Origin of the sequence: Pseudomonas sp. NBRC 111138, assembly GCF_001320835.1 — a bacterium.
Taxonomy (GTDB): domain Bacteria; phylum Pseudomonadota; class Gammaproteobacteria; order Pseudomonadales; family Pseudomonadaceae; genus Aquipseudomonas; species Aquipseudomonas paracarnis.
In genome coordinates this window covers 1-86355 of record NZ_BCBO01000029.1, presented here as the reverse complement: position 1 = coordinate 86355, position 86355 = coordinate 1, and the positions used below count along the sequence as shown (strand labels likewise).

The window sequence follows — 86355 nt, the reverse complement described above, 5'->3', positions numbered from 1 at the left end:
GGCCTGGACAGCGCGCAAGGCCCAGCGGCCGGCAACTACATCGCCGACCACGTGAAGCCGAAAATCGTTGCCGTCCTGCACGACAAGCAGCAATACGGTGAAGGTATTGCCAGCGCCGTGAAGAAGACCCTTGAAGAAAAAGGCACCAAGGTTGCCGTCTTCGAAGGCCTGAACGCCGGTGACAAAGACTTCTCCTCGATCATCCAGAAACTCAAGCAAGCCAACGTCGACTTCGTCTACTACGGCGGTTACCACCCTGAGCTGGGCCTGATCCTGCGCCAAGCCAAGGAAAAAGGCCTGAACGCCAAATTCATGGGCCCAGAGGGCGTGGGTAACGACTCTATCTCGCAAATCGCCCAGGGCGCTTCCGAAGGCCTGCTGGTGACCCTGCCGAAATCCTTCGACACCGACCCTGCCAACAAAGCCATCGTTGAAGAGTTCGCCAAGAACAAACAGGACCCAACCGGTCCGTTCGTATTCCCGGCGTACTCGGCAGTTGAAGTCATCGCCGGCGGTATCGCTGCCGCGAAGAGCGAAGACACCGCCAAAGTGGCCGAGGCCATCCACGCGGGTACCTTCAAGACCCCTACCGGCGATCTGAGCTTCGACGCCAAGGGCGACCTGAAGGACTTCAAGTTCGTGGTCTACGAATGGCACTTCGGTAAACCAAAAACCGAAGTTTCCCCTCAGTAAGCCAGGCGTTACTGGTCAACAAGCCCACTGTGCAAGCAGTGGGCTTTGTTTTACGAGGTTTATGGGCCATGTCACCCGCGATCCGGGCGCTGGCTCACCTGAAAATCTTAAAACCGTCACCAGCGGTTCGCTGGCAAACGCTTTGTGCAACCTGGTCACAGAACAGGGCACCGAGCCGGAAATGACTCCACCAGTGAAATGCGTATCGGGTTTTTAGGAGCGCTGTAATGCCTGAGATCTATCATTTTTTCCAACAGCTGGTTAATGGCCTGACCATTGGCAGCACCTATGCCTTGATAGCCATTGGCTACACAATGGTTTACGGCATCATTGGAATGATCAACTTCGCCCATGGCGAGGTGTACATGATTGGTTCCTACGTGGCCTTCATTGCCCTTGCCGGGCTGGCCATGATGGGGATCCACTCCCTGCCGCTATTGATGACCGCTGCGTTCCTGGCGTCGATCATCGTAACCAGTGCCTATGGCTACAGCATCGAGCGGGTTGCCTACCGCCCCCTGCGGGGCAGCAACCGTTTGATCCCGCTGATTTCCGCGATCGGCATGTCGATTTTCCTGCAGAACACCGTATTGCTGTCCCAGGACTCCAAGGACAAGTCCATTCCCAACCTGATTCCGGGGAGCATCTCCTTCGGCCCGGGTGGCGCACAAGAAGTGCTGATTTCGTACATGCAGATTCTGGTTTTCGTGGTCACCCTGGTGGCCATGCTGGGCCTGACGCTGTTCATCTCCCGCTCCCGTCTGGGGCGCGCCTGCCGGGCCTGCGCCGAAGACATCAAGATGGCCAACCTGCTGGGCATCAACACCAACAACATCATCGCCCTGACCTTCGTCATTGGTGCTGCGCTGGCGGCCGTGGCGGCCGTGTTGCTGAGCATGCAATACGGCGTGATCAACCCCAACGCCGGTTTCCTGGTGGGCCTCAAGGCCTTTACCGCAGCGGTATTGGGCGGCATCGGCAGCATTCCGGGCGCCATGCTCGGCGGGCTGGTGCTGGGTGTGGCCGAAGCCTTTGGCGCCGATATCTTCGGTGACCAGTACAAGGACGTCGTCGCGTTCGGCCTGTTGGTTCTGGTGTTGTTGTTCCGTCCGACCGGCATCCTGGGCCGTCCGGAGGTTGAGAAAGTATGAGCAGATATCTTAAATCGGCGTTTTTCAGCGCCTTGCTGGTGTGGGCCGTGGCCTTCCCGGTACTCGGCCTCAAGCTGAGCATTGTGGGCATCAACCTGGAGGTGCACGGCACCGGGCCAGTGACCCTGACCGTCATCGCCCTGTGTTCGGTGCTGATGTTCCTGCGTGTACTGTTCACCCAGCAGGTCGGTGCCTTGTTCAAGGGCAACCGTGGCCCGTTGGTGTCGCCCAAGGTCAGCCAATTTCTGACGCTGCCGCGCACCCAGCGCTACATCATCATCGGGTTGATCATCGCGGCGCTGATCTGGCCGTTCTTCGGCTCGCGCGGCGCGGTCGACATTGCCACGCTGATCCTGATCTACGTGTTGCTGGGCCTGGGCCTGAACATCGTGGTGGGCCTGGCAGGCCTGCTCGACCTGGGTTATGTGGGCTTCTACGCCGTGGGTGCCTATACCTACGCGCTGCTCTCGCATTACCTGGGCTGGAGCTTCTGGATCTGCCTGCCATTGGCGGGTATGGCGGCGGCCACGTTCGGCTTCCTGCTGGGCTTCCCGGTGCTGCGCCTGCGCGGTGACTACCTGGCCATCGTGACCCTGGGCTTCGGCGAAATCATTCGCCTGTTCCTGCGTAACCTCACCGATATCACCGGTGGCCCCAACGGTATCAGCAGCATTCCCAAGCCGACGTTCTTCGGGCTGTCGTTCGACCGCACCGCCGCCGAAGGCATGCAGACCTTCCACGAGTACTTCGGGATTGCCTACAACCCGGTGAGCAAAGTGGTGTTCCTGTACCTGGTGGCGCTGCTTTTGGCGTTGGCGGCACTGTTCGTGATCAACCGCCTGCTGCGCATGCCCATCGGCCGTGCGTGGGAAGCGCTGCGCGAAGATGAAATCGCCTGCCGTGCCCTGGGCCTGAACCCGACCATCATCAAGCTTTCCGCATTCACCCTGGGCGCTGCATTCGCCGGTTTTGCCGGCAGCTTCTTCGCCGCTCGCCAAGGCCTGGTGACGCCGGAATCGTTCACCTTTATCGAGTCGGCGATCATTCTCGCCATCGTGGTACTGGGTGGCATGGGCTCGCAACTGGGCGTGATCCTGGCGGCCATCGTGATGATCCTGCTGCCGGAAATGATGCGTGAGTTCAGCGAATACCGCATGTTGATGTTCGGCGCCATGATGGTGCTGATGATGATCTGGCGCCCTCAAGGCCTGCTGCCCATGCAACGTCCACACATGGAGCTGCGCAAATGAGCCGCGAGATCCTGAAAGTCGAAAACCTGAGCATGCGCTTCGGCGGTTTGCTGGCGGTCAATGGCGTGGCCCTGACCGTCAAAGAGAAACAAGTGGTAGCGCTGATCGGCCCCAACGGCGCCGGCAAGACCACGGTGTTCAACTGCCTCACCGGTTTCTACAAGCCGAGCGGTGGCAGCATCCTGCTGGACGGCCAACCCATACAGGGCCTGGCCGGCCACGAAATCGCCCGCAAAGGCGTGGTGCGTACCTTCCAGAACGTGCGGTTGTTCAAGGACATGACGGCGGTCGAGAACCTGTTGATCGCCCAGCACCGTCACTTGAACACCAACTTCTTCGCTGGCCTGTTCAAGACCCCGGCGTTCCGCAAGAGCGAACGCGAGGCCATGGAATACGCGGCGTACTGGCTGGACAAGGTCAACCTGACCGAGTTCGCCAACCGCCCGGCAGGCACCCTCGCCTACGGCCAGCAACGTCGCCTGGAAATCGCCCGCTGCATGATGACCCGCCCGCGCATCCTGATGCTCGACGAACCTGCCGCGGGCCTGAACCCCAAGGAAACCGAAGACCTCAAGGCGCTGATCAGTGTGCTGCGTGAGGAAAACAACGCCACGGTGCTGTTGATCGAACACGACATGAAACTGGTCATGAGCATCTCCGACCATATCGTGGTGATCAACCAGGGCACGCCGCTGGCCAACGGGACGCCGGAGCAGATCCGCGACAATCCTGAAGTGATCAAAGCCTACTTGGGGGAAGCGTAAAATGCTGCAATTCGAAAACGTTTCCACTTTCTACGGCAAGATCCAGGCCCTGCACAGCGTCAATGTGGAAGTGCGCCAGGGTGAGATTGTCACCCTGATCGGCGCCAACGGTGCCGGCAAATCGACCTTGCTGATGACCTTGTGCGGTTCGCCGCAAGCCTACAGTGGCAGCATCCGCTACATGGGTGAAGAACTGGTGGGCAAGCACTCCGCCGAGATCATGCGCAAGAGCATTGCGGTGGTGCCCGAAGGCCGTCGGGTGTTCTCGCGCCTGACCGTGGAAGAGAACCTGGCCATGGGTGGATTCTTTACCGACAAGGGCGATTACCAGGAGCAGATGGACAAGGTGCTGCACCTGTTCCCCCGTCTCAAGGAACGCTTCAGCCAGCGCGGCGGCACCATGTCCGGCGGCGAGCAGCAAATGCTTGCCATCGGCCGGGCGCTGATGAGCAAGCCCAAGCTGTTGTTGCTGGACGAGCCTTCCCTGGGCCTGGCACCGATCATCATCCAGCAGATCTTCGACATCATTGAACAGCTGCGCAAGGACGGTGTGACGGTGTTTTTGGTGGAGCAGAACGCGAACCAGGCGCTGAAAATCGCTGACCGTGCCTATGTGCTGGAGAATGGCCGGGTGGTGATGCAAGGTACGGGTGAGCAATTGCTGACCGATCCGAAGGTGCGGGAGGCGTACCTCGGCGGCTAAGAAAGAGCAAGTTCTAAATGGGAGCTGGCTTGTGTGGGAGCTGGCTTGCCTGCGATAGCATCACCCCGGTGTATCTGAAGAACCGAGGCGTTTGCATCGCGGGCAAGCCCGACTCCCACATTTTCTTTGTATAAGCCATTAAATAGGTGTTGTTTTGCAGTTTTTTTCGATGGCTTTGTAACGAATTCCCTCCCCCTTTCTCTAGTGGTGCATGCAGGCAATCAAGCCTGCGCATTCAACCACTGCTGGAGACACACCATGACCACCAAACTGTCCGCCGCCACCCTCGTTCTGGCCCTTGGTTCTGCCCTGAGCCTGTCCGCCCTGACCACCACCGCCCACGCGGCCGACGACATGCAGAAATGCTTCGGCGTGGCTGAAGCCGGCAAGAATGACTGCGCCGCGGGCGCCGGTACGTCGTGCGCTGGCACCTCCAAAACCAAAGACCAGGCCAATGCCTGGAAGCTGGTACCCGCCGGCACTTGCACCAAGACCCCAAGCACCACCTCGCCGACCGGTTTTGGCCAGGAAGCGGCCTTCACCGCCAAATCCTGAACCCCGCGCAGCCTGAGTACTGATGATGACGCCTACAGCCCAACACGCGGTCTCACCGGCTCAGGTGCCCGGCCTCCCCTATCGGGCCGGGCTGGGGCTCAAGACCGAGCACTTCAGCGAGGTTCTCGAGACCCGCCCCGACATCGGTTTTTTCGAAGTACACGCCGAAAACTACATGGTGGCCGGCGGCCCGTTTCATCACTACCTGGGGTTGATTCGTGCGCAGTACCCCCTGTCACTGCACGGCGTCGGCCTGTCCATCGGCGGCGAAGCCCCCTTGGATCGCGAGCACCTGGCACGCCTGGCCACGCTGATCGAACGCTATCAACCCCAGTCTTTTTCCGAACACCTGGCCTGGTCCAGCCACGGCCCGGTGTTTCTCAACGACTTGCTGCCCCTGGCCTACGACGCCTGCACCCTGGAGCGGGTATGCGAACACGTGGATCAGGTACAGAGCACGCTCAAGCGGCCGATGCTGTTGGAAAACCCCTCCACTTACCTGCAGTTCCAGCGCTCTACCCTGGACGAAACCGACTTCATCAGCCAGATAGTCCGCCGTACCGGTTGCGGCCTGCTGCTCGACGTCAACAACGTCTACGTGTCCTGCATCAATCATCAGCGCGACCCGCTGACCTACATCGATGCCTTGCCATTGCACGCAGTGGGTGAGATTCATCTGGCCGGTTTTGCCGAAGACACCGACAGCCTGGGCGACCGCCTGCTGATTGATGACCACGGCGCGCCGATCGATAACGCCGTGTGGCAGCTTTACGCACAGGTACTGGCGCGGACCGGAGCGGTGGCGACGCTGATCGAGCGGGATAACCAGGTGCCCGCGTTCAGCGTGTTGCAAGCAGAGGCCCGGCAGGCCGAATGGTATTTGTCGCCGGTGGCCCGATGAGCATTCAGCAAACATTCGCAGAGGCTTTACTGGCCCCGCAAGTAACCTGCCCCGAGGGCGTGTTCAGCAGCAACGGTGCTGAACCGGCGAGCCGCTTTGCGGTGTATCGAAACAATGTCCATAGCGCTTTGATCAATGCTTTGGCAGCCGCCTACCCGGTGGCGCGGCAACTGGTCGGCGATGAGTTTTTCCGCGCCATGGCCGGTCTGTATGCCCAGGCCCACCCGCCCACCAGCCCCTTGATCAGTGAGTACGGCGGCACGTTCGCTGACTTTATCCAGGGTTTCGAACCAGCCTGGAGCGTGCCCTACCTGGCCGATGTCGCCCGGCTGGAGCGCTTGAGGGTCCGCGCTTATCACGCGGCGGATTGCCAGGTTCTGGATCAGCACAGCGTACTTCGGCAACTGCAAGGTTGCGCACAACTGGGGCAACTGCGTGTAGGACTGCATCCGTCACTTGCCACGCTGGAATCGTCCTACGCGGTGGTATCGGTTTGGGCGGCGCACCAGGCCGACGGGGCCATCGCCAGCTTGAACCCCTGGCATGCCCAAGGCGGGCTGGTCTTGCGCCAAGGGTTGGTGGTCAAGGTATTCGCCATCGACCGCGGGTCTGTGACCTTTATCAACCGACTCAACCAAGGCGCAGGGCTGGAAATGGCCATAGCTGATGCCCTGAAAGCCTCTGACGAATTCGACTTGCACCTATGTCTCACGCTGTTGATCAGCCACGACGCCATCACCCATTTGCATCTGCAACCAGAGGTATCGCCATGAACTTTCCCGCTCCCTGCCTGGTAAAACGAACCGTCGCACTGTTTGAAAAAATCCCCTACAGCCTGATCGCCTTTATCGCGCGCTTCTCCATTGCTGCGGTGTTCTGGAAGTCTGGCCAGACCAAGGTCGAAGGCTTTGCCATTGACCTGATCAGCGGCACCTTCCAATGGGGTGAGCCCAAACTCGCCGCCTCGACGCTCTTTTTGTTTCGCAGCGAATACCAATTGCCTCTGCTGTCGCCAGAGGTGGCCGCGCACCTGGCAACCTTTGCCGAGCACTTTTTTCCGGTATTGATTCTGCTGGGGTTCGCCACGCGCTTCTCGGCCCTGGCCTTGATAGGCATGACCTTGACCATCCAGCTGTTCGTCTACCCTGACGCCTACCCCACTCACGGCACCTGGCTTGCGCTGTTATTGTTGTTGCTTGCCAAAGGCCCCGGGTGCCTGTCCATCGACCACCTGATTGCCCGTCGTTATCGCTGAAGCCGATCCAGCGCTTCGCCGCTGCGCTTGAACCAGTCCACCAGGTAGTCGGCCAACACCTGGGTACGCCGAGGCAAACCGCCCTGGTAGGGATGCACCAAGTACATCGGCATGCTGCGTGTCTGATAATCGCGCAGCAGCCAGCGCAATCGGCCGTCAGCCAGCTCCGTGGGTAGAACGTAGGACGGCAGGCGGGCAATACCGGCGCCGACCAACGCCGCTTTTTTCAACAGGTTGTAGTGGTTGGAGGCGAAGGTGCCGCTCACCTTTACCCGCAGCAATTCGTGTTGCTGGTGGTACAACCACTCCTCGCGGCCACTGTAATGACTGTTGAGCAAACAGCTGTGCGCCGCCAGGTCCGCTGGGGTCTGCGGCTCGCCATGCTGTTCCAGATAAGCCGGGCTGGCGCAGGTCATCTCATGCCAGGCCAGCAAAGGTTTAGCCACCAAGCGTTCATGTTCGATGGCGCCCGACCGTACCCCCAAGTCAAAACCATCCCGTGCCAAGTCTCGGTAGTTGTTATTGAGCTCCAGCTCGATCTGCACCTGCGGGTATTGCTTGGAGAACTCCAGCAGCAAGCCATCGAAGAAGGTTTCACCCAACGACACTGGAACGGTCATACGCACAGGGCCAGCCAAATCATCTTTGAGCCGCGCCAATGCCTGGCGGGCGCGTTCCACCTGCACCACCAATGCTTGTGCCTGGGGCAGCAACGCCGCGCCGGCAGCAGTCAGGCTCAGCTTGCGCGTGGTGCGGTGCAGCAAAACCACGGCAAACTGCGCTTCCAACTGGCTGATGCGCTTGGACAACTGCCCTTTGCTGCAGCCCAATTGTGCGGCCGCCACGGTGAAACTGCCGGCTTCGATCAGCACGGCGAACGCCGCCAGGTCATCCATTTCGCTCATGGACTGTTTCCATTTGAAAACCAAAGGTTGCCTATTAGCACGTTTATCCAATTAAAAAGCCACACTAGACTGAACGCAAATCCCAACCCCTGTAGGAGCGAGCTTGCTCGCGAAGAACGTCAACGATCACGCGGTAAGCCTGACTACACGCCGGCGACCTTGAGTTTTTCGCGAGCACGCTTGCCCCTGCAGGAAATCAGCCCCAGAGGAACAGCACGATGAAAATCCTATTGATCGGTGCCAGCGGCACCATCGGTTCAGCGGTCAAGGCGGAACTGGCCCAGCGCCACGAAGTGATCAGCATCGGCCGCACCAGCGGTGACTTCCAGGTGGATATCAGCGATAGCGCCTCGATCCGTAAGCTGTTCGAGCAGACCGGTAAGTTCGACGCCCTGATCTGCGCGGCAGGCAGCGTCAACTTCGTGCCCCTGGCAGACATGAACGACAGCGATTTCGAACTGGGCCTGCGTGACAAGCTGATGGGCCAGGTCAACCTGCTGTTGATCGGCCGTGAGTACGCCAACGACGGTGCTTCGTTCACGTTCACCAGCGGCATCCTGAACCGTGATCCGATCCGTACCGGCGCTTCGGCGGCCTTGGTCAACGGTGCTCTGGACGCCTTCGTCAAAGCGGCGGCCATTGAATTGCCTCGCGGCCTGCGTATCAACTCGGTCAGCCCGACGGTACTACTGGAAGCCATGGGCAGCTATGCCCCTTATTTCCGTGGCTACAAACCTGCCCCCGCCGCCGATGTAGCGCTGGCTTACGCCAAAAGCGTCGAGGGCCTACAAACTGGTCAGACCTTTATCGTGGGGTGAGGGTGAGTGCTGTAAGAAACGCCTGAAGCTGGCAAGCGGGCTTGTGATGCACGGCCAGTCTGCGTAACGTGGCGGCACTTGCCTGGAGACCCGATAATGCGCGCCGCCCGTACCCTCGTCCTGTTTGCCTTGCTTCCTGTATTCGCCGCCTGCCAATTGTTCGAAAGCGAGCCGGCCAAGCCATCGACTGTCGGGCTGACCCGTATGCAGGGTGAGTTGACCGCGGTGGACGGCAAACTGCTGTTCCAGCCGTGCGGCGACCAGCGTAGCTACGTGGTCAACGACACCGGCGGCACCAGCGTCCTGCAGGAAGCCGCCTCGCTGGCCGGCCAGCAGGGCAAGCTGTTTGCCGACCTGCGCGGCAAGTTTTCCGGGGTCGCCAGCGGCACCCAGGGTTCAGTGGACCTGCAACAGCTGTATCGCGTCGAACGCTCGACTTCAGCGTGCTCCGACCCGGACTTCAAGCGCATGATACTGCGGGCCAACGGCCATAAACCCGCCTGGGCAATGAATGTCACGGCCAAGGGTATGGTGCTGGAACGCGAAGGCCATCCACCTTTGGCAGTACCCTACGTCGAGGAACAACTGGGCGACGGCCGCTTCAATCTGATGACTGAAGCCAACAACCAGCACATCGAACTGTGGGTGGCGCCCCAGCGCTGCGTCGACAGTGTGAGCGGCAGCCTGCAACACATGAGCGCCGAGTTGCGCGTGAACGGCCAGGTGCAGCGTGGTTGCGCAGCATTCGGCGGCTCGCGGGACGACTGATTAGGCCCTGTGCTGTTTTAACCTGACGGAAACTTGCCATTGGGGCTTATAATCGCCGGTTTGCAAAACAGCCGGCCTCCTTGCCCGCCGCCTACCGGATCCTGTCATGTTACGAATCACCGAACTCAAGCTGCCCATCGACCATCCCGAAGAAGACCTGCGCACTGCCATCGTGCAGCGCCTGGGCATCGCCAGTGATGACCTGCTCGATTTCACCCTGTTCAAGCGCAGCTACGATGCGCGTAAAAAGACCTCTGAGCTGTGCTTCATCTACACCGTCGACCTGAACGTGAAGGGTGAAGCCGCGCTGCTGCTCAAGTTTGCCGACGACCGCAACGTCAACCCGGCACCGGATGTCAGCTACAAGGTGGTGGGTCAGGCGCCGGAAGGCCTGGCTGAGCGGCCAATCGTGGTGGGCTTCGGTCCCTGCGGGATCTTCGCCGGGCTGCTGCTGGCACAGATGGGCTTCAAGCCGATCATCCTCGAGCGCGGCAAGGAAGTGCGCCAACGCACCAAGGACACCTGGGGCCTGTGGCGCAAAAGCGTGCTCAACCCCGAGTCCAACGTGCAATTCGGTGAAGGCGGCGCAGGCACCTTCTCCGACGGCAAGCTGTACAGCCAGATCAAGGACCCGAAATTCCACGGTCGCAAAGTGCTGCACGAGTTCGTCAAGGCCGGCGCGCCGGAAGAAATTCTCTACGTCAGCAAGCCCCACATCGGCACCTTCCGCCTGACCGGCGTGGTGGAAAACATGCGCGAGCAGATCATCGCCCTGGGCGGTGAAGTACGCTTCGAGCAGCGGGTCACCGACGTGTTGATCGAAGACGGCCAGTTGAACGGCGTGGTCATCGACGGCGGCGAGCAGATCCTCTCCAAGCACGTGATTCTTGCCCTGGGCCACAGCGCCCGTGACACCTTCCGCATGCTCCACGACCGTGGCGTGTACATGGAAGCCAAGCCGTTCTCGGTGGGTTTCCGTATCGAACACCCACAGTCGCTGATCGACGCCGCACGCCTGGGTAAATACGCCGGCCACCCGAAGCTGGGTGCTGCGGACTACAAGCTGGTGCACCACGCCAAGAACGGCCGTTCGGTCTACAGCTTCTGCATGTGCCCGGGCGGCACCGTCGTGGCTGCGACCTCGGAGCCCCATCGCGTCGTGACCAACGGCATGAGCCAATACTCACGTAACGAGCGCAATGCCAACTCTGGCATCGTGGTAGGGATTACCCCCGAGGTGGATTACCCGGGTGGCCCGCTGGCCGGTATCGAGTTGCAGGAGCGCCTGGAGTCCCACGCCTACATCCTCGGCGGCAGCAACTACGAGGCCCCGGCGCAACTGGTAGGTGACTTCATCGCCGGAAAACCCTCCACCGCGCTGGGCAGTGTGGAGCCGTCCTACAAACCCGGTGTTTCGCTGGGTGACCTGGCCCTGGCCCTGCCGGATTTCGCCATCGAAGCCATCCGCGAAGCCTTGCCGGCGTTCGAGAAACAGATCAAAGGTTACTCGCTGCACGATGCGGTGCTGACCGGCATCGAGACCCGCACCTCGTCACCACTGCGCATTACCCGCAACGAGTCGATGCAGAGCCTGAACGTCAAAGGCTTGTTCCCGGCCGGAGAAGGCGCGGGGTATGCCGGTGGGATTCTCTCGGCGGGTGTCGACGGGATTCGGATCGCCGAGGCGTTGGCGCGGGATATGCTCGGCATCCACGGTTGAAGCTTCGAGTTGTAAGCTTCAAGCCACAAGCTAAAAACAGGTATGCATCCTGCTTTTCTTGTAGCTTGGAGCTTACAACTTGGCGCTGCTTGTCAGATATTAGCGCGCAGGATGTTAGCGGGTAGCGCCTCACCGCGCTCGACACTCGCCGCAACCGCCGCGATCAACCCTTCCAGCTCATAGCCCTGCCCCGACAGCCACGCTTGATCGTAATAGGTCGTGGCATAGCGCTCACCACCATCGCACAAGATCGCAACGATCGACCCCGACTCCCCCGCCGCTTTCATCTGTTGCGCCGCCATCAGCGCACCGATCAGGTTGGTCCCGCTGGACCCGCCAACCCGTCGCCCCAAACGCTGCGCCAGGTAATGCATGGCCGCCAGGGACAATGCATCCGGCACCTTGACCATTGCGTCAATCACCGCCGGCAGAAACGATGCCTCCACCCGTGGGCGACCAATCCCTTCAATCCGTGAGCCACAGTCCAGGCGCAGGCTGGCGTCACCACTCTGGTAGAAGTCGAAGAACACCGAGCGTTCGGCATCGGCACACAACACCCGGGTGCAATGCTGGCGATAACGCACATAGCGGCCCAGGGTCGCGGTGGTGCCGCCGGTGCCAGGGCTGGAAATCAACCAACTCGGCTCCGGGTGCTGTTCAAAGCGCATCTGCTGGAAGATCGATTCGGCGATGTTGTTGTTCGCCCGCCAGTCGGTGGCACGTTCGGCGTAAGTGAACTGGTCCATGAAGTGACCACCGCTTTCCTGGGCCAGGCGTTCGGATTCGGCGTAGATCTGCGTCGGGTCCTGGACCAGATGGCTCTTGCCACCATAGAAGGCAATCTGGGCGATCTTCTCTTGGGACGTGGTAGCGGGCATGACGGCAATGAACGGCAAGCCGAGCAAGCGCGCGAAGTAGGCTTCCGAGATCGCGGTGGAGCCGCTGGACGCTTCAATAACGGGGGCGCCAGGCTTGAGCCAACCATTGCACAGCGCATACAGGAACAACGAGCGCGCCAGCCGGTGTTTCAGGCTGCCGGTGGGGTGGCTGGACTCATCCTTGAAGTACAACTCGATGCCTGGCAAACCCGGTAATGGCAGCGGGATCAGGTGGGTATCGGCGCTCCGCTGGAAGTCCGCTTCAATGATACGAATGGCTTCGCGGGCCCAGGTACGGTGGTCGCTCATGGTGGCTTCTCTAAAGGCTTTCAGCGGTGATCTTAGGATGTTTCCCACGCTTCACACAGATACAGTGACGACGCAATTGGACACACAATTGCTAGTCTTTAACCCACCGATGTTCCGGCCAACCACTTATAACAAATAAGAATATAACTTTTGTTTTAACAACTAACGGTACGGGTTAGGGTACCCACCTATTGAACCTGAATTGGAGAGCATCCCTTGCCTCTGCGTAGCACTTTCACCCGTTTCTTCCAGCTGGAAGCCGCCAGTGGTCTGTTGTTGATCGCCGCTGCCGCTTTGGCGCTGATTATCAACAACTCACCGTTGTCGCACCTGTACAACGCCTTTCTCGACACGCCGGTGGTGGCTCAGGTTGGCGCGTTGAAAATCGCCAAGCCGGCGCTGCTTTGGATCAACGATGGCCTGATGGCCCTGTTTTTCCTGCTGATCGGCCTGGAGGTCAAGCGTGAGCTTCTGGATGGCCACCTGTCCAAGCCTTCGCAAGTGGTGCTGCCTGGCGCAGCGGCCATCGGCGGCATGGTGGTGCCGGCGCTGATCTACTGGGCGCTTAACAAGGACAACCCGGCCGCCCTGGCCGGCTGGGCGATCCCCATGGCCACCGACATTGCCTTTGCGCTGGGCGTTCTGGCCCTGCTGGGCAAGCGCGTACCAGTGTCGCTGAAGCTGTTCCTGATGACCCTGGCGATCATTGATGACCTTGGCGCCATCATCGTCATTGCCTTGTTCTATTCCGCTGACTTGTCCACGGCTTCCCTGGCGGGCGCGGGGGCGTGCTTGATTGCGCTGATTGCGATGAACCGCCTGGGCGTGATCAAACTGGGGCCGTATATGATCATCGGCCTGATCCTGTGGGTGTGCGTGCTCAAGAGCGGTGTGCATGCGACCTTGGCGGGTGTAACCCTGGCGTTCTGCATTCCACTGCGCACCAAGAATGCCGAAACCTCACCGCTGCTGAGCCTGGAACACGCCCTGCACCCTTGGGTGGCCTACGCCATCCTGCCGCTGTTCGCGTTCGCCAATGCCGGTGTGTCACTCACCGGTGTCAGCCTGGAGAGCTTCACCCACTCCGTGCCCATGGGCATCGCCGCGGGCCTGTTGATCGGCAAGACAGTCGGTGTGTTCGGCCTCACCTGGCTGGCGATCAAGACCGGCATCGCCTCACTGCCCAGCGGCGCCAATTGGGGCCAGGTACTGGGCGTGGCGATCCTGTGCGGGATCGGCTTCACCATGAGCCTGTTTGTCGGCTCCCTGGCGTTTGTGCCGGGCGCCAGTGAGTTTGCCGGTGAAGATCGCATGGGGATTCTGACCGGGTCGATCCTGGCGGCCTTCATCGGGTATGCGGTGACGGCGATGGCAAGTCGCAAGAAAGCGGCCGTTGCATGATTGAAGTCAGTCAGTTGTAGGAGCGAGCTTGCTTGCGAAAAACTTAGAGGCGCCGCGTTCATTCATTGAGCACGCGTTATCGTTAACGTTTTTCGCGAGCAAGCTCGCTCCTACAAAAAAACCCCCAACCGGTCACCCGGTTGGGGGTTTTTCTTCGCCTGTAGCTCAAGGCTTAGCGAGTAACGCGGCTGGTACCGTCGACGGTCATGATGCGTACGCGGTCACCAATGCGGAAGATTTCATTTTCCTGCACGGCTTGTACGTAGGCACGCATGCTGCCGTCGTCTTCGCGCACGGTGATTTCCACACCTTGGGTACGGGTCAGGCCTTCTTCGGTGGCCGAGCCCAGCAGGCCGCCCGCAACTGCGCCGATCACAGCAGTCACGATGCTGCCACGGCCGCCACCGATGGCGCTGCCGCCAACGCCGCCGATGACTGCGCCCGCGGCGCCGCCGATTGGGGTCTTGGTCCCTTCGATTTTCACCGGACGCAGGGATTCGATGGTGCCCATGCGAACGGTCTGTACACGACGCGCCTCATCACGAGAGTACGAGTCGCCGGTCAGACTCGAGGCGCAGCCACCCAACAGCAACGACAGGGTGGTAAAGCAGGCAACTAGTAAAACGGACTTACGCATAGCATCAACTCCAAAGGACAGGTATTCATTAAACGCTGTGGCTTGGCGCGTGTCACGGCGCACCAGGCAGAAACTTGCTTTCATTCAGCCTGAGTACAGACTGCCAGCACCAGAGAACTCGACGAACGGTAACCAAGCCAGGGTACGGAACCATGCCATAACCGGCTCGATCAGTGTAGCCGCACAGCCGAAAGCGTCCGAAGTCTCTTGAACAGAGACTTCGACGCAACGGTGTTGATTCAGGTGGGATGACGAAAGGTGACGCTCAGGGCGCCAGGCGCTCGCGGCACCATTGGCCGTCTTGCAAGCGGTAGTTGAGGCGATCATGCAGGCGGCTGGCGCGGCCTTGCCAGAACTCGATGCGCTCAGGCAGTAAACGGTACCCTCCCCAATGCTCGGGGCAATCGGGCTGGGTATCGCTGAAACGCTCTTCAGTGGCCTTGAGCAGCGCCTGCAGCTCATCGCGATCACGAATGACTTTGCTCTGCGGAGAGGCCCAGGCACCCAGGCGGCTGCCCAACGGGCGCACCTGATAATAAGCATCCGACTCTTCAGGCGTGACCTTGGCCACGCGCCCTTCAATGCGTACCTGGCGCTCCAGGGTGGGCCAGAAGAAGGTCATGGCCGCAAACGGCCGCGCCGCGAGTTGTTCACCCTTGGCGCTCTGATAGTTGGTGAAGAAGGTAAAGCCCTGTGCATCCAGGCCCTTGAGCAGCAGGATGCGGCAGTGCGGGCGGCCGTCCTGATCCACTGTCGCCAGCGTCATGGCATTGGCCTCCACTGGCGGCTGTTCGGTTTTCACCGCATCAGCAAACCAATGGTGGAACAACGCAAACGGCTCGTCCGGGGCCTGGGCCTCGCTCAAACCGTCCCGTGTGTAGTCACGGCGCATATCGGCCAGTGCCTGGGTCATGCGGCTTTATCCTTGTGGTTCAACAGCTCAGTTCTTCGCCTGATCGTTCGAAGCGGGTGCCGCCTTGGCTTTTGCCGTGGCAGGTTTCTTCGCAGCCGGCTTGGCCGCAGCCTTTTTAGCCGCTGGCTTGGCCGCCGCTTTCTTGGCCGTGGCCTTTTTGGCAGGCGCTTTGGCCGCAGGTGCTGGCGCAGGCACATTCTGCACCGCGACCATTTCGGCTACGGGCGGGGTCTTGCCGGAGTTGTACTTGCTCAGCAGTGCCAACATCGTTGTACGCTGAGTGAACATGATTTCCATGCGACGGTTCAGCGCACGCCCCTGATTGCTGTCGTTGGCGGCACGCGGCATAAGGTCGCCCATGCCACGCAGCATCAAGCGATCCTGTTTCAGACCACTCAGGCTGAAAATCGAGGCAATGGACTGCGCACGCTCCTTGCTCAACGCCTGGCTGGCCGGGGCGCTGCCCGTGGCATCAACGTGGCCCAGCACCAGTACGGCGGTCTTCGGGTCAGCTTCGACGGCCTTGGCCACCCGCGTGAACGGGCCCAGGGTCACCGGCAGCAACATGGCCGGACGCTTCGGGTTGTAGGAGCCGTCTACCGGGGCAATCACCACCAGGGTGTTGTCACGGCGCTCCAGTTGCAGGTTGCTGTCCTTGATGGCGGCACGCAGGCGTGGTTCGTATTCGTCCAGCCAGGCTTGGGTGATCTTCGGGTCAGGCATTTGTACATTGGTCACATCGACCTTGGCCAATGGCTTTGGCTTGCTTTCGAACGGCCACCACCAGCGCGGCTCGCTGTCGGTCTTGGCGACGACAGGTGCGGCGTCCGAGGCCGGGGTTGCCGCCTTGAGGTCGGCTTTCAGGTCAGCCTTGGCGTCGGCGGCTTTGTCTTCGGCACTCTTGGTGGAAAACGGCCACCAGCTGTAACCGGTGTCGGCTTTGGCAGCCGGGGCAGCGGCAGCAGCGGTGACAGGCTCAACAGGCTTGGCACCGGCGGCCGGCTTGGCGTCGGGTTTGGCATCCGACTTGGCGTCGGTCTGGGCCACTGGATCCTTGGTCGCCGTTTTGTCAGATCCAAATGACCACCAATGCCCACCTTCGGCATCATTTTGTGGAGTTTGTGCACAACCCGTAATAGTGAGGCACAGCGCCAGTGCCAAAGACTTGTTCGATAACATGAGATATCCACAAAATGAGAAAAAAACCAGAGGGTCGCAGGACCCGTTAAACAGACGCTAAAAGAACATTCAAGTTACAACATGTCGTTCAGCATCTTTTTATACTTGCCTTTGTAACAAAAAATTGTGAAACAGCAAGGGGTTTATAGACAACCGGCCAATATTCCGACCAACTTCTGGGCCCGCGGGTCCATAAGTACGTAAGGACCCAGGGTATTAGTCACAAAACCGAAGGCTACATCATGTTCAGGGTCGGCAAACCCGACTGAGCCCCCTGCCCCGGGATGCCCGAATGCACGTGGTCCGAGGCCGAACGTGGCATTGGGCAACTGCGGTTGATCCAACATGCAGCCCAGGCCGAAGCGGGTTTGGGTCAATAAGGTTTTATCCAGCCCCATACTGTGCTCGCGGGTCAATTGTTCGAGCATGTCGCTTTCCAGCAAACTACCGTCCAACAAACCACTATAAAACCCGGCCAGGCTGCGCGCATTACCGTGGCCATTCGCCGCAGGCTGCTGCATGCGTCGCCATTCGGGCTTATTAGTGCTGGTCAGAATAGACGGTGGATTGGCAAATGCACGGGTAGTCATCGCCGCCGGCTCGCGCATCATTACTTGAAGTAACCGTTGCGCGGCTTCATCCCCCATAGTGCCTTTGCTGCGCGCTATATGAGCGACGCGATAAAACTCTTCATCCGCCAGGCCTACATGGAAGTCCAACCCCAATGGCCGTGCCACCCGCGCCACGATCGACTCCCCCGGCCCGCGCCCGTCGGCGCGACGCAACAGTTCGCCAACCAGCCAGCCGTAGGTGATCGCCTCATAGCCGTGGCCCTGGCCCGGTGTCCACCACGGGGCTTCTGCCGCCAGGGTATCGACCATCAATTGCCAGTCGTACAAGGCTTCGGTGGGCAGCATTTCGCGGATGGCCGGCAGCCCGGCCTGGTGGCAGAGCAACTGGCGCAGCGTGATCGCTTCCTTGCCAGCAGCGGCAAACTCCGGCCAGTACTCGGCTACCGGCGCATCGAGCTTGAGCTTGCCTTCGGCCACCAGTTGCAGGGCAGTCACTGCCGCGAAGGTCTTGGTGCAGGAGAACAGGTTGACGATGGTATCGCTGTGCCAGGCCTCGGCACCGTCCTTGTCGGCAGTCCCAGCCCACAGGTCGACGACGGTTTGCCCGCCGATCTGGATGCACAGCCCGGCACCACGCTCCTGAGGATCATCGAACAGGGCGGCGAAGGCTTCGCGCACCGCTTCGAACTGCAGCTCGTAATGACCCTGAATCTGCACCTAAGTCCCCTCGGAAAACACCATGAAAAGTGGTCGCCATTCTTTCAGCCATTGTAGGTTTTGTGAACCCGTCAACGATGAATCAATGACCGTTTCCAGCGTGTCCACCGGCATGCCCAGCGCCCTGCCCCGCGCCTTTGCCGTCGCGCCCCGGCTTGCCGGCGTCACTTTCACGCATCGCTTGGGTGGCCTTGGCTTTTTGCGCCTCACGGCCCAACTGGTCGAGCGCGGCCAGGTTGCTCTTGCGCACCGTCTCGACAAAGCCTTGGAAGGGTACATCGGTGATGCCGACCAGGCCGAAATGGCCGTTTTCACCATCCAGCAGACGCCCGGTTACCGGCTGGTCCAGGTATTGGAACCAATGCACCCCGACAATCGACGGCTCGGCCACTGCCTGCTTGAGGAAGGTGGAGTACGCCGCGCCGCGGTCCTCTTCGCGAGCCAGTTGCGTCACGCCGCCCCAGAACGGGCCGCGGTCGGCGGAGCCAAAGTTGAATTCGGTGATCAGTACCGGTTTGTCCAGCGCACGCAGGGCGGCGAAGTCGTAACCGTCCTGGGGTTTCAAGGTGTACATGTTGAAGCTCAGCACGTCGCAATACTGCGCGCACGAAGCGACGGCCTCGGGCGTGCTCACCGCAAAACGGCCGCCCAGCAACAGCTGGTTGGGCGCGTGCCACTTCAGCGAGTCGGAAATGGTCTTGAAGTAAGCATCGGCGAAGGTCTTCTGGAAATACTTGAAGTCGGCTTCGATTTCCGGGTGTTCAGAGCTGGGCATCGGCGGCTCGAAGCCTGGGTCTTCCATCAGTTCCCAACCAGCCAGTTGAATACCCCAGGCTTTGGAAAGGCCCTCTTCATTGCGGTATTTATCGCGCAGTTGCTTGAGGAAGGCGCGCTTGGCCGGCACGTCGGTGGTCATGCGCAGGGTGCCGTACGCCAGGGCGTAGCGGGATTTTGCATCCTCGCCAGGACCGGCCCAGGCCAGTTCGTTGTCGGCAAAGAAACCGATCAGCCAAGGATCGTCACGGTGATCGCGTGCGGCAATAGCCACTGCGCGCTCGGTGGCCATGGCAAAGCGCGGGTCGAACGGGTCGGGCATGCCGCCCCACCAGTCGGTGCCGGTGCTGATGCTGGCATAGTCACCGACAATCGACAGCGGCAAGGTGTACGGCACGCGGTCGGCAGTGGCCAGGTCCGGATCGCTCCAGTTGCCGACGGTGTTGAAGCCCCAGGCTTGCAGGCGATCGAGGGTATGGGTCACCCAGCGTGGCTGGTCCAACGCGTCCCCGCCGTAAGTGCGTTGCAGGTTGGCGCCATAGAAATCGTACCAACGCCCCGAGCCAAAACCGCGGCCTTCACCGGCGCCGTTGCCGGTGCGGCTGTCGTCGCTGCCGTAGTACTTGTCAAAGGGTTCGCCGGCCTTGGGCAGCGCCGCGAACATCCACTCGCGCCCCGCCACATAGGTCTGGCTGTTGTCCGGCGCCACGGTGTTCACCCCCAGCGAGTAGAACGGATGCCCCTGCGGCGTCACCAGGTACCAGCGGCCGTCGCGCTTCTGGGTGCGGAAAAAACCGCTGGCATCGAAGGCCGGGCCCTTCTTCCAGCCACCGTATTGATCCAGGGAGGACTTGTCCCGCTCGGCCAGCCAGGTCTTGAGCTGCTGTTGTTCCTTGGCGGCCGATGCCTTGAGTTGCTCGTCGCTGCTGACCTTCTCCGGCCAGCGTGCGCGGTTGGATTGGCCATAGGCATCCACCAGTTCAGTGTAGGCAGCCTTCAATACCGGCTCGCTGTCCTGCACGCCAAAGCGCTCCAGCAGGATACTTTGAGCGGCATTGGGCTTGAGCATCGACAGGGTCACCGAGACGACCTGGCTGCGGTCGATTACTCCGGCGCTGGCGGCCAGCAACACCCGCTGGCCATCCACGGTCATCGGCATCGGCGGGCCGGCCTTCATGCCCTGGCTCAGCGGTGAGTTGGCTTGCAGCGGGACAAGCAGCGTCTGGGCCGGGCCGGCAGGCAGGTCGATGCGGCTGACGAGCGTCTTGCCGTCGGCGCTCTGCACCTTGACGTAAAGGGTCAGTGCCCAGTTCATCGCGCTCTGGATACGCAGGCTCATGGCGCTCGATTGCGACCAGTCCCACGTCCCCGTCTGCGGGCTGAGCACCAGGCTCGGCTCGGCCGCTGGGTTGAAGGTGATGCGGCGCAGCACCTCGCCTTCGGGCGTTTGTTCGGCATTGTATTGCGGCAGGCTGGCGTCCTGGGTCGCCACCTTGACCACATCGGCCGGCCGGACGAAGTTGAACAGCGTTTGTTGCCCCTCGGGCGCCGCCATCAACGGCGCAGCGAACAGCAGGGCAAAAAGAGCGGGCAGCGTGCGAATCATACGAACAAGGTTCTCCCAAACGGCCGATGACTGGCCTGATGATAGTGATGAGATAGACCACAGAGTGGGCGAATCCGCCCACGGTGGCTTAAGAAATTTCGCGCCTGAACGGCGGCAATGCATTGAGGATCGCCTTGCCATAGCGCTGGGTAACCAGGCGACGGTCGAGCAAGGTGATGGTGCCGCGGTCTTCTTCGGTACGCAGCAGACGCCCGCAGGCCTGCACCAGCTTCAGTGAAGCATCCGGCACCGAGATTTCCATGAACGGGTTGCCGCCCCGGGCTTCGATCCATTCGGCCAGTGCGGCCTCGACCGGGTCATCCGGCACCGAGAACGGGATTTTGGCGATCACCACGTGTTCGCAGTAGGCACCGGGCAAGTCCACGCCTTCGGCAAAGCTGGCCAGACCGAACAACACACTGGAATCCCCACCGTCGACCCGCGCCTTGTGCTTATTCAGGGTTTCCTGCTTGGACAGGTTGCCCTGGATAAACACCTGCTTGCGCCAGTCGCGGTCGAGGCCGTCGAACACGTCCTGCATCTGTTTGCGCGACGAGAACAGCACCAGGGTGCCGCGGGAGCCTTCCACCAACGACGGCAGATCGCGAATGATCGCCGCCGTGTGCGCCGCAGCGTCCCGCGGGTCGGCCTTGAGGTCTGGCACCCGCAGCACGCCGGCGTCAGCGTGATGAAACGGGCTGGGCACCACGGCGGTGACGGCCTTTTTCGGCAGGCCGGCGCGCATGCGGAAGCGGTCAAAGGTGCCCAGGGCCGTCAGCGTGGCCGAGGTTACCAGGCAGCCGTAGGCGACGTTCCACAGGTTGCGGCGCAGCATTTCAGCGGCGAGGATCGGACTGGCGTTGACCTCGATATCGAACAGCGCACCGCTTTCCGACAACGTCAGCCAGCGGGCCATGGGCGGGTTGTCTTCCGGGTCTTCGACGGTAAAGGCGGTCCACAGCTCCCAATTGCCTTGGGAACGAGACAGCAAACTGCCGAACAAGGGATACCACTCTTCGGCCTGGTTGCTGGCGATGCCGATATTGACCTCGCCATCCATGCCTTCCTTGAGCAAGTCCGTCAGGCGGGTGAACAGGTCGGTCAGGCGTGAAAAGCCTTTCTTCAGCTCGATGCCCATTTCGCGCATGTGCTCGGGAATCATCCCGCCGACAAAACGGTGGCGCGGGCGCTCTCGGCCCTCGACGTCTTCACCGGGCTTGAAGTCCGCAACCTGTTCGCAGGCGCTGAACATGAACTGCTGCTGGGTCTTGATCTCGCGCGCCAGCTCCGGCACTTGCTCGATCAACTTGCCCAGGTCGCCGGGCAACGGGTGCTGGGCCAGTAACTTGGTGAGGTTCTTGGCAGTGGTTTCCAGCCAGTCGGCCGTGGAGCGCAAGCGGGTGTAATGGGCGAAATGGCCAATGGCCTTGTCTGGCAGGTGGTGGCCTTCGTCGAACACATAGAGGGTGTCGCGTGGGTCGGGCAGTACCGCACCGCCACCCAGGGCCAGGTCAGCCAATACCATGTCGTGGTTGGTGACGATGACATCTACCTTGCCCATGCCTTCGCGCGCCTTGTAGAAGGCGCACTGGCCGAAGTTGGGGCAATGGCGGTTGGTGCATTGGCTGTGGTCGGTGGTCAGGCGCGCCCAGTCTGAATCTTCCAGTGCTGTGGGCCAACTGTCGCGGTCGCCGTCCCATTTGTTGCCGGCCAGCTTCTCGATCATGCTGGTAAACAGCTTCTGGCTGGCCTCATCCACCTCGATCTTGAAACCTTCTTCTTCGAACAAGGAGGCGGTGGCGGTTTGGGCGTGGCCTTCCTGCAGCAATACGTCGAGCTTGGACAGGCACATATAGCGGCCACGGCCCTTGGCCAGGGCGAAGGTAAAGCTCAAGCCGCTGTTGCGCATCAGGTCGGGCAAGTCTTTGTAGACAATCTGCTCTTGCAGCGCGACGGTAGCGGTGGCAATCACCAATCGCTTGCCAGCAGCCTTGGCCGTAGGGATCGCGGCCAGGCTGTAGGCCACGGTCTTGCCGGTACCGGTACCGGCCTCGACGGCCACTACCGCAGGCTCACCCTCGCGGCGGCCTTCGTCGTCGGTGTCGATATCCCCGAGGACTTTTGCCACTTCGGCGATCATCAGGCGTTGGCCGTAGCGCGGTTTCAAGCTCTTGGCTTCGAGAAAACGCGAATAGGCGCCCTGGATCGTGGTTTTGAGTTCAGTGCTGATCATGGATAGTCGGGCGCAAAAAACGCTGGATAAATTTTCAGTGGTTCGGATCGGCCGCTATCATACCCCGCTAATTAATCCCGCGCAGAACGGAGTACCACAATGACCGCGTTTAGCCTCGCCTATACCCTGCATGTACTGGCCGCCTTGATCTGGGTCGGCGGCATGTTTTTCGCCTGGATGATCCTGCGCCCCGCCGCCATGGCGGCGCTTGACGGCCCTGCCCGGCTCAAGCTGTGGGCAAATGTGTTTCAACGTTTTTTTGTGTGGGTGTGGGTGGCGGTGGTGCTTTTACCGATCAGCGGCATTGGTTTGCTGCAACTGCGCTTCAGTGGTTTTGAGACCGCGCCGCGTTATGTGCAGGTGATGATGGGGTTGTATCTGGTGATGACGGCGTTGTTTATCCGCATCCAGGCCTTGAAGTTCCCGGAGCTGAAGGCAGCGGTGGCGGCTGAGGATTGGCCGGCGGGCGCGGCTGCGCTGGGGCAGATTCGCAGGTTGGTGGGGATTAACTTGATCGTGGGGTTGGTGGTGGTGGCGGTGGCTTCGGCTCGGCCGATGTTCTGAGCTGTTGGCTTGCCCTAACGCGTGTAGGAGCGAGCTTGCTCGCGAAAAACTCACAGACGCCGCGTTTATTCAGGAAGCACGCGTTATCGTTGACGTTTTTCGCGAGCAAGCTGGCTCCTACAGCCGCTGGATAGTCACAGACCCCGCAGGCCCAGCCGGCCCCGGTTGCCCCTCCAACCCTGGTCGGCCCTTTTCGCCGCCGTCCGCGCGGTACACCAGGCAGCCCTTGGACTGCCCGCCCTTGCCGGGTTTACCTGCAACACCCGCCAGGCCTCCAGCCCCGCCATCGACCCAGACCTTGATCTGTTCAGCCGGGAATTCCTGTGGCAACTCCAGGCGTACCTGGGCGCCCGCTGCCCCTGGCCGGCCATCGCCGCCGTTATCGCCATTAAAGCCGCGCCCGGCTGAACCCCAGGTGCAACCCGGGTCCACGCCGTTGGCACCGTCCAGGCCCGCATATCCTTGGGCTCCAGCGCCACCACGGGCATCCACCGACAGCGCTTCGGCAGTCAGCGAGTTAATGCGCAAGGTCAGATCACGCCCAGCCTTGGCGGGTTTTTCGTGGGTGCCGGGGGCGCCCCGTGAAGTGATCTGGCTACCGTGCTCCAGCTGCGCCTCGCGCACTTGCATTTGCAAGGCGGTATTGCCAGGCACAATGGTGATGCGTGCGTCGCGCCCCAAGTGCAGCTCATCCACCGTGACCTGGCTGATGGTGGCCGGAATCAGCAAGGTGCCGTAGTCCGCTACGTCCAGGCGTTCAAGCTGCAACACGCTGGTGCTGCTGGGCAGGCGCATCAACGAATTGGTTTCGACACTGACGCTCTGGGCCAGGGCAACGGGGCTGACCAACAGGGCCAGCAGAAAAACCTTACGCATCATGGGGCTCCTGAGTGTTTTCAAATTTTTCTTTGAGCGCACAGTAACGACTTCTACCGGCGATTTGCCAGTGAAGGATCAAAAAACTTCAATTCCACCTCGGTGGGTATCGACCGCCGCGCTCTAGGCCCACGCGCCCAGCCGCGCTAGTCTCTACGGTCTTGATGCGAGGATCTGCAATGACCGCTGGAATTTCTGCCCGTACGCCCCAACAAGCCTTGGCGGCCCTGCTGGACCTTCACAGGCCAAAACGCCTGTTGTTAGTGGGCGCCAGCCAATTTCCGGCGCTGGATGCCTTCCGGGCTGCGCACGCGGACACCGAGGTGTTCTATGCCGCGCCAGGGCCGTTGCCGGAAGACCTCGCCGTGCAGCGCTTTGACCTCGCGTTGGTGGTCGACTGCCTGGAGCACCTGTCCAAACCCCAAGGCCTGACCCTGCTCGGAGGCATCCGTAACCTCAACGCCAGCCGCATTGCCGTGCTGGTCGACCTGGGTGCCTGCGACTGGAAGGACACCGACTTTTTCTCCCTGGCCCTGCAAGCCGGCGAACGCTTCCAACGCGATGATCAGGTGCTGACGCTGTTTACCTATGATCTGCTTGACTATAAACAGGTGCCGGACTGGCTCAACGCCCGCTTCTGGGCCAACCCGGAAAACTTCGGAAAGTATTGGTGGTAACCCGATGAGTACATCCATTTGCCCGTGCGGCAGCGGCAATCTGCTGGATGCCTGCTGCGGCCATTATCACGCCGGTCACCCGGCCCCCTGCGCCAGCGCGTTGATGCGCTCGCGCTACAGCGCCTATGTGCTGGGCCTGGTCGATTACCTGGTCGCCACTACGCTGCCTGCGCAACAAGCCGGCCTGGACCGCGACGCCATTGCCGCCTGGAGTGCCCAGAGCACCTGGCTGGGCCTGGAGGTGGAAAGCTCCGAGGTATTCGGCGGCCAGCCTGAGCACGCCTTTGTCACCTTTACCGCACGCTGGCATGACGCTGCCGGTGAACATAGTCACCGCGAGCAGTCTTCTTTCGTACAGAATGAAGGGCACTGGTACTTCATCGACCCTACGGTAGAAGTGAAGGCCGGACGTAACGATGCCTGTTTGTGTGGCAGTGGGCAGAAATTCAAGAAGTGCTGTTCCAGCTACTTCTAATCACTCGACGGGGATAGCGCCATGCTTCGGATGTATAGCTTGATGCTGGCGTTGACCCTGGGCCTGACCGGCTGCGCGTCCTGGTTCGAAGACGACGCGCCGCCCCCCCACGTTTCCCTGGTCAAGGTCGAAGTGGTGCGGGCCAAGCTGCTGGAACAGAAATTCAAGCTGTACTTTCGCGTGGACAACCGCGACGACGCCGACCTGACCGTGCGCGGCCTGGTCTACAAGGTCAGCCTGGGCAATCTGGTGTTGACCGAAGGCGAGTCCAACGAGTGGCTGACCGTACCGCCACGCGGTCATAAATTCTTCAAGGTCTCGGTGCGCACCAACCTCTGGCCACAGGTGCGTGAGGTAGTGCAGATGCTGAAAAATCCCGAGCGGCCCGTGCCTTATCGTTTAGAGGGCGAACTGAAAACCGGATTATTCATCGGTAATGACGTGCAGGTGGCACACAATGGCGAGATAATCCCCGGCGATTTTATTCCGGAGCAACATCGATGACACAGCAACCCCATGTCCATGGTCCTGACTGCAACCACGATCATGATCATCATGATCACGACCACGGCCATGTCCACGGCCCGAACTGCGGCCACGCTCATCAAGAGCCGGTGCGCAATGCGTTGAAGGACGTAGGCCGCAACGATCCTTGCCCGTGCGGCAGCGAAAAGAAATTCAAGAAGTGCCACGGCGCTTAAACCGTACTGAAGATCAAAATGCCGGCGGGCCCCCGCCCCAGCCTTGATCCTAGGTTGCATGCGATCAAATGTGGGAGCGGGCTTGCTCGCGAATGCGTTCCGTCAGTTGATACAGACACTGACTGATACACTGCTTTCGCGAGCAAGCCCGCCCACACAGTTCTGCGCCTGACTCAAGTTCTAATGCTTAACCCAAAACTCCCGCTTGCGTCGTTTCGCCGCGCTCACTAACGTAGCGCCTTTACTGACGCTACCCCCCCGCAGGAGCTTTGCCATGGCCTCGCCAGCCCTCTTACATTTTCTTCCCCGGTTCGGCGTTGCCGCGGCAGTGGTCAGTGCCTTGGGCCTGGCCGGTTGCCAGCTCCAGAACACCCAGGACACCCTGCCGCCCGTTGCCGGCGTGCAGCCAATCAAGGGCCTGGCACAGAATGTGTCGGTGCGCCGCAATGCCCAAGGCATGCCGCTGATCGAAAGCAACACCTTCCACGACGCTCTGTTCAGCCTCGGTTACGTGCACGCCAGCGACCGCATCACCCAGATGGTCACCCTGCGCCTGCTGGCCCAGGGCCGTCTGGCGGAAATGTCGGGGCCGCAAGTGCTGAACGTCGACCGTTTTATGCGGGCGGTCAACCTCAAGAAAAGCGCTGGCGAGTTGTACAACGCTTCATCGCCGCGCCTCAAACGCTTCTTTGAAGTGTATGCCCGAGGCGTCAACGCCTACCTGTTCCGTTATCGCGACAAGTTGCCGACGGACCTGGCCCAGAGCGGCTACAAGCCCGAGTACTGGAAGCCGGAAGATTCGGCGCTGCTGTTCTGCCTGCTCAACTTCAGCCAGTCGAGCAATCTGCAGGAGGAGCTTTCGTCCCTGGTGCTGGCGCAGAAGGTCGGCGTCGATAAACTGGCCTGGCTCACCCCAAGCGCACCGGACGAACCCGTCCCGCTGGCCGAAGCCGACAAGCTCAAAGGCGTCAATCTGAACCAGATCACCGGCCTCGCCGGGCTGGAGACGGTGGGGCAGCAATTGCGCGGCCTCAATGCCCTGGGCGTCACCACCTCAAGCAACTGGGCCATTGGCCCACAACGCAGCCGCAGCGGCAAAAGCCTGTTGGCCAACGATATCGCCGCGCAGCCACAAGCACCGACGCCGTGGAACTACGTGCAGATTCGTGCGCCCAAATACCAGGCCGTCGGTGCTTCGATTGCCGGCCTGCCGACCCTGCTGGCGGGTTTCAACGGCAAAGTGGCGTGGAGCATGAGCGCGGTCAAGGGCGACACCCAGGACCTGTTCCTGGAGAAGGTCAAACGCCAGGGCAGTGCGCTGTACTACGAGAACAACGGCAAATGGCTGCCGGCCGGCGTGCGCAACGAAACCTTCTTCATCAAGGGCCAGCGCTCGATTCGCGAAGTGGTGTACGAAACCCGCCACGGCGCTCTGCTCAACAGCAGCCAGGCGCTCACCAGCGGTCTTGGCCTGGCCTTGCAAACCGCCGACTTCAAGGACGACAAGAGCCTGGATGCGTTCTTCGACCTGTCCCGCGCACAAAACGCCGGCAAGGCCTCGGATGCTACCCGCGAGATTCGCGCCATCGCCCTGAACATGATCTTCGCCGACGCCAGCAACATCGGCTGGCAGGTCACAGGCCGTTTCCCCAACCGCCGCGAAGGCGAAGGCCTGTTGCCATCGCCGGGCTGGGACACGCGCTTTGACTGGGACGGCTACGCCGACGCGATGCTGCACCCGTACGATCAGGACCCGGCCCAAGGCTGGATCGGCACCGCCAACCAGCGTACCGCGCCGCGTGGCTACGGCATGCAACTGTCCAACGCCTGGGATGCACCGGAGCGCAGCGAGCGCCTGGCGCAACTGGCCAACGCCGGCAAGCATGACAGCCGCAGCCTGATCGCCATGCAATACGACCAGACCACCCTCTTCGCCGCCAAGCTCAAGAACATGTTCCAGGCACCCGGCATGGCCCAGCCGCTCAAGCAGGCCATCGAGGCCCTGCCGACAGCGGAACGTGCCAAGGCCCGCGAAGCACTGGAGCGCCTGATGACCTTCGATGGTCGGCTGGCAACCACCTCGGCTGACGCGGCAATCTACGAACTGTTCCTGCAGGAAAGCGCCCGGCAGATCTTCCTCGACAAACTCGGCCCGGAAAACAGCGCCAGTTGGAAAGCCTTCGTCAGCAACGCCAGCCTGTCCTACTCGGCCATCGCCGACCACCTGCTGGGCCGTGAAGACAGCCCATTCTGGGATGACACGCGTACACCGCAAAAAGAAGACAAACCCGCGATCCTGGCTCGCACCCTGGCCGCCGCCATCACTACTGGCGACAGCCAACTGGGCGCCGACCACAAGGCCTGGCAGTGGGGCAAGCTGCACAGCACCACCTGGAAAAATACCAGCGGCCAGGTCATCCGCGGCCCCTTTGCCAGCGGTGGCGACCACAATACCTTGAACCCGGCGCCGTATAGCTGGGGCCAGGATTTCAACGCGACCCAGGTGTCGGCGCTGCGCATGATCATCGACTTCGGCCAGGCGGAACCGATGATGGGCCAGGGCGGCATCGGCCAATCCGGCAACCCGGCCAGCCCGAACTATGCCAATGGCATCGACCCGTCGCTGAAGGCGCAATACCTGAGCTTCCCGATGCAGCCGCAGAACTTTGAAAAGGTGTATGGCAAGACAAGGTTGACCCTGACGCCTGGTAAGTAACCGGGCTTCCTTGACGAAACCGGATAACGCTGTGGGAGCTGGCTTGCCTCAATGCCAGTCAGTTAAGGGCTTTTTGTAGGAGCGAGCTTGCTCGCGAAAAACTCACAGGCGCCGCTTTCATTCAGCAAGCACGCGTTATCGTTGACGATTTTCGCGAGCAAGCTCGCTCCTACAGTCGGCGATGACCGCTTGACTGACTGGCATTGTGGCTTGCCTGCGATAGCAGCCGACGGTAACCACGATGCGAAGCGAGCCGCTCTTGATCTTGCTCTTGATCTGCTTTTGATCTTGATCTTAGGCGCCCCGTTAAACCACGCTGGCCGGAATTCGACAGGGATTTGGGGGGTAAACCGGCAGGGATGCCGGTTTAGCCGCCCCGCGCCATGGATGGCGCGTGGCGGCGGCCCCCCAAATCACTGGCGGATTACGGGCACACCGAGCCTAAGCGAGGTGCCGAGTGGTGGGGCAAGAGCCTTTTTGGTTACTTTTGGGGCTCTTTTCCAAAAGTGACCCGCTGTAAAAGCGGAACCCTAAGTGGCCGTTACCGCAGAAATGGATATGTACACAGATAACAGCTTCGGCTGTCAGGCCGCCATCGCAGGCAAGCCAGCTCCCACAGTTGGATCGTCGGGTGTCAGGTAGATAGGTGTCGGCTTTCAGACCGTCATCGCAGGCAAGCCAACTCCCACCTTTGTACTACCTGCATTCAGATAGAACTTCTGCACCCAGCCCCGCCTCATAACTAACAAGCCCACCGCCCCGGCACCCCCATGGATCTTGTCATCGCCCGCCCCGAAGGCCTCTACTGCCCTGCCGGTGATTTTTATATCGACCCCTGGCGTCCAGTGGAACGTGCGGTCATCACCCACGCCCACGGCGACCACGCCCGCACCGGCAATCAACACTACCTGGCCGCCGCCCCCGGCGAAGGTATCCTGCGCTGGCGCCTGGGCCAGGACATTAACCTGCAAACCCTGGCCTACGGTGAACGGTTGGTGCATCACGGGGTGACCTTGAGTTTCCATCCCGCCGGGCATGTACTGGGCTCGGCCCAGGTACGCCTGGAATACCAGGGCGAGGTCTGGGTGGCGTCCGGCGACTACAAGGTCGAACCCGATGGTACCTGCGCGCCCTTCGAACCGGTGCGTTGCCACACCTTTATCACCGAATCCACCTTCGGCCTGCCGATTTACCGCTGGCAGCCCCAGGCGCAGATTTTTGCCGGGATCAATGACTGGTGGCAGGCCAATATCGCCAGCGGCAAAGCCAGCGTGTTGTTCTGCTACTCCTTCGGCAAGGCCCAACGCATCCTCCATGGGCTGGACGCCAGCATCGGCCCGATCCTCAGCCACGGCGCGGTCGAACCGTTGAACCGGGTGTATCGCGAAGCGGGCATCTACATCCCCGAGACGCTGTATGCCGGCGACTTCAAAAAGACCGACCCACTGCTGCGCCAAGCCCTGATCATCGCCCCGCCCTCCGCTGGAGGCAGTACCTGGATGCGTCGCTTTGGCGACTACAGCGACGCCTTCGCCAGCGGCTGGATGCGCCTGCGCGGTACCAGACGGCGGCGCGGCGTGGACCGTGGCTTCGTGCTCTCGGACCACGCTGACTGGCCGGGCCTGTTATGGGCCATCGTACAAACCGGGGCACAACGGGTGATGGTCACCCATGGTTCGGTCGGTGTGTTGGTACGCCACCTGCGGGAGAAGGGCTTGGATGCCCAAGGCTTCAGCACCGAATACGGCGATGACGAAGAAGAGGCCACGGCATGAAAGCCTTCGCTGAGCTGTACGCTAACCTCGACGCCACCACTTCCAGCAATGCCAAGCTCGCCGCCCTGCAGGCCTACTTTCTGCAGGCGCCGCCAGCAGATGCCGCTTGGGCCGTTTACTTTCTTAGCGGCGGGAGGCCACGACAGCTGGTGCCGACGCGCCTGCTACGGGACATGGCCACCGAAGCGGCCGGTATCGAACCCTGGCTGTTCGAAGAGAGCTACCAGTCCGTAGGTGACCTGGCCGAGACCATCTCACTGCTCCTGCCAGAATCCACCTACACATCCGAAGACGGCCTGGCCGTGTGGCTGGAAGAAAAACTGCTGCCCCTGCGCGGTCTGCCACCCTTGGACCTTGCAGACCGGCTGCCGGCGCTGTGGGCGCAACTGGACCAACCGAGCCTGATGGTGTGCATCAAATTGATCACCGGCAGCTTCCGGGTCGGGGTATCCAAACTGCTGGTGACCCGCGCCCTCGCCGCCATGGCCGATCTCGACAGCAAACGCGTGGCGCAGCGGCTAGTGGGCTACACCGATTTGTCGAACCGTCCCACAGCCGAGGGCTATCTCAAGCTGATCGCCGCCGAATCGTCTGACGAGCACGCACAACGTGGCGGGCAACCCTATCCGTTTTTTCTGGCTCACGGGCTGGCGCAACCGGTGGAGCAATTCGACACGCTGCTCGGTTCACCCGCCGATTGGCAGGTGGAATGGAAGTTTGATGGCATTCGCGCACAACTGGTCAAGCGCGAGGGACGCCTGTGGGTCTGGTCTCGCGGTGAAGAGTTGCTGACTGAACGCTTCCCTGAACTCCACAGCCTGGTCAGTGGCCTGCCCGACGGTACGGTGATCGATGGCGAAATCGTGGTGTGGAAAGACTCGGTGCAACCCTTCGCGCTGCTGCAACAGCGCATTGGCCGCAAGACCCTGAGTAAAAAAGTCCTTGAGGATGCGCCAGTGGCCGTGCTCGCCTACGACTTGCTGGAGTATCAGGGCGACGACTGGCGCAACCACATCCAGGCCGAACGTCGCACCCAATTGGAACAGGTGATCGCTACGTGCAACCAACCGGTCTTATTGCCTTCGCCGTTGCTGGAAGGCAAAACCTGGGCAGCCTTGGCCGAGCAGCGCGAAGCCTCTCGCAGCCTGGGCGTGGAAGGCATGATGCTCAAGGATCGCAACGGCCTCTACGGCGTGGGCCGCACCAAGGACATGGGCCTGTGGTGGAAATGGAAGGTCGACCCCTTCAGCGTCGACGCCGTGTTGATCTACGCCCAGCGCGGCCATGGCCGGCGCGCCAGCCTCTACAGCGACTACACCTTCGCGGTATGGGACGGCCCACCGGGAAGCGAGCGCACACTGGTGCCGTTCGCCAAGGCGTATTCCGGGCTGACCGACGAGGAAATGCGCAAGGTCGACGCCATTGTGCGCAAAACCACGGTGGAGAAGTTCGGCCCGGTCAGCAGCGTGACGCCCAGCATGGTGTTTGAGTTGGGTTTTGAAGGGATTGCCCTGTCCAAGCGGCACAAGAGCGGGATTGCGGTGCGGTTTCCGCGGATGCTGCGCTGGCGCCAGGACAAGGCGGTGGATGAAGCGGACAACCTGGCCACGCTACAAGACTTGCTGACTTGACATAGCCCGCTCCCACATGCCTGGTCTACCTTTGACCCGAAATAGTGCGCTCATTTGCTGACGCCCATTTTTGGGCGCCGCCTACACTTGGAACTGCCTTATCCCATCGTTTAAAAAGCCCATCCGGAACTATGGTGCAGAAATTGCTACTTGTGATGGGTCTGACACCGTTCAGTAACAGTCCTAATCGCGCCACAAGCGCTTATCTTGGTTTCCAGGGATTACATAATGAAAAAAGCATTGCTGACCCTTTCTGCACTGGCTCTGTGCATGGCTGCTGGTGTTGCTACAGCCAAGGAATACAAGGAACTGCGTTTTGGTGTCGACCCTTCCTACGCACCGTTCGAATCCAAGGCCGCCGACGGCAGCCTGGTGGGCTTCGATATCGACCTGGGCAATGCGATCTGCGCGGAGCTGAAGGTCAAGTGCAAGTGGGTCGAAAGTGACTTCGACGGCATGATCCCTGGCCTGAAAGCCAATAAATTCGATGGCGTGATCTCGTCGATGACCGTGACCCCAGTGCGCGAGAAGGCCATCGACTTCTCCTCTGAGCTGTTCTCCGGCCCGACTTCGCTGGTGTTCAAGAAAGGCGCTGGCTATTCGACGCCAGAATCTCTCAAGGGCAAATCCGTGGGTTACGAGCAAGGCACCATCCAGGAAGCCTACGCCAAGGCCGTACTGGATAAAGCCGGGGTGACCACCAAGGCTTACGCCAACCAGGACCAGGTGTACGCCGACCTGACCTCCGGGCGCCTTGACGCTTCCGTGCAGGACATGCTCCAAGCCGAACTGGGCTTTCTCAAGTCGCCAGCCGGTGCTGGCTATGAAGTGAGCGCAGCTATCGACGACCCACTGCTGCCGTCGAAAACCGCTATCGGTATCAAAAAAGGTAACACTGAACTCAAGGCGCTTTTGGATAAAGGTATCAAAGCGTTACACGATGATGGCACCTACGCCACTATCCAGAAGAAACACTTTGGCGATCTGAACCTGTACAGCGGCAAATAATGCCTGGGGCGCCCTGCTTCGGGTGGGGCGCTTTTTTATCGCCATAGGTCCTGATTTATGTTCGAAGATCTGTTGCAAACCCTCGGGCTGAGCGCATTCAGCTTGAAGGGTTTCGGCCCGCTGTTGCTGCAAGGCACCTGGATGACCATCAAGTTGTCGGTGCTGTCCCTGGCCGTCAGCGTATTGCTGGGCCTGCTCGGCGCCAGCGCCAAACTGTCCAGCCTGGCCATTGTGCGTATCCCCGCCCAGCTCTATACCACTCTGATTCGCGGTGTGCCGGACCTGGTGCTGATGCTGTTGATTTTCTACAGCCTGCAAACCTGGCTCAGTGGCTTTACCGACTTTATGGAATGGGAATACATCGAGATCGACCCGTTCAGCGCCGGGGTGATCACCCTGGGCTTTATCTACGGTGCGTATTTCACCGAAACCTTTCGCGGTGCGATCCTCGCCGTGCCCCGCGGCCAACTCGAAGCCGCCACCGCTTACGGGCTCAAGCGCGGGCAGCGGTTTCGCTACGTGACCTTCCCGCAGATGATGCGCTTTGCGCTGCCGGGCATCGGCAATAACTGGATGGTGATGCTCAAGGCCACCGCACTGGTGTCGATCATCGGCCTCGCAGACTTGGTAAAAGCCGCCCAGGACGCTGGCAAGAGCACCTATCAACTGTTTTATTTCCTGGTGCTGGCGGCGCTGATCTACCTGTTGATCACCAGCGCCTCCAACTTTGTCTTGCGCCGACTTGAACGTCGCTACTCCGCAGGCGCCCGGGAGGCAGTGCGATGATCGAGCTATTGCAGGAATACTGGCGCCCTTTTCTTTACAGCGACGGCCAGCACATCACCGGCCTGGCCATGACCTTGTGGCTGCTCAGCGCCTCATTGGTCATCGGTTTTCTGGTGTCGATTCCACTGTCCATCGCCCGCGTTTCGCGCAAGCGCATGGTGCGTTGGCCCGTGCAGTTCTACACCTACCTGTTTCGTGGCACTCCGCTCTATATCCAATTGCTGATCTGCTACACCGGCATCTACAGCCTTGCCGCCGTACGAGCACAACCGGTGCTGGATGCGTTCTTTCGCGACGCGATGAACTGCACCCTGCTCGCCTTCGCCCTCAACACTTGCGCCTACACCACGGAGATTTTCGCCGGGGCAATCCGCAGCATGGCCCACGGCGAAGTCGAGGCGGCCAAGGCTTACGGCCTCAGTGGCTGGAAGCTGTACGCCTACGTGATCATGCCTTCCGCGTTGCGACGCTCGTTGCCCTACTACAGCAACGAAGTGATCCTGATGCTGCATTCGACCACCGTGGCCTTTACCGCGACGATCCCGGACATCCTCAAAGTGGCGCGGGATGCCAACTCTGCCACCTTCATGACCTTCCAGTCATTTGGCATTGCCGCACTGATCTACCTGACGGTGACCTTTGCCCTGGTCGGCCTGTTTCGCCTGGCGGAACGTCGTTGGCTGGCCTTTCTCGGGCCTAGCCACTAAGGAGCTTGCATGCACCATCAGCTACATGACCTGATCGCACCGGTACCTGGCACGGCGCGGCAGATCCACAGTTTTCACTTCGGCCCGCAGCAGCCCGAAGGCAAGGTGTACATCCAGTCCTCCCTGCATGCCGATGAATTGCCAGGCATGCTGGTGGCCTGGCATTTAAAGGCGCGCCTGGCAGAACTTGAAGCGACCGGGCGCTTGCGCAGCGAAATCGTGCTGGTGCCCGTCGCCAACCCGGTGGGCCTGGAACAGGTATTGATGGATATCCCCTTGGGCCGCTACGAACTGGAAAGCGGGCAGAACTTCAATCGCCTGTTTGTCGACCTCAGCGAAGACGTCGGTAACCAGGTCGAAGACCTGCTGGGCGATGATCCCCAGCGCAATGCCCAATTGATCCGCAGCGCACTGTCCCGCGCCCTGGCCGCGCACACCGCCCAGACCCAGTTGCACTCCCAACGCCTGGTGCTGCAACGCCTGGCCTGTGATGCCGACGTGGTGCTGGACCTGCATTGCGACTTCGAAGCCGTGGCGCACCTGTACACCACGCCCGAAGCCTGGCCACAGGTAGAACCGTTGGCGCGCTACCTGGGCTCGGAGGCCAACCTGTTGGCCACCGATTCCGGTGGGCAGTCTTTTGACGAGTGTTTCACCCTGCTGTGGTGGCAGTTGCAGCAACGCTTCGGCGAACGCTACCCGATCCCCATGGGCAGCTTGTCGGTGACCGTCGAGCTGCGTGGCCAGGGCGATGTCAACCACGGCCTCGCCGCGCTGGACTGCCAGGCCATCATTGATTATTTGATCCACTTCGGCGCCATTCGCGGCGATGCAGCCCCCTTGCCTGCCCTGGCCTACCCGGCTACGCCGTTGGCGGCGGTGGAGCCAGTGACGACTACGGTGGGTGGCTTGCTCGTGTTCAGCGCCCTGCCGGGGGAATACCTGGAGGCGGGGCAATTGGTCGCTGAAATCATCGACCCCATTACCGACCGCGTGACGCCTGTGCACTGCCAGCACGCCGGGCTGCTTTACGCCCGTTCGCTACGCCGCATGGCCACGGCCGGCATGGTGATCTGCCATGTTGCCGGCACACAGGCCTACCGCAGCGGTTATCTACTTTCGCCTTGAGGATGCATGCCACATGTACAAACTGACCGTTGAAGGCCTGCACAAAAGCTATGGCGACAATCAAGTGCTCAAAGGTGTGTCGCTCAAGGCCAAGACCGGGGATGTGATCAGCCTGATCGGCGCCAGTGGCTCAGGCAAGAGTACCTTCCTGCGCTGTATCAACTTTTTGGAAACCCCCAACGATGGCGCCATGACCCTGGACGGCCAGGCGATTCGCATGGTCAGCGACCGCCATGGCATGCGCGTAGCCGACGACGCCGAGTTGCAACGCTTGCGCACGCGGCTGGCGATGGTGTTCCAGCACTTCAATTTGTGGAGCCACATGAGCGTGCTGGAAAACATCACCATGGCCCCGCGCCGCGTGCTGGGTTGCAGTAAAAAGGACGCCGAAGACCGTGCCCGCCGCTACCTGGACAAAGTCGGGCTGCCGGCGCGCGTGGCTGATCAATACCCGGCGTTCCTCTCCGGCGGCCAGCAGCAGCGTGTCGCCATCGCCCGCGCCCTGGCCATGGAGCCGGAGGTGATGCTGTTCGATGAACCCACGTCTGCGCTGGACCCGGAGTTGGTGGGCGAAGTTTTGAAGGTGATCCAGGGCCTGGCCGAGGAAGGCCGCACCATGATTATGGTGACCCACGAGATGAGCTTTGCGCGCAAGGTTTCAAGCCAGGTGCTGTTCCTGCATCAGGGTCTGGTGGAGGAGCAGGGCTTGCCGGAGGATGTGCTGGGCAATCCGAAAAGCGAACGCCTGCAACAGTTTCTGAGTGGCAATTTGAAGTAGGAGCGAGCTTGCTGTGGCGAGGGAGCTTGCTCCCGCTGGGGCGCGAAGCGGCCCCCGCTCTTTGCTCAAAAAGACTGGGACTGTTACGCAGTCCAGCGGGAGCATGCTCCCTCGCCACAGGGCAGCGCTTCTGCTTGACTGAATGGCATTAGGCAGTTGAACGTCGGCGCTGCCTCAGGGGTCTTTGAACTAACCCCTCCAGAGCGTCCGCTGCCGAATGGCAAAAACCCACGATTTCGCCAAGCAATGGTTTGCCACCCAAGGCTGGAAGCCATTCGCCTTTCAGAAAGAGGTATGGGCCGCGGTCAAGGCCGGCCAATCAGGGTTACTGCATGCCAGCACCGGGGCGGGTAAAACCTATGCCCTGTGGTTTGCCGCCCTCAATCGTTTCGCCATTACCCGCCCGCCCGTCACAGGCAAACGCAAACCGCCTGCCGAGCCGCTGACCGTCCTGTGGATCACGCCGATGCGCGCCCTGGCCGCCGACTCCGCACGTGCCCTGCAAGCCCCGCTGGAGGCCCTGCAGATTCCCTGGAGTGTAGGCCTGCGCACCGGTGACACCAGCAGCAGTGAACGCGCGCGCCAGACCCGTCGCCAACCCACCGCTCTGGTCACCACTCCGGAAAGCCTGACCCTGATGCTGGCCCGTGCCGACAGTGAAACCAGCCTGGCGCACCTGCGCATGGTCATCGTGGATGAATGGCACGAACTGATCGGCAATAAGCGCGGCGTGCAGTTGCAACTGGCACTGGCACGCTTGCGGCGCTGGCATCCTGAGTTGATGGTGTGGGGTATTTCCGCGACGCTGGGTAATCAGGCCCACGCTTTGGAGGTACTGGTCCCACAGGGCGGCGGCATCAATGTACAGGGGCAAACGGCCAAGGCACTGAAGGTCGACACCTTGCTGCCGCCCGTCACCGAGCGCTTTCCCTGGGCCGGGCATATCGGCTTGAAGATGTTGCCGCAAGTGGTCGCCGAGGTAGAGGCCAGCAGCAGTTGCCTGGTATTTACCAACACCCGCGCGCAATCCGAGATCTGGTACCAGGCGATTCTGGACGCCCGTCCGGACTGGGCCGGTTTGATTGCCCTGCACCATGGCTCGTTATCGCGCGAAACCCGCGACTGGGTGGAGCGCGCCCTGAAAGACGGACAGCTCAAGGCAGTGGTGTGCACCTCCAGCCTGGACCTGGGCGTGGACTTCCTGCCGGTGGAACGGGTGCTGCAAATCGGCTCCGCCAAGGGCATAGCGCGGTTGATGCAACGCGCCGGGCGTTCCGGCCACGCGCCAGGGCGGCCCTCACGGGTAACGCTGGTGCCAACCCACAGCCTGGAGCTGGTGGAAGCCGCAGCCGCCCAGGATGCGATCGCCCAACGGCGCATCGAAGCGCGGGAATCACCTTACAAGCCGCTGGATGTGCTGGTCCAACACTTGGTCAGCATGGCCTTGGGCGGCGGGTTTACTCCGGCGGCACTGTTGGACGAAGTGCGCGGCGCCTGGGCCTATCGCGACCTCACCGAAGCGGATTGGGCCTGGGCCCTGGGGTTTGTGCGCCATGGTGGCCTGTCACTCACCGCTTATCCGGATTACCGCCGGGTGGAGCCCGATGAGCACGGCATCTGGCGTGTTCCGGATGCCCGCCTGGCACGCCGCCACCGCATGAGCGTGGGCACCATCGTCAGTGATGCCAGTATCCAGCTCAAGTTCTGGAGCAAGGGCGGCGGCGGCAAGAACCTGGGCAGTGTCGAGGAAGGCTTTATTGCAAGGCTCAAGCCGGGGGATGGGTTTCTGTTCGCCGGGCGCTTGCTGGAACTGGTGCGTGTGGAAAACATGACCGCCTATGTGCGCCGCAGCAACGTGAAAAAAGCCGCCGTGCCACGCTGGAATGGCGGGCGCATGCCCCTTTCCAACGAACTGGCCCAGGCGGTGGTCGAGCGTTTTGATGCCGCCGCGCATGGGCACTTCGACGGCCCAGAGATGAAGGCGGTGCAACCGTTGCTGCACACCCAATTGCGCTGGTCCGGGCTGCCGACCCGCGAGCATTTGCTGGCTGAAACCCTGCGGTCGCGGGAGGGCTGGCACTTGTTTTTGTATCCGTTCGCTGGCCGCCAAGTACACCTGGGCTTGGCCAGTTTGCTGGCGTGGCGGGTCAGCCAGCAGCAGCCGCTGACCTTTTCGATTGCGGTGAATGATTATGGCCTGGAGCTGTTGAGCGCCACCGAGGTGCAGTGGCCCCAATTGTTGAATACTCGGTTGCTGAGCCCCCAAGGCCTGCTGGCTGACGTAATTGCCAGCCTCAATGCCGGTGAACTGGCCCTGCGCCGCTTTCGCGAGATTGCGCGAATCGCCGGGCTGGTATTTGCCGGGTATCCCGGCGCGCCAAAAAGCACGCGACAAGTGCAGGCTTCCAGTGGTTTGTTCTTTGAAGTGTTCAAGCAATATGACCCACAAAATCTGCTGCTGGCCCAGGCTGGGGAAGAAGTGCTGCAAGACGAGCTGGATATTCGCCGGCTGGAACAGACGCTGAATCATCTGTCGACATTGAAGCTGGACTTGCACAGGATCCAGCGGCCCACGCCCCTGGCCTTTCCGCTGCTGGTAGAACGGATGCGCGAAAGCATGAGCTCGGAAAAACTCTCGGAGCGCATCGCGCGGATGGTCAAGGACCTGGAAAAAGTCGCCGACAAAGGGCAAGGCTGATGCATTACCCACTGACGGTTGAAGGCGAAGAACTCTGGCTATTGCCGGACAAGGCCGTGTATTGGCCCGCACGCCGATGCCTGCTGATTGCCGATGCGCATTTTGGCAAGGCTTCGGCCTATCGCAGCCTGGGACAACCGGTGCCGCAGGGCACGACTACGGCCAACCTGGAACGCCTGGACAAGCTGTTATCGGCCCTGCCGTGCGCGCAGTTGATCTTTCTCGGTGATTTCCTCCACGGTCCCGGCTCTCATGCCAGCGGCACCCTGAACGCAATCAGGGCCTGGCGTGAGCGCAATCGGACATTGGCCTTGACCTTGATTCGCGGCAATCACGACAAAAGCGCCGGCGACCCACCGTTGGATCTGGGCATCGAGGTGATCCCCGAGCCCCTGCTGATGGGCCCTTTCGCCTTGCAACATGAGCCAGACGCCCACGCCAGCCATCATGTACTGGCGGGGCATGTGCATCCGGTGTACCACTTGCGCGGCAAAGGGCGCCAGCGGCTACGCCTGCCGTGCTTCCAGATCGGCACTCAGATTAGCCTGCTGCCAGCCTTCGGCGCGTTTACAGGGGGTTATGCCGTGGAGCAGGCCCAGGACCAGCGAATCTTTGTGATTGGCGATCATCAGGTCTGGCCGATTCAATGAATCGACACAGGCCTGCTCAGGTATCAGGCAACGGGTGCGGGTGGCGGCTCGTCCGGTAAGGTCGGCTCACCCGGCTCGGTAGGCTGCGGGTAATCAGGTTCGGGTTGACCTGGGATGCCCCCCGCGTGCGCGGGGTTGGCCATCAAGGACCAGGCCAGAACACCAATCTGGTTGGGTTCAAGCCGGGCGAGTTCTGCGCTGATTCGCGGGTCGATCTTCATAGGGTACTCCTCAAGTATGGCCCGGCGCGTTTCACACGCGCCGAAGCAGTACACCTAGATAGAGTCACTTTCTGCAGACAAATTCCCTTTACCCGTAGGCGCTTTCGATCAAGCGCGTGGGAGAGTGACGCCGCGTTGGCCCTGATACTTGCCCGCACGGTCTTTGTAGGACACTTCACAGGCCTCATCGGACTGCAGGAACAGCATCTGTGCCACGCCTTCGTTGGCGTAGATTTTCGCCGGCAAGGTGGTGGTGTTGGAGAATTCCAGGGTGACGTGGCCTTCCCACTCAGGCTCAAGCGGCGTGACATTGACGATAATGCCGCAGCGGGCATAGGTGCTTTTACCCAGGCAGATGGTCAGCACGTCGCGAGGAATACGGAAGAACTCCACGGTGCGCGCCAGGGCGAAGGAGTTGGGCGGGATGATGCACACGTCGCTCTTGACGTCGACGAAGCTCTTTTCGTCGAAGTTCTTAGGATCGACGATCGCCGAATTGATGTTGGTGAACACCTTGAATTCATCGGCGCAACGCACGTCGTAGCCATAGCTGGAAACGCCGTACGAAATCACGCGCTCGTCGCCTTCGCCACGAATCTGGCGTTCGACGAACGGCTCGATCATGCCGTGTTCCTGCGCCATGCGGCGAATCCACTTGTCCGATTTGATGCTCATGGCGGTGTCCTGAATAGCGAGGCGAAAAAAATCTGTGGGCCATCTTACCGGGGCCGGCGTTGGGGTTCAAAGGCCGCACCGGTTTTCTTGATCAATGCACTGCCAGCTATAAGCCGCAGCCAGCGTGGCCGGGGCCCGGGTGCCCGGCGCCAATGACTGTAAATACCACCGCCAGTCACGAAATTAGAGAAACCTTCGGAAATACCATTGGCACGTTCCTGAAAAAGGGTTAAGGTGGCGCCACTGTGCTGCTTGTGTCACTGAGAATCTCTACACGATATGTTGAATTTCGATCCAACCATCTCCAAGAATTTTTCCTGCTCTTTGCACTCAGTCTCGGCCAGGGCTTTTCCTGAGTCGCAGTTAACTTTGTCCAAGGAGATACACCATGTCTAATCGCCAAACTGGTACCGTTAAGTGGTTCAACGATGAAAAAGGCTTCGGCTTCATCACTCCACAATCCGGTGACGACCTGTTCGTTCACTTCAAAGCTATCCAATCCGACGGCTTCAAAAGCCTGAAAGAAGGCCAACAGGTTTCTTTCATCGCTACCCGCGGTCAGAAAGGCATGCAAGCTGAAGAAGTTCAAGTTATCTAACTTGTACTGACTTAGTCGAAAAAACCCCGCCCTTAAAAGCGGGGTTTTTTTATGCCTGATCGTTCCCGCGCTCTGCGTGGGAACGCCTCTTGTGACGCTCGGCGTCGCGCTTTGGGACGCCGAGCGTCCAGAGCTGCATTCCCACGCAGAGCATGGGAACGATCAGGGCACAGCAAAACGCCCGGTGCATTCACATGCATCGGGCGTTTTGTGATCGCTGCCCTACCAATCGTTATTGGAACAACGACTCACTCGACAAGCCATTCTTCTCCAGGATCTCGCGCAAGCGCTTGAGGCCCTCTACCTGGATCTGCCGCACCCGCTCACGGGTCAGGCCGATCTCCAGGCCTACATCCTCCAGGGTGCTGCTCTCATGGCCGCGCAGGCCGAAGCGGCGAATCACCACTTCACGCTGCTTGTCCGTGAGCTCTGAGAGCCACTGGTCAATACTTTGGGAAAGATCATCGTCTTGCAGCAGCTCGCAAGGGTCTGTCGGACGATCATCGGTCAGGGTGTCCAGCAGGGTCTTATCCGAATCCGGACCCAGCGAGACATCGACCGAAGAGACACGCTCGTTAAGGCCCAGCATGCGCTTGACCTCCCCTACCGGTTTTTCCAGGAGGTTGGCGATCTCTTCAGGCGAAGGTTCATGATCGAGTTTTTGCGTCAGCTCACGCGCCGCCCGCAGGTAGACGTTGAGCTCCTTGACCACATGGATCGGCAACCGGATCGTGCGGGTCTGATTCATGATCGCCCGTTCGATGGTCTGGCGAATCCACCAGGTGGCATAGGTGGAGAAACGGAAGCCCCGCTCAGGGTCGAACTTCTCCACAGCCCGGATCAAGCCCAGGTTACCCTCCTCGATCAGGTCCAACAGGGAAAGCCCACGATTGACGTAGCGTCGGGCGATCTTCACCACCAGGCGCAGGTTGCTTTCAATCATGCGCTTACGCCCAGCCGGATCGCCCTTCTGCGACAGACGCGCAAAATGGACTTCTTCTTCGGGGGTCAACAGAGGGGAAAAGCCGATTTCATTGAGGTACAGCTGGGTCGCATCGAGCGCCCGCGTGTAATCAACGTACTTGTGCTGCTTCAAAGCGGCAGCATTTTTGGATTTGGTGCGAACTGAAGGTGGTGATACCCCTTCATTATCTGACATCGTTTCCAAATCGATGCCGGTCTCCATAAGGAGAACCTCATCGTCGATGTCAAACTCCGGCACTTCTTTACTGAGAGCCATTGTTATAGTCCTTTGGTGAGTTCGACCTCAAGCTCAAGCGACGCCTCTATCCTTGGCAACGCTGGAGCCTGTTCCTTCTACGTGAGGGAACAGGCTGTGCAACACATCAACGACGGGGCAGGAATTGCAGCGGATCTACAGGCTTCCCTTGGCGGCGAATCTCAAAGTGCAGTTTCACCCGGTCTGTGCCCGTTGACCCCATTTCGGCAATCGTCTGTCCGACCTTGACCTGCTGCCCCTCCCGAACCAACAACCTGCGGTTATGACCGTAGGCACTGACGTAGGTATCGCTGTGTTTGATGATGACCAGCTCGCCGTAGCCCCGCAAACCACTCCCGGCGTACACCACTGTCCCATCAGACGCAGCTAAAACAGGCTGTCCCAAATCCCCGGCGATATCAATGCCTTTATTCAAACTACCGTTTGAAGAGAATTTTCCAATCAACACTCCGTTTGAGGGCCATCCCCAACCGGTCGGCGCAGGCCCGGCAGGTGGCAACGGCGCGGGTGCCGGCTTGCTCGCAACCGTAGGCGCGGCGCTGCCTGCAGGCCGGGTAATGATGGTGGTCTTGCTTGAGGACGATGGCGAAGATCCCGACTTTGTCACAACTGCCGTAGGTGCAGAACCTGAGCGACCATCGAAACGAATGGTCTGCCCCGGATGGATCGTATACGGCACAGGAATGTTGTTACGGGCGGCCAGCGCCTTGTAGTCCCAGCCATAACGAAAGGCAATCGAGAACAGGGTGTCGCCTTTGCGCACCACGTATTGGCCGGTGGTGACCGTAGGTCTCTGGGGGATTGCGTTGGTACGGTCAACGACCCGCGCACCGCCGGATGGCGTGCTCGAGCAGGCTGCCAATAAGGAACTCAAGACAAGGCCAAGCACCAGTCGCTGAAAGCTTGTTTTACTCATTCGCTGCGCAGGACCTGTGAGACTCACCCGCCGCTCCCTTTGTGGTGGCTGAACGTTAACGCCTGTATCAGGCTTGAAATATGACGCAAGTATAACTGGGCATTGGCTTTTTACTGGCACCTGACTGAAAGGAAAAATTCATCATGTTTAATCGTGGCTGCCAGGCATGGTGATTCAATGGACCCCGCCGTAAGACACATCCGCGCTTGCAGAATTCACTGCCTGCGAATAAATGATCAGGCCAGCGGGCCGTTGAGCAAGGGTACGAACCGCACGGCACCGAGTACATGCCGGGAAAAACCTTCGTCCTCACGGATAATAAGCATCAACTGTTGCACTTCGCCGGAGCCCACCGGGATGACCAGCCGCCCGCCAGGCGCCAATTGATCCAGCAAGGCTTGCGGCACATCGGTGGCCACGGCGGTGACGATGATACCGTTGTAGGGCGCCAGCGCCGGCCAGCCCTCCCAACCATCGCCCCAGCGGAATACCACGTTGCGCAGGTTCAGCTCCACCAGACGCTCTTTGGCCCGGTCCTGTAGCACCTTGATGCGCTCGACCGAAAACACCCGCTCTACCAATTGCGACAGCACGGCCGTCTGGTAGCCGGAGCCGGTACCAATCTCCAGCACCTTGTCCAACGGCCCCGCCGCCAGCAATAGCTCGCTCATACGCGCAACCATATAGGGCTGAGAAATGGTCTGGTTGTGGCCGATGGGCAACGCTGTGTCTTCATAGGCGCGATGCGCCAGCGCCTCATCGACAAACAGGTGCCGCGGCGTGCGCCGGATCACTTCCAGCACCTGCGCGTTGGACAAGCCTTCTTCATACAGACGCTGGATCAACCGCTCCCGGGTGCGCTGGGAGGTCATCCCGATGCCACGGCGCAACAGGTCGTCTTGTTCACGAGCCATCAACGCAGTCCCTCCAGCCAGCCATCAAGGCCACTGAAGGCATCACTGAAGGTGCGATCAAACAGCAGAGGGGTAACGGAGACATAGCCTTGCATCACCGCATGAAAGTCGGTGCCTTCGCCGCCATCTTCGGCGTCGCCGGCGGCGGCGATCCAATACCCTTCCTTGCCGCGAGGGTCGACCACCTTCAAGGGCGCCGCCGCACGGGCGCGATGACCCAGGCGCGTGAGTTGGATACCGCGAATATGGTCGAGGGGCAAGTTGGGGATATTGACGTTGAGCACCGTACGCGGCGGCAGGTCCAAGGAAGCATGGGCCTCCACCAACTTGCGCGCGTAGTAGGCCGCCGTCGCCAGGTTATCCAGTTGCCGCGAAGCAAAGGAAAAGGCAAAGCCGGTGCGGCCCAGGAAGCGCCCTTCAAGGGCGGCCGCCACGGTGCCGGAATACAGCACGTCATCACCCAGGTTGGCGCCCAGGTTGATCCCCGAGACCACCAGGTCTGGCTGGTGCTCCAGCAGACTGTTGATCGCCAGGTGCACGCAGTCGGTGGGGGTGCCGTTAACGCTGATAAAGCCATTGGCCAGGACCCGCGGATGCAGCGGACGGTCGAGCGTCAGCGAACTGCTGGCGCCGCTCTTGTCCTGGTCGGGGGCAACCACCACGCACTCGGCGTAATCCTGCAGCGCAGCATGGAGCGCGGCAAGACCGGGTGCGGTGGCACCGTCATCGTTTGATATCAGAATACGCATGGGCTGTCCGTCTGCCCCACCGGCACCAGATCAACAAGCTCGCGCACCAAGACAGTGGCGAAGCATCCGGCCGGCAGGACGAATTCCAATTGCAGAATGTCAGGCCCGGGATAATGCCACGTCAACCCGCCAATGGGCAGTCGCAGAATGCGACGTTCCTGGCTCATTCCCGCCTTCACCAGCCAATCACGTAGGTCTGCTTCGCCAGCGGCGACAGATTGTTCCAGCTCGTACGTAAGACCTTTCGCCGGCGAGTCGCCTTCGCCCCACTGCGGGCCGGTGGGATGCAGGTCCAGGATCGCCAGGCGCGGGTCACTGCATTCAGCTTCCCCGGCCGGAAAAAAACTGCGACTGTCGGTAAACGCCAGCAGATCGCCAACTTGGGCACGCTGCCATGAACCGTCGGCGACGCGAGCCGCCAACACTTGGTTGAACAGGTAACTGCGAGCCGTGGACAGCAAGCGCGAGCGCACGTTGCGCTGCTCGGGCAGGGCCTTGCGGGCAGCCCACTCGCGAGCATCCACCACATTGCCGCCGTTGTGGCCAAAACGCTGGGTGCCGAAATAATTGGGGATGCCGTGCCGGGCAATCAACTGCAGACGTGCGTCGATGGCAGCGGTGTCGCCGGCCAATTGGGTCAGGCGCAAGGTGAAACCATTGGCCGAATGGGCCCCACGCTGCAACTTGCGCTTGTGACGGGCGGTTTTCAGGATCTTGAGGGTGTCGTTTTCTGCGCCGCTCATGTCCGGGTCGGCCTTGCCGGGCAATTGCACGCTGAACCACTGGCGGGTCAGGGCCTGACGATCCTTGAGCCCGGCATAGCTGACGGTGCGCAATGGCACCCCAGCGGCTTTGGCGATACGCCGTGCGGCTTCCTCAGTGTTCAAGCCGCGCTTTTCCACCCACAGCCACAGGTGCTCGCCATCGCCGGTCAGCGGGATGTCCAGCACCTCATCAACCTGGAAGTCTTCGGCCGTGGCCTTCAGTACCGCGCTGCCCAGGGCCTCGCCATAGGCCCGCGGGCCCAGCAGTTGCAGGTCGTTCATGCGCGCAGCAACAAGGCGACGGAGTGCACCGCAATGCCCTCTTCACGACCGGTAAACCCGAGCTTTTCGGTGGTGGTGGCTTTCACGTTGACTTGATCCAATTCAATTTGCAGGTCTGCGGCGATCACTGCGCGCATCGCTTCAATATGGGGGGCCATTTTCGGCGCCTGGGCGACGATGGTGTTATCGACGTTGCCGACCTTCCAGCCCTTGGCATGGATCAGGCCGACCACATGGCGCAGCAACACACGACTGTCCGCCCCCTTGAAGGTGGGGTCGGTGTCCGGAAAGTGCTTGCCGATATCGCCTAATGCAGCCGCGCCGAGCAAGGCATCGCTCAAGGCGTGCAGGACCACGTCGCCGTCGGAATGAGCCAGCAACCCATGGTGGTGTGCAATGCGCACGCCGCCCAGGGTGATGAAATCGCCTTCAGCGAAACGGTGCACATCGTAGCCGTGGCCAATACGCATAAAAAAACGCCCCGATTTAATTCAGGGCGTGATTCTACCTACTTTTGCCTCAGATTAACCGAGCAAAGCACGCCCATGATGACGCAAATGGTCTTCAATGAAGCTGGCGATGAAAAAGTAGCTGTGGTCGTAGCCAGGCTGCAGGCGCAGTTCCAGCGGATGGTTGGCTGCCTTGGCCGCCTGCAGCAGGGCTTCGGGCTTGAGCTGAACGGCGAGGAAATCGTCGCGATCGCCCTGGTCCACCAACAGCGGCAGCTTTTCCGAGGCTTCGCTGATCAGCACGCACGCATCCCATTCACGCCACTTAGAGCGCTCTTCACCCAAATAACGGGAAAAAGCTTTCTGACCCCATGGGCAGTCCATCGGGTTGTTGATCGGCGAAAACGCCGACACCGACAGGTAACGTCCAGGGTTGCGCAGCGCGCAGACCAGCGCACCGTGACCGCCCATGGAGTGGCCGCTGATGCCGCGCTTATCCGACGCAGGGAAATGCGCTTCCACCAAGGCCGGTAACTCCTGTACCACGTAGTCATGCATCCGATAGTGCTTGGCCCAGGGTTCCTGGGTGGCATTGAGGTAGAAGCCGGCGCCGAGGCCAAAATCCCAGGCGTTGTCCGGATCGTCCGGCACACCGGGGCCACGGGGGCTGGTGTCCGGTGCAACGATGATCAAGCCCAACTCGGCGGCCATGCGCTGGGCGCCGGCTTTCTGCATGAAGTTCTCATCGGTGCAGGTCAGACCGGACAGCCAATACAGCACCGGTAATTTACCGCCCTGCTCTGCTTGCGGCGGCAGATAGACCGCGAAGGTCATGTCGCAACCGAGCACATCCGAATGATGCTTGTAGCGTTTATGCCAGCCGCCGAAGCTCTTCTGGCATGACAGGTTTTCCAGACTCATGGCCGACCTCAGAAGTGAATGACGGTACGAATGCTCTTGCCTTCATGCATCAGGTCAAACGCTTTGTTGATATCTTCCAGGCCCATGGTGTGGGTGATGAAGGTGTCCAGCGGGATTTCACCGGTCTGGGCCATTTCCACGTAGCTTGGCAATTCGGTACGACCGCGCACGCCACCAAACGCCGACCCACGCCAGACGCGCCCGGTGACCAGTTGGAATGGGCGAGTGGCAATTTCCTGGCCAGCACCGGCCACACCGATGATCACCGACTCGCCCCAGCCTTTGTGGCAGCACTCAAGGGCCGCACGCATCAGTTGTACGTTGCCGATGCACTCGAAGGAAAAGTCCACGCCGCCGTCGGTCAAATCCACGATCACATCCTGGATCGGGCGATCGTAGTCTTTCGGGTTGATGCAATCGGTAGCGCCCAGTTGCTTGGCGATTTCGAACTTGGCCGGGTTGATATCGATGGCGATGATGCGCCCGGCCTTGGCCTTGACTGCACCGATAATCGCCGACAGGCCAATACCGCCCAGACCGAAGACGGCCACGGTGTCGCCCGGTTTGACCTTGGCAGTGTTGATCACCGCACCGATACCGGTAGTGACACCGCAACCGAGCAGGCAGACTTTTTCCAACGGCGCTTCTTTAGGAATCTTGGCCACGGAGATTTCCGGCAGCACGGTGTACTCGGAGAACGTCGAGGTGCCCATGTAGTGGAAAATCGGCTGGCCCTTGTAGGAGAAACGCGTGGTGCCATCCGGCATCAAGCCCTTGCCCTGCGTGGCGCGGATGGCCTGGCACAGGTTGGTCTTGCCACTCAGGCAGAACTTGCACTTGCCGCATTCCGGGGTGTACAGCGGGATCACGTGATCGCCCACAGCGACCGAAGTCACGCCCTCGCCGATGGCTTCCACCACTGCGCCGCCTTCATGGCCGAGGATCGACGGAAAAATGCCTTCCGGGTCGGCGCCCGACAAGGTGTAGGCGTCGGTGTGGCACACGCCGGACGCAACTACCCGCAGCAGCACCTCGCCAGCCTTGGGCATGGCGACATCCACTTCAACAATCTCAAGGGGCTTCTTGGCTTCGAAGGCTACGGCGGCACGGGACTTGATCATCCGGGTTTCTCCATCGGGTTAAAAACTGAGACGGTGAGTGTAAATCATCACCCATTGATGAATAATCCGGACCAAAGCAAAACATTATTGCTGTACAGGGACAATCAGCATGCTGGAGAACCGCTGGGAAGGCATTGACGAGTTTGTCGCGGTGGCCGAATGCAGCCAGTTCACGGCGGCGGCCGAACGGCTGGGGGTGTCTTCATCCCATGTCAGCCGGCAAGTGGCGCGTCTTGAAGAACGCCTGCAAACCCGATTGCTGTACCGCAGTACGCGCAAGGTGACCTTGACCGAAGCCGGTCAGACCTTCCTGCAGCACTGCCAACGCCTGCAGGACGGTCGCGAGGAAGCGTTGCGGGCGGTGGGCGACCTGACCAGCGAACCCAAGGGCATGTTGCGCATGACCTGCGCCGTGGCCTATGGCGAACGTTTTATCGTGCCGCTGGTGACGCGGTTCATGGCGCACTATCCGCAACTGCGCGTGGACATCGAGTTGACCAACCGCTCGCTGGACCTGGTCCATGAAGGCCTCGACCTGGCCATCCGCCTGGGACGCCTGCAAGACTCGCGCATGGTCGCCAGCCGTCTGGCGCCTCGGCGCATGTACCTGTGCGCCTCCCCCTCCTACCTCGAACGGTACGGTCGGCCACACAGCTTGTCGGAGTTGAGCCGGCATAACTGTCTGATTGGCAGCTCGGATATCTGGCAAATGGCCCAGGATGGGCGGGAATTTTCCCAGCGTGTGCAAGGCAATTGGCGCTGCAACAGTGGGCAAGCGGTGTTGGATGCCGCGTTGCAAGGCATGGGCTTGTGCCAGTTGCCGGATTACTACGTGCTGGAGCATCTGCACAGCGGGGCGTTGGTGTCGCTGCTGCAGGCTCATCAACCGCCGAATACCGCCGTGTGGGCGCTGTATCCGCAGCAGCGGCATTTGTCGCCGAAGGTGAGGAAGCTGGTGGACTTTTTGAAGGTGGGGTTGGCGCAGAGGCCGGAGTACAAGCATTGAATTGAGGTGGTCTGCACCGGCCTCATCGCGGGCAAGCCCGGCTCCCACAGTTGGACGTGTTGTTTGATGTGGCAGCGATCAAATGTGGGAGCTGGCTTGCCTGCGATGAAGCAGACTCGGTCTGACAGGTTACCGCCGATTAGCCCAGCGCAACTTCAACCACTCCAGGTCTTCCGGCCGAGTCACCTTGATATTGTCCGAACGCCCTTCGATCAGGCGCGGTGCCTGCCCAGACCATTCCATGGCCGACGCTTCATCGGTGATCACCGCATCGGCCACCAGGCTGTCGGCCAAGGCGCGATGCAAGGCGCCCAGGCGGAACATCTGCGGTGTATAAGCCTGCCAGATCAGGCTGCGATCAATGGTGTCCACCACACGGCCGTGCTTGTCGACACGCTTGAGGGTGTCGCGCGCCGGCACCGCCAGCAGGCCGCCTACCGGATCGTCAGCCAGTTCCGCCAACAATTTGTCGAGGTCATCACGGCTCAGGTTAGGCCGCGCAGCGTCATGCACCAACACCCAGTCGTCATCACTTGCGCCCAGGGCGTTGAGTTGCAGCAGCGCATTGAGTACCGAGCCGGAACGTTCCGAGCCCCCGTCGGCACGCTGGATACGCGGGTCATTGGCGCATGCCAAGGTGGGCCAATAAGGATCGTCAATTGCAAGACTGACCACCAGGCCCTTGAGGCATGGATGGTCGAGAAAACAGCCGAGGCTGTGTTCGAGAATAGTGCGCCCGCCCAATTGCAGGTACTGCTTGGGACGGTCCGCAGCCATACGGGCACCGACGCCCGCGGCAGGAATCACGGCCCAGAAGGCCGGTAAATCGTGGCTCATTGGGCCAACTGGTAGAGGGTCTCGCCCTCCTTGACCATGCCCAACTCATGACGAGCCCGCTCTTCAACGGTCTCCGTGCCTTTTTTCAGCTCAAGCACTTCAGCGTCGAGGACACGGTTGCGCTCCAGCAGGCGTTCGTTTTCGGCACGCTGGTCGGCAATTTGCTGGGTCAACTCTTCCACCTGCGCAAAGCTGCCATTACCGACCCATAGGCGGTACTGCAGGCCAGCCAGCAACAAGAGCAAGACGAGGAACAACCAATTGGGACTGCGCATCGAAATCCGGGTATCCATTGAATAAAGACAGTCATGCAAACCTTTTGCAGCAACTGATAGCACAAAGCCTGGAAAACCCAGGCTTGCGCTTGTCAGTCAGCAGATTAGCGCCGAAATTCACATTTTCGTGAGATTTCCGACGCAATCCGCCGACTTTTTACCATTTACTGCTTAGCCGCGAAACTCGCCGCGACCGTTGTACTTGGCTTTACCTGCCAATTGCTCTTCGATGCGCAGCAATTGGTTGTACTTGGAAACGCGATCGGAACGGCACAGGGAACCGGTCTTGATCTGGCCCGCCGAAGTACCCACGGCCAGGTCGGCAATGGTGGAATCTTCGGTTTCGCCGGAGCGATGGGAGATCACGGCGGTGTAGCCCGCGGCCTTGGCCATCTGGATGGCTTCCAGGGTTTCGGTCAGGGTGCCGATCTGGTTGAACTTGATCAGGATCGAGTTGGCGATCTTCTTGTCGATGCCTTCTTTCAGGATCTTGGTGTTGGTCACGAAAAGGTCGTCACCCACCAGCTGGATTTTTTCGCCGATCTTGTCGGTGAGGATTTTCCAGCCATCCCAGTCGGACTCGTCCAGGCCGTCTTCGATCGAGATGATCGGGTAGCGCTGGGTCAAGCCTTTGAGGTATTCAGCGAAGCCTTCGGAGTCGAACACCTGGCCTTCGCCGGACAGGTTGTACTTGCCGTCTTCATAGAATTCGCTGGCGGCGCAGTCCAGAGCCAGGGTCACGTCGGTGCCCAGCGTGTAGCCAGCGTTGGCCACAGCTTCGGAGATGACTTTCAGTGCATCTTCGTTGGAGGCCAGGTTCGGCGCGAAACCACCTTCGTCTCCCACGGCAGTGCTCAGGCCACGAGCCTTCAGTACAGCCTTGAGGTGATGGAAAATCTCGGTGCCCATGCGCAGGCCTTCGGAGAAGGACTTGGCGCCCACTGGCTGCACCATGAACTCCTGGATGTCGACGTTGTTATCCGCGTGCTCGCCACCGTTGATGATGTTCATCATCGGCACCGGCATCGAGTAGACGCCCGGAGTGCCATTCAGGTTGGCAATGTGTGCGTACAACGGCAGGTCCTGGTCCTGGGCTGCTGCCTTGGCGGCGGCCAGGGATACCGCGAGGATGGCGTTGGCGCCGAGGCTGCCTTTGTTTTCAGTGCCGTCGAGCTTGATCATCGCGTGGTCCAGGGCTTTCTGGTCCAGCGGGTCCTTGCCCAGCAACAGGTCACGAATCGGACCGTTGATGTTGGCTACAGCCTTGAGTACACCCTTGCCCAGGTAACGGCTCTTGTCGCCATCACGCAGTTCCAGCGCTTCGCGCGAACCGGTGGAAGCACCGGACGGCGCGCAGGCGCTGCCGATGATGCCGTTATCGAGAAGCACGTCGGCTTCGACGGTGGGGTTGCCACGGGAGTCGAGAACTTCACGACCTTTGATGTCGACGATTTTTGCCATTGTTGTAAACACTCCAAAGTTGACGAAAACGACGCAGCTGAAGGAAATCTTTTGACCGACCGCAAGGGTGGAACAACGGGGCAGGCTTGCAGACGACAAGGCTCAGGCCCGGGGGCCTGAGCGTAAAGCGTGGGAAATTCTACCGGAGAAATGCCAGTTACGCGGTCTCTACCGTCGGAAAACTCTTGACCAGCTCGTCCAACTGCTTGAGTTGGGCCAGGAATGGCTCCAGCTTGTCCAGGCGCAGCGCGCATGGGCCATCACATTTGGCGTTGTCCGGGTCTGGGTGGGCTTCAAGGAACAGGCCCGCCAGGGACTGGCTCATGCCCGCCTTGGCCAGGTCCGTCACCTGGGCACGGCGCCCGCCAGCGGAGTCCGAGCGACCACCGGGCATTTGCAGCGCGTGGGTTACGTCGAAGAACACTGGGTATTCGAACTGTTTCATGATGCCGAAACCGAGCATGTCCACCACGAGGTTGTTATAGCCGAAGCTCGAACCCCGCTCGCAAAGGATCAACTGGTCGTTACCCGCTTCCACGCATTTGCTCAGGATGTGTTTCATCTCCTGAGGAGCGAGGAATTGGGCTTTCTTGATGTTGATCACCGCGCCGGTCTTGGCCATGGCGACCACGAGGTCGGTCTGGCGCGACAGGAAAGCCGGCAACTGGATGATGTCGCACACCTCGGCGACCACCGCAGCCTGCTCAGGCTCGTGGACGTCGGTGATGATCGGCACGCCGAAGGCTTGCTTGATGTCCTGGAAGATCCGCATGCCTTCTTCAAGGCCCGGGCCGCGATAGGAGGTCACGGACGAACGGTTGGCCTTGTCGAAGCTGGCCTTGAAGACGTAAGGAATACCCAGCTTCTGGGTGACCCGCACGTACTCTTCACACACCTGCATCGCCATGTCGCGGCTTTCCAGCACGTTCATGCCGCCGAACAGCACCATGGGCTTGTCGTTGGCAATCTCGATGTCGCCTACGCGAATGATCTTCTGGGCCATCAGGTTTACGCCTTCTTCTGATGTTGCGTCAGTGCTGCTTTGACGAAACCACTGAACAACGGGTGACCGTCACGCGGTGTCGAGGTGAACTCCGGGTGGAACTGGCAAGCCACGAACCACGGATGATCCGGTGCCTCGACCACTTCAACCAGCTTGCCATCACCGGAGCGGCCGGAGATTTTCAGGCCAGCTTCTTTGATCTGCGGCAGCAGGTTGTTGTTCACTTCGTAACGGTGGCGGTGACGCTCGACGATCACATCCTTGCCGTAGCAGTCGTGTACCAGCGAGCCGGCTTCCAGCAGGCAATCCTGTGCGCCCAGGCGCATGGTGCCGCCCAGGTCGGACGTTTCGGTACGGGTTTCAACGGCGCCGGTGGCGTCTTCCCACTCGGTGATCAGGCCCACGACCGGATGGCCGCTGGTGTGATCGAACTCGGTGGAGTTGGCGTCTTTCCAGCCCAGCACGTTACGGGCGAACTCGATAACAGCCACTTGCATGCCCAGGCAGATACCCAGGTACGGCACCTTGTTTTCACGGGCGTACTGCACTGCGGTGATCTTGCCTTCCACGCCACGCAGGCCGAAACCGCCGGGAACGAGGATAGCGTCAACACCTTCGAGCAGCGCGGTGCCCTGGTTCTCGATGTCTTCGGAATCGATGTAGCGCAGGTTGACCTTGGTACGGTTGCTGATACCGGCGTGGCTCATCGCTTCGATCAGCGACTTGTACGCGTCCAGCAGTTCCATGTACTTGCCGACCATGGCGATGGTGACTTCATGCTCAGGGTTGAGCTTGGCGTCGACAACCGCTTCCCACTCGGACAGGTCGGCGCCGCCGCACTGCAGGCCGAAACGCTCGACCACAAAATCATCCAGCCCCTGGGAATGCAGGATGCCCGGGATCTTGTAGATGGTGTCGGCGTCTTCCAGGGCAATCACCGCACGTTCTTCAACGTTGGTGAACTGCGCGATCTTGCGGCGCGAGGAAATGTCGATCGGATGATCGGAGCGGCATACCAGCACATCCGGCTGCAGGCCGATGGAACGCAGTTCCTTGACCGAATGCTGGGTAGGCTTGGTTTTGGTTTCGCCGGCAGTGGCGATGTACGGCACCAGTGTCAGGTGCATCAGCATCGCGCGCTTGGCGCCGACTTCGAAACGCAACTGGCGGATGGCTTCGAGGAACGGTTGGGACTCGATGTCACCCACGGTGCCACCGATCTCGACCATCGCCACGTCGGCATCGCCTGCACCCTTGATGATGCGGCGCTTGATTTCGTCGGTGATGTGCGGGATCACCTGGATGGTTGCACCCAGGTAGTCACCACGGCGCTCTTTGCGCAGCACGTGCTCGTAGACACGGCCGGTGGTGAAGTTGTTGTTCTGGGTCATGGTCGTGCGGATGAACCGCTCGTAGTGGCCCAGGTCCAGGTCGGTCTCGGCGCCGTCGTGGGTGACGAACACTTCACCGTGCTGGAACGGGCTCATGGTGCCCGGGTCAACGTTGATGTACGGGTCCAGCTTGAGCATGGTGACCTTAAGTCCCCGCGCCTCCAGGATGGCCGCCAATGAAGCGGAGGCAATGCCTTTCCCCAATGAAGAAACAACACCGCCCGTGACGAATATGTAGCGCGTCATGAAAAACCCTAGAAGTCTGCGTTAAAGCGGTCCGAGCCGCCGGGGAAAGCGAAGGAAGGCCGAAGCCCCCGATCACCTGCATTAATCACAGTGCACCTTTCAAAAAAACCGCCGCGTTGTGACAGACCAGCAATGAAGCACCGGTACGTTGATCGCTACACATTTTTTGGAATCGCCCAGCAAAGACTGCTTGGTAATCGGCAACGACTGCGATTCAGGCGAATCCACAGAAGTTGTATCAAGAAGGGAGCGTAGTCTACCGGAAAGGCGCTATCAGCTCAAACCTTGATCGCAGGTCTGTGGCAACCAATCCAATTGCACCTCACCCACCGACCTGGACCATGCCCCCGCAACGCTTGGCACAGCCAGCAATTGCTCGCCCCGATAGACCAGCGGCAATCTGCCACGGGCGAAGCCCGGCATGCCGCTTTCATTCAGCAGACGCTTGAGATCCCGCCGGCCTCGGCCCGCTACGTCGATGATTTCGCCACCCTGGCGATAACGCACCTCCAGCGGGCCTTCGGGGGTCTTGCCGATAAACCTCAGTTGACCATTGCCCGTTAACTCTAGTGGATCTTGCGGATCGGGCCAGCTCACCGATGCGTCGGAAAACTCCGACCATGTTGAGGGCAACCACCAGATGCGTTCACCGCTACGCTGCATTTGGCCGTCGGCCAGGCGCCACAGAGGCTGTGCGTCGCTCTTGGCATCGCGCAGGGCATGCCAACCGGCCCAGTGGTCGCTGTCGGGTAAACGGGTCAGTGGCGTGAGCCAATGCCGCAGGGCGTTACGCTGGCGGGCATCGGATAGCTCGCGCAATGGTTCAAGCGCCAGGGACGGCAGAGGCAACCAGGGAAGCGCAGAAGGCTGATCGGCGCGCTGCAGGTCCATCATCGCCAATTCGTCGAGCAGCCCTTGAGCCTCGGTCATGTGTTCAGCCGTGCGAGCCAAGTGGGTGATCGCCTGTGGCCAGCGTTTCGTCAGCGTGGGAAGTACGTGGTGACGCAGGTAATTGCGGGAAAACCGTGGATCAACGTTGGAGGGGTCGTCGATCCACTGCAACTGATGCTGATGGGCGTAGGCTTCCAGGTCGCTACGGGAAAATGCCAGCAACGGCCGCACCAAGCACCCCTGCGCCAAGGGGCGATGCTCAGGCATAGCCGCCAGCCCTCTTACACCGGCGCCACGCAGCAGGCGAAACAGCAGGGTTTCGGCTTGATCGTCGCGATGCTGGCCAGTGAAAAGCACCTCCCCCACCCCTAGGACCTGCATGAACGCTTGGTAGCGCGCCTCGCGGGCCGCACGTTCAAGGCTCGCACCCTGACTGACCTGCACGCGCATGACGCGCAAAGGTACGCCCAGGCTGTCGCAGACCGATTGGCAATGAGAGGGCCAAGCATCGGCAGCAGCTTGCAGGCCATGGTGGACATGGACGGCGCTGACAGGAGGCAGATTTTCGATTTTGGCCAATGAGGCCAGGAGGTGCAGCAGAACGGTGGAGTCGAGACCGCCGGAGAATGCGATATGCCAGGCCGGCGCGTTGCGCCAGTCGGCCAGGGTGTGCAGGAGTGTGGCCGGCAGGGTTGGTTTCATCACACGTCACCGCCGCAAAGCTTGAATACGTCCGTCAGCATACACAAAACAAATGTGGGAGCCGGGCTTGCCCGCGATGCAGGCACCTCGAGGTATCAGTGATACCAAGGTGATGCTATCGCCGGCAAGCCAGCTCCCACACAAGCCGGCTCCCGCATTGGGTACAGCGTCGGCTTAGAGGCCGTAGCTCATCAGGCGCTCATAACGACGAGCCAGCAGCGCTTCGTTATCCAGCTTCTTGAGCATCGCCAGTTGCGATCCCAACTCGGCACGGATGGTCGCAGCAGCGGCAGCCGGGTCACGGTGGGCGCCGCCCAGTGGCTCGGCGATGACCTTGTCCACGATACCCAGGCCTTTGAGGCGATCGGCGGTGATACCCATGGCTTCGGCAGCGTCCGGCGCCTTTTCGGCGGTTTTCCACAGGATCGAGGCACAACCTTCCGGCGAGATCACCGCGTAGGTCGAGTACTGCAACATGTTCAGTTGGTCGCAGACACCAATGGCCAGGGCACCGCCGGAACCACCTTCACCAATCACAGTGGCGATGATCGGGGTTTTCAGGCGCGCCATGACGCGCAGGTTCCAGGCAATCGCTTCGCTCTGGTTGCGCTCTTCGGCGTCGATACCCGGGTAGGCACCCGGCGTGTCGATGAAGGTCAGGATCGGCATCTTGAAGCGCTCGGCCATTTCCATCAGGCGGCACGCCTTGCGATAGCCTTCCGGGCGCGGCATACCGAAGTTGCGGCGTACTTTCTCGCGCACTTCACGGCCCTTCTGGTGACCGATCACCATCACCGGCTGGTCGTCCAGGCGAGCGATGCCGCCCACGATGGCTGCGTCGTCGGAGAAGTGACGGTCGCCGTGCAACTCGTCGAACTCGGTGAAGATGTGTTCGATGTAGTCCAGGGTGTAGGGACGGCGCGGATGGCGAGCCAGGCGCGCGATCTGCCAGCTGGTCAGCTTGCCGAAGATGTCTTCGGTGAGCGTGCTGCTCTTGTCTTGCAGGCGAGCGATTTCATCACCGATGTTCAGCGAATTGTCATTGCCGACCAGGCGCAGCTCTTCGATCTTGGCTTGCAGGTCAGCGATCGGCTGTTCGAAATCAAGAAAATTCGGGTTCATAAGCGTCCGTCTTGGGTCGACGGCCAAGGGGTGCCTGGCCAGCCGGTTGTCTATTCGCGCCCTACCTTAAGGGAGAGGCGCGTTTAGGTCGAGATTAAATGTTTAGTCGAGATCAGATCTATATGACCGTCAACGGTATTGGAGGAAGACGTTGTCTCGCCCGAACTGGTCACGCAAAGCTTGAATCAAGCCATCAGCGGGATCAATTCGCCACGTCTCACCAAACTGCAACATGGCCTTGGCATCGCTGCCGGTGTACTCCATGGTCACCGGGCATGCGCCACGATGGCGTTTTAGCAGGTCACCCAACCAGCGTAGCTGATCACCTTTAAGCGCTTCGGTCTTGACCTTCAGGCGCAGGCTTTCGGCCAGGTTGGTGCGGGCGTCTTCCATGCTCATCACGCGCTTGATGCGCAGGCGCAGGCCACCGGAGAAGTCATCATTGCTGACCTCCCCTTCCACCACCACCATGGCGTCGGTCTGCAACAGCGATTGGGCGGAGTGAAACGCGTCGGCAAACAATGACGCTTCGATGCGGCCCGAGCGGTCATCGAGGGTGATGAAGCCCATCTTGTCGCCCTTCTTATTTTTCATCACCCGCAGGGCGATGATCATACCGGCGACGGTCTGGGTATCCCGCGCCGGCTTCAGGTCGATGATGCGCTGGCGGGCAAAACGGCGGATTTCGCCTTCGTACTCGTCAATCGGGTGGCCAGTGAGGTACAGGCCCAAGGTGTCTTTTTCACCCTTGAGGCGCTCCTTCAGAGTCAGCTCCTTGGCCTTGCGGTGATTCGCGTAGACATCCGCATCTTCTTCGACGAACAGCCCGCCAAACAGGTCGGCGTGGCCGCTGTCATGGGTACGGGCGGTCTGTTCGGCGGCCTTGATCGCCTCTTCCATGGCGGTCAGCAGCACCGCACGGTTGCGGTCGATATTGGCCTGGTAAGCCTTCGGCTCATCATGAAAATACGGGCCAAGACGGTCGAGTGCGCCGCTGCGGATCAGGCCATCGAGGGTACGCTTGTTGATGCGCTTGAGGTCAACGCGTGCGCAAAAGTCGAACAGGTCCTTGAACGGCCCGTCCTGACGCGCTTCGGTAATGGCCTCGACCGGGCCTTCGCCCACGCCTTTGATCGCGCCAAGGCCATAGATGATGCGGCCTTCGTCGTTCACCGTGAACTTGAACTCCGAAGCGTTCACGTCCGGCGCGTCGAGGCGCAGCTTCATGGTGCGCACTTCCTCGATCAAGGTCACGACCTTGTCGGTGTTGTGCATATCCGCCGAAAGTACCGCCGCCATGAACGGTGCCGGGTAGTGGGCTTTCAGCCAGGCGGTCTGGTACGACACCAGGCCATAGGCGGCGGAGTGGGATTTGTTGAAGCCATAACCGGCGAACTTTTCTACCAGGTCGAAGATGTTACCGGCCAGGTCGGCATCAATATTGTTGGTGGCGCAACCTTCAATGAAACCGCCGCGCTGCTTGGCCATTTCCTCGGGCTTTTTCTTACCCATGGCGCGACGCAGCATGTCCGCACCGCCGAGGGTGTAGCCGGCCATCACCTGGGCGATCTGCATCACCTGTTCCTGGTACAGGATGATGCCGTAGGTCGGCGCCAGTACGGGCTTGAGGCCTTCATACTGATAGTCGGAATGCGGGTAAGCCAGCTCGGCCCGGCCGTGTTTACGGTTGATGAAGTCATCCACCATGCCCGATTGCAGCGGGCCCGGACGGAACAGGGCCACCAGTGCGATCAAGTCTTCCAGGCAGTCGGGCTTGAGCTTTTTGATCAGCTCCTTCATGCCCCGGGATTCAAGCTGGAACACTGCGGTGGTTTCGGCTTTTTGCAGCAGGCTGTACGTCGGCTTGTCGTCCAGCGGGATAAACGCGATATCCAGCGGCTCTTCGCCGACCTTGGCACGGTCGCGGTTGATGGTCTTGAGTGCCCAGTCGATGATCGTCAGGGTCCGCAGGCCGAGGAAGTCGAACTTCACCAGGCCGGCGGCCTCCACGTCGTCCTTGTCGAACTGGGTGACCAGGCCGTCGCCTTCTTCATCGCAATAGATCGGCGAAAAGTCGGTGAGCTTGGTCGGCGCAATAACCACACCACCGGCGTGTTTACCGACGTTACGCACCACGCCTTCGAGCTTGCGCGCCATGTCCCAGATTTCGGCGGCTTCTTCATCGACCTTGATGAAGTCGCGCAGGATTTCTTCCTGCTCGTAGGCTTTTTCCAGGGTCATGCCGACTTCGAACGGGATCATCTTCGACAGGCGGTCCGCCAAACCGTAGGATTTGCCCTGCACCCGCGCCACGTCGCGGATTACCGCTTTGGCGGCCATGGAGCCGAAGGTGATGATCTGACTTACCGCGTTGCGACCGTATTTTTCGGCCACGTACTCAATCACGCGGTCACGGCCATCCATGCAGAAGTCGACGTCGAAGTCGGGCATGGAAACCCGTTCCGGGTTCAGGAACCGTTCGAACAGCAGGTCATATTCAAGCGGGTCAAGGTCGGTGATCTTCTGTACGTAGGCCACCAGCGAGCCAGCACCTGACCCCCGACCAGGGCCTACCGGTACACCGTTGTTTTTGGCCCACTGGATAAAGTCCATTACGATCAGGAAGTAACCGGGGAATCCCATCTGGATAATGATATCCAGCTCGAAATTCAACCGATCGACATACACCTGGCGCTTGGCTTCGTAGTCCTCGGTGGTGTCCTTGGGCAGCAGGACGCTGAGGCGTTCCTCCAGGCCATCGAACGACACTTTGCGAAAGTATTCGTCGATGGTCATGCCATCGGGAATCGGGAAGTTGGGCAGGAAGTGTTTGCCCAGCTTCACTTCGATGTTGCAGCGCTTGGCGATCTCGACGGAGTTTTCCAGGGCCTCGGGCAAGTCGCTGAACAGCTCCGCCATTTCCTCGGCGCTTTTGAGGTACTGCTCTTCGCTGTAGTTCTTCGAGCGGCGCGGGTCATCCAAGGCACGGCCTTCGCCGATGCACACGCGGGTCTCGTGGGCTTCGAAATCTTCTTTCTTGATAAAGCGCACATCATTGGTCGCCACCAGCGGCGCACCCAGCTTATCGGCCAGGGCTACGGCAGCGTGCAGATGCTCTTCATCGTTGGGGCGGTTGGTGCGCTGGACTTCCAGGTAGAACCGGCCTGGGAACACCTGCATCCACTCACGCGCCAGCACTTCGGCTTCCTGAGGGTTGCCGCCCAGCAGCGCGATACCGATTTCGCCCTCTTTGGCCGCCGAGAGCATGATCAGACCTTCGCTGGCTTCGGCCACCCACTCGCGCTCGATGATGATCGAGCCGTTGCGCTGACCATCGATAAAGCCACGGGAGATCAGTTCGGTGAGGTTGCGATAACCCACGCCGTTCATCGCCAGCAGGCTGATGCGGCTCAGGGGGTTATCCGGGTCTTTGTTGGACAGCCACAGATCGGCGCCGCAGATCGGCTTGATGCCGGCGCCCATGGCGTTCTTGTAGAACTTGACCAGGGAACACATGTTGTTCTGGTCGGTAACCGCAACCGCAGGCATGTTCATGCCCACCAGGGTTTTGACCAGCGGTTTGATCCGTACCAGGCCGTCGACCAGGGAGTACTCAGTGTGCAGGCGTAGATGAACGAATGAAGCCGGCATAGTGATCCTGTCTTGATACATGAAAACAACAAGGCCCGGATTGTACCGGGCCTGGGTAAAAACATCAGCCTTGCTGCTATACCTCGATCAGACTTTCACGGGCCTCATAAGCCTGGCGCACCGGGGCAAACGAGCGGCGATGGATCGGGGTGGGGCCGAGCCGAGCCAGGGCTTCCAGATGAACGGGGGTCGGGTAGCCTTTATGGCCACCAATGCCGTAGCCGGGATAGATCAATTCGAACGCGGCCATTTCACGGTCGCGGCTGACCTTGGCCAGGATCGAGGCGGCGGCAATGGCGGGAACCTTGCTATCGCCCTTTACCACCGCTTCGGACGGCATTGTCAGTTTGGGGCAGCGGTTACCGTCGATCATCGCCATTTTCGGAGTGATGTGCAGCCCTTCCACAGCGCGCTGCATCGCCAGCATGGTGGCGTGCAGGATATTCAGCTCGTCGATTTCTTCGACTTCAGCCCGGGCGATATGCCAGCTCAGGGCTTTCTCACAGATCTCGTCATAGAGCTTTTCGCGACGGGCTTCGGTGAGCTTCTTCGAATCGTTGAGCCCCAGGATCGGGCGGTTCGGATCAAGGATCACCGCCGCCGTGACCACTGCGCCACACAGCGGGCCGCGCCCGACTTCGTCAACACCCGCCACCAGTTCGTGGGCTTGGGCGACGAGACTGAAATCCAGGCCCATTTGCATGGTCATAAGGCTTCCTGTTTATGGCCGATCAGGGTCAACACGGCGTCGGCCGCCTGGTTCGAGGCATCACGGCGTAACGTGCGGTGAATATCGTCGAAACCACGGGTCTGCTCTTCGCCGCCGTCAATCAAGGGTAGTAGGGTTTGCGCAAGCGCTTCGGGCGTTGCATCGTCCTGCAACAACTCCGGCACCAGCAGGCGCTGGGCCAGCAGGTTGGGCAAGGAAATGTAAGGGCTCTTGACCATGCGCTTGAGGATCCAGAAGGTCAGTGGCGCCAGGCGATAGGCCACGACCATCGGCCGCTTGTACAGCAGGGCCTCAAGTGTGGCAGTGCCCGAGGCGATCAACACCGCATCGCAGGCTGCCAGGGCCAGGTGGGACTGGCCATCGAGCAGGGTCAACGGCAGGTTGCGGCCTTCCAGCAGGGTTTCGATCTGTGCACGACGTTGTGGACTGGCGCAAGGCAGCACAAAGCGGATTCCCGGCTTTTGCGCCTGAAGACGTTCGGCAGCATCAAAAAACAACGCCCCCAAACGCCCCACCTCACCGCCACGACTGCCTGGCATCAACGCTACCAACGGGCCATCGGGCAAGCCCAGCTCGGCGCGCGCAGCCGCACGATCAGCCTGCAAGGGAATGGCGTCAGCCAGGGTGTGGCCGACAAACCGCACCGGCACGCCCTTCTCCTCGTAGAACCGGGCTTCGAATGGAAGCAAGGTCAACATCAGGTCGCAGCCTTCGCGGATTTTCAACACACGCTTCTGGCGCCACGCCCACACGGATGGGCTGACGTAGTGCACGGTCTTGATCCCGGCCTGGCGCAACTTGAGTTCGATATTGAGCGTGAAGTCCGGCGCATCGATGCCGATAAAGACGTCAGGTTTTTCTTCGATCAGCGTCTTGATCAGCAGCTTGCGACGAGCCAGCAGCTCACGCAGGCGCCCCAAGACTTCCACCAGTCCCATGACCGACAGGCGCTCCATGGGGAAATAGGAGGTCAGGCCTTCGGCCTGCATCAACGGGCCGCCGACCCCGATAAATTCCACCGCCGGATGCTGGGCCTTGAGCGCGCGCATCAAGCCAGCACCCAGGATATCGCCGGAAGCTTCACCGGCCACGAGCGCAATACGCAGAGTGGCCATGATCAGCGGGTGATGCCGCGAGTCGAGGTCTGGATAGAATCACGGAATACAGCGACTTCCGGGAACTGCGTGGCAGGCTCGGCCAACTCGGCCAGGGCCTGCTCCACGGTCAACCCTTGGCGGTAAACCGTCTTGTAGGCACGGCGCAGGGCGTGGATGGCTTCTTCGCTGAAACCACGACGACGCATGCCTTCAAAATTCATGCTGCGGGCTTCGGCAGGATTGCCGAACACCGTCACGAATGCCGGGACATCCTTGCCGATGGCGGTGCCCATACCGGAAAAGCTGTGGGCGCCGATATGGCAGTATTGATGTACCAGGGTGAAGCCGGAAAGGATCGCCCAGTCATCAACGTGCACATGGCCTGCCAACGCAGTGTTGTTGACCAGGATGCAATGATTGCCGATCACGCTGTCATGGCCGATGTGCGCATAGGCCATGACCAGGTTGTGATCACCCAAGGTGGTTTCGGCGCGATCTTGCACGGTGCCACGGTGAATGGTGACGCCTTCACGGATAATATTGTGGTCACCGATTACCAGGCGTGTTTCTTCACCCTTGTACTTCATGTCCGGGGTGTCTTCGCCTACCGAGGAAAACTGGTAGATGCGATTGTGTTTGCCAATACGGGTCGGACCCTTGAGGATCACGTGCGGCCCGATGACAGTCCCCTCGCCGATTTCCACACCTGCGCCGACGATCGACCAAGGGCCGACCTCAACGTCGGCGGCCAGTACGGCCGACGGATCGATGATTGCGCGAGGGTCAATCAAACTCATAGTTTGCGTTCCGCACAGATGATCTCGGCAGAGCACACCGGCTTGCCATCTACCGAGGCCTGGCATTCGAACTTCCAGATCTGGCGTTTGCAACTGATGAACTTGGCTTCCAGGATCAACTGGTCACCCGGGGTGACCGGGTTGCGAAAACGCAGCTTGTCCGAACCCACGAAATAGTAAAGCGTGCCGTCAGCAGGCTTGAGGTCGAGCATTTTGAAACCAAGGATACCGGCAGCCTGGGCCATGGCTTCGATGATCAACACACCTGGCATGATTGGATGCGCAGGAAAGTGACCATTGAAGAATGGTTCGTTGATGCTGACATTCTTGTAGGCACGAATGCGCTTTTCCTCGACATTGAGGTCCACTACGCGGTCCACCAGCAGGAACGGGTAACGGTGAGGCAGGTATTCGCGAATCTCGTTGATGTCCATCATTTCGGGGGGAAGCCTGTAATAAAGATTGGGGGCGGGCGCACCAGGCGCACGCCCCGCTAGCAAATCAAGGAGGCCGTCTAGCGGCTGCGCACACTTGATATGGAAATGGTATCAGCCTTCTGATGAAGCATTACCGCCAGGGGTCACGTCCCCGACACGCTTTTCAAGCTGTTTGATACGTCGTGCCATGTCGTCGATCTTCCTCAAACGCGCGGCACTCTTGCGCCATTCGGCCGCAGGTTGCATCGCGGTACCGGACGAGTAGGCCCCTGGCTCTGTGATCGAGTGGGTCACCATGGTCATGCCGGTGATGAAGACGTTGTCGCAAATATCGATATGCCCCACCAGCCCAACGCCACCGGCGAGCATGCAATGCTTGCCGATCTTGGTGCTGCCGGAGATGCCCACGCAGGCAGCCATGGCGGTGTGATCGCCAATCTGCACGTTGTGGGCGATCTGGATCTGGTTATCGAGCTTCACACCGTTACCGATCACGGTATCGGCCAGAGCCCCGCGATCCACCGCAGTGTTTACACCGATCTCCACATCATCGCCGATCAATACGCCACCGACCTGGGCGATCTTGTGCCAGACACCTTTGGAGTTGGCAAAGCCAAAGCCTTCGCCGCCGATAACAGCACCGGACTGAATGACCACACGCTGACCAATACGCACATCGTGGTAGAGGGTCACGCGGGGGGCCAGCCAACCATCGGCACCAATTTCACAGCGTGCACCGATAAAGCAGTGGGCACCCACGGTGACACCAGCACCAATACGCGCCCCGCTTTCGATCACGGCGAATGCACCGATGCTGGCGGCAGGATCAACCTGGGCATCATCGGCGATCACGGCAGACGGGTGAATACCGCCGGCCGCCTTCGGCTTGGGATCGAACAGGTGCGACGCCTTGGCGTACGACAGGTACGGATCGGCCACCACCAGCGCATCCCCGGTAAACCCTTCGGCGTCGGCGGCCTTCAGCAACACGGCTGCGGCCTGGCAGTCGACCAGGTATTTACGGTATTGAGGATTTGCGAGGAAGCTCAACTGAGCTGGGCCAGCCTCCTGCAAGGTGGCTAGCCCAGTGATTTCTTTCTCCTTGGAGCCACGCAAGGTGGCTCCCAGGAACTCGGCCAACTCGCCGAGCTTGATAGTCGCTGTCATGGTTTACTTCAGCTGGTTCATGCGCTCGATCACCTGGCGGGTGATGTCGTATTGAGGCTTGACGTCGATCACGGCGCCACGCTCGAACACCAGGTCAAAGGCACCCTTCTTGATGACTTCTTCCACAGCGCTGTCCAATTTCGGCTTGAGCTGCTTGAGCATTTCGCGGTCGGCCACAGCCTTGGCTTCGTTCAGCTCCTTGGATTGGAACTGGTAGTCACGGGCCTTTTGCTTGAATTCAAGCTCCAGACGCTCGCGCTCGCCTTGCTGCATCTTGTCGCCACCGGCTACCAGGCGGTCCTGGATGCCCTTGGCGCTGCTTTCCAGCGTCTTGAGCTTGGTCAGCTGCGGACCGAATTTCTTCTCGGCATCCACGGCGTATCGCTTGGCCGCATCGGACTCCAGCAGGGCCATCTGATAGTTCAGGACCGCGATTTTCATTTCGGCGAAGGCCGGGGTGGTGACCAGCACAGTGGCCAGCAAGACCAATTGAGTCAACTTACGCACGATGTACTCCTACAGAATCCGTTGTCGTTATCTTAGGTCAGACGCTTAGAACGTCTGGCCGAGGGAGAATTGGAAAATCTGGGTTTCAGCGTTATCCGGTTTCTTGATCGGCATGGCCAGAGCAAAGCTCAACGGGCCCAGCGCAGTCACCCAGGTCACACCCACGCCCACGGAGCTCGCCAGGTTGCTGAGGCTCACGTCGTTGCATTGAGTATTGGACTTCAAGCCACTTGGGTTTTTGATCTGTTCGCACTTGGAGTCGAACACGTTACCCACGTCCCAGAAGACCGAAGTACGCAGCGAACGCTGGTCCTTGACGAACGGCAGCGGGAACAGAATCTCCGCACCACCCTGGATCAGCACGTTACCACCGAATGGCAGCGGGTCGTTGTCCGAGTCAGCGACAGTGCCCTGGTTACCGGTCTGAGCAAAACCGCGGCTCGGCGTACCACGCGGACCCAGAGTGCTGTCCTTGAAGCCACGTACCGAGTTGAAACCACCTGCATAGTAGTTTTCATAGAACGGCAAGCCATTGGTCGAACCATAACCGTCGCCATAGCCCAACTCTGTGTGCAGGCGCATGGTGTAGTTATCGCTCAACGGCTGGAACAACTGGCCGCGGTAGTCGAGCTTGAAGAACGACAGGTCGCTGCCCGGCGTAGTGACTTCCGCGGTCAGGCTCTGGGAGTGGCCGCGGGTTGCCAGTACGCCTTTGTTCAGGGTCGACTCGGACCAGCCGGCAGACGCCTTGAAGTTCAGGAACTTGTCGCCTTCACGACGGGTGAAGTCGAAGATTTCGTCCACGGTATAAATACCGGTCTTGATCTCATCCTGCTGGGCGGTAAGGCCGAAGGTCAGGCGCGAAGTCTCGCTGATCGGGTAACCCACGTTTACACCGGCACCCAGGCTGTCGATCGCATAGCTTGCAACGTCAACATCGAGGTCTTTGTAGTCGGTGGTGCGGTAGAAGGCGTTGTAGCCCAGGCTCACACCGTCTGCAGTCCAGTAGGGGTCGGTATAGCCGAAGTTGTATCGGCTCTGGTATTCGCTGCGGGTCAGGCCGATGGACACACGGTTACCGGTACCCAGGAAGTTGTTCTGCGTGATGGAACCACCCAGGATCAAACCGGCACTCTGGGCAAAACCGACGCTGGCGGTGATCGAACCCGAGGCTTGTTCTTCAACGGCGTAGTTCACATCAACCTGGTCATCCACACCCGGTACGGCCGGGGTTTCGACGTTGACTTCCTTGAAGAAGCCCAGGCGCTCAAGACGGGTCTTGGACTGGTCGATCAGGTAGGTCGAAGCCCAGCCACCTTCCATCTGACGCATTTCACGACGCAGCACTTCGTCCGCGGACTTGGTGTTGCCACGGAAGTTGATACGGTTGACGTAGGCACGCTTGCCAGGATCGACGACGAAGGTGATGTCCACGGTGTGGTCTTCATCATTCGGGGTCGGCACGCCGTTGACGTTGGCGAAGGTATAGCCTTCGTTACCCAGGCGGCGGGTGATCAGTTCTGAGGTGGTGGTCATCAGCTTGCGCGAGAACACCTGGTCCTTCTGCACGAGCAGCAGGGACTTGACCTGGTCTTCAGGCACTTTCAGGTCGCCGCTGAGCTTGACGTCACGAACCTTGTACTTCTCGCCTTCGTTGACGTTGACGGTGATATAGACGTGCTTCTTGTCCGGGGTGATGGACACCTGGGTCGAAGCGATGTCCATGTTGATGTAGCCACGGTCCAGGTAGTAGGAGCGCAGGCGTTCCAGGTCACCGGAGAGTTTTTCACGGGCGTACTTGTCATCGTTCTTGAAGAACGACAACCAGTTGGTGGTCTTGAGTTCGAACAGGTCGACCAGGTCTTCATCAGGGAACTTGGTGTTGCCCACGACGTTGATGTGCTGGATGGCGGCCACGGTGCCTTCGTTGATGTTGACCTTCAGGCCCACACGGTTACGAGGCTGGGGGATCACTTCGGTTTCCACGGTCGCGGAGTAGCGGCCCTGGGCAACGTACTGGCGTTGCAACTCGTTACGCACACCCTCAAGGGTTGCGCGCTGGAAGATCTCGCCCTCGGCCAGGCCCGATTGCTTCAGGCCCTTCATCAGGTCTTCAGTGGAGATGGCCTTGTTACCTTCGATCGCGATACTGGCGACGGAAGGTCGCTCGACGACCGTGATGACCAGGACGTTGCCTTCGCGACCCAGTTGGATATCTTGAAAGAACCCGGTTTTGAACAGCGCACGAGTGGATTCCACCAGGCGACGATCATCCGCCTGTTCCCCGACGTTCAACGGCAAGGCACCAAAGACGCTACCCGCGGAGACCCGCTGGAGGCCATTGACGCGAATATCGGAGATGGTGAAGGACTCGGCGTGAACTTCGGCGATCATCAATACGGTGAGAACCGCAGTTAGCAGCAGACGTTTCATGAAGTCCTTTCTTATTCCAACTGGCAATAAACAAACTGCCGCAAAATGCGGCAGATTCGCAATTCAGCGAAGCGTTACAGACGTCCCAGATCGTTGACCAGGGCTAACAACATCACCCCGACCACCAAACTGATACCAATCTGTATCCCCCAACCCTGCACCCGATCCGACAAGGGGCGACCACGCACCCACTCGACCAGATAAAACAGCAGATGCCCCCCATCCAATACTGGAATGGGCAGCAAATTCAGAACCCCAAGGCTAATACTCAGATAAGCCAGGAAATTCAGGAAATCCGCGACACCCGACTGGGCAGAAGCGCCCGCCACTTTAGCAATGGTTATCGGTCCACTCAAGTTTTTTACCGAGAGCTCACCGAACAACATTTTCTTGAGGGATTCGAGGGTCAGCACGCTCATGGTCCAGGTGCGTTTCGCGCCCTCTGCAATCGCTGCCAAAGGCCCGTAGCTGACCTCTCGCACCATCGATGGCGGCCATTCGACACCTTTGACCCCTGCCCCCAGGTAGCCCCCGGCCGCCTTGGCTTCGCCTCGCACCGACAGGGTCACGGGGACGTCGATTTGAGCACCGTCGCGCTCAACTTTCAGCACAATTTTGGTATCAGGGCGCACACGCACCAGGTCAACCACCTGCTGCCAGTCACCCAGCGCCTGGCCATCAAGGGCCAACAGGCGATCACCGGTTTTCAGGCCAGCAGCCTGGGCCGGCCCCTTTGGATCCAGCTCGGCCAGCACCGGCGGCAAGGCCGGACGCCAAGGGCGGATCCCGAGGGATTTGATCGGATCGGGCTCATCGGCGCCCTTGAGCCAATGGTCCAGCGCCAATGCCCGTGGGGTTTCGGCGCTGGAGTCCTGGTCACGCACTACCACATTGACGGTGCCGCTTTCACCCAGGCGACGCACCAACTGCAAATTGACCGCACCCCACCCTGTGGTGGGTTCGCCATCAATCGATACAATTTCCTGCCCTGCCGTCAGGCCCGCCTTGGCCGCGATGCTGTCGGCTTCGACCGCGCCAATGACCGGGCGCACCTGCTGGCTGCCCAGCATGGCCAAGACCCAGAAGAACACCATCGCCAACAGGAAGTTGGCGATCGGTCCCGCCGCGACAATCGCAATACGCTGACGAACGGTCTTGCGATTGAAGGATTGGTCCAACTGGTCCGCAGGCACTTCGCCTTCGCGCTCATCGAGCATCTTGACGTAGCCGCCCAACGGGATAGCAGCAATGACAAACTCAGTGCCTCGGCGATCATGCCAGCGCAACAACGGCATGCCGAAACCGACGGAAAAGCGCAATACCTTGACGCCGCAACGACGCGCCACCCAGAAGTGGCCGAATTCGTGGAAGGTCACCAACACACCCAGAGCAACCAGGGTGCCGACAATCATGTAGAGCGCACTCATCTAATTTCTCCGCATTTCAATCCAATGCCTGAAGACTCAAACCTGCCCGCGGCCTAACCCGCATTGCGATCCAACCATTGCCCGGCCAGGGCTCGGGCCTTGTTGTCGGCCTCGAACACCGCCTCCAGGTCATTCACTGCCACTACCGGCTCAAGCGCCAGGACGTCCTCGATGATACTCGCGATCTGCGGAAAGCGGATGCGCCGCTCAAGAAACGCCGCCACGGCAACTTCGTTGGCCGCGTTAAGCATCGCCGGGGCACTGTTACCCGCCTCGGCCGCTTGCCGCGCCAGGCGCAAACAAGGGAAACGCTGCTCGTCCGGGGCTTCGAAGTCCAGGCGCGCGATTGCAAACAAGTCCAACGGTGCTACGCCGGAATCAATCCGCTCAGGCCACGCCAAGGCGTTGGCGATCGGTGTGCGCATGTCCGGGTTACCCAATTGCGCCAACACCGAACCATCCACGTAATCGACCAGGGAATGGATCACACTTTGTGGGTGAATGACCACCTCAACCTGGTCAGGCCGCGCATCGAACAGCCAGCATGCCTCGATCAACTCCAGGCCCTTGTTCATCATGCTCGCCGAATCCACGGAGATTTTGCGCCCCATGGACCAGTTCGGGTGAGCGCATGCCTGATCGGGAGACACATGGTCCAGCTCGGCCGACGGAGTCTGGCGGAATGGGCCACCCGATGCCGTCAGCAGAATTCGGCGCACGCCGACCTGGCTCAAGCCGCGGGCAAAATCACCGGGCATGCACTGGAAGATGGCGTTGTGCTCGCTGTCCAGAGGCAGCAGCACCGCTCCGCTCTTACGCACCGCTTGCATAAAGAGTGCGCCGGACATGACCAAGGCTTCTTTGTTGGCCAGCAGGATTTTCTTGCCAGCATCGACTGCCGCCAAGGTCGGGCGCAAACCTGCCGCACCGACAATCGCCGCCACCACCGTATCCACGTCCGCATCGGCCGAGACCTGGCATAAGCCTGCCTCGCCAACCAATACCTGAGTGGCCAGCCCGGCAGCCCGCAGATCATCCTGCAGACTGCGAGCCGCAGCAGCTTCCGGCACCACGGCAAAGCGCGGCGAGTGACGCACGCACAAGGCCAGCAACTCGCGCAAACGCGTGAAGCCGGTCAGGCCGAAAACCTGATAGCGATCGGGGTGACGCGCGATGACATCCAGGGTACTGAGCCCGACCGAGCCGGTCGCACCCAGCACCGTAACCTGCTGCAGGCGGCTCACGAAGCGATCATCCACAACAGCACGGCAAAAATAGGCAGCGCAGCGGTGAGACTGTCGATACGGTCAAGCACACCGCCATGACCAGGCAACAGGTTACTGCTGTCCTTGATGCCCGCCTGGCGTTTGAACATGCTCTCGGTAAGATCGCCCACCACCGAGATGAAGACGACAATAGCCGTCCCCAGCAAGGCCAGAAGCACCTCCTTTACCGACCAGTCACGCACCACACCGACCACCAGGGTGATCAGCAGCGTCAAGGCCAGGCCGCCGTATACACCTTCCCAGCTCTTGCCGGGGCTTACGGCCGGGGCCAGCTTGCGTTTGCCAAAAGCTCTACCCGAGAAGTAGGCACCAATGTCGGCACCCCATACCAACACCATCACAGCCAGGATCAATTCGTTGCCCAGCGGGTAACGCTTTATCTCCACCAGCCCTTGCCAGGCCGGCAAGAGGATCGCCAGGCCAATCACCAGCTTGCAGGCCACGCTGGACCACTGGCTACTGGTGCGCGGATAGGTGAGCACCAGGAAAGTCGCCAACGCCCACCACAACACTGCAGCCCCCAGCACCCAGGGCGCGATGTCCGGCAGGATGTACATGAAGAACAACAACAGCGCGACCAAGGCGGCATAGGCCATACGCGGCAACTGGTTGACAAAGCCTGCCAGGCGCGCCCACTCCCACGCACCAAGGGTCACAACCAGGCCGATGAACAGCGCAAAGCCGGAACCGTCGAGCAGGAAAAAACCGCACAAGGCAATCGGCAGCAGGATCAGCGCCGTGATGATTCGTTGTTTAAGCATTTAAACCCGGGCTCCAGCTTCGATCTGCTCGCTCGTTTTACCGAAGCGACGCTGACGGGAAGCGAAATCAGCCAGTGCATTACGCATGGCTTCGTGTTTGAAGTCCGGCCAGAACAGGTCGGAGAAGTACAGCTCGGTGTAGGCCAACTGCCACAGCAGGAAATTGCTGATGCGATGCTCGCCACCGGTGCGAATGCACAAGTCCGGCAACGGCAGGTCGCCGGTCACCAGGCAGGTTTGCAACAGTTGGGGCGTGATGTCGTCCGGGCGCAGATGGCCGGCCTGCACTTCGCGGGCCAGCCGCTGCGCAGCCTGGGCAATATCCCACTGGCCACCGTAGTTGGCTGCGATCTGCAACACAAAACGGTTACTACCGGCAGTGATGGCCTCGGCTTCGCGCATGGCCGCTTGCAGCTCCGGATGGAACCGCGAGCGATCACCAATGATGCGCAGACTGATGTTGTTGTCGTTGAGGCGCTTGGCCTCACGACGCAGAGCCTTGAAGAACAGGTCCATCAAGGCACTGACTTCATCGGCGGGTCGCTGCCAGTTCTCACTTGAGAACGCGAACAAGGTCAATACTTCGACCTTGGCCTCGGCACACACCTCAATCACCGCCCTTACCGCGTCAACACCCGCTTTATGCCCGGCAACACCCGGCATAAAGCGTTTTTTCGCCCAGCGATTATTCCCATCCATGATGATCGCGACATGGCGCGGCACCACGGAGGGCACAGTCTGCTTGGTCTTTTCCATGAAGGCGTCCTGACCCCTTATACGGCCATCAGGTCCTTTTCTTTTTCTTCGGTCGCCTTGGTGATCTGGGCTTCGGCGTCCTTGGTCAGCTTGTCGATATCAGCGACGGCGCGGCGTTCTTCGTCTTCGCTGATTTCCTTGTCCTTGACCAGCTTCTTCAGATCGCCCAGTGCATCGCGGCGGATGTTACGCACTGCAACGCGCGCATCTTCAGCAGCACTGCGCGCCTGCTTGGTGAAGCCCTTGCGGGTTTCTTCGGTCAGGGCTGGCATGGAGATCAGCAGCAACTCGCCCAGGTTGGTCGGGTTGAGGTTCAGGCCGGCACTCTGGATAGCCTTGTCGACGGCGGCGAGCATGTTGCGCTCGAAGGCAACAACTTGCAGGGTACGCGAATCCTTCACGGTCACGTTGGCCACGCCGCTCAGCGGGGTGTCGGAACCGTAGTAAGGCACCATCACGCTGCCCAGGATGCTTGGGTGCGCCTTGCCAGTACGGATCTGGCCAAAGGCGTGGCTCAAGGATTCCAGGGATTTCTGCATACGCGCCTGGGCGTCTTTCTTGATTTCGTTGATCATTGTTGGCCTTCCTCGATCAGAGTCCCTTCTGCGCCGCCGTGTACGATATTCAGCAGGGCGCCGGGCTTGTTCATGTTAAATACGCGCAGCGGCATCTTGTGGTCGCGGCACAGGCAGATAGCGGTCAGGTCCATGACACCCAGCTTGCGATCCAGTACTTCATCGTAGGTCAGATGATCGAACTTCTCGGCATGCGGGTCTTTGAATGGGTCTGCAGTGTATACGCCATCCACCTTGGTCGCCTTCAACACCACGTCAGCATCGATTTCGATAGCACGCAGGCATGCGGCCGAGTCGGTAGTGAAGAACGGGTTACCTGTGCCAGCAGCAAAGATCACCACTTCCTTGGAGTTCAGGTGGCGCATGGCTTTGCGGCGATCATAGTGATCGGTCACGCCAACCATGGAAATTGCCGACATCACGATGGCCGAGATGTTGGCGCGCTCCAGGGCGTCGCGCATGGCGAGGGCGTTCATCACAGTGGCCAGCATGCCCATGTGGTCGCCGGTAACCCGGTCCATACCGGCCGCACTCAGTGCCGCACCGCGGAACAGGTTGCCACCACCAATCACCAGGCCGACCTGCACGCCGATACCGACCAACTGGCCGACTTCCAGCGCCATGCGGTCAAGCACCTTGGGGTCGATCCCGAACTCTTCCGAGCCCATCAGGGCCTCGCCGCTGAGCTTGAGTAGAATGCGTTTATAGCGAGCCTGATAACCACTGCCCTGCTGAGCCATTGCGAATCTCTCCTGCGGCGTATTTTTTAAAAATTCTTGGCGAGCCGTTTACGGCTTGCGTTCACTCTAGCTGGACGCTGTCACAGCGCCATCGGAACACGGCTTTGTAAGCCAGTTCCGAGAGGAAACCAAATAAAATTGGCCTTCCCATTTGAAAAGAGGCTGCGCGCGTGAGCGGGCAGCCTCTTTCGGCGACAGTTTGGAACTGTCTTATTGCTTGGCGGCAGCCAGCTGGGCAGCAACTTCTTCAGCGAAGTTGTCGACCGGCTTCTCGATGCCTTCGCCTACTTTGAAGTAAGTGAAGGAAACGATTTCAGCACCGGCTTTCTTGGCCAGTTCGCCAACCTTGATCTCAGGGTTCTTGACGAACGCCTGCTCAACCAGGCTTGCTTCGGCCAGGAACTTGCTGATACGGCCTTTGACCATGTTCTCAACAATGTTTTCTGGCTTGCCTTTGATTTTTTCTTCGTTCAGCTGCAGGAACACAGCTTTTTCACGCTCGATCGCTTCGGCCGAAACTTCCGAAGGCAGCAGGAACTCAGGGTTGCTTGCAGCAACGTGCATCGCGATGTCTTTGGCCAGCTCAACGTCGCCGCCTTTCAGAACAACTGCAACACCGATTTTGTTGCCGTGCAGGTAGCCACCAACTACATCACCTTCAACGCGAACCAGGCGACGGATGTTGACGTTTTCGCCAACCTTGCCGACCAGTACCAGGCGAGCTGCTTCTTGAGCTTCGATCAGAGGCTCAACAGTGGTCAGCTTGTCAGCGAAAGCTTTTTCGACGCTGGAAGCAACGAACGCCTTGAAGTCATCCTGCAGAGCCAGGAAGTCGGTCTGGGAGTTCACTTCCAGCAGAACGGCGGATTTGCCGTCTTCTTTCAGAGCGATAGCGCCTTCAGCAGCCACGTTACCTGCTTTCTTGGCAGCCTTGATGGCGCCGGAAGCACGCATGTCATCAATGGCTTTTTCGATGTCGCCGCCGGCCTTGGTCAAGGCCTTTTTGCAATCCATCATGCCTTCGCCGGTACGCTCACGCAGTTCTTTAACCAACGCTGCAGTAATCTCTGCCATTTCAAAATCCTCTTGGATAGGTTTTCAACCATTCCACCCGATTAAACGGGCGATCAATTCTTCCCGAATTTCCGTTGTAGGCCGCTGCACGTTACAAATAATGTAGCTGCGCTGCCGACAAATGGTTTTCGAGGTGGCAAAAAGGGGGCCAAGCCCCCTTTTTGCTTACTGAGTCAACGCCAGGGCGTCAATTACTCAGCGGCAGCTACCGGAGCTTCTTCAACGAACTGCTCGGTACCACCAGCAACGTGGTTGCGACCACGGATTACAGCGTCAGCCATCGAACCCATGTACAGCTGGATAGCGCGGATTGCGTCATCGTTGCCTGGGATGATGTAGTCAACGCCTTCCGGGCTGCTGTTGGTATCGACTACGCCGATAACCGGGATGCCCAGCTTGTTGGCTTCGGTGATCGCGATGCGCTCGTGATCAACGTCGATAACGAACAGTGCGTCAGGCAGACCGCCCATGTCCTTGATACCACCCAGGGAACGATCGAGCTTTTCCAGGTCACGGGAGCGCATCAGCGCTTCTTTCTTGGTCAGCTTGGCGAAAGTACCGTCTTCGGCTTGTACTTCAAGGTCACGCAGACGCTTGATGGAAGCACGGATGGTTTTGAAGTTGGTCAGCATGCCGCCCAACCAGCGGTGATCCACGTACGGCGAACCGCAACGTGCTGCTTCTTCAGCAACGATCTTGCCAGCGGAACGCTTGGTGCCAACGAACAGGATCTTGTTTTTGCCCTGGGCCAGACGCTCTACGAAAGTCAGCGCTTCGTTGAACATTGGCAGGGTTTTTTCAAGGTTGATAATGTGAATCTTGTTACGCGCGCCGAAAATGTACTTACCCATTTTCGGGTTCCAGTAACGGGTCTGGTGACCGAAGTGCACACCGGCCTTCAGCATATCGCGCATGTTGACTTGGGACATGATAGTTCCTTAATAAGTCGGGTTTGGCCTCCACGTATCCCAATGACCAACCAGCGGCATCAAGGCCTCCGGCACCCAGGTCATCGTGTCGACACGTGTGTGGATTTAAGCTTTGCGGGGTATCCCCGGAAAGCGGCGCATTTTATACCACAGCATCGGCAAAAACGAAACCCGCAATCACACTTGCCGGTCGTCGTCTTTGCGTAACCCCTTGAATACAGCCAACATGCCTCTACCTCATAGAGAGAAGCGATCACCAGACGCGCATGATTTGCCAGCATCGTCTGTTAGAATCGCGTTTTTTGGGACTTGCGCGAATGCTGTACCCCTTTGTCGCGCTCCCCGTGAACCGTATTGATTTCAGCGCGTCGCGCTAGAGAGAGCCTGTATGACCGTTACCTTGAAAACCGCCGAAGACATCGCAGGCATGCGCGTTGCCGGCAAACTGGCTGCCGACGTGCTGGAAATGATCGCCGAACACGTCAAGCCCGGCGTCACCACCGAAACGCTGGACCGCATTTGCCACGACTATATAGTCGACGTGCAAAAAGCCATCCCTGCCCCGCTGAATTACAAAGGCTTCCCCAAGTCGATCTGCACCTCGATCAACCACGTGGTCTGCCACGGCATTCCCGGTGACAAGCCACTGAAAGACGGCGACACCCTGAACATCGACGTCACGGTGATCAAGGATGGTTACCACGGCGACACCAGCCGCATGTTCCACGTCGGTAATGTGCCGGTATGGGCCGAGCGTCTGTCCCAGGTCACCCAGGAATGCATGTACAAGGCCATCGAGATCGTCAAGCCCGGCTGCCGCCTGGGTGACATCGGTGAAGTGATCCAGAAGCACGCGGAAAAGAACGGCTTCTCGGTGGTGCGCGAGTTCTGCGGCCACGGTATCGGCAAGGTGTTCCACGAAGAGCCGCAGATTCTGCATTACGGCCGCGCCGGCACCGGCATGGAACTCAAGGCCGGCATGACGTTCACCATCGAACCGATGATCAACCAGGGCAAGGCCGACACCAAGGTGCTGGGCGACGGCTGGACCGCCATCACCAAGGACCGCAAGCTCTCGGCCCAGTGGGAGCACACCCTGCTGGTCACCGACACCGGCTACGAGATCTTCACCTTGCGCGCTGACGACACCATCCCACGCGTTTCTGCCTGAAGGTCGCCCAGGTTTTCCCGCAACGTGTTGTGACTGACTGATAGATAGAAAGGAAAGCCGAACGATGCCCCAGGTGGATCCCGAACTCTTCGACCGTGGCCAATTCCAGGCCGAGCTGGCACTGAAGGCAAGCCCCATCGCCGCCTTCAAGAAGGCCATCCGCCAAGCCCGCGAGGTGCTCGATGCGCGCTTTCGCAGCGGCCGGGATATTCGCCGCCTGATCGAAGACCGCGCCTGGTTCGTCGATAACATCCTGCAAAAGGCCTGGGAGCAGTTCAATTGGAGTTTCGACGCCGATATCGCCCTGGTGGCGGTCGGCGGCTACGGTCGCGGCGAACTGCATCCCTACTCCGACATCGACCTGCTGATCCTGCTGGACCAGGCCGATCATGAGACCTTTCGCGATTCCATCGAGCGCTTTCTGACGTTGCTGTGGGACATCGGCCTGGAAGTCGGCCAGAGCGTACGCTCGGTGGACGAATGCGCCGAAGAAGCCCGTGCCGACCTGACGGTGGTCACCAACCTGATGGAAAGCCGCACCATCTGCGGCCCCGAGCGCCTGCGCCAGCGCATGCTCGAAGTCACCAGTACCGCACACATGTGGCCAAGCAAAGACTTTTTCCTGGCCAAGCGCGCCGAGCAAAAAGCCCGGCACCACAAGTACAACGACACCGAATACAACCTGGAACCCAACGTCAAAGGCTCACCCGGTGGGCTGCGGGATATCCAGACAATCTTGTGGGTGGCGCGCCGTCAATACGGCACGCTGAACCTGCGCGCCCTGGCCGGCGAAGGCTTTCTGGTGGAGAGCGAAAATTCCCTGCTGGCCTCGTCCCAGGAATTCCTGTGGAAGGTGCGCTACGCCCTGCACATGCTGGCCGGTCGTTCCGAAGACCGCCTGCTCTTCGATCACCAGCGCTCTATCGCTACCCTTCTGGGCTTTGAAGGCGAAGATGCGAAGACCAGCATCGAGAGCTTCATGCAGCAGTATTACCGGGTAGTCATGAGCATTGCCCAGCTCAGCGACTTGATCATCCAGCACTTCGAAGAAGTGATCCTGGCCCCCGAGGACGAAGCGCCGCCGCAGCCGATCAATGCGCGTTTCCAGTTGCACGACGGCTATATCGAAGCACGCAACGACAATGTGTTCCGCCGCACGCCGTTCGCCATGCTGGAAATCTTCGTGTTGATGGCCCAGCAGCCGGAGATCAAAGGCGTGCGTGCCGATACCATCCGCTTGCTGCGGGAAAACCGTCACCTGATCGACGACGATTTTCGCAACGACATTCGCAATACCAGCCTGTTTATCGAACTGTTCAAGTGCCGCATCGGCATCCATCGCAACCTGCGGCGCATGAACCGCTACGGCATTCTCGGGCGCTACCTGCCGGAGTTCGGCTTTATCGTCGGGCAGATGCAGCACGACCTGTTCCATATCTATACCGTCGATGCCCACACCCTGAACCTGATCAAGCACCTGCGTAAGTTGCAGTACACCCAGGTGTCAGAGAAATTCCCGCTGGCCAGTAAGCTGATGGCCAAGCTGCCCAAGCCCGAGCTGATTTACCTGGCCGGCTTGTACCACGACATCGGCAAAGGCCGGCATGGCGACCACTCGGAGATCGGCGCGGTCGATGCCGAAGCCTTCTGCCAGCGCCACCAGTTGCCGTTGTGGGACAGCCGCCTGATTGTCTGGCTGGTGCAGAACCACCTGGTGATGTCGACCACGGCCCAGCGCAAGGACTTGTCTGACCCGCAGGTGATCCACGACTTTGCCGGCATCGTCGGCGATGAAACCCGCCTGGATTACCTGTATGTGCTGACCGTCTCCGACATCAACGCCACCAACCCGACGCTGTGGAACTCCTGGCGCGCCAGCCTGTTGCGCCAGCTGTACACCGAGACCAAGCGCGCCCTGCGCCGTGGCCTGGAGAACCCGGTGGACCGTGAAGAGCAGATCCGCCGCACCCAAAGCGCAGCCCTGGATATCCTGGTGCGCGGCGGTAACGACCCGGACGACGTCGAGCAACTCTGGTCGCAACTGGGTGACGATTACTTCCTGCGCCACACCGCCGGCGACGTGGCCTGGCACAGCGACGCGATCCTGCAGCAACCCGCCGATGGCGGCCCGTTGGTCTTGATCAAGGAAACCACCCAGCGCGAATTCGAAGGCGGCACGCAGATCTTCATCTACGCGCCCGACCAGCACGACTTCTTCGCCGTGACCGTGGCGGCCATGGACCAGCTCAACCTGAACATCCATGACGCCCGGGTCATCACCTCCAGCAGCCAGTTCACCCTCGACACCTACATCGTGCTCGACGCCGACGGCGACTCGATTGGCGACAACCCGGCGCGCGTGAAAAAGATCCGCGAGGGCCTCACCGAAGCCCTGCGCAACCCCGACGACTACCCCACCATCATCCAGCGCCGGGTGCCGCGCCAGCTCAAGCATTTTGCCTTTGCGCCTCAGGTGACCATTTCCAACGACGCACAGCGCCCGGTGACGGTGCTGGAGCTCAGCGCACCGGATCGCCCAGGCCTGCTGGCGCGTATCGGCGGGATTTTCCTGGAGTTCGACCTGTCATTGCAAAATGCCAAGATTGCGACCCTGGGCGAGCGGGTGGAAGACGTGTTCTTTATCACCGATGCCGACAACCAGCCACTGTCCGACCCGGAGCTGTGCCTGCGTTTACAGGCGGCAATCGTGGAGCAGTTGAGCGTGACCCAGGAACCCGGTGTCGAGCTGACCAGACTGACTATTTGAATTCTTAACTTTGTGAACACGAGTCATGTGGGAGCCGGCTTGCCTGCGATGCAGACACCTCGGCCCGTCCGATCGACCGCAGATCGCAGGCAGGCCAGCTCCCACAGATCCGCGCTCACCGTGATAGAGGCTTATATGAACAACGCCCTTAACCAGTTGCAGCCCTACCCCTTCGAGAAGCTGCGCGCCCTGCTCGGCAGCGTGACGCCGAACCCGGACAAACGCCCGATCGCACTGTCCATCGGCGAGCCCAAGCACACGTCACCGGCCTTCGTTGCCGAGGCCTTGAGCAATAACCTCGATCAAATGGCGGTGTACCCCACCACGTTGGGTATCCCGGCACTGCGTGAAGCCATCGGCGCCTGGTGCGAACGCCGCTTCAACGTGCCCAAGGGCTGGCTGGACCCGGCGCGCAACATCCTGCCGGTCAACGGTACGCGCGAGGCGTTGTTTGCCTTCACCCAGACCGTGGTCAACCGTGGCGACGATGCACTGGTTGTGAGCCCCAACCCGTTCTACCAGATCTACGAAGGCGCCGCGTTCCTGGCCGGGGCCAAGCCGCATTACCTGCCGTGCCTGGATAGCAACGGCTTCAATCCAGACTTCGATGCTGTCTCTGCGGATATCTGGAAACGTTGCCAGATCCTGTTCCTGTGCTCCCCCGGTAACCCGACCGGTGCGCTGATTCCAGTCGCCACGCTGAAAAAACTCATCGCCCTGGCCGATAAATACGATTTCGTCATCGCCGCCGACGAATGCTACAGCGAACTGTACTTCGACGAACAAACCCCACCCCCGGGCCTGCTCAGCGCCTGCGTCGAACTGGGCCGTCAGGACTTCAAGCGTTGTGTGGTATTCCACAGCCTATCCAAGCGCTCCAACCTGCCAGGCCTGCGTTCAGGCTTCGTGGCCGGCGACGCCGAGATCCTCAAGGCCTTTTTGCTGTACCGCACCTACCATGGCTGCGCGATGCCGGTGCAAACCCAGTTGGCCAGCATCGCCGCCTGGCAGGACGAGGCCCATGTACTGGCCAACCGTGACCTGTACCGCGAGAAGTTCGACGCAGTGCTGGCGATCCTCAAGCCGGTGCTGGACGTGCAAAGCCCGGACGGCGGCTTTTACCTGTGGCCGAATGTACAAGGCGATGACGCCGCCTTCTGCCGCGATTTGTTCGTGGAAGAACATGTGACGGTGGTGCCGGGCTCTTACCTGTCGCGGGAAGTGGACGGCTTTAACCCAGGTGCGGGGCGTGTGCGCCTGGCATTGGTTGCGCCATTGGCCGAATGCGTGGAAGCGGCTGAGCGGATTCGCGACTTTATCCAGCGTCGCCGTTAAGGGCTTACGGGTCACTTCATGTGACCCAAATTCGCCTCGCTCATATCCAATTCCGCCAGCACCTCCCTCAATACGTCATCACCAATCTGGTGGTGACGGCTCAAGCTGTACAACTCCAACCGTTGCGCGCGCAGAGCCTTGAGCCGCAGCTTGCGCTCAAGCAGGTCCATTTGCTGCGCCAGCGCCTGAGCTTCAGCCGAATCGTTGAAGACTTCCAATTGATGGCGATATTCCGACATCAGCCGTGCCTTCAGTTCGGTAGCCAATGCCGCCTGGGCGGCGTCCGGCGTGTCGGCCTCGGCTGGCTCGTCGGCCTCCAGTGCATGAATCGCGGCCACGGCGGTCTTTTTCCAGGCTTCGCGCACTTCTTTGTGGCGTTTTTCATCCGGGCTATTCTCGACGCCGCGTAACAGCAGCGGCAGCGCGATACAGGCAGCGACCAGTGATAACAGGATCACACCGGCAGCGATAAAGATCAGCAGGTCACGCTCAGGGAAATCCTGGCCAGGCGCCAACAGCAAGGGCACCGACATGACGCCCGCCAGGGTCACCGCACCGCGTACACCGCCGACGGTCAACAACCAGCAGGAACGGGCCGTCGGCACCAGGGTCAGCGCGTTTTTGCCACGTAGCCTGCGCAGCAACCCCGACAGCCGCCAGATGCTTTGCACCCAGATGAAGCGCAATACCACCAGCACCAGGAAGATCGCCACCACATCCAGGCAGCGATACATCAAGGTGGGCCACAGCGTGGTTTCATGGCTGACCACGGCCTTGATGATGTCAGGCAGTTGCAGACCGAGCAGCAGGAAGATCAGGCCGTTAAAGGCAAACTCCACCAACGACCACACGCTGCGGTTGAGCAAGCGCGTGCTGGTCTGGCGCGGCAGCAGGTCGAGCCAGCTTTGCATCATGCCCGCTGCCACCGCCGAGAGGATGCCGGACGCGCCCAGGCGTTCAGCCAGTACGTACGCAGCAAAGGGCAGCAACAACATGAACACCACATGGGTCGCCGGGTCATCCCACCCGCGCGCGATCATCCAGGCGCGCAGGCGGCCGACCAACCAGCTCAACGCCACGCCGATCGCCAGCCCGCCCACCGCCACCAACACAAACGTCAGGCTGGCATCCGCCAGGGAAAAGACTCCGGTCAACGCCGCGGCCAGGGCGAACTTGAAAGTCACCAGGCCCGACGCGTCATTCATCAAGGCCTCGCCCTGGAGCATGTGCATCAGCGGCTTGGGCAAACGGTTCTGGGAAATGGCCGACACCGCCACGGCGTCCGTCGGCGAGAGCACCGCTGCCAGGGCAAAGGCCACCGGCAAGGGGATCGAGGGCAGCAACCAATGAATGAAGTAACCGGCGCCCACCACGGTGAACAGCACCAGCCCCACCGCCAATGTCAGGATCGGGCCACGCAGGTGCCACAACTCGCGCTTGGGCATGCGCCAACCATCGGAAAACAACAGTGGCGGTAGGAACAGAAACAGGAACAGCTCAGGGTCCAGCGCCACATGCAGCCCCAACGTGGGCCAGGCCAACAAGGCGCCGGCGGCGATCTGCACCAGGGGCAAGGGCAGTGGGATGATGCGCCCGATCAGGCGCGAAAAGCTGACCAGCATCAGCAGGATAAGAACGGTGTAGGCGGTTTGCATAACGCGGGTTTCCCGGACAATCGACTCGCAACGACACATCAGGCAACAACTGGCCGTTGAAGTGCCATATTACCCGGCTATGTTACCTGGCTATGTTACTCGCCTATGCTGCGCACTGGCACTTTGCACAAAAGTCGCACGCTGTTGACGAGCGGCGCCGAAACCCGCTGGTCGTGGCATAATCGGCGATCTTTCATTTTCATACGTCCAAAGGGGGGCAATTCCTTGAGTGCTTCAAGCAAAACCTTGCACCTTTTCGGCATCAAAGCCTGCGACACCATGAAAAAGGCGCGCACGTGGCTCGATGAGCACGGGGTGAGCTATGCGTTCCATGACTACAAAACGGCCGGTATCGACCGCGAACACTTGACCCAATGGTGCAACGAGCACGGTTGGCAGGTGGTTTTGAACCGTGCGGGCACCACCTTTCGCAAACTCGAAGACGAACGCAAAGCCGATCTCGATCAGTCGAAAGCCATTGAATTGATGCTCGCACAACCCTCGATGATCAAGCGCCCGGTGCTCGATCTCGGTGACAGAACCCTGATTGGCTTCAAGCCAGATAGTTATTCGGCGGCCCTCAAGTAGGCCAGCCTTCCATTTTTGTAGAGGTAACAGCATGTCCAATTCCCTGTTCAGCCTGGGCTTCGGCGTCGGCACTCAGAACCGCCAAGGTGCTTGGCTGGAAGTGTTTTACGCACAACCCTTGCTCAATCCATCGGCTGAAATCGTTGCCGCCATCGCACCGATCCTCGGTTACACCGAAGGCAACCAGGCGATCACCTTCACCGTGAGCCAGGCCCTGCAACTGGCCGACGCGCTCAAAGGCGTCGATGCTGCCCAGGCCGCCCTGCTCAGCCGCCTGGCTGAAAGCCACACGCCGCTGGTCGCGACCTTGCTGGCCGAAGACGCCGCACTGACCTCCACGCCTGAGGCCTACCTCAAGCTGCACCTGCTGTCCCATCGCCTGGTCAAGCCCCACGGCCTGAGCCTGGCCGGTGTGTTCCCGCAGTTGCCGAACGTGGCCTGGACCAGCCAGGGCGCTATCGACATCAATGAACTGGCCGAGCGCCAACTGGAAGCGCGCCTGCGTGGCGACCTGCTGGAAGTGTTCTCGGTGGACAAGTTCCCGAAAATGACCGACTACGTCGTACCCGCTGGCGTACGTATCGCTGACGCTGCACGTATCCGCCTGGGCGCGTACGTGGGCGAAGGCACCACCGTGATGCACGAAGGCTTCGTCAACTTCAACGCGGGCACCGAAGGCCCGGGCATGATCGAAGGCCGCGTATCGGCGGGCGTATTCGTCGGCAAGGGCTCGGACCTGGGCGGCGGTTGCTCCACCATGGGCACCCTGTCGGGCGGCGGCAATATTGTGATCAAGGTGGGCGAAGGCTGCCTGATCGGCGCCAACGCCGGTACCGGTATCCCATTGGGCGACCGCAACACCGTGGAGTCGGGCCTCTACATCACCGCCGGCACCAAGGTTGCCCTGCTGGACGAGCAGAACCAACTGGTCAAGGTGGTCAAGGCACGCGAGTTGGCTGGCCAGCCGGACCTGCTGTTCCGTCGTAACTCCGAGACCGGTGCCGTGGAGTGCAAAACCCACAAATCGGCCATCGAACTGAACGAAGCGCTGCACGCTCACAACTAAGCAGCCACTCGATGCCACTAGCGGGCCGCACCCTCGGGGGCGGCTCGCTTATACGAGTCTTGATCACCATGCTTGTGCCCTCCCCCTGGCGCGCCGACTTCCCGGCCATCGCCACCCTGCAACGGCAAGACCAGATCTATCTGGACAGCGCCGCCACCACGCAAAAACCCCAAGCCCTGCTGGATGCCATCAATCATTACTACGCCAATGGCGCAGCGAATGTGCACCGTGCCCAGCATTTGCCCGGGGCCCATGCTACCCAGGCCTTTGAAGACAGCCGCAGCAAGGTCGCGCAGTGGTTGAACGCAGGTGACAGCGGGCAGGTTGTGTTTACCCACGGCGCAACGTCTGCGCTGAACCTCCTGGCCTATGGCCTGGAACACTTATTCAATGCGGGCGATGAGATTGCCATCAGCGCCCTGGAACACCACGCCAACCTGTTGCCCTGGCAGCAATTGGCCAAACGCCGCGCGCTCACGCTGGTGGTATTACCCCTGGACGATGAAGGCGTAATCGACCTGGACGCCGCGGCCCGCTTGATTGGCCCGCGCACGCGCCTGCTGGCGGTGAGCCAGTTGTCCAACGTGCTCGGTGCCTGGCAGCCGCTGCAAGCCTTGCTGGCGCTGGCCCAGGCACATGGCGCCCTCACGGTGGTGGACGGCGCCCAAGGCATCGTCCATGGCCGCCACGACGTACAGGCCCTGGGCTGCGACTTCTACGTGTTCTCCAGCCACAAACTCTACGGCCCGGACGGCGTCGGCGTGCTGTATGGCCGTAATGAGACCCTGCACCACCTGCGCCACTGGCAGTTCGGCGGCGAGATGGTGCAACAGGCCGACTACCACAGCGCCAGCTTTCGCCCCGCGCCGCTGGGCTTTGAAGCCGGCACCCCACCGATTGCCAGCGTGATCGGCCTGGGCGCGAGCCTGGATTACCTGAGCTCGCTGGATGCCTCGGCGGTGATCGCCCACGAAGCCGCCCTGCATGACTACCTGCTGCGTGGGCTTAAGGCACGCAATGGCGTGCGCGTGCTGGGATCGCCGCAGGTGGCGCTGGTGAGTTTTGTGGTGGAGGGCGTGCACAACGCCGACCTCGCCCACCTGCTGACCGAGCAAGGCATTGCAGTGCGTGCCGGTCATCACTGCGCGATGCCATTGTTGAAGGCAATGCATCTGTCAGGCGCTATCCGCGTTTCCCTGGCGCTCTACAACGATTCCGACGACCTGGAACGCTTTTTTGAAGCGCTGGACCAGGCGCTGGACATGCTGCGATGAGCTTGCCGCTGGAGGCACAAGCCGCGCTGGAAGCCTTCCAGGCCGTGGGCAGCTGGGAGCAGCGCGCACGGATGCTGATGCAATGGGGTGAACGCTTGCCCGCCCTGGCTGATGACGAAAAGGTCGACGCTAACCTGGTGCAAGGTTGTGAAAGCCTAGTGTGGTTGGTGGGCCGCCTGCAGGACGGTCATTGGCAGTTTGCCGCCAGCGGCGAGGCGCGCATGATCCGTGGGTTGGTGGCGTTGCTGCTGGCGCGGGTCAACGGCTTGTCGGCTGATCAATTGCAAGCGGTCGACCTGCCCGGCTGGTTCAATCAACTGGGCCTGTCGCGCCAACTATCGCCGTCGCGCAGCAATGGCTTGAATGCCGTACTGCAACGCATGCGAGACCTGACGCGTACACAGAAATAATGTGGGAGCTGGCTTGCCTGCGATAGCCATAGGTATCTACATAACTCTGTTAGCTCAACGGTAACC

At 60.3% G+C, this 86355-nt stretch carries 80 protein-coding genes; 37 read left to right on the top strand and 43 right to left on the bottom strand.

Translation table 11 applies throughout. The annotated features are described in order from the left end of the window. The 9 genes from APH41_RS05650 to APH41_RS05610 all read left to right on the top strand — a co-directional run. A partial coding sequence (locus tag APH41_RS05650) for an ABC transporter substrate-binding protein (RefSeq protein WP_156359030.1) occupies positions 1-693 on the top strand: 693 nt, incomplete at its 5' end. Positions 694-920: 227 nt separating this feature from the next. Continuing rightward, positions 921-1844, top strand: a complete 924-nt coding sequence (gene livH, locus APH41_RS05645; RefSeq protein WP_003193535.1) for a high-affinity branched-chain amino acid ABC transporter permease LivH — start codon at positions 921-923, stop codon at positions 1842-1844. Further along, positions 1841-3094 carry a high-affinity branched-chain amino acid ABC transporter permease LivM gene (locus APH41_RS05640; RefSeq protein WP_034125955.1) on the top strand — a complete coding sequence of 418 codons (1254 nt, stop codon included), beginning with the start codon at positions 1841-1843 and terminating at the stop codon, positions 3092-3094. The genes livH and APH41_RS05640 overlap by 4 nt, the downstream gene beginning before the upstream one ends. After that, entirely contained in the window at positions 3091-3858 is a 768-nt protein-coding gene (gene livG / locus APH41_RS05635; RefSeq protein ID WP_003193538.1) for a high-affinity branched-chain amino acid ABC transporter ATP-binding protein LivG, read from the top strand. The genes APH41_RS05640 and livG overlap by 4 nt, the downstream gene beginning before the upstream one ends. 1 nt (position 3859) lies before the next feature. Continuing rightward, positions 3860-4561, top strand: coding sequence for an ABC transporter ATP-binding protein (locus tag APH41_RS05630; RefSeq protein ID WP_003193540.1), 702 nt, complete (start codon positions 3860-3862; stop codon positions 4559-4561). 258 nt (positions 4562-4819) lie between these two features. Next, positions 4820-5116 carry a DUF2282 domain-containing protein gene (locus APH41_RS05625; RefSeq protein WP_034125953.1) on the top strand — a complete coding sequence of 99 codons (297 nt, stop codon included), beginning with the start codon at positions 4820-4822 and terminating at the stop codon, positions 5114-5116. Between the two features lie 22 nt (positions 5117-5138). Beyond that, positions 5139-6017 (top strand): DUF692 domain-containing protein, encoded by an 879-nt coding sequence (locus APH41_RS05620; protein ID WP_054917909.1) that lies wholly within the window; start codon positions 5139-5141, stop codon positions 6015-6017. Next, positions 6014-6790: a DUF2063 domain-containing protein gene (locus APH41_RS05615; protein ID WP_054917913.1), complete on the top strand. Its 777-nt coding sequence runs from the start codon at positions 6014-6016 to the stop codon at positions 6788-6790. Before APH41_RS05620 ends, APH41_RS05615 begins: the two co-directional genes overlap by 4 nt. Beyond that, positions 6787-7272, top strand: coding sequence for a DoxX family protein (locus APH41_RS05610; protein WP_034125950.1), 486 nt, complete (start codon positions 6787-6789; stop codon positions 7270-7272). Before APH41_RS05615 ends, APH41_RS05610 begins: the two co-directional genes overlap by 4 nt. Here the strand turns inward: APH41_RS05610 and APH41_RS05605 are convergent. Then, positions 7263-8177: a LysR family transcriptional regulator gene (locus APH41_RS05605; RefSeq protein WP_034125949.1), complete on the bottom strand. Its 915-nt coding sequence runs from the start codon at positions 8175-8177 to the stop codon at positions 7263-7265. The genes APH41_RS05610 and APH41_RS05605 overlap by 10 nt on opposite strands. A 218-nt stretch (positions 8178-8395) precedes the next feature. On the opposite strand from APH41_RS05605, the gene APH41_RS05600 reads away from it, so the two are divergent. The 3 genes from APH41_RS05600 (at position 8396) to APH41_RS05590 (ending at position 11483) form a co-directional block, all read left to right on the top strand. Continuing rightward, a complete protein-coding gene (locus APH41_RS05600; RefSeq protein WP_034125948.1) occupies positions 8396-8995 on the top strand; it encodes a short chain dehydrogenase in 600 nt (199 codons plus the stop codon). Positions 8996-9091: 96 nt separating this feature from the next. Next, a complete protein-coding gene (locus APH41_RS05595) occupies positions 9092-9763 on the top strand; it encodes a COG3650 family protein (protein ID WP_034125947.1) in 672 nt (223 codons plus the stop codon). 106 nt (positions 9764-9869) lie between these two features. Continuing rightward, a complete protein-coding gene (locus tag APH41_RS05590) occupies positions 9870-11483 on the top strand; it encodes an NAD(P)/FAD-dependent oxidoreductase (RefSeq protein WP_034125946.1) in 1614 nt (537 codons plus the stop codon). A 92-nt stretch (positions 11484-11575) separates the two neighbouring features. On the opposite strand, the gene APH41_RS05585 is transcribed toward APH41_RS05590, so the two are convergent. Further along, positions 11576-12670: a PLP-dependent cysteine synthase family protein gene (locus APH41_RS05585; protein ID WP_054917906.1), complete on the bottom strand. Its 1095-nt coding sequence runs from the start codon at positions 12668-12670 to the stop codon at positions 11576-11578. 216 nt (positions 12671-12886) lie between these two features. Here APH41_RS05585 and nhaA point away from each other — a divergent pair, with 216 nt between their 5' ends. Continuing rightward, positions 12887-14071 (top strand): Na+/H+ antiporter NhaA, encoded by a 1185-nt coding sequence (nhaA, locus tag APH41_RS05580; protein WP_054917905.1) that lies wholly within the window; start codon positions 12887-12889, stop codon positions 14069-14071. 172 nt (positions 14072-14243) lie between these two features. On the opposite strand, the gene APH41_RS05575 is transcribed toward nhaA, so the two are convergent. The 6 genes from APH41_RS05575 to dinG form a co-directional block, all read right to left on the bottom strand. After that, the gene (locus tag APH41_RS05575; RefSeq protein ID WP_003189251.1) at positions 14244-14708 is read right to left on the bottom strand and encodes a glycine zipper 2TM domain-containing protein; all 465 of its coding nucleotides are present in this window, start codon (positions 14706-14708) and stop codon (positions 14244-14246) included. Positions 14709-14973: 265 nt separating this feature from the next. After that, complete coding sequence (gene pdxH / locus APH41_RS05570) at positions 14974-15621, bottom strand: pyridoxamine 5'-phosphate oxidase (protein WP_054917903.1); 648 nt, start codon at positions 15619-15621, stop codon at positions 14974-14976. Between the two features lie 27 nt (positions 15622-15648). Then, on the bottom strand, positions 15649-16800 hold the full coding sequence (locus APH41_RS05565; protein ID WP_080757662.1) for an OmpA family protein: 1152 nt from the start codon (positions 16798-16800) through the stop codon (positions 15649-15651). A 143-nt stretch (positions 16801-16943) separates the two neighbouring features. Next, the gene (locus tag APH41_RS05560) at positions 16944-18089 is read right to left on the bottom strand and encodes a serine hydrolase domain-containing protein (RefSeq protein ID WP_054917901.1); all 1146 of its coding nucleotides are present in this window, start codon (positions 18087-18089) and stop codon (positions 16944-16946) included. An 82-nt stretch (positions 18090-18171) separates the two neighbouring features. Further along, positions 18172-20469 (bottom strand): beta-galactosidase, encoded by a 2298-nt coding sequence (locus tag APH41_RS05555; protein WP_054917900.1) that lies wholly within the window; start codon positions 20467-20469, stop codon positions 18172-18174. Positions 20470-20557: 88 nt separating this feature from the next. Then, positions 20558-22702, bottom strand: coding sequence for an ATP-dependent DNA helicase DinG (gene dinG, locus APH41_RS05550; RefSeq protein WP_014717263.1), 2145 nt, complete (start codon positions 22700-22702; stop codon positions 20558-20560). 99 nt (positions 22703-22801) lie between these two features. On the opposite strand from dinG, the gene APH41_RS05545 reads away from it, so the two are divergent. Beyond that, positions 22802-23266: a CopD family protein gene (locus tag APH41_RS05545; RefSeq protein ID WP_054917898.1), complete on the top strand. Its 465-nt coding sequence runs from the start codon at positions 22802-22804 to the stop codon at positions 23264-23266. Between the two features lie 117 nt (positions 23267-23383). On the opposite strand, the gene APH41_RS05540 is transcribed toward APH41_RS05545, so the two are convergent. Next, positions 23384-24142, bottom strand: coding sequence for a hypothetical protein (locus APH41_RS05540; protein ID WP_034125938.1), 759 nt, complete (start codon positions 24140-24142; stop codon positions 23384-23386). Between the two features lie 179 nt (positions 24143-24321). Between APH41_RS05540 and APH41_RS05535 the strand changes: the two genes are divergently transcribed. The 14 genes from APH41_RS05535 to pdeM all read left to right on the top strand — a co-directional run bounded on the left by APH41_RS05535 (position 24322) and on the right by pdeM (position 39872). Continuing rightward, entirely contained in the window at positions 24322-24819 is a 498-nt protein-coding gene (locus APH41_RS05535) for a DUF6231 family protein (RefSeq protein ID WP_034125937.1), read from the top strand. Positions 24820-24823: 4 nt separating this feature from the next. Beyond that, entirely contained in the window at positions 24824-25294 is a 471-nt protein-coding gene (locus APH41_RS05530) for a YchJ family protein (protein WP_054917896.1), read from the top strand. Between the two features lie 21 nt (positions 25295-25315). Beyond that, a complete protein-coding gene (locus tag APH41_RS05525; RefSeq protein WP_054917893.1) occupies positions 25316-25798 on the top strand; it encodes an LEA type 2 family protein in 483 nt (160 codons plus the stop codon). Beyond that, positions 25795-25995 (top strand): SEC-C metal-binding domain-containing protein, encoded by a 201-nt coding sequence (locus tag APH41_RS27910; RefSeq protein WP_003189235.1) that lies wholly within the window; start codon positions 25795-25797, stop codon positions 25993-25995. The genes APH41_RS05525 and APH41_RS27910 overlap by 4 nt, the downstream gene beginning before the upstream one ends. A 274-nt stretch (positions 25996-26269) precedes the next feature. Continuing rightward, positions 26270-28711, top strand: a complete 2442-nt coding sequence (locus APH41_RS05520) for a penicillin acylase family protein (RefSeq protein ID WP_054917892.1) — start codon at positions 26270-26272, stop codon at positions 28709-28711. A gap of 770 nt (positions 28712-29481) precedes the next feature. Continuing rightward, on the top strand, positions 29482-30486 hold the full coding sequence (locus tag APH41_RS05515) for a ligase-associated DNA damage response exonuclease (RefSeq protein WP_054917889.1): 1005 nt from the start codon (positions 29482-29484) through the stop codon (positions 30484-30486). Further along, entirely contained in the window at positions 30483-32117 is a 1635-nt protein-coding gene (locus tag APH41_RS05510) for an ATP-dependent DNA ligase (RefSeq protein ID WP_054917886.1), read from the top strand. Before APH41_RS05515 ends, APH41_RS05510 begins: the two co-directional genes overlap by 4 nt. A gap of 228 nt (positions 32118-32345) precedes the next feature. Continuing rightward, positions 32346-33125: a transporter substrate-binding domain-containing protein gene (locus tag APH41_RS05505; RefSeq protein ID WP_014717255.1), complete on the top strand. Its 780-nt coding sequence runs from the start codon at positions 32346-32348 to the stop codon at positions 33123-33125. 57 nt (positions 33126-33182) lie between these two features. Then, positions 33183-33911, top strand: a complete 729-nt coding sequence (locus tag APH41_RS05500; protein WP_003189227.1) for an ABC transporter permease — start codon at positions 33183-33185, stop codon at positions 33909-33911. Next, on the top strand, positions 33908-34618 hold the full coding sequence (locus APH41_RS05495; protein WP_054917884.1) for an ABC transporter permease: 711 nt from the start codon (positions 33908-33910) through the stop codon (positions 34616-34618). Before APH41_RS05500 ends, APH41_RS05495 begins: the two co-directional genes overlap by 4 nt. 9 nt (positions 34619-34627) lie before the next feature. Then, positions 34628-35746: a succinylglutamate desuccinylase/aspartoacylase family protein gene (locus APH41_RS05490; RefSeq protein ID WP_054917882.1), complete on the top strand. Its 1119-nt coding sequence runs from the start codon at positions 34628-34630 to the stop codon at positions 35744-35746. Positions 35747-35759: 13 nt separating this feature from the next. Beyond that, positions 35760-36524 (top strand): ABC transporter ATP-binding protein, encoded by a 765-nt coding sequence (locus APH41_RS05485; RefSeq protein ID WP_034126849.1) that lies wholly within the window; start codon positions 35760-35762, stop codon positions 36522-36524. 217 nt (positions 36525-36741) lie between these two features. Then, a complete protein-coding gene (locus APH41_RS05480) occupies positions 36742-39222 on the top strand; it encodes a ligase-associated DNA damage response DEXH box helicase (protein ID WP_054917879.1) in 2481 nt (826 codons plus the stop codon). Then, positions 39222-39872, top strand: coding sequence for a ligase-associated DNA damage response endonuclease PdeM (gene pdeM / locus APH41_RS05475; RefSeq protein ID WP_054917875.1), 651 nt, complete (start codon positions 39222-39224; stop codon positions 39870-39872). Before APH41_RS05480 ends, pdeM begins: the two co-directional genes overlap by 1 nt. Positions 39873-39895: 23 nt before the next feature. Here pdeM and APH41_RS05470 read toward each other — a convergent pair whose 3' ends face one another. Beyond that, positions 39896-40093, bottom strand: a complete 198-nt coding sequence (locus APH41_RS05470) for a hypothetical protein (protein WP_005785769.1) — start codon at positions 40091-40093, stop codon at positions 39896-39898. Positions 40094-40201: 108 nt separating this feature from the next. Continuing rightward, entirely contained in the window at positions 40202-40768 is a 567-nt protein-coding gene (gene dcd, locus APH41_RS05465) for a dCTP deaminase (RefSeq protein WP_003189215.1), read from the bottom strand. Positions 40769-41156: 388 nt separating this feature from the next. On the opposite strand from dcd, the gene APH41_RS05460 reads away from it, so the two are divergent. Then, positions 41157-41366: a cold-shock protein gene (locus APH41_RS05460; RefSeq protein ID WP_002554837.1), complete on the top strand. Its 210-nt coding sequence runs from the start codon at positions 41157-41159 to the stop codon at positions 41364-41366. Positions 41367-41598: 232 nt separating this feature from the next. On the opposite strand, the gene rpoS is transcribed toward APH41_RS05460, so the two are convergent. The 8 genes from rpoS to APH41_RS05420 all read right to left on the bottom strand — a co-directional run bounded on the left by rpoS (position 41599) and on the right by APH41_RS05420 (position 48722). Next, positions 41599-42606: an RNA polymerase sigma factor RpoS gene (gene rpoS / locus APH41_RS05455; RefSeq protein ID WP_034126846.1), complete on the bottom strand. Its 1008-nt coding sequence runs from the start codon at positions 42604-42606 to the stop codon at positions 41599-41601. A gap of 106 nt (positions 42607-42712) precedes the next feature. Further along, positions 42713-43549 (bottom strand): peptidoglycan DD-metalloendopeptidase family protein, encoded by an 837-nt coding sequence (locus tag APH41_RS05450; protein WP_054917872.1) that lies wholly within the window; start codon positions 43547-43549, stop codon positions 42713-42715. 209 nt (positions 43550-43758) lie between these two features. Beyond that, on the bottom strand, positions 43759-44394 hold the full coding sequence (locus tag APH41_RS05445) for a protein-L-isoaspartate(D-aspartate) O-methyltransferase (RefSeq protein ID WP_169850588.1): 636 nt from the start codon (positions 44392-44394) through the stop codon (positions 43759-43761). A gap of 41 nt (positions 44395-44435) precedes the next feature. Continuing rightward, positions 44436-45185, bottom strand: a complete 750-nt coding sequence (gene surE / locus APH41_RS05440) for a 5'/3'-nucleotidase SurE (RefSeq protein ID WP_003189210.1) — start codon at positions 45183-45185, stop codon at positions 44436-44438. Beyond that, positions 45173-46231, bottom strand: a complete 1059-nt coding sequence (gene truD / locus APH41_RS05435) for a tRNA pseudouridine(13) synthase TruD (protein ID WP_034126844.1) — start codon at positions 46229-46231, stop codon at positions 45173-45175. The genes surE and truD overlap by 13 nt, the downstream gene beginning before the upstream one ends. Next, the gene (gene ispF / locus APH41_RS05430) at positions 46228-46701 is read right to left on the bottom strand and encodes a 2-C-methyl-D-erythritol 2,4-cyclodiphosphate synthase (protein ID WP_034126843.1); all 474 of its coding nucleotides are present in this window, start codon (positions 46699-46701) and stop codon (positions 46228-46230) included. Before ispF ends, truD begins: the two co-directional genes overlap by 4 nt. Positions 46702-46755: 54 nt before the next feature. Beyond that, positions 46756-47601, bottom strand: coding sequence for an S-formylglutathione hydrolase (gene fghA, locus APH41_RS05425; protein ID WP_054897990.1), 846 nt, complete (start codon positions 47599-47601; stop codon positions 46756-46758). Positions 47602-47609: 8 nt separating this feature from the next. Next, entirely contained in the window at positions 47610-48722 is a 1113-nt protein-coding gene (locus APH41_RS05420) for an S-(hydroxymethyl)glutathione dehydrogenase/class III alcohol dehydrogenase (RefSeq protein ID WP_003189203.1), read from the bottom strand. A 109-nt stretch (positions 48723-48831) separates the two neighbouring features. Here APH41_RS05420 and APH41_RS05415 point away from each other — a divergent pair, with 109 nt between their 5' ends. Then, entirely contained in the window at positions 48832-49728 is an 897-nt protein-coding gene (locus APH41_RS05415) for a LysR substrate-binding domain-containing protein (RefSeq protein WP_034126841.1), read from the top strand. A 129-nt stretch (positions 49729-49857) separates the two neighbouring features. Here the strand turns inward: APH41_RS05415 and ispD are convergent, their stop codons facing one another. The 23 genes from ispD to rpsB form a co-directional block, all read right to left on the bottom strand. Further along, positions 49858-50565, bottom strand: coding sequence for a 2-C-methyl-D-erythritol 4-phosphate cytidylyltransferase (ispD, locus tag APH41_RS05410; RefSeq protein WP_054917868.1), 708 nt, complete (start codon positions 50563-50565; stop codon positions 49858-49860). After that, positions 50562-50840 (bottom strand): cell division protein FtsB, encoded by a 279-nt coding sequence (gene ftsB, locus APH41_RS05405; protein ID WP_003189195.1) that lies wholly within the window; start codon positions 50838-50840, stop codon positions 50562-50564. The genes ispD and ftsB overlap by 4 nt, the downstream gene beginning before the upstream one ends. Before the next feature lie 171 nt (positions 50841-51011). Next, positions 51012-52301, bottom strand: coding sequence for a phosphopyruvate hydratase (eno, locus tag APH41_RS05400; RefSeq protein WP_054897992.1), 1290 nt, complete (start codon positions 52299-52301; stop codon positions 51012-51014). Between the two features lie 157 nt (positions 52302-52458). Continuing rightward, a complete protein-coding gene (gene kdsA, locus APH41_RS05395) occupies positions 52459-53304 on the bottom strand; it encodes a 3-deoxy-8-phosphooctulonate synthase (RefSeq protein WP_003189190.1) in 846 nt (281 codons plus the stop codon). Positions 53305-53309: 5 nt separating this feature from the next. After that, complete coding sequence (locus APH41_RS05390; RefSeq protein ID WP_034126838.1) at positions 53310-54941, bottom strand: CTP synthase; 1632 nt, start codon at positions 54939-54941, stop codon at positions 53310-53312. Positions 54942-55214: 273 nt separating this feature from the next. Continuing rightward, positions 55215-56534 (bottom strand): tRNA lysidine(34) synthetase TilS, encoded by a 1320-nt coding sequence (gene tilS, locus APH41_RS05385; RefSeq protein ID WP_054917866.1) that lies wholly within the window; start codon positions 56532-56534, stop codon positions 55215-55217. A gap of 174 nt (positions 56535-56708) precedes the next feature. After that, on the bottom strand, positions 56709-57656 hold the full coding sequence (locus APH41_RS05380) for an acetyl-CoA carboxylase carboxyltransferase subunit alpha (protein ID WP_003189182.1): 948 nt from the start codon (positions 57654-57656) through the stop codon (positions 56709-56711). Between the two features lie 129 nt (positions 57657-57785). Next, entirely contained in the window at positions 57786-61307 is a 3522-nt protein-coding gene (gene dnaE / locus APH41_RS05375) for a DNA polymerase III subunit alpha (RefSeq protein ID WP_003189180.1), read from the bottom strand. A gap of 76 nt (positions 61308-61383) precedes the next feature. Continuing rightward, positions 61384-62010 (bottom strand): ribonuclease HII, encoded by a 627-nt coding sequence (gene rnhB / locus APH41_RS05370; RefSeq protein WP_161793220.1) that lies wholly within the window; start codon positions 62008-62010, stop codon positions 61384-61386. A 2-nt stretch (positions 62011-62012) separates the two neighbouring features. Continuing rightward, the gene (gene lpxB / locus APH41_RS05365; protein ID WP_034126836.1) at positions 62013-63152 is read right to left on the bottom strand and encodes a lipid-A-disaccharide synthase; all 1140 of its coding nucleotides are present in this window, start codon (positions 63150-63152) and stop codon (positions 62013-62015) included. Between the two features lie 2 nt (positions 63153-63154). Then, positions 63155-63931: an acyl-ACP--UDP-N-acetylglucosamine O-acyltransferase gene (gene lpxA, locus APH41_RS05360; protein ID WP_032893181.1), complete on the bottom strand. Its 777-nt coding sequence runs from the start codon at positions 63929-63931 to the stop codon at positions 63155-63157. Then, the gene (gene fabZ, locus APH41_RS05355) at positions 63928-64368 is read right to left on the bottom strand and encodes a 3-hydroxyacyl-ACP dehydratase FabZ (RefSeq protein ID WP_003172281.1); all 441 of its coding nucleotides are present in this window, start codon (positions 64366-64368) and stop codon (positions 63928-63930) included. Before fabZ ends, lpxA begins: the two co-directional genes overlap by 4 nt. A 111-nt stretch (positions 64369-64479) precedes the next feature. After that, complete coding sequence (gene lpxD, locus APH41_RS05350) at positions 64480-65535, bottom strand: UDP-3-O-(3-hydroxymyristoyl)glucosamine N-acyltransferase (protein ID WP_034126835.1); 1056 nt, start codon at positions 65533-65535, stop codon at positions 64480-64482. A gap of 3 nt (positions 65536-65538) precedes the next feature. Beyond that, positions 65539-66042 carry an OmpH family outer membrane protein gene (locus APH41_RS05345; protein ID WP_003189173.1) on the bottom strand — a complete coding sequence of 168 codons (504 nt, stop codon included), beginning with the start codon at positions 66040-66042 and terminating at the stop codon, positions 65539-65541. Between the two features lie 45 nt (positions 66043-66087). After that, positions 66088-68475, bottom strand: a complete 2388-nt coding sequence (gene bamA / locus APH41_RS05340; RefSeq protein ID WP_054917864.1) for an outer membrane protein assembly factor BamA — start codon at positions 68473-68475, stop codon at positions 66088-66090. Between the two features lie 74 nt (positions 68476-68549). Beyond that, entirely contained in the window at positions 68550-69902 is a 1353-nt protein-coding gene (gene rseP / locus APH41_RS05335) for a sigma E protease regulator RseP (protein WP_054917861.1), read from the bottom strand. 53 nt (positions 69903-69955) lie between these two features. Continuing rightward, entirely contained in the window at positions 69956-71146 is a 1191-nt protein-coding gene (gene ispC / locus APH41_RS05330; RefSeq protein ID WP_054917859.1) for a 1-deoxy-D-xylulose-5-phosphate reductoisomerase, read from the bottom strand. Next, positions 71143-71949 carry a phosphatidate cytidylyltransferase gene (locus APH41_RS05325; protein WP_034126832.1) on the bottom strand — a complete coding sequence of 269 codons (807 nt, stop codon included), beginning with the start codon at positions 71947-71949 and terminating at the stop codon, positions 71143-71145. Before APH41_RS05325 ends, ispC begins: the two co-directional genes overlap by 4 nt. After that, on the bottom strand, positions 71950-72705 hold the full coding sequence (gene uppS / locus APH41_RS05320; protein ID WP_054899097.1) for a polyprenyl diphosphate synthase: 756 nt from the start codon (positions 72703-72705) through the stop codon (positions 71950-71952). It abuts the gene before it with no gap. Positions 72706-72722: 17 nt separating this feature from the next. Continuing rightward, positions 72723-73280: a ribosome recycling factor gene (gene frr, locus APH41_RS05315; protein WP_003189163.1), complete on the bottom strand. Its 558-nt coding sequence runs from the start codon at positions 73278-73280 to the stop codon at positions 72723-72725. Then, on the bottom strand, positions 73277-74020 hold the full coding sequence (gene pyrH / locus APH41_RS05310) for a UMP kinase (protein WP_003189161.1): 744 nt from the start codon (positions 74018-74020) through the stop codon (positions 73277-73279). The genes frr and pyrH overlap by 4 nt, the downstream gene beginning before the upstream one ends. Positions 74021-74230: 210 nt before the next feature. Further along, positions 74231-75094: a translation elongation factor Ts gene (gene tsf / locus APH41_RS05305; RefSeq protein ID WP_054899096.1), complete on the bottom strand. Its 864-nt coding sequence runs from the start codon at positions 75092-75094 to the stop codon at positions 74231-74233. A 191-nt stretch (positions 75095-75285) separates the two neighbouring features. Further along, the gene (gene rpsB, locus APH41_RS05300) at positions 75286-76023 is read right to left on the bottom strand and encodes a 30S ribosomal protein S2 (RefSeq protein ID WP_003189158.1); all 738 of its coding nucleotides are present in this window, start codon (positions 76021-76023) and stop codon (positions 75286-75288) included. A gap of 388 nt (positions 76024-76411) precedes the next feature. Between rpsB and map the strand changes: the two genes are divergently transcribed. The 3 genes from map (at position 76412) to dapC (ending at position 81296) form a co-directional block, all read left to right on the top strand. Then, positions 76412-77194, top strand: a complete 783-nt coding sequence (gene map / locus APH41_RS05295; RefSeq protein ID WP_054917857.1) for a type I methionyl aminopeptidase — start codon at positions 76412-76414, stop codon at positions 77192-77194. A gap of 64 nt (positions 77195-77258) precedes the next feature. Beyond that, complete coding sequence (locus tag APH41_RS05290) at positions 77259-79961, top strand: [protein-PII] uridylyltransferase (protein WP_054917855.1); 2703 nt, start codon at positions 77259-77261, stop codon at positions 79959-79961. Positions 79962-80096: 135 nt separating this feature from the next. Further along, positions 80097-81296 (top strand): succinyldiaminopimelate transaminase, encoded by a 1200-nt coding sequence (dapC, locus tag APH41_RS05285; RefSeq protein ID WP_034126829.1) that lies wholly within the window; start codon positions 80097-80099, stop codon positions 81294-81296. Between the two features lie 11 nt (positions 81297-81307). Here the strand turns inward: dapC and APH41_RS05280 are convergent, their stop codons facing one another. Next, a complete protein-coding gene (locus tag APH41_RS05280) occupies positions 81308-82951 on the bottom strand; it encodes a Na+/H+ antiporter (protein ID WP_054917852.1) in 1644 nt (547 codons plus the stop codon). 279 nt (positions 82952-83230) lie between these two features. Between APH41_RS05280 and APH41_RS05275 the strand changes: the two genes are divergently transcribed. The 4 genes from APH41_RS05275 to APH41_RS05260 all read left to right on the top strand — a co-directional run bounded on the left by APH41_RS05275 (position 83231) and on the right by APH41_RS05260 (position 86289). After that, entirely contained in the window at positions 83231-83539 is a 309-nt protein-coding gene (locus tag APH41_RS05275; protein WP_259285226.1) for an arsenate reductase, read from the top strand. 31 nt (positions 83540-83570) lie between these two features. Continuing rightward, positions 83571-84605, top strand: a complete 1035-nt coding sequence (dapD, locus tag APH41_RS05270) for a 2,3,4,5-tetrahydropyridine-2,6-dicarboxylate N-succinyltransferase (RefSeq protein ID WP_034126827.1) — start codon at positions 83571-83573, stop codon at positions 84603-84605. Between the two features lie 68 nt (positions 84606-84673). Continuing rightward, a complete protein-coding gene (locus APH41_RS05265) occupies positions 84674-85879 on the top strand; it encodes an aminotransferase class V-fold PLP-dependent enzyme (RefSeq protein WP_054899094.1) in 1206 nt (401 codons plus the stop codon). Beyond that, positions 85876-86289 carry a SufE family protein gene (locus APH41_RS05260; protein ID WP_054917849.1) on the top strand — a complete coding sequence of 138 codons (414 nt, stop codon included), beginning with the start codon at positions 85876-85878 and terminating at the stop codon, positions 86287-86289. The genes APH41_RS05265 and APH41_RS05260 overlap by 4 nt, the downstream gene beginning before the upstream one ends. The last annotated feature ends 66 nt before the right edge of the window (positions 86290-86355 follow it).

What these genes read in the sequence shown, in the direction of transcription:
- livH (WP_003193535.1), top strand. Translation starts at nt 921, where the DNA reads ATGCCTGAGATCTATCATTTTTTCCAACAGCTGGTTAATGGCCTGACC.
- APH41_RS05640 (WP_034125955.1), top strand. Translation starts at nt 1,841, where the DNA reads ATGAGCAGATATCTTAAATCGGCGTTTTTCAGCGCCTTGCTGGTGTGG.
- livG (WP_003193538.1), top strand. Translation starts at nt 3,091, where the DNA reads ATGAGCCGCGAGATCCTGAAAGTCGAAAACCTGAGCATGCGCTTCGGC.
- APH41_RS05630 (WP_003193540.1), top strand. Translation starts at nt 3,860, where the DNA reads ATGCTGCAATTCGAAAACGTTTCCACTTTCTACGGCAAGATCCAGGCC.
- APH41_RS05625 (WP_034125953.1), top strand. Translation starts at nt 4,820, where the DNA reads ATGACCACCAAACTGTCCGCCGCCACCCTCGTTCTGGCCCTTGGTTCT.
- APH41_RS05620 (WP_054917909.1), top strand. Translation starts at nt 5,139, where the DNA reads ATGATGACGCCTACAGCCCAACACGCGGTCTCACCGGCTCAGGTGCCC.
- APH41_RS05615 (WP_054917913.1), top strand. Translation starts at nt 6,014, where the DNA reads ATGAGCATTCAGCAAACATTCGCAGAGGCTTTACTGGCCCCGCAAGTA.
- APH41_RS05610 (WP_034125950.1), top strand. Translation starts at nt 6,787, where the DNA reads ATGAACTTTCCCGCTCCCTGCCTGGTAAAACGAACCGTCGCACTGTTT.
- APH41_RS05605 (WP_034125949.1), bottom strand. Translation starts at nt 8,177, where the DNA reads ATGAGCGAAATGGATGACCTGGCGGCGTTCGCCGTGCTGATCGAAGCC.
- APH41_RS05600 (WP_034125948.1), top strand. Translation starts at nt 8,396, where the DNA reads ATGAAAATCCTATTGATCGGTGCCAGCGGCACCATCGGTTCAGCGGTC.
- APH41_RS05595 (WP_034125947.1), top strand. Translation starts at nt 9,092, where the DNA reads ATGCGCGCCGCCCGTACCCTCGTCCTGTTTGCCTTGCTTCCTGTATTC.
- APH41_RS05590 (WP_034125946.1), top strand. Translation starts at nt 9,870, where the DNA reads ATGTTACGAATCACCGAACTCAAGCTGCCCATCGACCATCCCGAAGAA.
- APH41_RS05585 (WP_054917906.1), bottom strand. Translation starts at nt 12,670, where the DNA reads ATGAGCGACCACCGTACCTGGGCCCGCGAAGCCATTCGTATCATTGAA.
- APH41_RS05575 (WP_003189251.1), bottom strand. Translation starts at nt 14,708, where the DNA reads ATGCGTAAGTCCGTTTTACTAGTTGCCTGCTTTACCACCCTGTCGTTG.
- pdxH (WP_054917903.1), bottom strand. Translation starts at nt 15,621, where the DNA reads ATGACCCAGGCACTGGCCGATATGCGCCGTGACTACACACGGGACGGT.
- APH41_RS05565 (WP_080757662.1), bottom strand. Translation starts at nt 16,800, where the DNA reads ATGTTATCGAACAAGTCTTTGGCACTGGCGCTGTGCCTCACTATTACG.
- APH41_RS05555 (WP_054917900.1), bottom strand. Translation starts at nt 20,469, where the DNA reads ATGATTCGCACGCTGCCCGCTCTTTTTGCCCTGCTGTTCGCTGCGCCG.
- dinG (WP_014717263.1), bottom strand. Translation starts at nt 22,702, where the DNA reads ATGATCAGCACTGAACTCAAAACCACGATCCAGGGCGCCTATTCGCGT.
- APH41_RS05545 (WP_054917898.1), top strand. Translation starts at nt 22,802, where the DNA reads ATGACCGCGTTTAGCCTCGCCTATACCCTGCATGTACTGGCCGCCTTG.
- APH41_RS05540 (WP_034125938.1), bottom strand. Translation starts at nt 24,142, where the DNA reads ATGCGTAAGGTTTTTCTGCTGGCCCTGTTGGTCAGCCCCGTTGCCCTG.
- APH41_RS05535 (WP_034125937.1), top strand. Translation starts at nt 24,322, where the DNA reads ATGACCGCTGGAATTTCTGCCCGTACGCCCCAACAAGCCTTGGCGGCC.
- APH41_RS05530 (WP_054917896.1), top strand. Translation starts at nt 24,824, where the DNA reads ATGAGTACATCCATTTGCCCGTGCGGCAGCGGCAATCTGCTGGATGCC.
- APH41_RS05525 (WP_054917893.1), top strand. Translation starts at nt 25,316, where the DNA reads ATGCTTCGGATGTATAGCTTGATGCTGGCGTTGACCCTGGGCCTGACC.
- APH41_RS27910 (WP_003189235.1), top strand. Translation starts at nt 25,795, where the DNA reads ATGACACAGCAACCCCATGTCCATGGTCCTGACTGCAACCACGATCAT.
- APH41_RS05520 (WP_054917892.1), top strand. Translation starts at nt 26,270, where the DNA reads ATGGCCTCGCCAGCCCTCTTACATTTTCTTCCCCGGTTCGGCGTTGCC.
- APH41_RS05515 (WP_054917889.1), top strand. Translation starts at nt 29,482, where the DNA reads ATGGATCTTGTCATCGCCCGCCCCGAAGGCCTCTACTGCCCTGCCGGT.
- APH41_RS05510 (WP_054917886.1), top strand. Translation starts at nt 30,483, where the DNA reads ATGAAAGCCTTCGCTGAGCTGTACGCTAACCTCGACGCCACCACTTCC.
- APH41_RS05505 (WP_014717255.1), top strand. Translation starts at nt 32,346, where the DNA reads ATGAAAAAAGCATTGCTGACCCTTTCTGCACTGGCTCTGTGCATGGCT.
- APH41_RS05500 (WP_003189227.1), top strand. Translation starts at nt 33,183, where the DNA reads ATGTTCGAAGATCTGTTGCAAACCCTCGGGCTGAGCGCATTCAGCTTG.
- APH41_RS05495 (WP_054917884.1), top strand. Translation starts at nt 33,908, where the DNA reads ATGATCGAGCTATTGCAGGAATACTGGCGCCCTTTTCTTTACAGCGAC.
- APH41_RS05490 (WP_054917882.1), top strand. Translation starts at nt 34,628, where the DNA reads ATGCACCATCAGCTACATGACCTGATCGCACCGGTACCTGGCACGGCG.
- APH41_RS05485 (WP_034126849.1), top strand. Translation starts at nt 35,760, where the DNA reads ATGTACAAACTGACCGTTGAAGGCCTGCACAAAAGCTATGGCGACAAT.
- APH41_RS05480 (WP_054917879.1), top strand. Translation starts at nt 36,742, where the DNA reads ATGGCAAAAACCCACGATTTCGCCAAGCAATGGTTTGCCACCCAAGGC.
- pdeM (WP_054917875.1), top strand. Translation starts at nt 39,222, where the DNA reads ATGCATTACCCACTGACGGTTGAAGGCGAAGAACTCTGGCTATTGCCG.
- APH41_RS05470 (WP_005785769.1), bottom strand. Translation starts at nt 40,093, where the DNA reads ATGAAGATCGACCCGCGAATCAGCGCAGAACTCGCCCGGCTTGAACCC.
- dcd (WP_003189215.1), bottom strand. Translation starts at nt 40,768, where the DNA reads ATGAGCATCAAATCGGACAAGTGGATTCGCCGCATGGCGCAGGAACAC.
- APH41_RS05460 (WP_002554837.1), top strand. Translation starts at nt 41,157, where the DNA reads ATGTCTAATCGCCAAACTGGTACCGTTAAGTGGTTCAACGATGAAAAA.
- rpoS (WP_034126846.1), bottom strand. Translation starts at nt 42,606, where the DNA reads ATGGCTCTCAGTAAAGAAGTGCCGGAGTTTGACATCGACGATGAGGTT.
- APH41_RS05445 (WP_169850588.1), bottom strand. Translation starts at nt 44,394, where the DNA reads ATGACCTCCCAGCGCACCCGGGAGCGGTTGATCCAGCGTCTGTATGAA.
- surE (WP_003189210.1), bottom strand. Translation starts at nt 45,185, where the DNA reads ATGCGTATTCTGATATCAAACGATGACGGTGCCACCGCACCCGGTCTT.
- truD (WP_034126844.1), bottom strand. Translation starts at nt 46,231, where the DNA reads ATGAACGACCTGCAACTGCTGGGCCCGCGGGCCTATGGCGAGGCCCTG.
- ispF (WP_034126843.1), bottom strand. Translation starts at nt 46,701, where the DNA reads ATGCGTATTGGCCACGGCTACGATGTGCACCGTTTCGCTGAAGGCGAT.
- fghA (WP_054897990.1), bottom strand. Translation starts at nt 47,601, where the DNA reads ATGAGTCTGGAAAACCTGTCATGCCAGAAGAGCTTCGGCGGCTGGCAT.
- APH41_RS05420 (WP_003189203.1), bottom strand. Translation starts at nt 48,722, where the DNA reads ATGATCAAGTCCCGTGCCGCCGTAGCCTTCGAAGCCAAGAAGCCCCTT.
- APH41_RS05415 (WP_034126841.1), top strand. Translation starts at nt 48,832, where the DNA reads ATGCTGGAGAACCGCTGGGAAGGCATTGACGAGTTTGTCGCGGTGGCC.
- ispD (WP_054917868.1), bottom strand. Translation starts at nt 50,565, where the DNA reads ATGAGCCACGATTTACCGGCCTTCTGGGCCGTGATTCCTGCCGCGGGC.
- ftsB (WP_003189195.1), bottom strand. Translation starts at nt 50,840, where the DNA reads ATGCGCAGTCCCAATTGGTTGTTCCTCGTCTTGCTCTTGTTGCTGGCT.
- eno (WP_054897992.1), bottom strand. Translation starts at nt 52,301, where the DNA reads ATGGCAAAAATCGTCGACATCAAAGGTCGTGAAGTTCTCGACTCCCGT.
- kdsA (WP_003189190.1), bottom strand. Translation starts at nt 53,304, where the DNA reads ATGGCCCAGAAGATCATTCGCGTAGGCGACATCGAGATTGCCAACGAC.
- APH41_RS05390 (WP_034126838.1), bottom strand. Translation starts at nt 54,941, where the DNA reads ATGACGCGCTACATATTCGTCACGGGCGGTGTTGTTTCTTCATTGGGG.
- tilS (WP_054917866.1), bottom strand. Translation starts at nt 56,534, where the DNA reads ATGAAACCAACCCTGCCGGCCACACTCCTGCACACCCTGGCCGACTGG.
- APH41_RS05380 (WP_003189182.1), bottom strand. Translation starts at nt 57,656, where the DNA reads ATGAACCCGAATTTTCTTGATTTCGAACAGCCGATCGCTGACCTGCAA.
- dnaE (WP_003189180.1), bottom strand. Translation starts at nt 61,307, where the DNA reads ATGCCGGCTTCATTCGTTCATCTACGCCTGCACACTGAGTACTCCCTG.
- rnhB (WP_161793220.1), bottom strand. Translation starts at nt 62,010, where the DNA reads ATGCAAATGGGCCTGGATTTCAGTCTCGTCGCCCAAGCCCACGAACTG.
- lpxB (WP_034126836.1), bottom strand. Translation starts at nt 63,152, where the DNA reads ATGGCCACTCTGCGTATTGCGCTCGTGGCCGGTGAAGCTTCCGGCGAT.
- lpxA (WP_032893181.1), bottom strand. Translation starts at nt 63,931, where the DNA reads ATGAGTTTGATTGACCCTCGCGCAATCATCGATCCGTCGGCCGTACTG.
- fabZ (WP_003172281.1), bottom strand. Translation starts at nt 64,368, where the DNA reads ATGATGGACATCAACGAGATTCGCGAATACCTGCCTCACCGTTACCCG.
- lpxD (WP_034126835.1), bottom strand. Translation starts at nt 65,535, where the DNA reads ATGACAGCGACTATCAAGCTCGGCGAGTTGGCCGAGTTCCTGGGAGCC.
- bamA (WP_054917864.1), bottom strand. Translation starts at nt 68,475, where the DNA reads ATGAAACGTCTGCTGCTAACTGCGGTTCTCACCGTATTGATGATCGCC.
- rseP (WP_054917861.1), bottom strand. Translation starts at nt 69,902, where the DNA reads ATGAGTGCGCTCTACATGATTGTCGGCACCCTGGTTGCTCTGGGTGTG.
- APH41_RS05325 (WP_034126832.1), bottom strand. Translation starts at nt 71,949, where the DNA reads ATGCTTAAACAACGAATCATCACGGCGCTGATCCTGCTGCCGATTGCC.
- uppS (WP_054899097.1), bottom strand. Translation starts at nt 72,705, where the DNA reads ATGGAAAAGACCAAGCAGACTGTGCCCTCCGTGGTGCCGCGCCATGTC.
- frr (WP_003189163.1), bottom strand. Translation starts at nt 73,280, where the DNA reads ATGATCAACGAAATCAAGAAAGACGCCCAGGCGCGTATGCAGAAATCC.
- pyrH (WP_003189161.1), bottom strand. Translation starts at nt 74,020, where the DNA reads ATGGCTCAGCAGGGCAGTGGTTATCAGGCTCGCTATAAACGCATTCTA.
- tsf (WP_054899096.1), bottom strand. Translation starts at nt 75,094, where the DNA reads ATGGCAGAGATTACTGCAGCGTTGGTTAAAGAACTGCGTGAGCGTACC.
- rpsB (WP_003189158.1), bottom strand. Translation starts at nt 76,023, where the DNA reads ATGTCCCAAGTCAACATGCGCGATATGCTGAAGGCCGGTGTGCACTTC.
- map (WP_054917857.1), top strand. Translation starts at nt 76,412, where the DNA reads ATGACCGTTACCTTGAAAACCGCCGAAGACATCGCAGGCATGCGCGTT.
- APH41_RS05290 (WP_054917855.1), top strand. Translation starts at nt 77,259, where the DNA reads ATGCCCCAGGTGGATCCCGAACTCTTCGACCGTGGCCAATTCCAGGCC.
- dapC (WP_034126829.1), top strand. Translation starts at nt 80,097, where the DNA reads ATGAACAACGCCCTTAACCAGTTGCAGCCCTACCCCTTCGAGAAGCTG.
- APH41_RS05280 (WP_054917852.1), bottom strand. Translation starts at nt 82,951, where the DNA reads ATGCAAACCGCCTACACCGTTCTTATCCTGCTGATGCTGGTCAGCTTT.
- APH41_RS05275 (WP_259285226.1), top strand. Translation starts at nt 83,231, where the DNA reads ATGAAAAAGGCGCGCACGTGGCTCGATGAGCACGGGGTGAGCTATGCG.
- dapD (WP_034126827.1), top strand. Translation starts at nt 83,571, where the DNA reads ATGTCCAATTCCCTGTTCAGCCTGGGCTTCGGCGTCGGCACTCAGAAC.
- APH41_RS05265 (WP_054899094.1), top strand. Translation starts at nt 84,674, where the DNA reads ATGCTTGTGCCCTCCCCCTGGCGCGCCGACTTCCCGGCCATCGCCACC.
- APH41_RS05260 (WP_054917849.1), top strand. Translation starts at nt 85,876, where the DNA reads ATGAGCTTGCCGCTGGAGGCACAAGCCGCGCTGGAAGCCTTCCAGGCC.